This window comes from Microbacterium sp. Se63.02b (assembly GCF_014171575.1).
Lineage (GTDB): Bacteria > Actinomycetota > Actinomycetes > Actinomycetales > Microbacteriaceae > Microbacterium.
Genome location: NZ_CP050453.1, coordinates 3,787,197 through 3,901,068 on the forward strand (window position 1 = coordinate 3,787,197; position 113,872 = coordinate 3,901,068).

Here is a 113,872-nt window from a genome sequence, read left to right on the forward strand (position 1 = left end):
CGCGCCGACGGCTCCGGGTTCGAAGTCGAGCGCCAGACCCTCCGCCGGTGCGATCGGCTCGCTGGGCAGCAGGTGGAGGGCGACGTCCAGCGGCACGGAGGTCGAGTGGATCGCGGGGCGGATCCGTTCTTCGAGGACCCGCTTGACGCGGCCGACGGTGAGGGAGGTGTCGTCATGCATGGGTGTGTTCTCCGGGCTCGACGGTGAGTGCTGGTTCGCGGCGCCGCGCCGTGCGGGCGTCCGGTTGATGCTATCGGATTTACTAAAGCGATCTAGTGATGAGTCTAGATCACCTGTCCCGCGTCTTCCAGAGCGCTAAACCGATCAAGTAGGGTGAGGGACTATGAGTCCGGCGAAACGTGTCACGATCGCCGATATCGCGCGCATGGCCGGCGTCTCCCCCGGCGCCGTCTCGTTCGCCCTCAACGGTCGTCCCGGCGTGAGCGATGAGACCAGGCAGCGCATCCTGTCGATCGTCGACGAGAACGGCTGGCAGCCGAGCTCGGCCGCGCGCGCCCTTGTCGGCGCCCGCGCGAACACGGTGGGCTTCGCGCTCGCCCGTCCGGCACGGTCGCTCGGCTCCGAGGCGTTCTTCACCGATCTGATCGCCGGCATCGAGTCGCGGCTGTCCGAGAGCAAGGTCAGCCTGCAGCTGCGCCTCGTGACCGACATCGCCGAGGAGATGGAGGTGCATCGGCAGTGGCGCTCCTCCAACCAGGTCGACGGCATCATCCTGATCGACCCCCGCGACGACGACCCCCGCAGCGACCGCATCGCCGCCCTCGATGCGCGCGCCGTGCTGATCGGCTCCAAGCCCTCGCCCGAGGGTGCGGTGCCGAGCGTGTGGATCGGCGACGACGCCGTGGCCGAGACCCTCTTCTCGTACCTCGCGGCACTGGGCCACTCCCGCATCGCCTACGTCGCCGGACCGGCCGAGCTGGAGCACACACGCCTCCGCGCCGAGGTGCTGGAGAGCATGGCATCCGACGGCATCCACGGCGAGGTCATCGCGACCGACTTCTCGCCCGCCCGCGCCTCCGCGGTGACCCGCACCCTGCTGTCGGGACGACAGCGTCCGACCGCGATCGTGTACGACAACGACGTGATGGCCGTGGCCGGACTCCGCGTCGCGCAGGAGATGGGGCGGCACGTCCCTCGCGACGTCTCACTCGCCTCCTTCGACGACTCGGTCATCGCGGGACTGATCAATCCGTCGATCACCGCGATGACGAGAGACACCTTCGAGCTCGGCGAGACGGCGGCCACCCTCCTGCTGCGTCAGATCGAGGCGGGCACGACGCTGCCCAGCGTCGAAGGCCCCACCCCCGTGCTCACAGCGCGCGAGAGCACGGCACCCCCGCCGACCTCGCCTGACGAGCCCCAGCCCTCCGGACGAGCACCGCCCCGCGGGGCGCCGACGGTGCGACACTCAGCCCTGGACCACGGTGTTGACCGAGCCGTAGGGGTCGACGGCACTCGCCGACAGGTCGGGACGGATGAGGCGACGGATGCCCCTGGCATCGAGCGCGGCGGGGTCGAGGGCATCGCGGGAGGTGACCAGCGCGGGGTCGAGTCCTGCGGCGCATGCATCCGCCCACGCCTGGAACACCGCGCCGCCGGGGCTCAGCGCCGCGCGACTGAGCGGCACCTCGCGCTCGTCGACGTCGACGACGATCGCGGTGTCGCGCAGCGGCGGGGCGGTGCGCCGACGCAGCTCGGGGATGAGCTCGGCGAGACGCCGACCGAGGGGCTTGGCCGCGCCGTCCTGGCCGATCAGACCGAGAGAGTACTCGAGCTCGGGGAAGTCGCCGAGGTCGCGGCTCACATCGTGCGAGCACCACCAGGTGATGCCCCACAGGTTCTCGGTGCGCGCGGCCGAGCGGACGGTCGCCTCCAGGAAGCCGGGCATCTCGCCCTCGTCGAGGCAGTTCGACGGCGCACCCACCTCCTGCAGCCACACCACCCGCTCCGGATCGGTCGCGAACGCCCTGGACAGCTCGATCAGATACTCGGCGTGCCGGTCGGAGGCGACCGAGCGACCGCCGTAGCGCTGGGCGGTGCCGTTGAAGATCCAGGAATGGATCGTGGTCATCGCGCCGAGCCGGGAGGCATGGGCCGGAGTGAAGCCGTGCCCGTCCATGTACCAGACCGCGTCGTATTCGCTGTGCACGTGAGGCAGTCCCGGAGCTGAGGACTCCGCCGCCGAGAGCAGCGACGAGATCCACGCGCCGGCCTGGTCCTGCGTGACCGGCCACGGCGAGGGGTGGGTGTGCGCGGAGAACTGGTTCGTCTCGTTGCCGAGCGTCAGGCCCAAGAAGTTCGGCGCATCGCGCAGTGCCTGTCCGAGCCGCTCGACGAGGGCGATCTGCCCCTGCAGCGCCTTCTCATCCGTGAACATGTTCTTGTCGTGCCAGGTGTACAGCCATGACGGCACGAAGTCGAAGCTGGAGAGGTGCCCCTGGATCACGTCGATGCTCGCGTCGAGTCCGAACTCCGCGGCCACATCGACCACGGCGCGGACGTCGTCGACCGCCTTCGCCCGGATCAGGGTCCGGTTCGGCTGCAGCACCGTCCACAGCGGGAACACACGGACGTGGTCGAGTCCGAGCGCGGCGAGGGCGGCGAAGTCACGGCGCACATCGTCGAGATCGAGGTCGAGCCACGAGTGCATCCAGTCCTTCGACGGCGTGTAGTTCGCCCCGAATCTCAGGGGAGCATCGAGAGCGCCGCGCTGCGTCATGTGTTCGGACCTTTCGGACGGTGACCTCGGGCGAGGCCATGGTCGCACCACTATAACGCTTGAGCAACGAGCAACACACCGCTCCGACCAGCGATGTCAGGAGCGAAGCGCTCTGCGTCTTGACAGCGGAGGAATCGGATGGTTTCATCTGCTAAAGCGTTGTAGTCCCTTCGTGGACGGCACGCGGATTCGCCCGCCTCGAGGAAGAAGCACGATGAAAGTTCCCACACGCATTGTCGCTCTGGCAGCATTCAGCATCGGCGTTCTGGCGCTGACGAGTTGCACGGGGGGCGGCGGAGCCACCAGCGACTCCGGCCCCATCGACACCTCCGGCGAACTGAGCGGATCGATCCAGTTCCAGACCTGGTCGCTCAAGAACGAGAAGTTCACCCCCTACTTCGAGGACCTCATCGACGCGTTCGAGAAGGAGCACCCCGACGTGAAGGTCGAGTGGCTCGACCAGCCGGGCGACGGCTACCAGGACAAGATCCTGAGCCAGGCGAACGCCGACACCCTTCCCGACGTGTTGAACCTGCCGCCGGACATCGCCTACCCCCTGGTCGCCGCGGGCAAGCTGGTCGACATCGAGACCGCCGACCCCGAGCTGAAGTCGGTCTACAACGCCGGCGCCTGGGACTCGTACAGCCAATACCCCGGGGTCGACGGCACGTACGGGCTCCCCTGGTACCTCTCCAGCGACGCCTCGTGGTGGAACCTCGCGCAGCTCGCCCCCTACGGCGTGACGGAGGACAACCTTCCGACGACCGTTGACGAACTCCTCGACCTCGCGAAGGACGTCGCGACCGAGTCCGGGGGCAAGGTGCAGCTGCTCTCGTCGATCCCCGCGCTCGACACGTTCACGGCTGCGGGCATGGAGGTCATCGACGACGAGGGCGAGTTCGACTTCAACACCGACGAGGCCGCCGAGATCATCCAGGCGTACGCCGACGCCTACGCCGCCGGGGCGATGCCCGCCGAGGCCTTGACGGGCGACTACGGCGGGAACGCCGAGGCCTACATCCAGGAGAAGGTCGCCTTCACGACCGGAGGCACGGGCTTCACGACCGACCTCCAGAAGGACGCTCCGGCCCTGCTGGAGAACACCGTGGCCACCCCGCGCCTCGGCATCGCGCCGCTGTACGTGCAGGGCCTCAACGTGTCGGCCGACTCGGACAACAAGGAAGCAGCGCTGGCCTTCGCCGAGTTCGTCACGAACGAGGAGAACCAGGTCGCGTTCTCGTCCCTCGCCGTCGGAACCGCTCCCGGCACGGCCGCCGGCGGCGACGCGGTCGTCGACAACATCGCCTCCACGGTGACCGACGAGAAGCAGCTCGCCGCGATCGACACCGTGTTCGGCGCGATGAAGGATGCGAAGGCGCTGCCGTTCCAGTGGACCTCCGACATGGCCACGTACATGACCCAGCAGATCGCCCTGGCCATCAACGGCGAAGCGGACCCGAAGGCTCAGCTCGACAAGATCGTCGAGTACGCCAACGCGAACCGCGTGGATCAGTAAGCCATGAGCGCGAACACCGGCATCCGGGGCAGAGGGACGACCATGAGATCGCACAAGTGGTTCACCCCCTGGCTCCTCATCGCCCCCGCCGTCATCTGGGTGCTGGTGTTCGCGCTCTGGCCGTTCCTCAACACGGTCTTCCTGAGCTTCACCGACGCGCGTCCGCTGCGCACGCCCGGATTCGTCGGCGGAGCCAACTACGAGCGCATGTTCGGCGACGAGATGTTCTGGAACGCGCTGACGACCTGCCTCATCTACGTCGTCGTCTGCGTCCCGCTGCTGACGGTCCTCCCACTGCTGCTGGCGCTGCTGGTGCAGAAGAAGCTGCCGGGCATCTCGTTCTTCCGCACCACGTTCTACTTCCCCGTGATCGCGTCGGTCGTCGTGGTCGCCCTCATCTGGACCTGGCTGTTCGACAGCCGCGGCATCATCAACCAGACCCTCGAGTTCCTCGGCCTGATCGACCAGCCGATGGCGTTCCTCGTCGACCGCTGGCTGCTGCTCGGCTGCGCCATCCTGCTCACGGTCTGGAAGGGCCTCGGCTACTACATGGTCGTGTACCTGGCGGCCCTCGGAAACGTCGGCAAGGAGCTGCATGAGGCGGCGATGCTCGACGGGGCCGGTGCCTTCCGCCGCTTCCTTTCCGTCACGATCCCCTCGGTGCGCGGCGCGATGCTCCTCATCTCCGTCCTGATCGCCGTGTCGGCCATGCGGGTGTTCGCCGAACTCGACGTGCTCTCCAAGAGCACGGGCGGCCCCGGCGGCTACGACATGTCGCTCGTGATGCTGATCCGCCAGGTCGGCTCCGGCCTCAACGGCAACATCGGCTACGCGTCCGCGATCAGCGTCGCGCTGTTCCTCCTCACCCTCATCCCGCTCGCCGCGATCGCCTTCATGAATCGCGAGAAGAAGGCGAAGGCTCCCGCATGAGCACCCTCACCCCGCCCCGCGCCGACGACTCCCCGCCGTCGAGGATCGCCCCTCGTCTCCCGCGCGCGAGCGCATCTTCCGGCGCCGCGGCTCCGGCGACTTCAGCAAGCCGCCCCTCGGCGGGCTGATCGGTCGCTACGCCCTCCTCGTCCTGGTCCTGTTCCTCGTCATCGGGCCGTTCATCTGGCAGCTGTCGACCTCGTTCAAGGGCCCGCAGGAGAACATCTACTCCTTCCCGCCGGAGCTCATCCCGCGCGATCCGACCCTCCAGAACTACTCGCGCGTCGCCGACATCGTGCCGGTGTACCTCTACGCGTGGCACTCGCTGCTCGTCTCGATCGGCACGGTCGTGAGCAACGTGGTCCTGGCCACGTTCGCGGGCTACGCCCTGGGGTGCATGCGCTTCCGCGGCAAGTGGATCGTCATGGGGATCCTGCTGTCGACCCTGCTGTTCCCCGGTGAGGTCACGGTCACGAGCAACTTCCTCACGATCCGCGCGCTGGGTCTGGCCGACACCCTGTGGGGCGTGTTCCTCCCCGGCGCGATCAGCGCGATGAACGTGCTGCTGATCGCCACCGCCTGCCGGATGATCCCCAAGGACGTCTTGGACGCCGCGACCGTCGACGGTGCGACGACGTGGCAGCGCATCCGCCACATCGTCTGGCCGAACATCCGCGGGATGGTCTCGGTCGTCGCGATCTTCGCGTTCATCGGCGCGTGGGACGACTACCTCTGGCCGCTGATCGTGCTGTCCGACCCCTCGAAGTACACGCTCACGGTCGGCATGGCCTACCTCAACAGCAGCTTCTCGGTCGACCCGCGCCTGATCGCCGCCGGCACCATGATCGCGCTGGTGCCGATCGTCATCATGTTCTCCTTCACGCAGCGCTTCTTCTTCAAGGGCGTGCAGGAGGGGGCGATCAAGGGGTGAGCACCGCGCACCTCGCCCCGGCGGCGGGGCCCGCGGATCCGCCGTCGTCTCGTCCGCGCGTCGGCGTGCTCCCCGGACCCGTCTTCGCATTCACGTTCGACCCGGCCGTCGGCGAGCACCGGGTGGACGTCCCGGAGCTGACGGACATCGTCCTCACGAGCGAGACCGTGCTGCACTGGGCTTTCTACGCCGACGGCCGCGACGCGACGCATGCCCCGCACGCCGCCCTCGCCGTGACCGTCGACGTGCGCCTTCCCGACGGCAGGCGCCTGAGCGATCACGCCGCCGTCCGCGACCGCTACGACTTCCCCTCGATGCCGAAGCGCAGTTCGGCGCCAAGTGGTCGTTCCCCGAGCAGTGGAACGCCGACACCGTCTCGCTCGCGCCGCTGAGCTCCGATCGCCGCGGGGCCGTGGAGCTCGTGCTCGGCACCGCGTCCCTCGCCGCGGCATCCGGACTCCCGCGCGTGCGACCGGGTTCGTGCAGGTCCTCGTCGAGGAACGCCCCTCTCCCGGGGACATCCCCCAGTGGAGCGGGTGGACACGCGTCGGGGCAGCCACTCGGGGCCCCGCTTCTCGCGCGGCAACACGATCCCGGCGGTCGCCGTACCCCACGGCTTCACCTTCGTCACGCCCGCCACCGATGCGTCGGACTCCCGCTGGCCCTATCGCCCGTCCGTGCACGACGATCCCGCTGGGCGTCGACTGGAGGCTCTCCAGTTCTCGCATCAGCCGAGTCCGTGGATCGGCGATCGCGCCGTGCTGCAGGTGATGCCGTTCCTCGGTCGCCCCACCTCGCAGCGTGCCGGTCGGAGGCGATGGATCGTCCCCGGCTCGGAGCGGGCGCGTCCGCACGAATATGCCGTCGAGCTGGGCGACGGACTGCACGCCGAGATGACGGCGACCTCGCACGCGGCCGCCTTCCGGGTCCGGGCCGACGACGCGGATGCGCGTGTCGGTCTCGTCCTCGATCAGCTCACGGATGAGGGCCGACTCGTCTGGACGGACGACGACCACTTCGAGGGCTGGGTCCCGGAGGGCCCCGATGACTGGGGCAACGCACCGCGCTGCTATTTCGCGGGAGCCGTGATCTCGGACGACCCCGGGAGTCCGGGCGAGCGCTCGATGCTCGACGACGACGGGCGCGGACGGGTCGCGGGCTGGATCGCCGCGCGTCGCCGGTTGGAGGTCCGCATCGCGGTGTCGTTCCTCTCCGTGGAGCAGGCCTGGCGCAACCTCGCCCTGGAGGCGCCGGCATCCGTGCCGTACGAGCAGCTGAGGGAGGATGCCGCCGCAGCCTGGAACCGGGTGCTCGAGCGCGTCACGATCCCCCGATGCCAGCGGACGCGGCGCGGTACCGCTCGCTGGCCGATGAGGAGCACCGAGCCCGGATCGCCGCGGCCCTTCATCGCATGCACCTGTATCCGAACAGCGCCGCCGAGAACACCGGCACGGCGGGGCAACCCGTGTGGCGGTTCGCCGACGTCTTCGTCCCCCGCGAGCCCTACGGTGAGCGCGCGACGAGTGCGCCGGTCGCGGAGGGCGAGCTGGTCGTCAACAACGGCTACTGGGACACCTATCGCACCGAATGGCCCGCACTCGCCCTTCTCGACCCCGCCCTCACGGGACGACTGCTCGACGGCCAGCTCGCCCAGTACCGCCACGGCGGATGGATGGCCCGGTGGAGCGCCCCCGGATACGTCGACAGCATGGTCGGCACCTCGAGCGATCAGATCTTCGCCGACGCGAGCAGGTGGGGCGTGGCGTTCGATCGCCCTGCCGCGTTCGAGAGCGGCTGGCGGAACGCCTGCGAGCCCGGACCCGACGCCCGGAGGGGGCGCAAGGGCATCGCGCAGGGCCGCTTCACCGGGTACATCTCCTCCGCCGTGCCCGAGGGCATGAGCTGGAGCATCGAGAACGCGGTGAGCGATGCCGCGCTCGGCCGGTTCGCCGCGCAGCTCGCCGAGGACGCCGGATCCGAGGAGGACGCCGCCCGCCACCGCGCCTTCGCCCGGTACTTCGCCAACAGAGCGCTCGTACCGGTCCCTGTACGACGCCGGCACCGGGTTCTTCCGCGGCAGGGATGCGGATGGCGAGTTCGCGCCCGGCTTCGATCCGCGGGCGTGGGGCGGCGACAACGTCGAGACGAACGCGTGGGGCATGTCGGTCGGCGCCGTCCACGACGGTCACGGGCTCGCGGCTCTGCACGGCGGACCCGGTGGGCTCGGTCGTCACCTCGACGCGCTCTTCGCCGAACCGGAGACCGCCGAGGAGCGCTTCGGCGGCGCGTACGGGGCCGTGATCCATGAGCAGCGGGAGGCCAGAGCGCTGCGCTCCGGCATGTGCGCGATCTCCAACCAGCCCGCCCATCACATCCCCTTCATGTATGCGTTCTCCGACCGTCCGTGGCGCGCGGGGCGATCGTGCACGACCTGGCCGGACGCCTGTTCGCCGGGGCGCACATCGGCCAGGGGTTCCCCGGCGACGAGGACAACGGCGAGATGAGCGCCTGGTGGCTGTGGGCGGCCCTCGGGCTGTATCCGTTGGAGCTCGCGTCCGGCGTCCTGCGGATCGGCTCACCGCTCTTCGACGACATCCGCGTCGACCGAGGCGACGGGTCGTCCCTGCGCATCCGCTCCCGTCGCAGCGAGCCGGGTGCCCGGGTGCTGCGCCGTGCCGGGATCGACGGGGTCGCACTCGACGGAGCCGAGCTGCCCCTCGCTGCACTCGCCGGCGACGTGGAACTCGAACTGGACTTCGGCACCGATTCGGCGGAGGCGCTCGAGAAGGGCGGCTCCACCGCCACGGATGGCACCGCGTGGTGCCAGGACCTCACGGGCGGCACCGGCGAGGTCATCGCATCGGCCGCGGTGGTCGGCGCCGCCTTCCTTTTCGACGACGGAGATCCTGCGGGTTCGGGCGGTGTGACCCTGGCCGAGGGTGAGGGGGCAGGGTGGCGGTTCCCGGAACCCCGGGCCGTCAGCGACGTGACCGTCACGATGGTCGACGCCGCATCGTCGTCGTCGCTCCGGTGGGAGGTCATCGGGGTGGACGGCACCTGGATACCCGCGCCCCCGACGCACGTCGGCGACCTCCCCGCCGACCGCACCACCCCGTTCACGCTGAGGTCTCGGGTCGTGACCCCGGCGATCCGCGTGCGGGCGGATGCCGAGGTCACTATCCGTCAGGTCGAGGTCTTCGACCTCGGGTGATCACTTCGACAGGATGAACGACACCTCGGTGGTGTTGCCGGCGACGTCGACGACCTGCAGGGTGTTGGAACCGCGGACCGCCCCGAACGCGCCGGGCTTCACGAAGTTCAGATCGCTCCATCTGTCGTCTGTGAGGTCTTTCAGGACTCCGTTGACGTACAGCCGGTCGATCTTCCCCTCGTCGTGGAGCGCGAAGCTCACGCGCTGATAGACGCCGTCCGCCCTACTCTTCGTGAACCGCGCGCCTTCCTTGACGGTGACGGTGGGCGGCGTCGTGTCACGCGGCGCCGCCCGGTACGCGGTCGCCTCGCCCTTGAGCTCCTCCGTGATCCCCGACAGGAAAGCCGACTGGTCCGTCGCGGTGAGGTTGTAGGCGACGTAGACGCCGTACCCGTCAGCCGCCGTCCGCGCGGCGAAGTCGGCCGCGGTCGCGGCCGAGGTGTTCGACAGGTCGATCGCCGCGGCGCCGATCCGACTCCGCTCGTCGAGACCCGGAACCGTGGGCGCGTCATAGGTCGGGTAGTAGGGATTCCACGCGTAGTCGAGCACACTCGCGGTGTCGAAGAGGCTGAAATCGGTGGTCGTGTACGTCGGCCCGATCGCATACAGGCTGATGATCTTGTCCGGCCCGAGCCGATCGCGCAGCGCGCTGGCCAGCCAGCCGAACGACTGCGGATTCGGCTGCGGCGTGCCGTTCGCCCCGTATTCGGTCCACTCATCGTCGAAGTCGATGCCGTCGAGGCCGTACGTCGTCACCGCGTCGGCGAGCTGAGCGGCGAAGGCATCAGCCTCGGCGTAGGTCGTGAAGTTCGCGAAACCGGCGCCCTGGTGGTTGCCGAGCACCGACAGCAGCACCTTGGTGCCTCCCGCCTGAACCGGTCGGATCTGGCCCTCGGCGTCTTCCAGCGTCTCGGTGACGCGCTCGTTGAAGTGGAGGTACGCCTTCTCCCCGTCGTAGTTGATGTTGGCGGCGAAGATCATCGCCATGTCGATGGCCGCGCGCCCCGAGTCCGCCAGCGTGTAGTCGGCCACATTGACTAAATCGTTCGAGTTCACTTCGACATAGACCGCGAGCTTCGGATCGGCATCCTCCGTGTCAGCGGTGGCGGCACCCCCTCCCGCGAACGCGACCCCTCCGGCGACCGCGAGCGCGGCGAGGGCCGTGATTCCCCTGCCCAAGCGATGGTTCCCGGCGTTCGATTGGTTCATGACAGATCGTCTCCTTTGGCGTCGGTGTCGCTCTTCCGTCGCGGCTGCGCGACGTGGGGCCGACTATATCGCTTAAGTAATCGCGTCGGAAGAGTGACCGCACGGGAAGGATCTTGCCGACGACGTGGGCGGCGGGCACCGACCAGACCGATGGGCACCATGCCCGCCCTGGCGAACGCGGTCCTTTCCGGGGATGCTGGAGCCATGCGCGCTCTTCGGCTCCTCTGGCGGTATCCGGTGATCACCCTGACGGTCGTCGTGTTCATCGCCGTCGGGATCCTGCACGCCGCCGACGCGGAGGACATCGGTCGCTGGGTCGCCACGATCTACGTCGCGGCCGTCGTGGCCTGGACGCTGGTGGGCATGGTGCGCGACGTGCTCCGGGGCCACGTCGGACTCGACATCCTCGCGGTGGTCGCGATGGTCGCCACACTCGCCGTCGGGGAGTACATCGCCGCGCTGATCATCGTGCTCATGCTGTCGGGTGGGGAAGCGCTCGAGGACTTCGCCGGCCGCCGCGCCAAGCGGGATCTGTCGGCACTGCTCGACCGTTCTCCGCGGACGGCCCACGCTCTCGACACCGGAGGCAGCCGAGTCGGACGAATCACGCGACGTGCCCGTCGACGACGTCGTCGTGGGCGACGTCCTGCTCGTGCGCCCCGCCGAGATCGTTCCGGTCGACGGGATCCTCCTCACCGAGAACGGCACGTTCGACGAATCCTCGCTGACCGGCGAGAGCATGCCGGTCACCCGCACCCAGGGCGAGGAGGTGCTGTCCGGCGCCATCAACGGCAGCCGCGCGATCCGGATCCGCGCGCTGCGCACCGGGGCCGACAGCCAGTATCAGCAGATCGTCGCGCTCGTGCATTCCGCCGAGTCCTCGCACGCGCCGATCGTGCGATTGGCCGATCGCTTCGCCATCCCGTTCACCGCCGTCGCGCTCGTCCTGGCCGGCACGGCATGGGCGATATCCGGCGACTCCACCCGTTTCGCCGAGGTGCTCGTGCTCGCGACGCCGTGCCCGCTGCTGATCGCGGCCCCCGTCGCCTTCCTCGGCGGTCTGTCGAGAGCGGCCAAGTCGGGCGTGATCATGAAGAGCGGGGCCGTCGTCGAGCAGATCGCCCGCGTGCGCTCGGCCGCCTTCGACAAGACGGGCACGCTCACGCAGGGCCGCCCGGAACTCGTCGACGTGCGACCGGCCGCGGGATTCGACGCAGAAGAGATCCTGCAGCTCGCGGCCTCGGCGGAGCAGTACTCATCGCACGTCCTCGCCGACGGCATCCGCCGTGCCGCCGCCGCACGGGGCCTCGTGCTGCACGCCGCCGAAGAGGCGAGCGAGACGGCCACGAACGGGGTGTCGGCCACGATCGGCGGACGGACGGTCGTGGTGGGCAAGCCGGCGTACGTCGCCTCGCTCGCACCGGACACCGTCAGAGCGACGCTCGGCGTGGGTGAGGCCGCCGCCTACATGGCGGTGGACGGAGGCTTCGCCGGCATCCTCGTGCTCGCGGACGCCGCACGCCCCGAGGCGGCGGCGGTGGTGTCATGGCTGCGCGTGCATGAGGTCGAGCGGGTCGTCATGCTCACGGGTGACGTGCATTCGACGGCCGAGTCCGTCGGCACGCAGATCGGGATCGACGAGGTGCACGCCGAGCTGCTCCCACCGGAGAAGGTCCGACTCGCTTCCGAGCTCCAGCCCCGACCGGTGCTGATGGTGGGCGACGGCGTGAACGACGCCCCGGTGCTGGCGGCCGCGGACATCGGGATCGCCATGGGGGCGAAGGGAGCGACGGCCGCGGGCGACGCCGCCGACGTCGTGATCCTGGTCGACTCGCTCGCGAAGGTCGTCGACGCGATCGCGATCGGGCGCCACACCCTTCGCGTCGCCCTGACCGCGATCTGGATCGGCATCGGGCTGAGCGTCGGCCTCATGATCGTCGCGATGACCGGCGTCATCCCGGCCGTCGTCGGTGCGCTCGTGCAGGAGCTCGTGGATCTCGCGACGATCCTGTACGCCCTGCGGGCGTTGAGCGGTCCGCCGAGTGGACTCCGTCCCGATGCGGTCTCCCACACTGCACCGAATCCCTCATCGACGGGTTCTGCACAACCACCGGGTTCCGCGTCTGCCGCCACCGGAATACCGTGACACGCTGGCCCTCCACACACAGACTGGAGGCATGCCCTTGAACGACCCGCAGGTATGGACCCTGATCGGACTCTTCGCCGCCGTGATGCTCGGTGGGATGACGCTCATGACGACACAGCTCAGCCGCATCATCCGCACCGAGGTCGACCGGATCGACGGCACCCTCTCGGCACGCATCGACGGCATGGACGCCCGGCTCGGCCGCATCGAATCCAAGGTCGACGACCTCGACAAGGAACTGACGAACCTCGCCACGCGATTCTGGCGCTCGCAGTAGTCTCCGCGGCGCGGACTCGACTCAGATCGCGACGTCGCCCACGAGGTTGACGGCGATCCCCATACCCGCGAACATCGCCGCCTTCGCGATGAGTGCACGGTCGGCCGTCTCGGCATCGGGCGCATAGACCAGCTGGGCATGGTTGGCCTTGTGGCGAGCCATGAACTGGTCACGAGAGATGCCGTGCAGCACCACGTGCGCGATCGGCCACTCCGGGTTCGTCGCGTCTTTGCGCCGCTGCGTCTCCTCCTCGGGCAGCTCCACGACGCTCGCACGGAAGATGTCGGCCTGCAGGATGCCGTCGGCGATGAACACCCGCGACAGCACGATCTCGCCCGGCTTCGAGACGCCGTTGACGGTCGCGCCCCCCGCCGGGAAGAACACATGCCCCTGGCGCCAGCCCTCGGCGTTCTGCCAGCCGCCCAGATGCGATCCCGGCACGGAGCCGGAGATCTCGTACACCCACACGAACTGCCCGTCGAAGTCTTCGCCCCACCGCACGTCGTGCAGCGTGTTGTCGGGCACGAGTCCCATCGCGCGCCAGACGCGGTCGGTCACGAGCGCGTCGACCGCGACCCCCACGTCGGCCTCGTTGAAGTGCGGGAACGCGCGCCCCTCATGCAGCACACGCGAACCGTCACGCGACAGCACCGGAGGGCGCTCGGTGGAGTTCAGGATCCCCTCGGCCAGGTCCGAGGCCGGCACCAGGTCCTTCAGACCCTGCTGGTACTGGATGCCGACCGCATCGAGGCCGAAGTCGTCGGCGATGCGCAGCGCGGCGATGTACATCTTCAGCTGCCACTGCACCTGCTCGCGCGTGAGCTCGGTAGCGGCATCCGTCCCGTATCGGAAGGTCATGCCGGCGTCGATCAGCCAGTCGTACGCGGCATCGGCCTCGTCATCGGCGACCTCCAGCATCTCGGCGTAGAGCGCCGACTGCGACAGCCGCTCCTTGTAGATGCCGGTGCGGTTGAGCAGTTCATCGTCGAAGATCGCGTTGTACATGCCCATGCACCCCTCGTCGAAGACGCCGATGATGGCCTTGTCGGCGAGGAGTTCCGCGGCGAGCGCTTCTCCCAGCTGCTTCTCTGGACTGTCCGGGAGGGCGGGCAGGGCGCGCACGTGCGAGGCGTCGTGCGTGATGGAGCCGGTCTCGGTCCACTCCCTGATGCCGTCCGTGAACCACTCATCGGTGAAGTCGACCGACCAGGTCGTGGCGTAGGGCTTGCCCATCTTGGTGAGTCCCGCGTTCAGCCCGAGGAGGCCGACGAGGCCGGGCCAGTCCCCGGCGAAGTTCGCGACCGTGAGGATCGGACCCTCATGCGTGCGAAGGCCTGCGAGCACGTGATGCGAGTACTGCCAATTCGCAATCGCCACGACCAGGGGCGCATCCACCGGGATGCTCCGGAACACCTCGAGGCCCATCCGCTGGCTCGAGATGAAGCCATGACCGGTGACGGGATCGACGCCGAAGGGGCGGACGACCTCCCACCCGAGCCCGTTCAGCACCCCGGTGACGCCTGCTTCGAGTTCGGCCTGGGTCGGCCATCCCGCGACGTTCGCCGATTCGCGCAGGTCACCCGAGGTGATGAGGTACGCCGTCTGCGGGGCGGCTGCGGGACGAGCGGCCGGGGCCGGCAGGGTGTAGGTGGTCATGATGCCTCCGGGTTGGGGGTGGGTTCGGTTCTCCGCTGCGCGGCGGCGAGGTCGTGGATGACGGACCGGGAGCCCTCGTACAAGCGCAGATATCGGTCGAAGAGGGTGTCGTAGAGGGGCTGCAGCTGTGTCTGCGGCCGGATGCGCTCGGCGATCGGATTCCAGTCGGTGATGGCGGGTGCCGCCCCGGGAGCCGCCGTCGCGGTCGCCGCGAGGAAGGCCGCGCCGTAGCTCGCGCCGATCGTCGTCTCGGGCAACTCCTGCACGAGGCCGGTGACGTCCGACACGATCTGCAGCCAGAGCCGACCCTGGGTCCCGCCGCCGACGGCCACGATCCGACGGATGTCGGCGCCCGCTGCGCGCATCGTCTCGACGTTGTGCCGCACCCCCAGCGCAGTGGCCTCCAGCGCGGCGCGGTACAGGTCGCCGCGCGTGTGCTCGAGGGTGAGGCCGGCGATCACGCCGCGGGCGTCAGGGTCTTGGATCGGCGTGCGCTCCCCCGCGAAGTACGGCAGCATGAGCACCCCTCGGGCGCCCGGCCCAGAGGCCTCGGCTTCGGCGAGGAGCACGGGATAGTCGGCTCCGGTGAGCTCGGTCATCCATGCGGTGAGCGCCGGAGGTCGAGAGCCCGCCTGCGAGGTTGCGCGTGCCGGCGAACGCTCCGGACGTCGTCCACATGGAGGGGGTGCGCAGACTCTCGGTGCCGTTCGTGAACACCATGAACATCGTCGTGCCGTACATGAGCATGAGGTCGCCCACCTCGTGCGCGCCGACGCTCACCGCCTCGGTCCATGCGTCGATCGTCCCCGTGATCACCGGGGTGCCTGCGGGGATGCCCGTGGCCGCGGCGGCTTCCGTCGTCACCTCGCCGGCGACGTCCCCGGCCCACAGCAGCCGAGGCTGCGCGATCGGGCCGGCGTATCTCGCCCACCACGCGTCATGCCAGCGCGCCGCGTCGATGTCGTAGAGCGGCGACACCTGACTGGCGGACTGGTGGTCGAGCACGTAAGCGCCGGTCAGTCGGCCGGCGAGCCAGGACGCCGGCATGTACAGGCGTCGGGCCCGCGCCCAGGCGTCGGGCTCCTCATCGGCGACCCAGGCGATCTTCGGTCCGCCGGCCTGCGAGGTCAGCGTCGAGCCGCCGACCCGGGTGATCTCCTCGACGCCGAGTTCCCGGGTGATCCTGTCGATCTGGGCCGTGGAGCGGGTGTCGACCCCGTAGAGGATGGCGGGGCGCACGGGCTCGTCGCTCTCGTCGGCGAGCAGGATGCACGGCCCCATCCCGCTGACTCCGACCCCGGCGATCTCCACGTCCGCGACCGCTTCGATCAGTTCTCGGGTGAGCGACACGAACTCGTCCCACCAGATCCGCGCGTCCATCTCCACCCAGCCGGTGTGCGGGCGGTCGACGTCGTGCGCCCTCGTCGCAGTCGCGACGATGGAACCGGTGGCATCCACGAGCACGCCCTTGCTGCTCGATGTGCCGATGTCCACCCCGAGGGTGCAGCGCATTTGTGTCCTCCCTGATGCCGGACGTCGACGTCTGCCGATCTGGTGGCCACTGTACGCGAAATCGATTTCATGACGCAAGGGAGCCACTCTTCCTGCACAGGAGTTCCGCCCCGTCGACCTCCCCACAGGTGCCGTTCCCGAGGTCAGGGCCCACCGGAATACCGTGACAACCTGGGCTCTCCCGCACACCATGGAGACATGCAGATGAACGAGCCTCAGGTCTGGACACTGATCGGCGTCTTCGCCGTCTTCATGCTGGGTGCGCTCACGCTGCTCATGCGTCAGAACGACAGGATGATCACGTCGCTCCGCGGCGAGCTGACCGCGAAGTTCGACGGCATGGACGCGAAGTTCGAGGCACGCTTCGATGCGATGGACGCGAAGTTCGACGGCATGGACGCGAAGTTCGAGGCACGCTTCGGCTCGATCGATCACCGACTCGAAGAACTCGACAAAGAGGTCGCGAACCTCGCGACCCGGTTCTGGCGTTCTCGCTGACCCCGCTCAGTTCCGTGGGTTCGCGGGCTGCACCTCGTTACGCAGCACGACCGTCCGAGCCGGCTGCTGATCGCCCTTGATACGTTCGAGCAGCATCCGGGCCGCGGTCACACCCATGTGCCGGGCGGGCAGCCGCACGACGGTGACGGCCGTGGGCGACAGAGTCGTGAACGGCAGTGAGCCGATGACCGCGACACCGACCTCCGGCGGGGTGAGCCCGTGCTCGGTCAGCACCTGGATGGCTCCGACGCCGATGAGGTTGTTGCCGGCCACCACGGCATCCGGCGGCTCGGGAAGCGCGAGAAGCTCCTCCATCGCGGCCCGACCTCCGTCGACGCGGAACGTCGCGAATCGCGCGAGCTCATCCAGATCGAGGTCGGGGTGCGCCGCGGCGAGCGCGGCACGCCATCCGGCCGCGCGCTCCGCCGCCGTGTCGATGTGCTCGGGGCCGCCGATGTAGGCGATGCGTCGGTAGCCGGCGTTGATCAGGTCCTGGGTGGCGGAGGTGCCGGCGGCGCGGTTGGCCATGACGACCCCGTCGATGTCGTACGTGGTGCTGCGGTCGACGGCGACCACCGGGCGTCCGGTGGCGAGGATCGTCTCGAGATCGGAGTGCTCGTCGGCGGTCGCGATGATCACGCCCGACATGTGCTCGGCGATCGCGATCCGGAGGTACGTGGCCTCCTTCTCGAGTTGCGCGTCGGAGTTGCAGAGCACGACCGAGTACCCGGCCTCGGAGGCGACGTCCTCCACCCCGCGGGCCATCTCGGTGAAGTAGGGGTTCTCGATGTCGGGGATCACGAGCGCGATCACCTCGGAGCTCTGACGGCGCAGCGTGCGGGCGGTGCGATTCGGGGTGAACTTGAGCTTGGCCGCGGCGTCGCGCACCGCGGCGACCTTCTCGTCTGACACGCTCGTCCCGTTGAACACGCGCGAGACTGTCGCGGGAGAGACCCCCGCGAGCTCTGCGACGTCGTAGATCGTGGTCATGCACCCTCACTGCCTGTCCGGTCGCGCCGGACGTGAAGCAACAGTATCGCGCACGTTCACGTTCTCTGGTGTTCCGTTCTGAAATCGATTACATTGGCGGCCATGACTTCTGCACCCTCTGATCTGGCATCTCTCGCGGCGCTGCGGCCGATCCAGACCCGATCCATCTCACCCGAGAACTTCGACGGTTCCGCGGGGGGCGGAGGCCGGGCGACGGAGGGCACGGGCGCCGCGAACGCTCGCGACCTCGGTCCCGGCTGGAAGATCTCGCCGAGCGTCGACATCAAGGCCGGTGAGACGTTCGAGCTCGCGAGCATCCGCGGCGCGGGCAAGATCACCCATATCTGGATCACGACCCACACCGACAACTGGCGCACACTGCTGCTGCGGGCGTATTGGGACGGGGCGGAGGAGCCGGCGGTCGAGGTGCCGTACGGCGACTTCTTCTGCAACGGATGGGGAGTCTTCGCGCAGGTGAACTCGCAGACCATCGCCGCCAACCCCCACGGCGGCTTCAACTCGTACTGGCCGATGCCGTTCCGCGACGGTGCGCGCCTCACGATCGAGAACACCTCGGTCGTCGACGTGCGCGTGTACTACCAGGTGACCTACGAGGTCGGCCGCGACCACGCGGACGACGCCTACTTCCACGCGCAGTGGCGGCGCTCGAACCCCCTGGAGGAGCTCACCCCGCACGTGATCCTCGAGGGCATCGAGGGGCAGGGGCAGTACGTCGGCACGTACATCGCCTGGGGCGTCAACTCCAACGGGTGGTGGGGAGAGGGCGAGATCAAGTTCTACCTCGACGACGACACCGACCACCCGACGATCTGCGGCACCGGTACCGAGGACTACTTCGGCGGAGCCTGGAACTTCGACATCCCCGGCCGGGGGTACACCGAGTTCTCGACGCCGTACCTCGGGATGCCCCAGGTGATCCGCCCCGACGGCCTCTACGTCTCGCAGCAGCGGTTCGGCATGTATCGGTGGCACGTGCTCGACCCCATCCACTTCGCGACCGGCATCCCGAAGGTCGACATCCAGGCGCTCGGCTGGCGCAGCGGCTGGCGCTATCTCCCGCTGCGCGACGACATCGCGTCCACGGCGATGTTCTATCTCGACCGGCCGACCGCCCGTCGCCCGAAGACGCCGACGGCCGACGACCTGGAGGTGCACTTGGGATCCGCTCCCGTACCGGACATCGGAGCCTCTCCCTCGCGACCGCCACAGGACTGAGCCCTGCCGGACTGAGCCGCCACAGGGCTGAGTTCCTGCAGGGCTCAGTTCCCCCCCGCTCAGCTCGCGCGCACCACCGTGAAGGGGCAGTCGCCTTCGACGACGTCGATCTCCACCTGTTCGCCGACGGTCACCGTGCCGTACCCCGCAGAGCCGACCCAGGGCCAGCGGCCGGGGGCGCCGACGTACAGCTCGCCGTTCGCCTCATCGACGCGCACGCCCGACCGGGCCTGCACCAGGGTCCACCCCGCCATGGCCCTGGCGTAGTGGTCGCCGCACTCGATCTCGTTGTACGGGTTTCGGCGGCGGCCGTCATGACGGTTCCAGAGCCCGTCCAGCACCTGCCGTGCCTCGTCTTCCAGCCCCTCGAAGACGCAGTGCGCCGCCACCTGCCACTCGATGCCGGTCCACACCTCGTCCGCATAGCGGGTCGGCACGTCGGGACGGCCGCCCTCCGGCCAGGTGCACATCAGGAGCCCGACATCCTCCGCGGTGTCGGCATAGACGCGGTAGGGATGCTCGAAGTCGGCGAATCCGTGCCGGAGGTTCGAGGCGACCACGTGACGCAGGGCGCTGCGCACGTGCTCCGGCGGCAGGATGTGGCCGAGTCCGAGCTGATGGGCCCACCACTGCCCGATGACCTGATCCGAGAGCACTCCGGTGCGCCACTGGTAGTCCTCCGGGTCGCCCTCGTCGAGCACCTGGATGTAGTGGGTGCCGTCGAAGAGCGCGTCGTCGTACAGGCGCGAGCCCGACTGGAACCGCTCCTGCGCCTCGGTCGCCGCGTCGGCATCTCCGGCGAGCAGGGCCAGCTCCTCGTAGGCCCGCAGCGCCGCGAGCCACAGCGTGCCCATGAACGGATTCGCCCCCGCGAGGTCGATGTCGTGGGTGCTGGGCTGGATGCCGCGGAGCACGCCGTCGCCATCGTCGTCCCATCGGCTGACGATGTGCGTGTAGAGCCTGACGAGCTGCGGCCACCGCCGCTCCAGCCACTCGCGCCCCGCACCGCGCTGCACGTCCCTGAGGGATTTGAGGATGGTCGCGAGCATGCCGTCGAGCGCGGGCTCCTCCGGTCCGCCGATGAACTCGTCGGTCATCTGCGGCAGATAGGTCGGCACACGCAGTCGGTGCGGGATCGCGCCGTCGGCGGCCTGCATCACGTCGAACTCCGTGTCGCGCATGTCACGCTCGAGGCTCGGCCAGAGACCCGCAAGCGCGGCTTCGTACTGCCAGACGTGAGTGCAGTTGAGCGGGCAGGATCCTCCGAAGACGCCCGACCACATCCAGGTCGAGTCGCCGAGCGAACCCTCGTAACCGTAGAACCTCCCGTCGGCGCCGATGAAGCACGTCGGGCTGCGGACGTACGCGGCCTGCGCGGCCAGGTGCTCGACCTCGCGGGGGTCGAGGCTGGAGTCGACGAGCGTCGAGGTCCATTTCGCGGTGCGCTCGGTGAGCTCACCCCACCGCCGCTCCACCGTGGACTGCACGTCCATCGCGTCGAGGAAGCGCAGGCCGTACGCGTTGCCGAGGTAGAAGCGCGACGAGCCCCACTCGGGGTGCGGTCGCCCGAACTGCTCGATGTCGACGAACCGGTTCGGCAGATGCCAGGAGATCGAGAAGCGGATGGTGTGCGACGCCCCTGGCTCGAGGGCGAACGGGACACCGACCACGCCGAGCCACGACCGTCCCTGCGCACTGGCTCCGGTTCCACCGCGGGGCGCGTTGAGCTGCGGATCGCCCACCGTGGGCGCGAGAGCGAGCCGGGACCGGCCGTCGTTGGCCGCACGCGACCGCAGGAAGGCGTCGAGGTGTTCGAGCCCGCTGCATCGGGTGAGGACTGCGGCGCTCTCGTCGTCGGCCGCGAGCACGAGCTGACCGGCGAGCTGGTCGCTCTCATCCAGGGACGGGTTGTCCATGACGATGCGCGACCACCCCTTGCCGCGGCGCAGCCGGTTGACGTTGCCGCCGAGCCCCGGAGTGTTGTCGGCGATGGGCGTGATGCCATCCCATCCGATCGCGTTGAGCAGTGAGCCGGCGAGGGTGCCGTGCACCGCGATCGGTCCGGTGTTGGTGAGTGTGAACTCGAACATCCCGGTGGGGATCGAGCTGAACTCGACATCGCGCGGTGCGAGCGGGTTGAGCACGCGCATCCGCACCGCCACGGGATGACGGGTGTCGGTGAGGTCGACCTCGGCGATCGGATAGGTGCCCCGGAACGAGGCGGACTCGAACGTGCCGAAGGCCTCGGCCGCTGCCGTCATCCACTCCGGCACATGCCCGTCGGTGGTGAGCGACGCCTCGGGGTCAGGCACGGGGGCGCCCTGCACCATCGAGATCACGTTGAGAGGCGGCTCGACCTGGGTCACCCGAATCCAGAACCCGGTGCCTGGCAGGGCGCCGAGATGGTTCGGCATCCCCTGCAGCTGCCATTGACGCAGCGAGCCGTCGGTGTTCACCGCGAATCCGCCGGTGCCGATCCCCCGACCGGCATCGCGAGGGCCGGAGCCTCGGTGTGGGGGCGTGACTGCGGCAGGATGTCCGTCATGATTCTCCTCTGGCGGGTCGGCGGGCGGGCGGGAGCGGGGGAAGAGCGACACCGGATGCCGTCGCCGCCGGCCAGGCCGCGGCCACGGCGAGCACGATGAGCACCGGGGCGACGAGCAGAAGCAGACCGCCGAACCATGTCAGTCCGAGCCAGGCGAGCGCGGTCGAGGCGGCCAGCGCGGCGAGGGGTGCTGCGGGACGACGCAGCGCCGCCACGGCGGACACGGTCACGAGCGTGCGCAGACTCACGTCGTCGCGCATCGCCCCCACCGGTACGGCGACAACCGCGACGAGGGCACAGAGCACGGCGACGAGCGTCGCGGCCACCGCGAGCACCGGGAACAGGGGCACGGCCGCAGCCTCGGCCACGGCGGCCGTGAGCATCGACCACGCCACCGCCAGGGCGGGCGCCCCCGCGCCGAGGAGCATCAGGGTCAGCCGCCGCCCGTAGCGCACGGGAGGGCGGTCGAAGAGCCGGTCGTGCATCGAGCCGAGCGCCCAGGCGGCAGGGAAGGCCGAAGCGCCGACGACGAGCAGCGGGACGAGCGGTGACCCGGGGCCGAGCAGCGCCGTCGCGAAGGCCCACGCCGCCAATCCCGCGGCACCCGTGACGCCGAGTGGCGCGAGCGCATGCCAGGCCGCACCGGGGAGCCGCAGGAGCACAGGGTCGACGGAACCGCGCTCTGACGAGGCCACCCCGGTCATCCCTTCAGGCACGGTCATCCCTTCAGTCCCGTCGACGCGACACTCTCCACGATCTGACGCTGGAAGGCCAGGAAGACCACGAGCAGCGGCACCACGACCATCGTGATCGCGGCGAACACGATCACCGCCGGCGCGGCGCCGAACCCGTTCTGCAGCGTGACCAGACCGAGCGGCAGGGTCATGTTCTCCGGGCTCGACAGGAAGATCAACGGCCCGAAGTAGCCGTTCCACGACGCCTCGAACCCGAGGATCGCGAGGGCGGCGACCGCTGGTGCCGACAGCGGGATGAGCATGCGGAACAGGATCCACAGATGTCCTGCGCCGTCGAGCCGCGCCGCCTCGTCGAGCTCACGGGGGATCGTCTTGAAGTACTGCGAGAGGAAGAAGATCTGGAACACGTTGATCAGGGCCGGAAGCCACAGCGAGGCCAGGGTGTCGACGAGGCCGAGCTGGCGCATCATGATGAAGATCGGGATGATCACCAGCTGCCCCGGCACCATGAGGGCCGAGAGCATCACGACCAGCAGCACCCGGCTGCCGCGGAAGTCGATCCTGGCGAACGCATACGCGGCGAGCACGGAGAAGAACAGGGCTCCGACGGTCGAGATCAGTGCGAGCGCGAGCGAGTTGCCGAACTGCTGGAAGAACGGCATGTACTCGAACACGTCGGCGAAGTTCTCGACCGTGAACGGGATCGGCAGCCACCGGGGCGGCGAGGCGAACGCGAACTCGGGCTCCGTGAGGCTCTGGACGATGAGCCAGATCAGCGGCGAGAGCATCAGGATGCCGAAGATCACGAGCACGATGTCGACGATCACCCCTCCGACACTCGGCCGGTGACGGCGGCGAAGGCGAGCGCGCTCGACACGCGTGAGGACGTCGGTCTGCGCCGGATCGACGGCGGGAGGCAGCAGCGTCATGATTCGTGCACCCACTTCCGGCGGCCGAGGAACTGCAGCACGGTGACTCCCATGATGATGAGGAAAACGAGCAGGGCGACGGCGGCGGCGTAGCCCATGTCGAAGGCTTGGAAGCCCTTCTCGTACAGATACATGATGATCGTGGTCGTGGAGTTCTGCGGCCCGCCCTTGGTGATGATCTGGATGGGGTCGAAGATCTGGAACGCGCCGATGAAGGTGATGATCGTCGCGAAGAACAGGGTCGGCGACATCAGAGGCAGCGTGACGTTCCAGAACACCTGCCACGAGGTCGCTCCGTCGGTGCGTGCCGCCTCGACGAGCTCACCCGGCACGGTCTGGAGACCAGCCAGCATGATGATGAACGTGAACCCGACGGTGTGCCAGAGGTCGATGAAGATGATCGCCGGCATCGCCCACGCGGGATCGGCGAAGAAGTTGGGCAGTTCGATGCCGAAGCCGGCGGCGTACTGCGCCACGTAGCCGAACGTGGGGTCGAGCACGTACTTCCACAGCAGGGCGACCGCGGCCCACGAGATGAGGAACGGGAAGAAGATCGCCACGCGCGCGAAGTAGCTCAGCACGCGACTCGCCACCCGGTTCACGGCCAGTGCGAGCAGAAGCCCGAACACCAGGTGGGTGACGATCGATGCGAAGGCGAACACGAAGGTGTTCAGCAGTACCTGCGGCAGGATCGGGTCTGAGAACAGCGTCGCGAAGTTGTCGAGGCCGACGAACTCGGGCTGCGTGAGCATGTCCCACTTCAGGAACGCGAGCACGATCGCGAACACGAACGGTCCGGCGACGAACACGAGGAACAGCAGCAGCGCGGGGCTGACGAACATCCAGCCCGTGATCGCGGTGCGACGCCGCTGGAGCTCGGCTCCAGGGCGCCGCACCGGACGGGCAGCGGTCAGACTACTCACCGACCAGCTTCTCCAACTCGGCCTGCGCCGCGTCGAGGGTCTTCTGCGCCTCCCCCTGGCCGGCGATGATCGTGCCCCAGGCCTCCTCGATCACCTTCTGCGCCTCGGCGCCCTGGTCGATCGACGGGATCGGCGTCGCGAACGACATCGCCTCGCTCAAGCGGATGGTGCCCTCTGGCGCGTTGTCCGTGAAGGCGGGCGAGTTCGCGACGGACTCCCGTGCCGGGACGATGGTTCCGCCGATCTCGGCGAAGTAGCTGCCGGCCTCCTCCGACATCAGGAACTTGATGAACGTCCAGGCGGCCTGCTTGTTGTCGCTGTTCTTCGCGATGTTCCAGGCGTCCCATCCGACGGGCGAGCCGTTGCCGGTCTGCGTCGGCCAGTTCACGACCACGGTCTTGTCGACCATGTCGAGCTCGCGCACGCCCAGCACGGGCCAACGTCCTCCGCTCAGGATGGCGAGCTTGCCCTGCTTGAACGCGGTGTTGCCGTCGAACTGACCGCCGGGCTTCGGGGCGAGGCCCATCTCCACCAGGCTGCGGGCGAACTCCGCGGATGCGACGGCCTCCGGCGAATTGTAGGTGGGGGTGCTCCAGTCCTCGTTGAACGTGCTGGCGCCGTTGGTGGTGAGCCAGGGCATCACGTCGACGAAGTAGCCCGATCCGGCGCCGACCAGGTACGCACCGGTCTTCTCCTTGATCTGCTTTCCGGCGGCGACGAACTCGTCCCAGGTCCAGTTGCCGTCCTCCGGGATCGCGACACCGGCCTTCTCGAAGACGTCCTTGTTGAGGTACATGGCCATGGTGTTGAAGCCGCCGGGGATGAACACGGTCTCCCCCTCGGGCCCGGCCGCGAACTCCTCGTTGAACTTCTGCAGGTTGGGGCTGATGTCGTCCCAGTAGTCGTCGACGACGTCCTTGTCCTGCTCGATGTAGGGGGCGAGGTCGGCGAGGATCCCCTTGGAGGCGAAGAGGCGCTGGCCCTCGGTGGCGACCTGGATGATGTCGATCTTCTGACCGCCGGCCAACCGCGTGGCGACGGTGGTCGAGAACGTGGCCCAGTTGCCGCTCGGGATGCCGACGGCCTTGAGCTTGATGTCGGGGTATTCCTTGTTGAACTCGGCGAACAGCGCGTTGAAGGCCTTCTGCTGATCGGCGTCGCCCATGTAGACGAAGTTCAGTTCGCCGCTGTCCGGCTCTCCTTCCGCGCCCGCTCCGCCGCCACCGCCACCGCCGGAGCACCCGCTCAGGGCGATGCCGGCCACGGCGACGGACGCTGCGACCTTCCACATGCGACTGCGTGTCTTCCGCATTGGTCCTCCTCAGGACGTCACTCATCTTCGAGTCGTGCTGTGTCTCGGCTCCTGCCGATGGGTACCGACCAGCGCACGTCGATCCGCGGTGATCGGGTATGCGTCAGAGTAGGCGAAATCGATTTCATGCGCAAGAGTCGCCGGGGGCTCAGCCGTCTGCGGCGCGGTCGAGGTCCACCGCGAACCAGAACACGTTGTACGGGTCCCAGAGCGAGAGGGTGAAGTAGATCCGTCGCCCGTCGTCCGACACCTGGCGGGGATTCAGATACGGCGCATACAGCCCCGGATAGTCGCCGCCGTCGATCACCTCGATCGGCTCGCCCCACGGACCCCATGGCGTGATCCCCTCGCGGATGTATGCGTTCCCGGCATCCGAGTAGGTCATGACCCACCGTTCGAGGTACGTCGACCACATCACCGAGAGCTCGCCGATGGTCCCCTCGACGATGGTCTCCGCCTCGGCCATGTCATCACTCCAGCGCGGCCGCTCACCGTCGAGGCCGGCGTAGTAGGAGTAGGCGGACTGCTCCTCGACCGACTCCTCCGTCGCGGGGACGCGCATCAGCTTCACCTCACCGAACCGACCGGACGGGATCGCCCACAGGTAGATCCAGTCTTCCCCCGCCTCGGTCACGGGAGCGGCGGCGAACTGGACGAAGTTCGACTCTCCCGGCCATTCGACACCCTCCACCGGCTGCCAGCTCTGGCCGTCGTCTCGCGAGACGATGAGCGCGGAACGGCGGGAATCCCAGGCCCCGGGGTCGCCCCAGAAGCTCACCGACATGTAGGAGACGTAGATCGTGTCGCCGATCGCGAAGCCGGCGGTGGGGATCTTCGTCACCTCGCCGCTCCCGTCGTTCGCATCGTGATCGCCCTCGATCATCGGGGCGGCGAGACCGATGCCGTCGCTCACCCAGCCGTCGAAGAAGATGCCGTCCGAGGGGTCGTCGTCCGTGCTCCATGCGGCGACGTTCGAGCGCCACTGCCCGCCCTGGCCACCCGTGGCCCCCGGTGCACGCTCGCCGAAGGTGTCGCCGAAGAAGAAGAAGGTCTTGTCGCCGACGGTGGCCATCGACCCCAGGTCGGTGCCGGCGACGCCCACGGACTCGGTGTCGTTGATGGCCGCGGGACCGGTGAGCTGCGCGACCTCGGTGAGACCCGACACGCCCTCGAGGACGAACGGCTTGTCCTGATCGGTGTCGATGTCCACGGTGTCGTTGTTCGCGGTGCCACCGGAGCAGGCGGTGAGGCCGAGTGCGACGACAGCGGATGCCGCGACGGCGATCGGGCGCGGACGGCGGAGACGGCGGGCGGGGGTGTCGGACATGGTGCTCCTCGTCGAGCGGCGGATGAGATGCCGAATCTAGCGAAATCGATTTCAGATTGCTAGGGGCTCCGACCGCGAGGAACATCGACGCCCGCCGCCCGCCACCCTGCAGAAACGACGGATGCCGTGGGGTCTCCCCACGGCATCCGCACTCGGCTCGAGCAGGCGTCAGCCTCGGCCTCCCGTGACGTTGGTCCACCCGGAGGGCGCGGACCGCTCGCCCTCGCCGAACCGGTTCACCGCGGTGACCGTGACGCGGTAGCGCCCGGGGTGCACGTCCGCGAGTGTCGTGCTCGCCTCTTCGGCCGCGACCTCGACGCGGATCGTGCGCCCAGACGTCGCCACCGCTTCGACCACGTAGCCCGTGATCGCGGAGTCGCCCGCGTCGGCCGGCGCGGCCCATGTCACCTGCAGCGATCGGCCGGAGCCCACCGCCGTCGGCGAGGCCACCGCTCCCGGGACATCCCGCTGAGCGAGATCCTCGACCGGAACGCGCGTCAGCTCGACATCCTCCTTGTTCGTGCCGTACGAGACGTAGAGGTGGTCGCCCCAGAGGACGCTCTTCTGGTAGCTGTAGCCGAGGTTCTTGGACTTGCCTTCGTATCGGCGCGGCTGAAGATCGTTCGCGTCGCGCAGGACGTATCCGTCGTCGAACGTCTCTCCATCAGCGCTCAAGACGATGACCAGCGGGAAGCGGGTCTTCGTCCCGGTCAGGCTGCCGACGAGGTAGGCGGTGCCGTCGGGCAGGTTTCCCGCACTCTGCTTCGTGCGCGAATCCGGCACGTTCGTGACGACGGAGTCCGACCAGGTCGCACCGTCGTCCTCGCTGACGGAGGCGAGCTTGAGCATCGAGCTGCCACCCTGATCGCGGAACGTCATGACGATCGAGCCGTCCTCCCTGACGTGCCAGCTCGGCTCGAGCTCGCGCGACATCTCGTCGGGCAGATACGGCTGATTGTCGAACTCCCCCTGGGTCCATCCGGTCACTCCGAGGGGGTCGTCCGTGTAGTACGGCTTCACCTGCAACCCGGGCTGCACGTGGAACGCCGTGAGCACCCGGCCGCTGGGCAGCGCCTTGACGTCCTGCTCGATGATGCCGTCGACGGGCACGCCGTTCTGGTCTGTCACGCGCTGCGGCGCCGACCAGTTCACGCCGTCGGTGCTCGTGACGTACTCGGTGTATCCGCCGCGGGGCTTGAGAGCGGCCGGCCACACGTTGAGGTAGGCGACGAGGGTCTCCCCGTCGGTCCACCATCCTCCGTTGGAGGTGTAGCCGTCGGTGCGCGGCGCCGTGAGCGGAACAGGCTCGGACCAGACCTCGCCGTCGTCGCTGACGCTGTACTTCACGACGGTCTCCGGGGCGTCCTCGTCCAGCGCCGAGCTCTGCCACTGGGCGTACAGCTTTCCGCGGAACGGCAGCAGCACGGTCCCGTGGTTGAACTTGTCGTCCTGATCTCCTGGTTCGAAGATCGTGACGGTCTCGGCGTTCTCGGCCTGGGGCAACCCGAGCGAGATCAGGTCCGTGGTGTCGATGAGGCCGTCGACCACCCGGATCGGCGCGGACTCGTCGTCGGCGACGGCGGATCCGGCGAGACCGGCGACCAGCATCGCGGCGGTCAGCAGCGCACCCGCAGCGAGCGTTCGCCTGCGGGGTATGACGTGTGAGGGCAGCATTGCAACTCCTTTGTCGTGCGACGCCCGTCGTCGGACGCCGCGGTTTCAGTGAAAACGAGGGACGGCGCGTTCGAGACGCGCGAGCACCTCGGCGTCCGGCTCGGGGATGGGCATGCGCTTGCCCCCGACCGGGCGCCCGGCGAGGCGGTGGACGGCGCGCATGCGCGCGGGGATCCGTCCACGGCCTCGACGACCTCGTCGATGTCTGTCTGCAGTGTCGCGATGCGACCGGTGTCGTCCGCGAGAAGAGCGTCCCGCATTGCGACGAACGGCACCGCGAACGCCGATGCGACACCGGAGATCACCCCGTCCGCCCCCGCTCGTCCGGCGCGCGCGAAGTCGCCGTCCGCTCCGGTGTAGATCCGGAACCCCTCGGGCAGCCGTTCCCGGAACGACGAGATCAGGTCGAGCGATTCACCGCTCACCTTCACTCCGACGACTCCGGGCAGCTCTGCGAGACGGACGAGGAGATCGGCATCGACGGGGATGCCGGTGCGGGCCTCGAACATGTAGACGTAGACATCGAGTCCAGCGGCCTCCGACGCGACTTCGCGGAAGAAGTCGTAGACCTCGTCGGGTGTGGCTGGAAGGTAATAGGGGGTGAGGACGGCGATCTCCGTCGCGCCGGCGTCGCGTGCACCGCGGATGAGCTGCGACACCTCGAACCGGCTCGCCGCTCCCACGTGCACGATCACGCGCACGCCCGCCAGGATCTCCACCGACAGGCGCGCGACGGCGTTGCGCTCCTCGATCGACAGCGCGGGAACTCACCCGTCGTCCCCAGCACGAGCGCGCCCTGCACGCCGGACGCGGCGACGTATTCGAGGATCCGACGTGAACCGTCGAGGTCCAGCCCTCCGCTCTGATCGAACGAGAGGGGTACTGCGGTGATGATGTCGTGCGAGCGCATGGCGTTGGAGCTTCTTTCGAGCGAGGCGTGGAGGAGGACGGACGTCGGATGCAGGCGTTTCACCGCCTGCATCCGACGGAGGGGTCAGCCGGCGAACGCCTCGTCCATGGCGCGCAGCACGTCGTCGACGCTCGCCTGGTCCGAGAACAGCTGCTGGGTGCCGATGAACAGCGCCGACTGGGCCTTGGCGTTCGGCCAGCCCTGATCGGGCATCGGCGCCGTGTCGCCGGCGGCGATGATGTCGGCGGCGGACTGCATGACGGGGTCGAGCTCGACCTCGGCGTCGCTCAGCGCGGGGATGCCGGGGGCGGTCGCGAACCAGATCGCCGTCGCCTCGGGGGTCGCGAGCCAGTCGACGAAGTCCAGCGCGTTGACCTTGTTCTTCGCCGACTCGTTCACGGCGAAGCTCACGCCGATGCCGCGGGGGATCGACGTCGTGCCGGAGTCGTCTCCCGGCAGCGCGAAGAAGCCGAACTCGGTTCCCTCCGGCGCCGTCGAGGCGATCTGCGGGTACGAGGCCAGCACCTGCACGACGCCCACCGCGGCGCCCGAGTTCACGAGCGCATACGACGCCGTCACGTCGGTCCCGAGCGGGTCGTCGTTGAAGCACCCGGCGTCACTCATCTCCAGGTACTTGTCGAAGGCGTCACCCCAGCCCGACCCCGCGAAGGTCGCGGATCCGTCGGTGAGCTCGGCATCGAAGTCCGGGGCGTCGCCGTAGACGGTCGAGGCCACGAGCGCGTACGGGATGAGCTGGGTGACCCAGTCGGTCTGGATCCCGAGGGCGAACGCGACCTTGCCCGCGTCCTTCACATCGGCGCAGTAGTCGAGCAGTTCGCTGTAGGTCGTCGGCACCTCGAGGCCGAGTTCGGCCAGGGTGCCGGTGTTGTAGATGGTGCCGACCGCGTCGAGCTTCGACGGCAGCCCGTAGGTCTTCCCGTCGATCTGCAGCGTCTCGGCAGTACCTTCGTCGACCGCGTCGACCCAGGGCCGGTCCGACAGGTCGGCGAGGTATCCGGCGCCCTGCAGGACGTCGATCGCGCCGGGGTTGCCGCCGCCGGCCCATACGGTGAACACGTCGGGCGCGGTGCCGCTGGAGAGCTGCGTGCGCACGGTGGTCTGGAACTGGGAGGTGTCGGCGACGGTCAGGTTCACGTCGAGTCCGGTCTTCTCCTCATACGCCTCGACGACGGCCTCCATCGGCGCCTGGTTGTTCGAGGTGGTCGCGATGGTGAGCGCGTCGGTGGGCTCGTCCGGCGACGCCGCCGGTTCCGACGACGAGCAGGCCGCGAGGCCGACGGCCGCGACGGCGACACCGGCGACGATGGCGATGTTACGCAGATTCATGGTGGATAAACTCCAATGCAGGAAGGGGGCGGGAGCCCCCGGAACAGGTGTGAGCGGGGTATCGGGGGTCATCCGGCCGGGAAACGGAAGGTGAAGGTTCCGGATTCCAGCCGCAAGCGGATGCTCCCCTGGCCGTGGTCCATCAGGGTGACGCCTTGCGAGTGCGTCGTGTTCTCGCCTCCTTCCGTGATCTCGGATGCCGTGCGGCAGGGAAGCTCGGCGACGGCAGGCGTCCCGGGGGGAACCGTGACCGTCCAGGTGATGTCCGCGCCGTCACGGCGCCAGGAGCTCGACCCGTCCGCGTGGCGTCTCGAGCGCCCCCTGCGCGTGGGTGAGGAAAGGGTCGAACCGCGGCGAGAGCGTGAGGTCGCGGTAGCCTGCGGAATCGCTCTGCTGCGTGATGCCGAGGATCCCCGACAGGAACCACTGCCCGACGGAGCCGAGCGAGTAGTGGTTGAAGCTGTTCATGCGAGCCGACTGGAACCCGCGCTCGGGCGTCCATCCGTCCCAGCGCTCCCAGATCGTCGTGGCGCCGTTGCGCACCGAGAACAGCCACGACGGGTAGCGGTCGTTGTGGAGCAGGCGGAACGCGAGATCCTCCCGCCCGATCTCGGCGAGCACGGGGCAGAGCAGACCGACGGTCACGAACCCCGTCGTCAAGGACACGTCGCGGCGGAGCACGGATTCCACCAGCTTCTCCGCGATGCGGTCGCGCTCGGCGTCGTCGCGGTGGAGCCCGAACGACAGTGCGAGCAGATACCCGCCCTGCGTGTCGCCGGCGACCGTGCCGTCCGCGGCGATGAAGGACGACCCGAACGCGGCGACGATCCGCTCCCGCAGCTCGTCGATGCCGTCGGCCTCGTCGTCCCTGCCGACGAGTCGGAGGGTGCGTGCGGTGAGGTCGGCGCTGTGCGCGAAGTACGCCGTGGACAGCACGTCCTTGCGCGTCTCCTCGCCGATCTGCAGCCAGTCGCCGTAGTCGTTGCCGACCTGTGCGCGCCAGATGAGGGAGGGGTTGTGCCGTTCGACGTGTCGCACCCACGCGATCATGGAGTCGGCCGCCTCCTCCAGCACCGTCAGGTCGCCTGTCGCGCGATGGATGTGCCACGGGATCGTGACGCCGCCGTCTCCCCACGCCGGAGCGCCCTCGCGGAGATGGATGAGGTGCGGCGCGATGTCGGGGAACGCCCCGTCGTCGTTCTGCGCGCTGCGCACGTCGCGCATCCATCGCCGCAGGAGCGGTCCGACGTCGGCGATGGCGAGGGCCGTCGGCGCGAACACCTGGGCGTCGGCGAGCCAGCCCAGGCGCTCGTCCCGCTGGGGGCAGTCGGTCGGTATGGACACGAAGTTGCCCCGGAGCCCCCAGCAGATGTTCTGGAAGAGACGATCGAGCGGGGCGTCCGACGACGAGAAGTCGCCGAGGAACTCGACGTCGTTGTGCAGCACGACGGCCTCGACGTCGCCCGCGTCCAGCGGCCCTTCCAGCCCGGTGATCTCGGCGAACCGGAACCCGTGCAGGGTGAACCGCGGTTCGAAGACCTGCTCCGTCTCCCCGTTGGTCCAGAACACGTCGACGGGCTCGGCGGTTCGCAGGTTCGCGGTGTACAGCTCGCCGTGGTCGAGCACTTCGGCGTGATCGAGCTGGATCCGCGTGCCCGCGGCCTGCCCCCGCACGGTCAGCCGCACGCGGCCGACGAGGTTCTGCCCGAAGTCGACGATGTGGCGCCGCTCCCCGACCTCCTCGACCGAGACCGCCGGCAACGTCACGGTCGCCCTGACCCCCGGGTCCACCTCGGGGTGAGCCGATCGACATCGGTCCCCACGACCACCGCCGACGACCAGTCGGAGATGTCGGTGTCGGGAAGGTGCCAGTCGGGCTGGGCGCGACGGGAGTCCTCGTACTGTCCCATCAACAGGTCGGCGTAGAGGATCTCACTCGCGGTCTCGCGCCAGGACTCATCCGTGGCGACGAGCGACCGACCGCCGTCCGGGGCGTCCATCGTCAGCTGCGCGAGGAGAGCCGGTTCCGTGCCGTAGTGCTGGGCCTGGTGCCGACGGTCGGTGCCGATGAATCCCACGTACCAGCCGTCTCCGAGCAGGGCGGCGATGCTGTTGCGGCCAGGACGCAGGTGTTCCGTCACATCCCACGACTGGTAGGTGATCCGATCCCGATACTCGGTCCAGCCCGGGGCCAGCTCGTCGGTGCCCACGCGGTGGCCGTTGACATACAGGCGGTAGATGCCCTGTGCCGAGGCGTGCACCTTCGCCACCGCCGGTACGACGTCGAGGTCGAAATGACGGACGAACCGTCGTACCGGCTGGAGCTTGTTCACGGTGAAGCTGATGTCCGTGTCCTGCGGCGGCAGAGCGACGTGCCGGTACACCGGGTTGCGCCCGATCCATGCCGCAGCCCATTCGTCGGGATGGACGATCCCGGTCGCGAACGCGGCGACGCGCTCGACCACCGCACCGGTCTCGTCTTCGACGGTGAGCGTCCAGTCGTAGTCCAGGGACGACGCGAGCGGGGCTCCTCCGTAGCGGACGCCGATGGTCTCCGCCGACTCGACACGGCCGGAGTCCCAGGCCCGTGCGCTGCCTCCTCCCGGCAGGCGCGCGGCGACGACGACGCGATACGCGGTCTGCCGCGCACCCCTCCGGTCGGAGCGCAGGCGCCACGAGAACACCGGTGCCGCGACGATGCCCTGCGGCGCGTCCTGACCGTCGGCGCGCAACGCATAGGGTTCGAACCCGCTCATCCCTTCAGCCCGCCGGCGAAGCCCTGGATGATCTGCTTCTGCATGAGGAAGTAGACGAGCAGTACGGGGACCACGCTGATCACGAGACCGGCGAACACGACCGGCCAGTTCGACACGAACTGCCCGACGAACGCATACAGCGCGACGGTGACGGTCTGCTGCGGAGTGCCGCTCAGGTAGAGCAGCGGCACGAGGAAGTCGTTCCACACCGCGATCGCGTTCAGGATCACCACGGTCCCGGTGATGGGGCGCAGGAGGGGGAAGACGATGCTGAGGAACGTGCGGAACGTGCCGGCGCCGTCGATCGCCGCCGCTTCCTCGTAGTCGCGGTCGAGTGTGCGCAGGAACCCGGTGTACAGGAAGACCGAGAACGGCACCTGGCTGCCCGTGTAGAACAGGATCAGCGAGGCGAGCGAGCCCAGCAGGCCGAGGTCGCGCATCGTCTGGTAGAGCGGGATGAGCGCGACCTGGAAGGGGATCATCATGCCCGCGAGCACGATCCAGAACAGTGTCGTCGACAGACCGGACATGACCCGAGCCAGCGGATACGCAGCCATCGACGAGATCGCCACGATGAGAACGACGCTGGTCACGGTGACGATCGCGCTGTTGAGGAGCGCGGTCCCGAGACCCGCTTGATTCCAGGCCTGCACGAAGTTGTCGAACGTGGGCTGTGCGGCGGGGACGAGCGGCGACGAGGAGTCGTTCGCCGAGCGCAGCGACATGTTCACCAGGATGTACACCGGGAAGACGAAGATCAGCGCGACGCCGATCATCAGGACCTCGCGGGCGAAGACGCCCTTCGTGTAGCGGAACATCAGTCATTCCCCTTCCGGGACAGACGCTGCTGGCCGACGGAGAAGATCGCGACCACCACGGCGAGCACGAGTGCGAGCGCGATGCCGTAGCCGAACTCGTTGAACTGGAACGCCGACTTGTAGAGCAGCGTCGAGAGGGTCTCGGTCGAGCCGCCAGGCCCGCCGGCGGTGAGGACGAACACCTCGGTGAACATCTTCAGGCCGCCGATGATCGTGAGCATCACGTTGATCGCCGTGGCGGGGGCGAGCAGGGGCCAGGTGACCGACCAGAACCGGCGCCACGCGCCCGCACCGTCGACGGCCGCGGCCTCGTTCACCTCCTGCGGGATGGACTGGAGCCCTGCCAGGTAGATCACCATCGAGTAGCCGGCGTGCTGCCAGACCACCATCATCACGATGGAGAACGCCGCCCAGAACGGATCGCCGAGCCAACTGGGCGCGAGGTCGCCGAGACCGACGCCGTCGAGGACGCTGTTGACCGCGCCGTCCGGTGTCAACATGAACTTCCACAGGTACGCCACCACGACCGGTGTGATGACGACGGGCGCGAAGAACAGCACACGCAGGAAGTTGCGGGACTTCAGCCCCGAGTTGACGCCGAGCGCGAGCAGCAGGCCGATCCCGTTCTGCAGCACCGTCACCGCGAAAGCGAAGATCAGCGTCATCTTGAGCGCCTCGAGCGAGCTGTCGCTCGTGAAGATGCGCACGAAGTTCGCGAAGCCGACGAAGTCGTAGTTCTGAGACAGTCCGTCCCAGTCGGTGAACGCGAGCACGGCGCCGCGGATCGACGGCACGATGACCGCGAAGCCGTAGAACAGCAGGGCAGGGATCGCGAGGAGGAGCAGGGTCTTCGACTGCGCGACGCCGACGAAGCGCCGACGTGGACGAGGGGTTTCTTCGACGGGCTCCGCGTGCACGGGTCCGGCCTCTCTCGCCTCGAGGATGCTCATGAGGCGAGGCCTCTCGCCGAGGCGGTGTCCGGTCCGATGAGGGCCTGGACGGCGTGGCTCATCCGTCCCCGCGCGCCGTCGAGGTGCTCGCGGAGCTCGGCGCGCACCTTCTCACCGTCGCCCTCCTCGATGAGGTCGAGCAGGCGTCCGTGATCGTGGGCCGACGGGTGCAGGTCGACGTCTTCCTCGACCGTGAGCTGCATGAGACTGGCGAAGACCGGTTCGTAGGCCTCCCACACGTCGATCAGGCGACGGTTCCCGCCCACGCGGTAGAGGAGGGCGTGGAAGCGCATGTCGGCGTCGGCGAAGTCCGCAGCCGCCGAGCGGTCGGCGCACGCCACCATCTCCTCGACGATCTCGCGTCCGATCCGGAGCTGATCCGGCGTCGCCTGAGCGATCGCACGGGTCACGGCGACGAGTTCGATGGACTCGCGCAGCTCGTAGAGGTCGTCGATGTCGCTCTCGCTGAGTCCGACCACGAAGAAGCCCCGCCGTCGCGACTCGACGAGTCCTTGTGACTCGAGCAGACGCAGCGCATCGCGCACGGGTCCTCGGCTGACGTCGTACTCCGCGGCCACGGAGTCTTCGACCAGGTGCGTGCCCGGTTGCAGTTGTCGCCGCACGATCTGATCGCGCAGCACCGCTGCCAGCTGGTCTCCGAGCGCCGGCGCTCGGGTAGGCCTCATCGTGACCACTGCGTCACCCCTTCGTGTACCGTTAACGATCGACAGTTAACTGGAATCGATTTCAGAAGTCAACTCGGCGCACGAAAAGCCCCGCCTCACGAGAGCGAGGCGGGGCGGCGCGGCCCGATGACAGGCGCGGGTTCCGCTCAGCCAGTCCGGCGACGGGGGTTCAGCTCAGCCAGACAGGCGCGGTCCAACTCAGCCGGGCCGGCGGGGTTTCAGCTCAGCCAGGCCGGCGCTCGACCGCGGAGGAAGGCACCGTCGACCGAGAACCGCCCTGCGCCGGTGAACGCGAGCGCGAGCGCTGCAGCGCCGAGCACGGCGACGAACTCGTACCCACCTTCGCCCACCCAGAGACCGGCGGGCAGGTGTACCGCGACGAGGGCGACGATCATGTCGATCGCGAGCAGGATGCCCACCGGACGGGTGAAGAGTCCGAGCATGAGCAGGAGGCCGCCGATGAGCTCGACGAAGGCGACGATCGGCGCCGCGATCTCGGGCAGCGGGATCCCCATGCCCGCGAAGCTGCCGATCGTTCCGGGCAGCGTGAACTCGAAGATCTTCTGCGCACCGTGTGCGGCGAAGATCGCGCCCGCCACGACGCGCAGGATCAGCAGTCCCAGCGAGGGTGCGGACGAGGAGGCTTTGGTGTTCGTCATGAGGAGTTCTTCCTTCGTGGCAGGACACCCGCGCGCCAGGCGCGGAGCAGGGTCGTTCCCTGCGTCCACGCTAGGAAGCGCACTTTTCCATCTGCTGTGGGCCTGCGCCCCTCGCCTCGCCTCGCGTCGCCCACGGGAGGGCCCCATCGCGGAGCGGGGAAGTGCCGCAACCCGAGGAAGCGGATTCCCGACCTACGCGGTGCCGCGCGGATCCCAGAGCACGACGTCGGTGGAGCGGCGGATGCGGCGGCCGCTCGGCACGGGCACGACGCCCGCTGATCCCGCGGCGAACACGCGCACGCCCGGACGATTCTCGCGCTCGGTGCGCAGGGCGCTCTCGAGCACCGCGATGCGCCCCCGCAGCATCCTGTTCTCGTCTTCGAGGTCGAGCAGACGGGCGATCGCCGGAAGACTCATGCCTTCGGAGGAGAGCTGGGCCACCTCGCGCAACTGCTCGATGTTCCGAGGTGAGTAGCGGCGGGAACCACCGGTGGTGCGTCCTGGTACCACGAGTCCGATGCGGTCGTACTGCCGGAGGGTCTGCGGGTGGAGGCCCGAGAGCTCTGCCGCGGCCGCGATCGCGAACACGGGCGTGTCAGCGTTCATCACAGGCTCTTCTCTCCACTCCTGCTTCCTGCTCCACGTGCTGCTTCCGCACGCGCTGCTCCGCCGCCCGCGCACGCAGGCAGAAACGCCGGATCAGGCACATTCCTCTCGGAACGGCCTGATCCGGCGCGAACGCCTGCGTCGACGCGGGGGCAGCAGAGGTCGATCATCGCCGCGCTTTCGCCATGAGCTCGGCCCGCGGGTTCTCCGTGGGTTCGAGCTCCTGGAACTCTCCAGCGCCTCACGTGCGGCGTCGTCGAGGTGCGTCGGCACCGCGACCTGGAGTTCGGCGAGCAGATCGCCGGTGCCCTTCGCCGTCGCGACGCCTCGCCCCTTGACGCGCAGCACACGCCCGGAGGGAGTGCCGGGTGCCACGCGGAGCTTGACCACGTCGCCCCCGAGCGTCGGGACCTCGATCGTCGCGCCGAGGGTCGCCTCGGTGAACGTCACGGGCACCACGACGCGAAGGTTGAGCCCGTCGCGCGTGAAGACCGGATGCGGGCGCACCGTGATCTGCACCACGATGTCGCCGTTCTCCCCGCCGTCCGGCGACGGGCGGCCGCGGCCGCGCAGACGGATCTTCTGCCCATCCGCCACACCCGCGGGGATCTTCACCTTGAACGGCTTGCCGTCTTCGCCCTGCAGGGAGATGGTCTCGCCCTGCACGGCCGTCGCGAAGTCGAGCGTGGTGCGAGCCGTGACATCGGCGCCGCGCTGTGGACCGCCGAAGCCGCGATAACCGCCGCTCGGCTGCCCGAAGCGTCCGCCGCCGAAGCTCGCGCCCTGACCCTGGTTGAACATCGCGAAGATGTCTTCGAAGTCGGCGGTCTGCCCCCGACCCTGCTGGCCGAAACGGCTGAACACGTCTTCGAACCCGCCCGCGCCCTGGCCACTCGCCGTGAAGCGAGCGCCGGAGCCCATGGCACGGATCTCGTCGTACTCCTTGCGCTGTTCCGCGTCGGAGAGCACCGAGTAGGCCTCGCTGATCTCCTTGAACTTCGCTTCCGCCTTGGCATCACCCTGATTGGAGTCCGGGTGGTACTTCCGTGCGAGCTTGCGATACGTCTTCTTCAGATCCGCATCGCTGACGTCCTTGGAGACCCCGAGGGTCTTGTAGAAGTCCTTGTCGAACCAATCCTGGCTGGCCATCGATCACCTACTCCGCAGGAACGGCGACGACGACCTTCGCGGGACGCAGCTCGACGTCACCGAGGCGGTAGCCCACCTCGACGACCTCGAGCACCGTGGTCTTCTCGGCGCCGGGGGTCGGCTGCTGGAAGATGGCCTCATGGCGCTGGGGGTCGAATTCCTCGCCCTTCTCGCCGTAGGCCACCACTCCGAGACGCTCGACCACCGCACGCACCTTGTCGGCGATCACGGCGAAGGGCGTGCCCTCCACCAGATCACCGTGCTGGGCTGCACGATCGAGGTCGTCGAGCACGGGGACCAGGCCCTTGGCGGCCTCGCCCTTCGCCCGCTCGATCTCGACCTGCCGCTGTTCTTCGGTGCGACGACGGTAGTTGGCGTACTCGGCCTGCAGTCGCTTGAGGTCGTTCAGCAGAGTGGACTCGAGGTCGGCGAGCACGGCGTCTTCGGCCGCGGCCTCGCCGGTCTGGGTCGCGCCGAGGATGTCGTCGACCGTCAGGTCGTCGGGAGCGCCGTCTGCCGGGGTCTCGTCCGAGCCCTCGGCGGCCTGCGCATCACGGGAATCCTGGTGCGGCACGGGGCCGGATGCCTGAGCATCCGACCCCTCGCTGCGACCTTCGGCGGACTCAGGATTCTGGTTCTCGTCGAAGTTCTTGTCGGTCATGGTTACTTCTTCTCGTCCTCGTCGTCGACGACCTCGGCGTCGATGACGTCTTCCTCGGAGGAGGGGGCGTCACCGGTCGGGGCCTCGCCGTCAGTCGGAGCACCGGCAGCGGCATCCGCCTGCGAGGAGGCGTAGATGGCCTCGCCGAGCTTGGACTGCGACTGGTTGAGCTTGTCGAACGCGGTCTTCACGGCCTCGTCGTCGTCGCCGGCCAGCGCCGTCTTGAGCGCGTCGACGTCGGCCTTGACCTCGGTCTTCACGTCTTCGGGCAGCTTGTCGTCATTCTCGGTGATCAGCTTGTCGATCGAGTACGCGAGCGTCTCGGCCTGGTTGCGGACTTCGGCGGCCTCGCGGCGTGCCTTGTCTTCAGCGGCGTGCTCCTCGGCCTCGCGCACCATGCGCTCGATGTCTTCCTTCGACAGCGACGAGCCGCCGGAGATGACGATCGACTTCTCGGTGCCGGTGCCCTTGTCCTTGGCGGACACGTGCACGATGCCGTTGGCGTCGATGTCGAAGGTGACCTCGATCTGCGGGATGCCACGGGGAGCCGGGGCGATGCCGGTCAGCTCGAACGTGCCGAGCGGCTTGTTGTCGCGCGTGAAGTCACGCTCACCCTGGAAGACCTGGATCGCGACGGACGGCTGGTTGTCGTCTGCCGTGGTGAAGGTCTCGCTGCGCTTGGTCGGGATGGCCGTGTTGCGCTCGATGAGCTTGGTCATCATGCCGCCCTTGGTCTCGATGCCGAGGCTCAGCGGGGTGACGTCGATGAGGAGGACATCCTTGCGCTCGCCCTTGAGGACACCGGCCTGGAGGGCGGCGCCGACGGCGACGACCTCATCCGGGTTGACACCCTTGTTGGCGTCCTTGCCGGTCTCGCGCTTGACGAGCTCGGCGACCGCGGGCATACGGGTCGATCCACCGACGAGCACGATGTGGTCGATCTCGGACACCTTGATGCCGGCTTCGCGGATGACATCCTCGAACGGCTTCTTGGTGCGGTCGAGGAGGTCCTTCGTGAGGTCCTCGAACTTCGCACGGGTGATGGTCTCGGACAGCGACACCGGGCCGGACTCCGTCAGCGACAGGTACGGCAGGTTGATGCTGGTCGAGGTCGAGGAGGAGAGTTCCTTCTTCGCCTGCTCCGCAGCCTCCTTGAGACGCTGCAGGGCGATCTTGTCACCCGAGACGTCGACGCCCGTGGTCTCCTTGAACTGCTTGATCAGGTAGTCGACGAGACGCTGGTCCCAGTCGTCTCCACCGAGGCGGTTGTCACCCGCGGTCGAGCGCACCTGGATCGTGGAGAAGTCGTCGTCCTTGCCCACCTCGAGCAGCGAGACGTCGAATGTTCCGCCACCCAGGTCGAAGACCAGGATGAGTTCGTCTTCCTTGCCCTTGTCGAGGCCGTAGGCCAGAGCGGCCGCGGTCGGCTCGTTGATGATGCGCAGGACGTTGAGTCCCGCGATCTCGCCGGCTTCCTTGGTGGCCTGACGCTCGGCGTCGTTGAAGTACGCGGGAACGGTGATGACAGCGTCGGTCACCGTGTCGCCGAGGTAGGCCTCGGCGTCGCGCTTGAGCTTCATGAGGATGCGCGCGGAGATCTCCTGCGGCGTCCACTTCTTGCCGTCGACGTCGAAGGTCCAGTCGGTGCCCATGTGGCGCTTGACGGAAGCGATCGTCCGGTCGACGTTGGTGACGGCCTGGCGCTTCGCGGTCTCACCGACGAGCACCTCCCCGTCTTTGGTGAAGGCCACGACCGAGGGGGTCGTGCGGAAGCCCTCGGCGTTGGCGATGACCTTGGGCTCGCCGCCCTCGAGGACGCTGACGACGGAGTTGGTGGTTCCGAGGTCGATACCGACAGCACGTGCCATGTGTTCTCTCCTTTGTTGGAAGTTCTTTTACAGAAGTTCGTGTGGCGCAGAAGTCCGCGTTGCACGGAATTCCGCGGCGACCAGGGAAACCTGAGTCGCGATGACTCAACTGTACGCTCGCCCATCGCACGTGTCAAATCGACTTGATACGAGTCGACTCAAGTTTGCCGACACGGACCCAGAGACCCTCTGCGCCCGGTCGGAAATGCGCTGAGGCTGCGAATCAGAAGGGCGCCGGGGCGTGCTCCTCCACGAAGGTGACCGTGTTCTGGGGCTGCTCCCGATCGACATAGACCCTGCCCGTCGGACTCGTCCAGGCATAGGCACCGTCGCCGAGCACCTCGACGACCCACGGGGAATGGTGCTTGAGCACGTGATGGCGGCGGCAGAGGTGACCCAGATTTCGCGCGGCGGTCGGCCCGCCGCGGGCGGCATCGTGATGGTGGTCGATGTCGCAGTCGCGGGCGGCGTGCCCGCAGGCGGGGAACCGGCAACGTTGATCTCGGGCTCGCAGATGCCGTTTCAATTCGGAACCAGGACGGTAGCGATCGACCGCGAGGAGCGCGCCAGTGATCGGGTGCGTGAGGATCCGATCCCATCCGGACACCGCACCTGCAAGAGCCTTCGCCGAGGCGGCGTCGATCGGCGTACGCCCGTCGAGTTCGGCCGGCATTGCACCCTCTCCCATCAGCGTCGTGACCGGAACGGTGACCGACACCGAACCGCGGATCGCGGCGAGGAGACCGTCGCTCGTGTCATGGCCCGCCGGAGCACCGGTGAGCAGCAAGTCGAGAGCGAGGTCGGCGCGGATCTGCGCGACGGTACGCTGATCCGCCTCCTCCTGTTCCTGCACTGGATCCTGATCCTGATCCTGCTCCTGCTCCTGGTCCGAGGCCTGCTCCAGGGGTTCCGGCTTCTGCACGGTCTGCGCCATCTGCGTCAATCGCTCGAACGCACCGTGGACGAGCGCGGACGGCCCGAGCAGACCGAGTTGCGACATGCCATCGCCGACTTCTTTCACCCAGACGGACCGCTTCTCTCGCGCATCCCTGTGCCGCTCGTCGACCGACCGGGACTGGAAACGCTCCGCGACCCGCCGCCCATGCCGCGACACCCGGTTCGGGGATTCCGATTCGGCGAAGGGGACCATCTCGGCGGAGTATGCGTCGCGATCGGCTGCGTCTTCCAGATGCTCTGCCGCATCGCAGATAGCCCGCCCATGTGCGGCGCTGATCCGGCCGGCTCCCTGGGCGGCCCATACCAGCGGAAAGCGCTCGACCCGCCACACCGCCTCCGTCATCCGCGCCTGCAGTGTGCGGTCGCTCACGCGCAGCGCCGCCGCCATCTCGGCCGCGACCGTGCGAGCCGCGAGGTCGCCGAAATCGGGATGGTCCGCTTCGTCGGCCACCTGCAGCGCGAGCCGGGAACCGACTGCGAGAACGCCGTCGCGCGCGGCCTGCAGACTGCTGATCGTGCGCTCCAACCCGACGAGCATGTCGGCGAGCTCGGCAAGCGTCTTCACCTGCTCGACCGTCGCGTCCGCCAGTGCTGCCATACCTCGAGTCAATCAGGGACCACCGACATTCAAAGTGCCAGATCAGGGGTCGAAAACGTAATATCGATATACGGTCGCGGAGGTTCCACAACTCGCCGCGATATCGATCCGCACATCCCGAAAGCGATACTTGACCCTGACACTGTGGCAGACGGGAGAACAGAGACATGTTGTCCATCGGAGCGTTCGCACAGATCGGCCAGGTGACCCACCGGATGCTCCGGCATTGGGACACAGCCGGGCTGCTCGTGCCCGCCCACGTGGACGAGTTCAGCGGATACCGGTCCTACGACCCCTCTCAACTGGAACGACTGCATCGGATCGTCGCCCTGCGCCAGCTGGGTTTCGGACTCGATGACATCTCGTCGATCCTCGAGCGGGGCGTCGATGCCGATCGCATCGCCGCCCTGCTGCGCATCCGTCGCGCCGAGGTCGAGCAGGAGCACCGGATCGCCGCCGAGAGACTCGTCGACGTGGAACGGCGTCTCCACCTCATCGAAAGAGAGAACCACATGTCCCCGATCGAGATCATCGAGAAGCCCCTTCCCGCGGTGCGTCTGGCGGCGATCCGCACGACCGTCGCGGACCAGCCATCGGTCGCCGGCGTCGTCGGCCCCGCGTTCGACACGGTCGCGGAGATCATCGGCGACGACCATTCCCTGTCCACCCCGATCGCCCAGTACGAGACACTCGACGACCGGCTCCAGGTGACCGTCGGCTACACCTACTCCGGCCCGGCCCACGACGGGTTCGAGATCATCGAGCTGCCCGCCGCGGATCAGGCCGTCTGCGGCATCCACCTCGGGTCTATGGACCACATCGACGAGAGCTGGCAGGCCATCCACTCCGAGATACTCGCCCGCGGTCTGGTGCACGACGGCCCGTGCAGGGAACTGTACGTCCGTGCGATCGGCGACGACCAGTCGGACTGGGTGACCGAACTGCAGCAGCCGGTGCGGCGCGGCTGAGCCCGTGACCCGCGGCTGAGCCGGACGGCCTGCCGACGCCACGACGATCCGCCGAGGGTATGACGATTCGCCGACCGATCACCGTGGATCCGTCGGGGAATCGTCGTCACCTCAGGGAATCGTCCCCTCGGGGAATCGTCGTCACCTCAGGGAATCGTCCCCTCGGGGAATCGTCGTCACCTCAGGGAATCGTCGTCACCTCAGGGAATCGTCGTCACCTCAGGGAATCGTCACCGCCGCGAGCGCGACCCCGTTAGGCTGACCGGCATGACGCGCTCCGCCCGCATCCCCGGTTCCTGGCCGCGACAGCGATCGCGGCGGTCGCCCTCGTGTCCTTGAGCGGGTGCCTGTACTCGCAGATCCCGGAGACCGCTCCTTCTTCCGCGCCTTCCTCGGAGAGCGGGGACCCGTCGGAGGCGCCGACCGAGAGCGCACAGGGATCGACGTTGACCTTCGAAGAGGGGCTCGACCTCGCGAGCGACACCTACATCGAGTGGGGCGACGGCTTCCTGGCCGACGAGCGATGGGAGACCGTCTCCCCGGACGACGGCAACGGCGGCTGGACGTACGGGACGGCCGACGGCACCTGCACCGTGCGGTTCTGGCAGGGCCACCTGACCGATGTGCCCGTCGTCGACGGCGATGACAGCGCGTCGTCGGACGCGATCCTCGGCGTCTTGCTGGAGACCCCGACTGCGGACATCACTCCCGTCGCGACCACCGGCGAGTTCAGCTACATGGCCGGCGGCAGCGGCGGGGTCGAGATGCGCCAGGTCAGCGCGGTGGAGGGCTCCCGCTCCTGGCTCATGGCCGCGCGCGTTCACGCAGACCGGGGTCGGCCTCTACACGATCGTGGACTGCACGGCCAACGACGCCGAGAAGATCATGGACGACGTCAACGAGGCGAACGCGATCGTCGTCACGCCGTGACCGGAGGCGGCCTCACTTGCCGCCGGGAGGTCCGATCAGCAGCAGGATGACATAGAGCGCGACGATGCCGACGGCGAGCAGCACCGCGAGCACCCAGGGACGCTGCAGGAACCAGCGCATCACACGGTCGTACCAGCGGCGATCACGCGGATCATCGGTCTGCTCGAGACGCCAGGCCCCCTCGAGGCGGCCGGAGCGATGCAGCCAGATCTCGGTCGGGATGGTGGCGTACGGGATCACGGCGCTCGCGACGGCGAGGACGCCGACACCGAGGTGCCAGCGCTGATTGAGCGCGACGAGGATCGCGGTCGCCGCGTAGGCGAGGAACACGAAACCGTGGATGCCGCCGCCGACGGTCACCACCACCCCCGGAGCGCCGACGGCGCGGGCGATGATCGCGCCGATCAGGATCGTCCAGGTGATCGCCTCGGCGATCGCGAGAACACGGAAAAGACGGTCGGGGGTACGGAACACGGGACTCCTCGGGTGGGGTCCTTCCACCGTATCCGGAGGCCCCTACCCGTTCGAATCAACCGAATGGTTGAACCTGTCGGAATATCAAGCATCGCGACGGCGTTGCCGAAGGCATGGTGACAGTGGATGCGGACGCGCTCTCGCAGGTGCTCGGATCCGTCGACCTGCGCGTCGGCATCGGCCGGCGCGCCTCACTGCCGGCGGGAGGGCTGCTGCCGATCCCCACCGACACCATCACCCTGGTCTACATCGTGCACGGCGGCGTGGTCGGGCATCCTCCGCTCGGCGAGGGCTGCCATCTCGACGTCGACCCGGGGTCTCGGCGTCTCACGCTCGACCCCCTGGCCCGGCACGACGCGCTCGTCGCCGGCGACGCCTTCCTCACGCTCGGCGGATCGCCGTTCGTGCTCGAAGCCCGCGACGACACGAGCCTCATGATCGCCGACATCCAACTCGCCGATGCCACGTCGCCGCTGCCCGCCCTGCTGCCGCCTTTCCTCACCGTCACCGGCTTCGACGCGATCGAGCCTGCGGCTGCCGCCCTCGCCCTGAACATGGGCGTCATCGATCACTCCCCAGAAGCCCGCCCGCCAGGGCGACCCCATCATCTGCCGCATGATGGCGACGACCGTGCTGCTGTCCGTCATCCGGGCATGGGCGGCGAACGGATGCGCGCCGACGGGCTGGCCCTCACTGTCGACCGACCCGTTCCTCGACCGTGTGGTCGATGCCATCCGCGAGGAACCGGGCCGCGACTGGACGGTCGAGCGTCTCGCCGCGATCAGCGCCATGTCGAGGTCGACCTTCGCCGAGCGGTTCCGCAGCACGGTCGGCCGCTCCCCCGCCGACTATGTCACCGAGGTGCGCATCGACGCCGCGAAGCGGATGCTCGAGGCCGGACGCTCCGTGTCGGAGGTCTCCCGCGAACTGGGCTACGCCTCCGACGAGGGTTTCAGCCGCGCGTTCCGACGCCGCACCGGGCTGACCCCTCGTCGTGGCGCCTGGCGAATCGGACGCCGATCCCCGCCTGACGCCGCCGTCCGGCACGGCCGTCACCCCCTGCTGCTCACTCGGTTCGACGCTCCGAACAGCACCGCACCGGCGAGAAGCGCGACGGCGCCGATCACGTACACCAGCTCGACGTTCAGCGTGTCGACGAGCAGGCCGCCGATACCGGCCGCGAGCGTGATGGCGCCCTGGAACCCGACGACCACGAGACTGCCGCCCGCCTCGAGCCGGTCGGGCATGCGGTGCCCCACCCAGGTGTTCACGACGATCAGCCAGGACGAGAAGAAGAAGCCCCACACGACGACGACGATGCCGACACCGACGATCGATCCGGAGAACAGGATCATCGACAGGACCGACACGGCGATGACGAGGGGAGCGAACACCGCGAAGAACACGAACGTGCGGTCGATCACGAGCCCGATCGCGATGTTGCCCAGGAGCCCACCGACGCCGAACAGCGCGAGCAGCACGACGATGGTCGAGGCGTCGACCTCGGGGATCCGCTCGAGAGCCAGGCGCACGTAGGTGTAGGCGAGGAAGTGCCCGAGCACCACGAGCACGTGCCCGACCATGCCGAGCCCGATGCCCGGTCGACGCAGTGTGTCGACGAGCAGGCGCAGACTCGACGCGCGCTCCGCCGGCACCGACGGCAGCGCCAGTCGCAGCACCACCGAGAGCAGCACCATGAGCACGCCCGCGATCGCGAACACCATCCGCCAGTCGACGAGCTCCGCGAGCATGACGCCCAGCGGCACGCCGGCCACGGTCGCGAGCGAGACACCGGCCGAGGTGAACATCACGCCGCGCCCGAGGTTCTCAGAACCGGCCAGCCGCGCGGCGACCGTGATCGACATCGCCCAGAAGGCGCTGATCGCCGCCCCCAGCAGGAAGCGCGCCAGCAGCACGATGATCAGATTCGGAGCGATCGCGACGATCAGGTTCGACACCGCTGCGGCGAGCGCCATCCACACGAGCAGCGACCGACGGTCGAGACGCGGGAAGATGAGGCCGATCGTCGGAGCCACCAGGAGTCCGACCAGTGCCGTGACCGTCACCGTCTGCCCGGCCTGACCGGGAGTGACCCCGAGTCCGTCGGCCATCTCGGTGAGCACGCCGTTCGGGAGGAACTCGGCCGTGACCAGCAGAAAGCCCATCATCATCAGGACGATCAGTCCGCCGTAGCGGATGCGGGCGGCAGCAGTGGGCGGCACTGTGGGAACGGGCGCTGTCGTGGTCATGGTTCCACGCTCGCAGCATCCGGATGCCGTCGCCCGACCAGGCGTCTGCCGCATCCGACCATTCGTCCGGAGCTGACTCGACCTGGACAAGCTCGCGACGGACCCCCTAGGCTCGACGACGCACCGGGACGAGCCCGGGAAGCCCGAGCGGAAGGAGCCGATGACATGAACACGGTCATTGTCGCGCTCACCGCCGACCACCTTCCCTTCGAGGCCACCCGCTCCTGATCCTGGCGTGGCCTCCCGCTCACGGAGCCACACCTTGTCTGATCACTTCGCTTCCTCGGAAGCAGCGTCCTTCGACGCGACCTCGTCCTCTCTCCACTCTCGCTCGTTCGATGCGACCCGCTTCGACGCCCTCGAGACCGAGCTCTCCTTCGCCGACGTCGACCCCGGCGAGGGGCAGCGGTGGTCCACCTGGCCCGCGATCACCCCGTCGGAGCGCGGTCCGGAGCCGTGGCCGGCGTGGGTCGTGACCTCGGCCGGCGCCCTCGACACCGAACGCGGCATCCTCAAGACCGGGAAGGAGGCCGACGTGTTCCTGCTCGAACGCGCCGTGCCCGGTGACCCCGCTCAGAGCACGCTGCTCGCGGCGAAGCGCTATCGCAGCGCGGAGCATCGCAGCTTCCACCGGTCGTCCGTCTATACGGAGGGCCGCAGCACCAGGAACACCCGCGACACCCGGGCTCTCGCCAAGAAGTCGGACCACGGTCGCGAGGTGGGCGGCGGCGCAGTGGTCGTTCGCCGAGTTCACGGCGCTGTGCCGGATGTGGGAGCGGGGTGCACCCGTCCCCTACCCCGTGCAGGTGAACGGCACCGAGGTGCTGATGGAGTTCCTGGGCGACGCCGACGGCACGGCAGCGCCGAGGCTCGCCCAGGTACGCAGCGACCGGACAGAGCTGCAGGAGTACTACGCGCAGGTCGTCGACCTGATGCGGATCTTCGCCGCGTCCGGGTTCGGCCACGGCGACCTGTCGGCCTACAACCTCCTCGTGCACGAGGGCAGGGTGCGGGTGATCGATCTGCCGCAGATCGTCGACATCATCGCCAACCCGCAGGGGCTCGATCTGCTGCACCGCGACTGCGTGAACATCTGCGACTGGTTCGCCCGGCGCCGGGTCGACTGCGACGCCGAGAACCTGTTCGCCGAGCTCGTCGCGGCGCTGTACTGACCCGAGTCCCTCCGGCCGGCTGTCGGCGCACTCTCTGTCGGCGAGCCGGCCCCAGAACGACAGAGAATGCGACGGGAGCGGGGTGGCGGAAAGACAGGGATCAGGCGGCGAGGCGGGCGGCCAGCAGCGTCACGAGCTCGTAGACGACGTGGCTCGCGGCGATGCCCGTCATCTGGGCGTGGTCGTATGCGGGCGACACCTCGACCACGTCAGCGCCGACGATGTTCTGCGATGTCAGCGCGCGCAGGATCCGCAGCAGCTCGCGGCTCGTGAGCCCACCCGCCTCCGGGGTGCCTGTGCCGGGCGCGTGCGCCGGGTCGAGCACGTCGATGTCGATCGATACGTACAGCGGCTTGTCGCCGATGCGCTGCAGGATGCGGGCGATGCCGGCCTCGACCCCGTGCTCCTCGATGTACTCGCTCGACACGATCGAGAAGCCGAGGCGCTCGTCGTCCTCGAGGTCCTGCTTCGAGTACAGAGGTCCCCGGGTGCCGACGTGACAGCTCGCGGTGAGGTCGATCAACCCCTCCTCGCTCGCGCGGCGGAAGGGCGTGCCGTGCGTGATGGGCGCGCCGAAGTAGGTGTCCCACGTGTCGAGGTGCGCATCGAAATGCAGCACCGCCACCGGACCGTGCTTCGCGGCGACCGCCCGCAGCAGCGGCAGGGCGATCGTGTGGTCGCCGCCGATCGTGACGATGCGCTGCACCTGCTCGCCGAGCGCCAGCGCCGCACGCTCGACCTCGGTCACGGCCTCGGTGAGGTCGAAGGGGTTGACCGGGATATCACCGGCATCCACCACCTGGGCGACCTGGAACGGCGACACGTCCTGAGCAGGGTTGTACGGTCGCAGCAGACGCGACGACTCGCGCACGTGCGACGGACCGAAGCGCGTGCCGGGGCGGTAGCTCACACCGGAGTCGAACGGGATGCCGACGACCGCGATGTCGGCGCGGGGAACGTCTTCGATCCGCGGCAACCGCGCGAAGGTCGCGATGCCGGAGTAGCGGGGGTTCACAGACGCGTCGATGGGGCCCACGTTCTCGGTCATTGCTCGTTCCTGTTCGTCGGGGTCAAGAGGGTTCGGGATGTCGGGGTTCAGACGGCGTGCTGCGGGATGTGCACCAACTGCACTCCCCGTCGGCGATCGCGGCCCGGATGCTCGATGCGATGCCGTCGCGCCGCTCCACCCGCCGCCCCGTCGCGCCGAACGCGGTCGCCAGCGCGGCCCAGTCGGGCTGCACCAGGTCGACGCCGATCGGGGTCATGCCGCGGTCGACCTCGTTCTGGCGGATCTCGGCATAGCCGCCGTTGTCGACGCACACGACCGTGACGTCGAGACCCTGCTCGACCGCGGTCACGAGCTCGTTCACGCAGAACATCAGGGCGCCGTCGCCGATGACCGTGACGACCGGACGTTCGGTCTGCGCAACCCTGGCGCCGATCGCGGCGGGCAGGCCGTAGCCGAGGGTGGCGTAGGTGGGCGTGTACAGCAGAGAATGCGGCTGCCGCGACTGCAGCACGCTCCCGAGTGCCAGATACACGATCTGCGAGGAGTCGCCGGCGACGATCGCATCGTCGGGCAGGGCATCGGCGATGATCTCGGCCAGAGCCACCGTCTCGGGCGAGGTATCCCGCATCTCGGCGTCGATCGCCGCGCGCTCGATGGTCAGCTCGCGTGCCGGACGAGCGTCGACGGCGAGCAGCTCCAGAAGGGCGCCGGTGACCGCAGCCGCATCGCCCGTGATCCCGACGGTCGCTGCGAGGTTCTTGTCGCGCTGCGACGCCGAGATGTCGACACGGATCACGCTTCCGCGCGCGTCGAGGCGCGGCGCCCACAGCTCCGCCTCGCCGAGCTTCGAGCCGACGACGAGCAGCACGTCGGCGTCTTCCGCGACCGCGCGGGCCGCGGCGAGACGCAGGTTCGACCCGAGCGAGAGCGGGTGCCGCTCATCGACCACACCCTTGCCGTTGAGGGTCGTCAGCACCGGGGCGCCGAGGCGCTCGGCGAGCGCGGTGACTTCGTGGGAGGCATCCGTCGCGCCCCGCCCGCGAGGATCACCGGGGTCGTCGCGGCGGCGAGCAGGCGAGCGGCCTCGGCGAGCGTGGCGGGTTCTCCCGAGACACGGACGGGCACAGGGCGCGGCTGTCGCGCTTCGACGGGGACATCGGCCGGAGCCTCGAGCACGTCGAGCGGGATCTCGATGTGCACAGGACGAGGGCGACCGGTGCGGAACAGGGCGAACGCGTCATGCACGGCTTCGACGGCCTCGGCGGCGCTGGTCACCCGGCGTGACCACTCGGCGATGGCCGCGACCATGGCCGACGCATCCTTCGTCTCGTGCAGTGTGCCCACGTCGGCGAACTCGGCGCCGAGGGGCACTCCCGGCGAGAGGACGATGAGCGGACGCGACTCGCAGAACGCCGTCCCGATCGCACTCATCGCGTTCTGGAGGCCAGGACCGGAGGTGGTGATCACCACGCCCGGGAGCCCGGTCTGCTGCGCCCAGCCGTCGGCGCCGTAGCCCGACCCCTGCTCGTGACGGTTCGTCACCGCACGGATGCCGAGGTCGGCGAGCGGCCGGTAGAACTCGAGGTTGTGGGTGCCGGGGATGCCGAAGATCGCGGTCACGCCATAGGCGCGGATCGTCTCCAGCACGGCGCGTCCGGCGGTGTCGGCGTACTGATCTGCCGCCGTGGTGTCGTTGCTCATCGTGACATCCTCACAGGCGGTGACGACGGACGCCGTCGACCCAGGTCTCGCGCACCTCGATCGCCGAGATCTCCTCGGCGGGCACGGCCAGCGGATCACCGGAGAGCACCGCGAAGTCGGCGTACTTCCCGATTTCGAGCGAACCCAGGTCGTCTTCCCGCCCGATCGACACGGCGCCCTCGATCGTGTGGGCACGGAGAGCTGCGAGCGCCGAGACCCGCAGGTCGTCGGGGCCGAGTCTGTGCCCGCGGCGGGTGACGCGGGTCACCGCGGTCTGGATGGCTTCGAGCGGAATGGGCTCGGCGACCGGAGCATCCGACGAGATCGTGAACGGCACACCCGCGCGCTCGAACTCGCCCAGCGGGTTGAAGCGCTCACCCGGAGTGCCGATGGCCTCCTCGACGCCCTCGCCCCAGTTGAAGTAGTGCTGGGTCTGGTTGACCGGACGGATGCCGGAGGCGGCCATGCGCTCGATCTGCTCGGGTGTCGGCAGGCCGCAGTGCTCGATGCGGTGGCGGGCGTCGGGGTCGGGGTGCTCGGCGAGCGCGGCCTCGATCGCCGAGACGACCATCTCGATCGCGGTGGGCGACTGGGCGTGCGTCGCGGTCTGCAAGCCGGCGGCGTGCGCCTTGCTGATCAGGCCCGCGTACTCGGCGGGCTCGTGGTACAGCTGGCCGGTGCGGCACGGGTCGCCGACATAGCCGTCGGGAAAGTACGCCGTCCACCCGCCGAGCGTGCCGTCGGCGTAGAACTTGATGCCGGCGAAGCTCAGGTGCGCGTTGCCGAACTGGCCGACCAGGCCCATCTCCAGCGCTTCATCGAGCAGGTGCGACAGGAGGTACATCGACACGCGCAGCTCGAGGCGCCCTGCCTCGGCGAGACGCAGATACATGTCGAACTCGCGACGCGTGACCTGGGCGTCGCCGATCGAGGTGACCCCTCCGGCGAGGAAGCGCTGGGTTGCGGCATCCAGCTGGCGCAGATGCTCCTCCGGCTCGTCGGCGAGGTGGAAGTTCGGACCGTGATGGCCGATCTTCACCCCGTGCACACCGGTGAGGATGTTGCACGCCGCATCCGACAGCTCCCCCGTGAGCTCCCCGTCCGCGTCGCGGAAGAACTCTCCGCCGTCGGGGTTCGGGGTGTCGCGGTCGACGCCGTTGATCTCCAGCGTGTGCGAGTTCACCACACCGCCGTGACCGGAGGCGTTCATGAGGTACACCTCGCGATCGGCCGCCACCTCGTCGAGCTCGACACGCGTGGGGTGACGCTTCTCGGCCAGGTTGCGCTGCTCGTAGCCGTAGCCGCGCACCGGGCGCCCGGCGGGGAGGTCGGCGGCCGCGGCCTTCAGCAGCGCCACGATCTCGGGGATGCTGCTCGCCTTCTCCGGCCCGCAGTCGACCCAGCTCATCATCTGCCCGAACATCAGCGGGTGCGCGTGGGCGTCGACGAAGCCGGGGACGACGACCCCGTCGCCGAGGTCGATGCGTTCGGGCGAGAGGCCCACCCCTCCGCCGCCGCCTCGCACTCGGCGGGGGTGCCGATCGCGAGGATCCGCCCGCGATCGGTCAGCACCGCCGTCGCGGTGGCGGCGGCGGCATCCACCGTATGGATCGCCCGCGCGGTCAGGAGGGTGGGAGCCGTCTGGGCCGAGCGGTCGAAGGGGGTGAGCTTTCTCATGGGGAACCTGTTCGCGGTCGTGGCGTGCGGGAGGCGGAGGCGGCGCCGGTCAGGGCAGCCGGTTCGCCGTCGTGTCCGTGCGGGCGGTGAAGGATGCCGTCACGGGGGCCTCATCCGAATGCTGCGGCGCGAGACGCGTGCAGATGCCGGCGATGAGGGCCATGCCGATGAACATCGCGATGACCGACCAGATGCTGCCCGTCCACGCGATGAGCTGCGTCGCGAACCAGGGCGAGAACCCGGCCCACACCGCGGCGCCGACACCGTAGGACAGCGCGATCGAGGTGTAGCGGGCCTGCGGACGGAACATCTGCGAGAGCAGGGCGGCGATCGGCGCGTAGGTCGCACTCATCGCGATGCGCACCAGCGAGGCGAACAGGAAGATGAGCGGTTCGACGCGGCCCGGCATGATCAACAGGAACGGCACGAACGTGAGCACCGAGGTGACCAGGCCGATGTACATGACGTTCTTGCGCCCCCACTTGTCGCCCAGCCAGGCGACGGGGAGGGTCACCACGAACTCCACGAAGGAGGCGATCGTCATGGCGTCGAGGATGACCTGCTCGCTCACGGAGATCGGCTCGCCGGTCGCGTACGCGGTGACGAAGGTGGTGGCCAGGTAGTAGCCGCCGGTCGAGATGGGCAGGATGCCGATGCCGAGCAGGATCGGACGCCAGTTGGTGCGCAGAGCGAAGGCCAACGGCATCGACTGCTTGCGACCCTCGACCTTCGCCTCGAAGACCGGCGTCTCCTCGACGCGGTAGCGCACCCAGAAGCCGACCCCGACCAGCACGATCGACAGCAGGAACGGGATGCGCCAGCCGCCGTTGATGATGAAGTCGTCGCCCATGCGGGTCATGATCGCGAAGATGCCCGAAGCCAGCAGCGCACCGGCCGGGTTGCCGAGCTGCGTGAAGCCGCCGTAGAAGGTCTTGGACTTCTCGGGCGCATGCTCGACGCTCATGAGCACCGCACCGCCCCACTCGCCGCCGACCGCGAGACCCTGCACGGCGCGGAGCAGGATCAGGAGGATCGGGGCGAGGATGCCGATGTTCTCGTACGTCGGCAGGCAGCCGACCAGCACCGTCGCAGCGCCCATCATCAGCAGCGTGATCACGAGCGAGGTGCGGCGGCCGAGCTTGTCGCCGATGTGGCCGAAGATGATGCCGCCGAGGGGGCGGACGAGGAAGGCGACGGCGAAGGTCGCGAAGGCCGCTGCGGTCTCGGCCAGGCGGTCGCCGCTCGGGAAGAACAGCGGACCGAAGACGAGTGCGGCTGCTGTCGCATAGACGTAGAAGTCGTACCACTCGATGGTGGTGCCGACGAAGGCGGCGATGCCGGCGCGTCGCGCCCGGCTGTGGGTGCCGCTGGTGGGGGTGGTGGTCATGAGGGTGCCCGCTCCTTTGCGGAAGATGTCGGATAGCGAAGGATGCTACGGACGTCTGCGCCTGGCGGCAAGATCAGAACTCCAGTGATAGCGAGTATTCACTGGAGAAGTGATCGTTGTTCGCGGCAAGTCGTGCCTTCCCCTCGGTCGAGGAGCTTCTTACACTGAGGATATGCACGGAGAGGCGTGCGATCGCGGGAAACTGACGAGATGGGTGGATCCATGGACTTCGACGCCGAACTCATCCGCGCGCTGCAGGAGGACGGCCGGGCCAGCATCCGCTCCCTCGCCGCGCGCGTCGGGCAGTCGAGGGCCGTGGTGGCCGCGCGGCTGCGCACCCTGCTCGCCGATCGCACGGTACGGGTGGTCGCGGCCGTCGACCCGGTGTTCCTCGGCCAGCACGTGCTCGCCCACGTCTCGATCCGCACCGACGGGGCCGTGGAGGTCGTGGCGGAGCATCTGCGCGACATGAGCGAGACCGTGCTCGTGTCGGCGGTCGGCGGGGCCCATGACATCGTCACCGAGGTGCGCGTCGGGTCGATGTCGGAACTGCACGACCTGCTCGCCCGTATCCGCGCGAGCGCCGGGGTGCTCGACATCAACACGATCATCTACTCGACCGTCGTCAAGGGCTTCTTCGTGTCGGAGTACCACGGCGGGGTGACGCTCGACACCACCGACGAAGCCCTGATCGAGCACCTGCAGGCCGACGGGCGCATGAGCTTCCGGGCCCTCGGGGAGCAGGTGCGCCTCTCGCCCAGCGCCGTCGCGACGAGGGTGCAGCGCCTGATCGACGCCGGAGTCATCAAGATCAGCGCGGTGGAGGCACGGGGCCTCGCGCACCGGCAGCTCTCGATGGGCGTCGGCATGACCCTCGGCGACGACGACGAAGCCGTGATCGAGGAGCTGCGCCGCGGCCGCGGGGTGGACTTCGCCGCACGCACCCTCGGACGGTTCGACGCCGTCGCCACGCTCGTCGAACCGTCCGCGGGGGCGCTGTATGCAAGCCTCGAACGCCTGCGCGCCCTGCCCGGCGTCACGCGCATCGAGGCCTGGCTGCACCTCGCGGTCCTCAAGGAGGACTATGCCCGCACGCTCCGCCCGCTGCGCGCGGACTGAGAGAGGGGCCCCCTCAGCGGGTGCCGGCTATCGACCAGAGGTCGTAGGAGTAGAGGGAGTCGCACGTGGCCTGGCTCCAATCCTGGTCGTCCACGGTCGGCAGGCTCGAGCACGAGCTGGTGAACACCACCTCCGGTGCATCCGGCTCCGGCAGTTCGCCGGTCCAGGTGCGAACCAGTCCCGCGTTGTGGACCCGGTCGAAACCGGTGAGCTCTTCGTCGATGTCGCCGGACGGCGCCCAGGTGCCGGTACCCCGCAGGAAGTGCTTCAGCGGCATCCGGTCGACCTGCACCGATGGTCCGATCCACCAGGGATTGTCGACAGGGTAGGGATGCTGCTCTCGAACGACCATGACCTCCCGCCGTGACGGGTCGATCGCCATGTCGAAGCCATTGAGGTAGTCGGGCGCTCCGTCGGCGCCGGTGAGTCCCGCGTTCGTCACCTGACGCTCGGGGGAGACACGCAGCCGGTCCACCCTCGACAGGTCGACCGTCACCACGTACGCCCTCGTCGACGAATCGCCGCGCGTGTACCCCAGGATCACGCGGCCCGACGCGGCGGACAGAGAGACCGCCGTCGGCTGACCCGCACCCCAGCTCGTGGTGTCCGGGGTCGTGACGATCGGATCCGGATACTTGAGCCACGGGCCCTCCGGGTCCTCGGCGAACGCGACACCGATCTGGTTGTGGGCGCTGGCGTCGACATCGTTGCCGAGATAGAACATGGCGTAGCGGTAGCGGGTGCCATCCCAGTCGAACCGGCCCTTGACGACGCTGGGGTCGCACGTGTGGAAGCTGTCCCACGCCGCCCCGGTCGAGGCCTGGAGCACCGACTCCGAGCTGACGACGACGCCGTCGACGCGCTTCGTCAGGTAGATGTGGTCTTCGATCACACGGAACTCGTCGTTGTGACAGGTCCAGATCCACTCCGTGTCGCCGTCGCGCACCACCGACGGCGCATAGGCGTAGTACCCCTCTGCGGGCGCGTACACCGACTCGACAGTGGCGGGATCCCACTCGACGCCGTCCGGCATGTCAGCCGACGCCGGGGTCTGCGCGCCCAGCACCATCGCCATGAGCGCCGCTGCCACGGCGGTTCCTCTCGCGGTCCTTCTTCTCTTCGGTCCGAGCATCATCGCTCCTCTCCTCCGGGCACGGTGCCCGATCAGTCGTTTCGCGGTCCCGCATAGGCACGGGGTCGCGGGTCGCGCACGTCCCCAGTTGTGGACCCCTGCCATATGGGCGGTGTGAATCCGCAGTAGAGCGCAGGCAACGCCTCCTGCAAGGCGCGCTCATACTCCGCGGGGTCATCGCGCCGGAAGACCCGCACGCGGTCATCGGAGTCCGCGTCGACGTCGAACGTGTACAACCCCGACTCGTGGGTGCGCACCCGAGCGGTGACGAGCTCGTTCGCGATCACGGCATCGTCATCCGAGATCTCTGCCTCGTCGATGATCCGATGCGTACCGTCGACCCGTCGCACCACTGCCGAACCGGAGACGATCAACCAGGCCGCCGTCTCCCACACGGCGTGACGCCGCCCGTAGACCCGCCCTGCCGCCTCACGGGAGGGGTCTTCGTCGAGCGCCCGGAGGAAATCGATCCGCGTCTCCCCACCGAGCCCGTACAGGAGATAGCGACGCAGTGCCGGATGCATACGCTCGATCCAGGCGAGATCCTCCAACCACCAGACCGTGTTGTGCACGTCGGGCGTATAGCAGTCGACCGCCGAGGCGCACGGATAGAGTGCGAGCGGGAGCCCGGAGTCGACGACCCGACGCGCGGCGATCGGATCGAGGTAGATGTTCCATTCGAGGTAGTCGAGGGTCGTCGAACCAGCGGAGAGGTGCACGGCCGCTACTTTCTCGCGCATCAACTCCGGGTCGCGGTTGAAAGCGACGGCGATCGGCCTGGCCGACCCGAAGGACATGATGTGCACGGGTTCGTCCGATGTCCGAAGCGTCTCCAGGATCAACTCCGGCCCCTGCTGCTGGAAGACCGGGACATCGCGCATCTCGTCATCGAGGTCGCGCATACGGGCGAAGGGCGAGACGGCGGACGGCACCCTCGTGCCGAACAGTGCGTTGAGCTGTGCCACCGGGATGATCCCCGGGTCACGGGGCCCGGGATACCCGAGCACTCCCTCCCGGACGGACTCGCGCTTCTCGATCGACACATCGAGGATGACCGCACGCAGATCGATGCGCTCGGAGGCGAACGGGAAGACCAGATCGAAGTTGTCGCCCGGATCTTCCGGGGGCAGGTAGAGGTCGGTCACGACGATCACAGGGGTGGACATGGCGTTAATCTACTCGAATAGACTCGCAGAACGAAGACATACTTGACTCGGGCCATCCCCCGGAGAGGAAGTACCCGTGCCGAAGCAGGATGCACAAGAGCAACCGGCCAGGGCCGCGACGCGCACCGACGTCGCCCGCCTCGCCGGCGTGAGCACCGCGGTCGTGAGCTATGTCGTCAACAACGGTCCGCGACCGGTCGCGGCATCGACCAGGACGCGGGTCCTCGCCGCGATGGACGAGCTCGACTACCGGCCGAACGCGGTGGCGCGCGCGCTCCGGATGCGCAGCGCACAAGCCGTGGGGCTCGTCGTGCCCGACGTGAGCAACACCTACTTCGGCGCGCTCGCGAGGGAGCTGTCCGTGCAGGCCTTCACGGCCGGATACGCTCTCCTCCTCGGCGACGCCGACAACGACATCGACCGCGAGCGGGCCCAGGTCGAGTCGCTCGTGAGCCACCAGATCGACGGCCTCGTCATCGTCAGCCTCGACCCCGCATCGGTGGCCGAGACGGGCACGACTCCGACCGTGTTCCTCGATCAGCGGTCGCGCCCCGGCCAGCTCGGTCATCGTGGACGACCGCGGCGGCGCCGCCACGGCCGTCTCGCATCTGATCGGTCACGGACGTACACGGATCGCTCTGCTGAGCGGCCCGCTCGGCGCCCCCGGGGTCTCGGAGCGCGAACAGGGATGGCGGCAGGAACTCGAAGCCGCCGGCCTGCCGACCGGCGACGACCTGATCGTGCGGAGCGAATTCTCCCGCGCAGGCGGATTCGAGGCGGGGCTGGATCTGCTCTCCCGCGGCGGACGACCGGATGCCGTGTTCGTGACCTCCGATGTGCAGGCGCTGGGCCTGCTCGCCGCAGCGCGCCGACTCCACCTCGACGTCCCGAGCGATCTCGCGGTGGTCTCGTTCGACGGCACCGAGGATGCCGTGTTCAGCGACCCCCGCTCACCGCGATCGAGCAGCCGATCCATCGCATCGCCGAGACCGCCCTGGCCGCGGTGCTCGAGAAAGGTCTGGAGCACTCTCCTCTCACGATCCCGGTCGATCTCGTCGTGCGGGATTCGTGCGGATGCGGAGCCGAGCGCCGCTAGCCCGCGGACGCGACCTCCCGCCCAGACTCGGCATCCCACGCATCCAGGTCGCTCGCGGTCGGATACGACGACTGGGCGCCACGGCGCGTAGCGGCATAGGCGCCGACCAGGACCGCACGCCGTACGGCACCGACGAGCGGCTCACCTGCCGCGATCCGCTCGACCAGTGCTCCGAGGAATGCGTCGCCGCACCCACTCGTGTCCACCGCATCGACGCGGACGGCAGCCACTGACGTGACCGCCCCTTCGTCGAGCACCAGAGCACCCCGTGATCCGCGGGTCACGACCACCGCTCCACCGCGCAGGGCGGGGAGGCATCTCGAGCGCCGGCGCATGCAGCACTCCCCGAAGCGCGCGAACTCATGCTCGTTCACGACCAGCACCTGCGGATGCGGCATCCCGTCCGGCAGCGCTCGGAAGGGCGAAGGGTTGTGCACCACGACAGCACCGAGAGCGGAAGCGCGAACCGCGGCGGCGACCACGACCGGATCGGACAGCTCGTTGCCCGTCACGACGACGTCGCCCGCGACGAGGTCTTCCCGCACCTGCCGCGGGTCGACGAGTGCGTTGACGCCACTGTCGACGACGATCACGTTCTCTCCGCCGCGATCAACGATGATCGTCGCCTCCCCGGTCGCCCCGGCGACCTGACGCACGGCGGAGACGTCGACGCCGGCCTCCCGCACCGCCGTCGCCAGCGTGCGCCCCGCATCGTCATCACCCACGGCTCCGATCAACGCGACTCTGCCGCCGAGGAGCGCAGCCGCGACTGCTTGGTTCGCCCCCTTGCCCCCCGGGGCCCGCAGAACCGGAGCGGAGTGCAGGGTCTCCCCGGGTTCGGGAAGCCGGTCCACTCGCAGCGTGCTGTCGAGGTTCAGCGATCCGACCACGACGATGCGTCCGGTCATCCTTTCAACCCCGTCGTCGACAGGGACTCGGTGTACTGCTTCTGGAAGAACAGCAGGAGAATCATCGGGATGACGCTGAGCACGAACGATCCCGCCAGGATCTGCCCCAGATCCACCGTGAACGCCGTGCTGAGATTCGCAAGGACGATCGGGGCGAGCTGACGCTCGGGCGATGTGCCGATCAGAAGCGGCCACAGGTATGCCTGCCACTGAGACAGGAACAGCATCATGCCCGCGCCGATCAACGCCGGCTTCGACAGGGGGAGCACGATCCGCCACAGCGTCCCGAATCGACCGAGCCCGTCGACTTCGGCCGCGTCGATCAGTTCACCCGGCACGCCCATGAAGAACTGGCGGAGGACGAAGATGGCGAAGCCGTTCGCCAGCGCAGGAAGGACGAGCCCGGCATAGGAATCGCTGAGACCCCACCCTTGGAACAGCGACGACAGGGGGATCGCGATCGCATCGAAGGGAATCATGGCGACCATGATGATGAAGCTGAAGATGATTCCGCGTCCACGGAACTCCATCGTCGCCAGCGCATAGGCAGCCGGGATCGCAATCGCGAGTCCGACGAGGATGGTCAGCCCCGCGACGAGGAAGCTGTTGAACAGGCCGAGGAGAAACGCCCCGGATCCCAGCGCGGAGTAGTTCGAGAAGTCGCCGCCGACGGGGACGAAGGCCAACCACGACAACGGCGTCATGTTCTCGACGTAGGTGTTGCCCGGCCGCATCGACGAGGCGAAGACCCACCACAGCGGGAGAAACACCGAGACGGCGACCAGCGCCGCGGCCGTGGTGAGCAGGATGGTCGCTCCGCGCTTTCGCCTCATGAACGATCCTCCTTCAGGAGCCGGAACTGGATCAGCACGATCACCGAGAGCATGAGCATCAGCACGACCACTTCGGCCTGCCCGACTCCCATATCACCGAGGAGATACGCACGGTTGTAGATGTCGTACATGATGAGGTTCGTCGAACCGTTCGGCCCGCCTTTCGTGAGGATCTGGACCGGCGCGAACAGCAGGAACGACCCCACCGTGCAGGCGATCAGGACGAAGGCCATGGGGCGTTTCAGCAACGGCAGAGTGATGGCGAAGAGCCGACGCCACCAGCCGGCGCCGTCGAGGGCGGCCGCCTCGTACAGAGACCCCGGAATGTCCTTGAGGCCGGCGATGATGAAGATCATCCAGTAGCCCAGAGCACCCCACGTCACCATGATCCCGATCGAGAACGCCGCCTGATTGGCCGAGGTGAGGAAGGGCTGGGCGGGCAGCCCGACCGCCTCCAGCATCCCGTTGACCAGACCGTCCGGTTGGAGCGCAGTGCTCCAGATCAGCGCGACGACGGCGCCAGGCACCGCCGCCGGTACGAAGATCATCGACCGCCACAGCCCCACCAGCGGAATGTTCTGCACGAGCAGCAACGCCAGCGCCGTGGAGAGGATCACGACGACCGGGTTGAGCACCAGGTTGAACACGAGCGTCACGACCAGGACCGAGTGGAAGTTCGGATCGCCGAACAGGTAGATGTAGTTCGCGAGGCCGTCGAACGTGGTCTCTCCCGTCGCCAGCGAGACGTGCTGGAAGCTGAGGCCGACGGCGCTGACGAGCGGGACGACGCGCATCATCACGAGCGTGATGAGCGCAGGCGCCAGCATGGCCATCGCGATGTATGTGATGCGCCGGGCCTTTCGGCGACGGAGCGGACGGAGGTCGCCGCCCGCAGCGATCGGGGTCGATGCCCCGATCGCTGCGGGCCGGTGTGTGCGGGTTCTGCTCATGTCATCTCACGTGGTGTCGCGGGGGTCGTGCCACGCCGGCGGGTCATTGGAGCCGAGCGATCTGAGCCTCGATGTCTTTGTCGGCCTGCGCGGCACGCTCAGCCGGGTCCGAACCGTTGCGGATGTCGGAGAACATCTGGTTCGCGCCCGGCTCGAACACGCTGTAGCCGAGGACGCCGGGGCGATGCACGGCGTTGTTCTCGAGCTGGTACTGCATGATGGCGCCGAAGTTCGCCGTCGCATCGCCTCCGACCGCACTCATGTCGTCGGCATAGGTCGCGTACGCCTCTTTGTTCGTCGGCGCGATGCCGGCAACCTCGGCCGACTCCGCATTTCCCTTCGGATCGATCGTCAAGTACTCCAGGAACTCCCGCGCTGCGTCCTCCTTCGCGGTCTTCGCCGAGATCGCGACCGACCACGAGTCGGTGGAGGTCGCCTGCTCGCCACCCTCGAAGAAGGGTGCCGGCGCGACACCGTAGGAGATGTCGCCGGCCTCGGCGACGTTCACGCCCCATGGCCCCGAGATGATGAAACCTGCCTTGCCCGTCTGGAAGAGGGCGCCGTTCTTGTCGTTCGTGATCCCCCGGGGCGACAGCCCGTCCTCGAACAGGTCGTGGTACCACGTCAGGGCCTTCTGCCATCCGTCGTTCGAGAAGTCGACGTCCCCGTCGGCATCGATGCCGTCACCTCCACCGGCAGAGACTCCGACCATCTGCAGCTGGTAGTACGAGTCCCACTGGTCGAACAGGAACGGATACTCGGCGGCGCCCGCATCCTTGATCTTCTGCGCCGCGGCGGTGAGTTCTTCGTACGTCCATGGTTCCGCGGGATCGTCACTCGGCGGTTCGACCCCAGCCGCGGCGAGGATGTCGGGGTTGTAGTACAGGAACTGCGACGTCGTCCATGTCTCGAGCGCATAGAGTTTGCCGTCCGCCTCGCGAGCGGTGACCATGTCCTCACTGACGGCGGCGGCGACCGCATCGTCCTTGAGATCGGAGATGTCGGCGAGGAAGCCCCGGTTCGCCCAGTCGAGCACGGCCCCGCCGGCATCGACCACCATGAGGTCGATGTCTCCTCCGCCCCCGGTCATGCGCTGGTTGATCGTGCTCGTGTACTGGGCGTAGGGGATGTTGAGCTGCTTGACGGTGATGTCGGGGTGCGACTTCTCGAACGCGTCGATCACCAGCGCCCAGGTCTCCGCCGGGTCTGCGTTCGCGAAGGTCAGAGTGACCTTCTCGCCGGAAGCGGATCCGGTGTCCGATCCGGAATCGGCTGGTGCGCAGGCGGCGAGGCCGATAGCGCCGACGGTCAGTGCGGTGGCGAAGGCACCGAGACGCAATGCTGTGGTCTTCATGGTTCTCTCCTCATTGAGTGGTGGTTCGGGTGCGGGTGAAACGAAGGTCAGGAGCGGAGGCGGGCGCCGCGCAGAATGCGTTCGAGGATCTCGGTGGCGACGGCATCCACGTCCATGTCGACGACGATCGAGTGGGGTCCGGATTCCGAGCGGACGAAACCCGTCAGACCGGCGTCGGCGCCATCGAGCTGCACCGAGATCTCCCCGCGCGCGAGCTCGAAGAGGTCCGGTCGGGCGAGCATGAGCACCGCGATGGGGTCGTGCGGAACATTGTGGTCCTGCGCGGCGAAAGACCAGAAGCGACGCATCTCGGCGCCGATCATCGCACCCAGCGGCCCGGCCTCGGCGATGCGGTCGAGCTCGGCGTGAGCGAGTCTGATCCGTTCCGTCTGCTCGAGTCCCACCGCCGCGACGGGCACACCCGAGCGGAAGACCGCATCGGCCGCGGCGATGTCGCACCGGATGTTGTGCTCCACGATGCCTGCGTCGAATTCGCCGCCCATCATGACGATGCGGCGGATGCGGTGCCCGCTCGCCTCGACCGCGGCTGCGACATCCGTGAGGGGGCCGATCGCGGCCACGGTGTCCGCTCGAGCGAGTTCGGCGATACCGTCGCGGTCGGCGCTGTAGGTGTGGGCGGCGAGACCGTCGATGGTCTCGCCCTCGTGCCCAGGCCACCACACCTCCCGACCGGAGCGGGTCTCGCGCTCTCCCAGAGCGATGGGCGGGGCGGGGCGGCCTATCGTCGCGAAGACGGCCGCGACGATCTGGGCACGGAGGTGCACATCGCCGTAGACGGTGCAGACGGCCTCGAGCTCCAGTTCCGGGCTGCCGAGGATCATCGCGATCGCAAGCAGATCGTCGACATCCGTCCCGATGTCGGTGTCGAGCGTGAAGGGGGCGGGGGTCATCTGCATGCTTCGGACTCTACACGAGTAGATTTGCAGCATCAAGCCTCATCTCTGTCGCGGTGCTTCTGCGATGCCCGGAGCGCAGAAGCGTGCGTCTCTCCCACACGCATCCGTCGCGGACCCGCACTCTGACACGGCGCGCCGTCACCGGGCGTTCACCCGGCGCGGCCAGACTTCGAACATGAGCGAACCCGAATCTCGCCAGGGCGTCCCCGAGCCCGTGGCGACCGCCAACAGCGGCGCCGTCGCCGTCGTCGGCCTCGACCTGCGCGGCGAGACACCTGCACCGAAGAAGCAGGTGTACTCCTGGGCGCTGTGGGACTGGGCGACGCAGCCCTTCAACACCGTGATCCTCACGTTCGTCTTCACGGCGCTGTACCTCGTCGGCGAGGGCTTCCTCCCGGCGGATGTCGCGGCGCTCGATGAGAGCGACCCGGTCCGACTCGCTGCGGAGGCCGACCTCGCCTCGGGACTCGGGCTCGGGTCGACCATCGCGGCCTTCGGCATCCTGCTGCTCGCTCCGGTGCTCGGACAGCGGGCGGATGCGGCGGGACGCCAGAAGCTCTGGCTCGGGATCGGCACCGGCGCCCTCGTGCTCTGCATGCTCGGCCTGTGGTTCGTCGAACCGACCCCGAGCCTGTTCTGGCTGGGCGTCGCGCTGATCTCAGCGGCGACGGTGTTCCAGGAGATCGCCGCGGTGAACTCCAACGCGATGCTCATCGGGATCGCGAACCCCAAGAACGTGGGCCGGATCTCCGGGCTCGGCTGGGGGTTCGGCTACCTCGGCGGGATCATCGCCCTCGTGATCGTCGTCGTGCTCGACACGTTCGACTGGTTCGGCATGTCCACCGACAACGGTCTCGCGTACCGGCTGATCGCGGTCGGCTGCGCGGTGTGGGCGATCATCTTCAGCATCCCGATCTTCCTCAACGTGCCGGAGCCCTCGCTCGGGCGGCCGGATCGCAAGGTCGGCTTCTTCGCCTCGTACCCGCTGCTGGTGAAGGACGTCGTCGGCCTCTACCGCAACGAGGAGACCCGGCCCACCTTCTGGTACCTGCTCGCGAGCGCGGTGTTCCGCGACGGCCTCGGTGGCGTGTTCGCCTTCGGAGCGATCATCGGCACCGCGGTTTTCAAGTTCGGCACGCAGGACATCATCATCTTCGGCATCGCGGCGAACCTGATCGCAGGGGTCTCGACGATCGCCGCCGGACGACTCGACGACAGCCTCGGACCGAAGCGCATCATCCTCACCTCGATCGGCTCGATGATCGTCGCCGGTCTCGCGGTGTTCTTCCTCCGGGATGGCGGGGCGACGGTGTTCTGGGTCGGCGGCCTCATCCTGTGCGCGTTCGTGGGGCCCGCCCAGGCAGCGGCGCGGTCGTTCCTCGCCCGGGTCACACCGGCCGGCCGGGAGGGTGAGATCTTCGGGCTCTACGCCACGACGGGTCGGGCGGCGAGCTGGATGGCATCGGGCGCCTGGACGGTGCTGATCGTGCTGACCAGCCAGACCGCCTACGGCATCCTGGGCATCGTGGTCGTCCTGATCGCCGGCTTCCTGCTGCTGCTCCCGGTGAAGGCTCCGCGCTGAGTCATCGACTCCCGCGGCGGGAGTAGCCTGACCGCGTGACCGTGATCCTCGCCTTCCTCGCCAACATCCTCGTCGCCGTGGCGAAGACGATCGCCGCGATCATCACCTCGTCGGCGTCGATGGTGGCCGAGGCGGCGCACTCGTGGGCGGATGCCGGCAACGAGGTCTTCCTCCTGATCGCCGACCGCCGCGGCGCGAAGACCAAAGATGCGCGGCATCCGCTCGGCTATGGGCGCAACGCCTTCGTGTGGTCGCTCATCGCGGCCTTCGGAATCTTCACAGCCGGATCGATCGTGTCGATCATGCACGGCATCCAGGAGTTGTCGGACACCGGCCCCGTCGAGAGCCCGATGGTGGCCTACGTCGTGCTGGGGGTCTCGTTCGTGCTCGAGGGCGCGTCGTTCACGCAGGCGATGGTGAAGTCCCGGCGCCTGGCCAAGGAGCGCGGTTCGTCGACCTGGGGCTTCGTGCTGGAGACGAGCGACACCACGCTGCGCGCCGTGTTCTTCGAGGACTCCGCCGCGCTCGTCGGCCTCGCGATCGCTGCCGGCGCCATCGCGATGCATCAGATCACCGGTATCGCCGCCTGGGACGCGATCGGCTCGATCCTCGTCGGCGTACTGCTGGGCGTGGTCGCGATCATCCTGATCCGACGCAACATCGCCTTCCTGGTCGGGGCCACGGCTGCGCCGAAGCTGCACGCTCGCGTCGGCGCCGCTCTGCTGGGGTTGGACGACATCGAGCGGGTCACCTATCTGCACATCGAGTACGTCGGCCCGAACCGGCTGTTCATCGTGGCCGAGATCGACCTGGCCGGCGATGCCCGCGAGCACGATGTGGCACGTCGGCTGCGCGATGTCGAACGGCGGATCGAGGCGCATGAAGCCGTCGAGACCGTCGTGCTGTCGCTCTCCGTCGACGACGAAGCGTCGCTCGAGTTCCCGGGTGTCTCGCGCTGAGGGGCTCAGCGCCGCCAGTTGTCGGCGAGCTTGTTCAGCAGCCGGGCAAGCTCGACGCGCTCGTCATCGGTGAAGGATGCGAGAGCGGTCGTGAGCATCTCACGGCGCTCACCGCGCATGCCGCGGGCGAGCTTGCGCCCCTCGTCTGTGAGGGCGATGCGGGTGCGTCGAGCGTCGTCGGGGTCGGCTTCGCGCCGCACGAAGCCGTGATCGACACCTTGCTGCACAAGTCGTGAGGCCCGCGGCTGATCGACGCCGATCGCGATACCGAGGTCACTGACGCTGAGCGGAGCGGACGCCGCGGCCAGCGCTTCGAGCATGCGCATGCGAGCGGGTCCCCCAGTCGACCGGACGGGTCGGCCATCCAGGGGGCATGCCGGGGTGACCGCGGTGGTGATCGAAGTGGTCGCGGGCATCGTCGCCGTGCGGCCCTTGATGCGGACCCCCGTGCCAGCCGTGCGGACCTCCGTGACCGCGACCGCGATCGGCGGAGCCTCGCCCACCCGGGCCGCGCTCGCCCGGACGACGGCCGCGCAGGCGGGCCAGCGCCTGCGCGATGGCTTCGGCGGGGTCCTGCTCGGCGGAGTCGCGCGATTCAGAGTCGTGCGGTTCGGTGTCGTTCGGGTCGGTGGTCACGATCCGATTTTACATGCGACTTGACATGTACTCGGACTCCATGTCACACTACATGTACATGCACTGTGACATTCACATGCACATTGACAACAAAAGGACTTTCCCATGAACACCTCAGAATCACAGAACCCCCAGAACACCTCCCGCCCCTTCGGTTACTGGCTCAAAGCCGCCGACCGCCTCATGGCGTCGGAGTTCGCCGCCGCCTTCGGCAGTGAGCATGCGAGCCGCCGCGACTGGCGGATCCTCAACATCGTCGACGGCACGGTCGCGTCCGACCGCCCGCTGAACGCGCACAAGCTGCACAGCCTGGTCGAGCGCGGCTGGGTCGCCTCCGAAGGCGACGGCTGGACGCTCACCGACGAGGGCCGTGCGGCGAAGGAGCGCCTCGGCGCGATCGTCGACGGCATCCGTGCCAAGGTATCGGCCGCTGTCTCCGACGAGGAGATGGCCACCACGCTCGCCTCGCTCGAGAAGATCGCGCGGGCATTCGGCTGGGAGGAGGGCACTCCTCTCCCCGCGGTCGAGGACGCCGTCACGGCTTCGGCGGACCCCGCCACGGCCGCGGATTCGGGCGCGGATTCGGCCGGCCCTTCGGGCGCGGATTCGGCCACGGGCCCGCGCAGGGCTTCGGTCGCGGCGAGCGCATCGACTTCGGCCACGGACCCGAGCAGGGCTTCGGACCTGATGCCGATGCCGAACACGGCTGCCGCCACGGCGACGCGGGTGCCGGACACCGCGGTCACGGCCGCGCGCACGGACACCCCGGTCACGACGACCGAGGCCACGGTCACGGCGCGCACGGACACGGCGGACACGGTCCGCACCGTGCCGAGCGCATCGCCCAGCACGCGTTCGAGCGCGGTTTCGACGCAGGCTTCACCCGCGGTCGCGACGCCTGACGCCTTCTCCACCCCGAGCGGCACAGGGCCGAACAACCCTGTTCCGTGCGAGCCACCCCCTTGAGTGCGAGCTCACGGGGGTGGCTCGCGTATCAGGGGTGGCCCCGCGAGGGCGGCAGGGCGAGGGACGCGGTCAGAGGTCGAGCAGCGACAGGGCCGGTTCATCGGCCCCGGCAGCCCGCAGACGACCTCGCATCGCGGCGGCGGCGATCACATAGGGCCGCTCGTCGTCCAACAGCAGCGAGCGCGAGTTGGCCTCCTCGTTCATCGCGACCAGCTCGAACGCCAGCACCTCGGGATCGCCCTCGATCTCGCGCGCCTCGACGGCATACCGCAGCTGCGCTTCGACGTAGCCGTACCAGTCGACGAGCGCCGCGCGCACGGCATCGCTCACCGGGCCGGACTTGGAGTCGACGTCGGCCGCGGTCGCAGCGAAGAAGCAACCGCCCGTGAAGACCCTGTCCTTCGAGTACAGGAGGGAGTTGCGCAGCAACGCTGCCAGGCGGCGCACCCCACGCGGTTCCGCCCTGGCCGGCGTCACGATCCGGGCGGTGAAGATCTCGCGAGCCGCGGCGACGGTCGCCAGCTGCAGGCCTTCCTTGCTCTGGAACAGGGTGGCGATGCTGCTCTTGCGGGAGCCGGATGCCTCGGCGAGCCGCCCGATGGTCAGACCGTCCAGGCCCTCCACCGAGGCGAGGTCGGTCGCGCTCTGCAGCACGATGCGACGGGAGGCCTCGCCGCGCGCCCTGCGCCCATCCAGAACCACACCTTCGGACATGCTCCTAGTATACGAACGATCGTTCGCCTAGTATACGTATGATCGTTCGTATTGTTCTGGCGAAGGAGCCCCATGCCGTCCGTTCCCGCACTGCTCGCCCGCACCATCCAGACCGCGGCTGCCGTCTCGCCCCGGCTCGCGGGCGACCTCGCCTCTCGCCTCTTCTTCACGACCACTCCGCGGATGCCGGTGCGCGATGTCGACGCCCCGACCCACGGCGATGCCCGCCGCGGGCGGTTGACGGTGCGGGGCATCGATGTCACCACCTACGAGTGGGGTGCCGGACCGCGCACGGCGCTTCTGCTGCACGGATGGCGCGGTCGAGCGTCGCAGTTCGCCCCGCTCGTGCGCGAGCTGGTCGCCGAACGATTCCGCGTCGTCTCCTTCGATGCGCCGGCGCACGGATCATCGCGCGGCCGGCATACCGACATCCGCGACTGGGTCGACGCCACCGAACAGCTGCAGGCAGCATACGGGCCGTTCGCACTGATCGTCGGCCACTCGTTCGGCGCCCTGGCCGCGACGACCGTCGCACGGTCGACCGTCGGCACCCCCGCAGTCGTCGCGATCGCCGGCGCGGCCGGGCCGGATGCGTTCCTCGCGGAGTTCGCCCACGAGCTCCGTCTCGACGCCGCGACGCGCACGCGCCTGGCCGAGCGCTTCCGGCAGAGGCTCGGCGCGGATCAGGCGACCGTGACCGCACGGTACGACGCCGCACGGCACCCGCTCCCCGACGTGACGTCGCTGCTGGTGGTGCACGACCGCGACGATCGGCGGATGCCCGACGCCGACTCCCTGCGTCTGCACGAGGCTCACGGTGACCGCTCCCGCCTGCTCCGCACCGACGACCTCGGTCACACTCGCGCGCTGTCGGCAGACATCACCCTCGACGCGGTGGTCGCACTCGCGGTGGGCGGACTCGTGGCGGTCGACGCTCTCGGTACGGCATCGACCGCCTCGACCGGCCGTCACCGCGAAGCGCGCCGCACCAGCGGGACCAGGGCGGCAGCTGCCACGACCACGGCCGCGACGAGCACCGCCGCGACGAACCCACCCGTCACCAGCACCGCGGCGATGGTGCCGAACACGGCGATGCCGAGCCCGCCGCCGAGCGCGAACCCCACCTCCTGGATCGCCCCCACCTGGCCGGCCTGATCCTCGGTCGTCGCCTCGAACAGTGCCGTCGCGGCCAGTGTGGCGCCGACACCGAAACCGAGCCCGACGAGCACGAGCGGGATCGCCACGATCGCGGGGTCGAGTGCGAGCCAGACGAGCCCGACCGCCTGCAGCATCAGCGCCAGGACGGTGAGGGCGTTCGCCGAGAGCCAGCGCAGGGCGAGGGGTGCCACGACACCGCCGATGGCGATCGCCACCGCCTGCGGCAGCAGGGCGATGCCCGCCTCGGCCGCAGTCTGCCCGCGCGAGTCCTGCAGGTGCAGGCTCACCAGCAGCACGGAGGCCGATGAAACCCCGCTGCTCACGATGATCCGGATGATCGCGGGGCTGAACCCGGGCATGCCGAACAGCCCGGTGTCGATGAGAGGAGCGCGGAGGCGCTGCTGCCTGCGCACGAAGAACACCAGGCTCAGGATGGCGACCACGGCAGCGAACACCGCCGACATCGGCGCAGCGAGCGCCTCGTGCAGCGCGAAGACCAGGGCACCGAGCGCGACGATCGACGAGAGGATGCTGAGCACATCCCACGACGGCGACTGCGAGCTGCGCGAGTCGGGCACGAGCCACACGGCCAGCACGCCGGCGACCACCGCGAGCGGAACACTCCCCAGGAGCAGCCAGCGCCATCCCGGCCCCTCGGCGAGCACTCCGCCGAGCACCGGACCGAGCGCGCTTCCGGTGCCGAAGGTCGCTGTCCACAGCCCGTACGCGAGCACGCGTTCGCGCGCCTGGAACTTGGCGCCGATCGTCGCGACCACGCCCGCGATGACGAAGGCTTCGGCGACACCGAGCAGCGCACGCACGACGATGAGCACCAGGCCGCTGGAGGCGAGCCCGCCGACCGCGTTGAGGACGGCGAACCCGGCCAGGCCGATGAGGATGACGGTCTTGCGCCCGTATGCATCGCCGATCCGCGCGGCGACGATCAGCGTCGCGGCCAGCGACAGCGCATACACATCGACCAGCCAGAGCCCCTCGGTGTCGGTCAGGCCCAGCTCGCCACGGATCGCGGGAAGGGCGGTCGAGACGCTGCTGATCGCGAGGGCACCGATGAGCACTCCGAGCAGGAGGGGGACCATCGCGAACCAGAGGCGAAGGGAGGAGCGTGTGCCGTCGAGAGTGGGGGTGTCCGTCACGATCTCAGTCTGTAAAGTACAGACAGAAGCCACAAGTACGGTCATTTCTGATACGTACTGACAGTTCGGATACCGAAGGGGGCCGTGGCGTGCGGGAGAAGACCGAGCGGATCATCCGCGACTGGACCGAGACCTGCGACGCCGAGGTGTCGATCGCGGTGCTCGGCGGGGCCTGGAAGCCCAGCATCCTGACCCTTCTCGGTGAGCACGAGGTGCTGCGCTTCGGCGAGCTCGGGCGCCTCCTGGAGAACCCGACCGCTCGCGTGCTCACCCGGCAGCTGCGCGAGCTCGAGGAAGACGGCCTCATCACCCGCACCGTCTACCGGGAGGTGCCACCCAAGGTCGAGTACCGGCTCAGCGAACTCGGCGCGAGTTCGGGGGCAGCTGCTGACGGAGCTGACCCGCTGGGGCACGCTCTACGCCGCCCGCCAGCGTGTCGACGCGCAAGCGGGGAGCGTCGCGGAGCCCGCGAGCGCGCCGCCGAGCCAGGCGACCGCGTGATCACCTGTGTCGTGACCTGAGGACGCGCCCTCAGATCCGGCGCGGGCCGGGACCATCGGTGCCGAGCGCATCCTCGGGGTTCAGCAGCCGGCACGCCTTCATCGACAGGCAGCCGCAGCCGATGCATCCGGTGAGCTCGCGCCGCAGATGCTCGAGCTGCGTACGGCGGAGATCGAGCTGCTCTCGCCACAGCTTCGCCACCCGCTGCCAGTCGTGCTGCGACGGCGGCTCGTCCGTGGGCAGGCTCTGGAACACCTCGTGCACGTCGGTGAGAGGGATGCCGAGGCGCTTCGCGACCACGATCAGTGAGATCCGCCGCAGCATGTGCCGCCGATAGCGGCGCTGGTTGCCTGCAGTGCGAGTGGACACGATGAGTCCGAGCTGCTCATAGAAGTGCAACGCCGTCGCCGGCACGCCGCTGCGGCGGACGACTTCGCCGATCGCCAGCAGATCATCGGGTTCCAACGACATCTGCACCCCCTCTTGACCTCGAGTTTACTCGAGGTATTAGCGTGACGATCGGTCGCCGGGGAACGGCGCCGCCGGGCGGAGGACCGCCTGCTCCGATGTCACGAAGGGCACCCCATGACGCACACCCCCGAGCGCACCGCCACCGCGGGGAGCTGGCGCGAACTCCTCGGCAGTCGCTACGCCCCGATCGCCTCGGTCCTCGCGGGCGGCGTGCTGCTCGAGGCGAGCAACGTGTATCTGACCACCAGCCTGCTCCCCACGATCGTCGGCGACATCGGCGGCGCGGAGTTCTACGCGTGGACGATGATGACCTTCCTCCTGGCATCGGTCGTCAGTTCGATGATGGTGAGCCGGATCCTCACGCAGCAGGGCGCCGTGCGCGCCTACCTGCTCGCCCTCGGCTTGTTCGCCCTCGGCTCGCTGCTGTGCGCCGCGAGCCCGTGGATGTGGGCGCTGCTCTCCGGCCGCGCGGTGCAGGGCCTCGGCGGCGGGCTGCTCGCGGGACTCGGCTACGCGCTCATCCAGCGCGCCCTCCCCGAGCGGCTGTGGGCGCGAGGAGCGGCACTCGTCTCGGCGATGTGGGGTGTGGGCAACATCGTCGGCCCCGTCGTGGGCGGCGTGTTCGCGCAGCTGGACGCCTGGCGGGTGACGTTCGTCGGCCTCGCCGTCGTCTCCGCGCTCATCGGCATCGTCGTGGTGCGTGCGCTGCCGAGGACCACCCGCGCCCGCTCGAGCGAATCCGTGCCGTGGGGGTCTCTCGTGCTCCTCTCCGGCGGCGTCGCCGCGGTGGGCATCGCGAGCGTCGTCCCCAGCGGTCTCGGCACCGGGGTCGCCATCATGGTCGGCGTGGTCCTGGGCGCTTGGTTCCTGCGTCACGAGCGCCGCGGTCGCACCGGCATCCTTCCCCGGGTCACTTTCGCCCCCGGTTCCTCGCTGGGCTGGGTCTACGTCACGGTCGCGGTGTTGGCGTTCGCGATCGGCACCGAGGCGTTCATCCCGCTCTTCGGGCAGGAGATCGGTGGACTGATGCCGTTCGTCGCCGGGCTGCTCGGCGCCGCCCTGTCCCTCGGCTGGTCTATCACCCAGGTGTTCACGGCCAACGCCACCGGCATCCGCTCGCGCCGCGTGCTCATCACCCTCGGTCCCGTCGTCGTCGCCATCGGTCTCGCCGCGTACGGGCTGCTCCAGCATGAGGGCCCCTCCACGCTCGTCATCGCGCTGTGGTTCGCCACCCTGTTCCTCGCCGGCGCCGGCATCGGCCTCGGATTCCCGCACCTGACCGTCGCCGCACTCGGCAGCACAGCCGGCGAAGAGGAAGGCGCCAAGGCGGCTGCGGCTGTGAACACCGTCTTCATCATCGCGAGCGCGTTCAGCTCGGCGATGGCCGGGGTCCTGGTCAACCTCGCGATGCCCGACGTCGTGGATGCCGCCCGCCTGCTGATGCTCGTGTTCGCGGGCATCACCGTTCTCGGCACGTTCGTCGCGCGAGGCGCGAGCTGGGGCATCGGACTCGCCCGCGAGGACGCACGGCCCGCCACTCCGGCATCCGACTGAGGGAAAAGACACCACATCGACGAAGTCCACACCGACGAAATCCACACCAACGAAATGGAGAATCATGATCCCGTTCGGTCCACAACTCATCGGCCAGACGGAGAAGGCGTTGAACGCCCTGCTCCAGACCGTCCTCGCCGGCCGCGACCTCACCGAACGTGAGTGGGTCGCACTGAGACTCGCCTCGCAGTTCGACGGCACCCCCGACCTCGACGGCTTCGTCGCCGAACGGCTCCATGCCCCGGATGCCGGCCGCCTGACCGCCGCACTCCGCGACCGCGGGTTTCTCACCGACGCTGCGCTCACCCCGAGGGCAGCGCCCTGGTCGCCGAGATCGGCCAGGACATCGCCGCCCTCACCGCACCCTTGTGGCGCGAGATCGAGGGCGAGGATGCGGAGGTCGCGACCCGGGTGCTGAACCTCGTCCTCGAACGGAGCTTGACGCTTCTGCGCACGGCGGGCAGGTGACCCCTCGGCTTCGGCCCGGCCGCGGTCGGACGTAGGCTGGATCGGTGGCGGATTCCCAGGGACGAGTGTGGACGGGTGTCCTGCGCGTCGGACCGCACCGGGGCGACCACCGCGTGGCGCTCCGAGCCGCGATCAGCGTCGCCGTCCCTCTCCTCGTGCTGTGGATGCTGGGGCGTCTCGACCTGAGCATCTACGCCAGCTTCGGCGCCTTCGCCGCACTGTACGGGCGCCACGACGTGTTCCGCGACCGCATCCGGATGCAGGCGAGCGCCGGCGGAGTCCTGCTCGCCGCGATGCTCATCGGTACCGTGCTCTCGGTCGCATCCGCACCCGCCGCCGTCAGCATCCTCGTGCTCGCCGTCATCGCGTCGGCCGTCACCCTGCTCGCGTACACGATGAGATGGCACCCGCCCGGGCCGCTGTTCCCGGTGTTCGCGGTCGGCGCGTGCGCCACCATCCCCGCTACCGCAGCCTCCTTCGGCGACGTACTCCTGGTCGGCGGCGCGAGCGTGATCTTCGGGCTGGCCGTCACCGCGATCATCGGCCTGTTCACACGCGGCACTCGGGAGGCACCGCCCCGGTCGCGGCAGCCAGTGGGACCGATCGCGTGGGAGATGGCCGCAACCGTCGCCGTCGCGATCGTCGGGGCGGGCTTCGCGGGATTCCTGCTCCTGGATTCGCACTGGTACTGGGCGGCGGTCGGCGCGGTCGCCGCGGTCAGCGGACCCCAGCTCAACGCCCGCGTGATCCGCGGCATCCAGCGCCTCGTCGGCACCCTGCTCGGCATCCTGGTCGCGGCGGGAATGCTCGCGGTCGATCTGCCGCCGCTCGCCGTCATCGCACTCGTCGTCCTGCTGCAGGCCGCGGCCGAGCTGTTCGTCGGCCGCAACTACGGCATCGCGATGGTGTTCATCACCCCGCTCGCCCTGCTCATGGTGCATCTCGCCGCGCCCGCACCGGTCGACGTGCTCCTGCAGGACCGCGCGATCGAGACCGTGATCGGCGTCGCCGTCGGAACCGCGGTCGCCGTGGCGTCGGCGGCACTCCGGCGACGGCAGACGAAGAGCTGAGGCGGATTCAGGCCTGAAGCGGCGTCAGATCAGGAGCGCGAAAGTCGACGGGAGCACGACGGCTCCGCCCGCGAAGGGCAGCCCGACCGTGTTCAGCAGCACCACGATGAGGACGATCGCCGCGACCAGGAGCAGCAGCAGGAACGCGAAGATCACGGCGACGAACCCGCCGTAACCCCCGGACGTCGGGACCTCGGAGCGACCGACGGCTGCGCCCAGTCCTCGGCGACCGCGGCCGGGGCCTCGCCGTCGAGGATGCGGGGCGTCGGGCGGACCCGGTCGGAGCGGCGGAGCGTGTCGGCCGGAGGCGGCGGGATCACGACATCCGCATCAGGGATGTCGGCCGACGGCGGCGTCAGCAGGCCCTCGGGAATCGGGATCTCGGGCGGAGGCGGCGGGATGACGGCATCGTCCGGCGGGATCAGCGCCTCTTCGGGGACCGTCGACTCCTCGGGAGTGGCGGGTTGTTCCGGGGTGCTGCCGCTGCCGTCGCTCATGTCAGCCTCCGACTGCTCCGACATCGGTCACGCCGACATCCGTCCGATGGAAGTTCTGGAAAGATCGCGAAGCCGTCGGCCCGCGCTGCCCCTGGTAGCGGTTGCCGTACGGGCCGGAGCCGTAGGGGTTCTCGGCGGGCGACGTCAGGCGGAAGAAGCAGAGCTGCCCGATCTTCATGCCCGGCCACAGCTTGATGGGCAGCGTCGCGACGTTCGCGAGCTCGAGCGTGACGTGCCCGGTGAACCCGGGGTCGATGAAACCCGCCGTGGAGTGCGTGATCAGGCCGAGCCGGCCGAGCGACGACTTGCCCTCGAGTCGGGCGGCGACATCGTCCGGAAGCGTCACCTGCTCGAAGGTCGCCCCCAGGGCGAACTCGCCCGGATGCAGGATGAACGGCTCATCGGGGTCGACCTCGATCAGACGCGTGAGCTCCGGCTGATCCACCGACGGGTCGATGAACGGGTACTTGTGGTTGTCGAACAGCCGGAAATAGCGGTCGAGGCGCACATCGATGCTCGACGGCTGGATCATCTCCTGCTCGTGCGGTTCGAGGCCGATGCGGCCGGATGCGAGTTCTGCCCTGATGTCGCGATCGCTGAGAAGCACGGCACCAGCCTAGTCACCATGCACGCGCGCGATGCCCGGAAGGTGCATCTCCTCGCGCATGCGCAGCACCGTGCGGCGCAGCGGCTCGACCATCGAGTGCGGCCAGCGATCGTCGGTGCGGCTGGTCGGCATCGTCACGCTCAGCGCGGCAGCGACCCCGGTCTCGTCCGGCCATGTCAACGGCATCGCGACGCACCGGCATCCGTCGATGAACTCCTCGTCGTCGACGAAGAAGCCCACATCGCGCCCCTTCGCGATCACGGCGAGGATGTCGTCGGGATCGGTGATCGTCCGACTCGTCAGCCGCGGGATCGCGACCTGACGGAGCCGACGAGAGGCGTCGTCGTCGTCGAGCGTGCTCAGCAGCGCCTTCCCGATCCCCGTGGCGTGCGCATGCAGCCGCATCCCCACGTTCGAGGCCAACCGCATCGGGTTCGGGGAGGGGCTGATCGCGATGTAGACGTTCTCCACGCCGTCGAGCCGCGCCATCTGCACGGTCTCCCCGGTCTGGTCGGTGAGGGCGCGCATGAGGGCGGGGCCGGACTCGAGCAGAAGGCGGTGCCCGTCGTAGCGCTGTCCGATCTGCCACGCCTTGAGGCCGAGGGAATAACGCTTGCTCACCGGATCGAGCTCGACCCAGCCCGCGGCGACCAGGGTTCGGAGCAGGCCGTGTGCACTCGACCGCGGAAGCCCCAGCGCACTGAGCAGCTCGGGGAACGTCTGCGCCTCCGTTTCGGCGAGGTGCTCGATGATCTCGAGCGCCCGACCGGCGGATTTCACGGCACTCGGCGCCTGATCGATGTCTGTCATGTCTCCCCCGTTGGCTGAATTGTGCCGGACGCGATCGTGTGTCACACTATCGCGCGTTCAGGTCTGAGACAGTCGATTCACATACGTGAACGCATTGGATACCCCTCGTCAATGGAGATGCCCCGATGTCCACTCAGTCCTCCACGCGGCCCGAACTCGCCGCGATCGTCCGCAAGGTCACGCTCCGGCTGATCCCGATCCTGCTCCTCATGTACATCCTCGCGTTCCTGGACCGCGCCAACCTCGGCTTCGCGAAGGTCGCCTGGCAGGCCGACACCGGCATCTCGGATGCCGCCTATGCGCTCGGAGCCGGGATCTTCTTCCTCGGCTACGCGCTCTTCGAGGTGCCGTCGAACCTCATCATGCGCAAGGTCGGTGCGAAGATCTGGCTCGCCCGCATCATGGTCTCGTGGGGCATCGTCTCCGCGCTCATGGTCTTCGCGACCAACGAGTGGATCTTCTACGTCCTGCGCGTGCTGCTGGGCATCACCGAAGCCGGCTTCTTCCCCGGCGTGATCCTGTTCCTCACCTACTGGATCCCCCTGAAGTTCCGCGCCCGCGTCAACGGCCTCTTCTACTTCGGCGCTCCGCTCGCCTTCATCTTCGGCGGCCCGCTCTCCGGCATGCTGCTCGACCTCGACGGCAAGGTCGGCATCCACGGCTGGCAGCTCATGTTCCTCGTGACCGGCATCCTCACGGTCCTCGTCGGCATCGTCGCGTTCTTCTACCTCGACAACGGGCCGAAGGATGCGAAGTGGCTGAGCGACGGTGAGCGCTCGACGCTGCTCGGCGCACTGGAGGCCGAGGACAGCGCCAAGGAGAACCACTCGCCGCGCGGAGCCCTGCGTGCGCTCGGCAATCCGATCGTGCTGTACTTCGCCGCGATCTACCTCACGATCCAGATGAGCGTCTACGGCGTGACCTTCTATCTGCCCACCCAGATCGCCACGATCGTCGGCAAGCCCGTCGGACTCGAGGTGGGTCTGCTCACCGCCGTGCCGTGGACGTTCGCCCTCATCGTCACGTTCGTGCTCTCCCGCCTCGCCGACAGCACCGGTCAGCGGCGCCTGATCGCGACCTGCGCCCTCGCGGCGGCCGGCGTGGGCATCGTCCTGTCGGCCGTCATCCAGGATCCGATCATCGCGCTCGCCGCCCTCAGCATCGGCGCCGCCGGCTTCATCTCCGTGCAGCCCGTGTTCTGGACCCTGCCGACGTCGTTCCTGCTCGGAGCGGCGGCAGCGAGCGGCATCGCCCTCATCAACTCGCTCGGCAGCCTGGGCGGGTTCCTCGCGCCGATCCTGAAGAACTGGGCCGACACCACGTTCGGCGACAGCGCCGGTCTCGTCGTCCTCGCCGCGATCGCCCTGCTCGGCGCCGTGCTCATCGCCCTCAGCCGGGTCGTCAGCCCCGCGGTCCGCGAGACCGACGGCGTCGGACTCGACACGACCATCCCCGCCCGCCAGCGCTGACCCGGTCAGCAGAACCAAGGAGACCGCCCATGCGCGAGCTCGTCCTCACCGAGATCGGACGCCTTGACGTCCGCGACGCACCGACACCGTCCCCGGGCCCGACGAGGTGCTCATCCGGGTGGCCGCCACCGGGATCTGCGGATCCGACGTGCACGGCTACACGGGAGAGAACGGTCGACGCTTCCCCGGCCAGGTGATGGGGCACGAGTCGAGCGGCACGATCGCTGCCATCGGCTCGGGTGGGGGCGGGCTCGCGGTCGGGACTCCCGTGACGTTCAACCCGGTCGTCGTGCCGGCCGAGGACGCCGCGGCCTATGCGGGACGCGAACAGCACCACCCCCGCAAGCACGTGATCGGGGTGGCGGCCGACATCCCCGCCGCCTTCGCCGACTACGTCGTGGTGCCGGCACGCAACATCGTGCCGCTCCCCGACGGGTTGCCGATCGAGCTCGGCGCCCTGATCGAGCCGCTCGCCGTGGCCGTGCACGCCGTGCGGCGGCTGCCGCAGGAGAGCCTGGGCCGCGTGCTGGTGATCGGCGGCGGACCCATCGGCCAGTCGATCGTGATCGCTCTCCGCGACGCGGGGGCCGGAACCGTGATCGTCAGCGAGATGGATGCCGCGCGGCGCGAGCTCGTGCAGCGCCTCGGCGCCGAGACCATCGATCCCGCAGCAGGTCCCGTGGCCGAGCAGCTCCGTGAACGCGGCGGCCTCGCCGACGCGGCGCTCGACGCGGTCGGGATCACCCCGACGCTCCGCGACGCCCTCACCAGCACCGTGCTCGGCGCACCGATCTGCCTCGTCGGCATGGGGGCGCCGCAGGTGGCGCTGGATGCGTTCCTGGTGAGCACCGAGGAGCGGTCGCTCATCGGCAGCTTCACCTATGGTTCCGAGGACTTCACCGACGCGACCGAGATCATCGGCGCCGAACCCGACGTGTACCGCGCGCTGATCAGCCGCGAGATCGATGTGATCGATGCAGACTCCGCCTTCTCCGCCCTCGCGGCGGGCGACGGCACACCGGGCAAGGTCCTTGTCCGGTTCGACCGAGAGGAACAGACCCGATGACCGGCACCCCGACCATCCGCGAAGTCCGCGCCTACACCGTGCGCGGTGGCGGCGCCGACTACCACGACCAGGGCGCGGAGCACTGGATCGACGACCACATCGCGACGCCGATGAGCGTCTACCCCGAATACCGGCAGTCGCGGCAGAGCTTCGGCGTCAACGTGCTCGGCACCCTCGTGGTCGAGATCGAGGCCAGCGACGGCACCGTCGGCTTCTCGGTCACGACCGCCGGCGAGATCGGCGCATTCATCGTCGAGAGGCACCTCGCCCGATTCCTCGAGGGTCGCGCCGTCACCGACATCGAGCGCATCTGGGATCAGATGTACAAGTCGACCCTCTACTACGGTCGGCGCGGCGTGGTGCTCAACGCCATCAGCGGTGTCGACCTGGCCCTGTACGACCTTCTCGGCCGTATCCGTCAGGTCCCGGTGTTCGAGCTGCTGGGCGGCCCCGTCCGTGACGAGCTGCAGTTCTACGCGACCGGCGCACGCCCCGACCGCGCGAAGGAACTGGGTTTCATCGGCGGCAAGATGCCGCTGCATCACGGTCCGGCCGAAGGCGAGGAGGGGCTCCGCAAGAACATCGAGCTGCTCGCCGACATGCGCGAGAAGGTCGGAGACGACTTCTGGCTCATGTACGACTGCTGGATGTCGCTCGACGTCGACTACGCCACGAGGCTCGCGCACGCCGCCGCCGACTACGGGCTCAAGTGGCTCGAAGAGGCGCTCATCCCCGACGACTACTGGGGATACGCCGAACTGCGCAAGCGCGCCCCCTCGTCGATGCTCATCACGACGGGCGAGCACGAGGCGACGCGGTGGGGCTTCCGCCAGCTGCTCGAGACCGGGGTCGACCTGATCCAGCCCGACGTGGGCTGGTGCGGTGGCATCACGGAGCTGATCAAGATCTCAACCCTGGCCGATGCGCACGGCACCATGGTCGTCCCCCACGGCTCGTCGGTGTACTCGTATCACTTCGTGGTGACGCGGACCAACAGCCCGTTCGCGGAGTTCCTGATGATGCACCCCACCGCGGAAGAAGTCGTGCCGATGTTCTCGCCGATGCTCGTCGGCGAGCCGGTGCCCGTGAACGGACGTCTCACCGTCCCGGAGACGCCGGGCTTCGGCGTCGAGCTCTCCGACGAGATCGAGAAGCACCGCCCGTACACGCACTGATCGACGCGCGACGCCGATCGCGCTTTGGCTCACGCCCGTGCGGCAGGTAGGCTTGCCTTCACCTGCTCTCGGGCGGGTTCGGGGCTGTAGTTCAATGGTAGAACTTCTGCTTCCCAAGCAGACAGCGCGGGTTCGATTCCCGTCAGCCCCTCCACATCGTCACCCCGACGGCGCAGCCCCGTGTTTCGGCGTCAGCCGTGCGCACCAGCCGCGTACAGCTCGCCCACCGGCACCGGCACGTCCAGCACGTTGCCGGGCTGCGCGAGCGGACAGGCCCACGCGGGATCGTAGGCGCAGGACGGGTTATAGGCGAAGTTGAAGTCGAGCACGATCGTGCCGCGCACCGCATCCGATCCCAGATCGGCGCCCTTGATCGTGTCGACCAGGTAGCGGCCGCCGCCGTAGGTGCCGCCGGGGCGCCCTGCGAGCCCGTCGCGCACCGGGATGAACAGCCCGCCGCCGTACGACATCAGGCGCCACACGTCGAGCGACCCGGCATCCGGGACGTCGACGCGGCCGACCCGTTCGAACGGCACGACGCCATCGGTGCCGGTCGCGAACTCGAAGCCACCGGGCTCGGCCGGGAGAATCGGCAGCTCGAACCGCCACGCCGGGTCGTATGGCGCGATCGGCAGCCCCTCGAACAGCGCCCGATCCGCCGACAGCAACGGCGTCGCCGGATGCCGCAGCATCAGGTCGTCGCGCTCGATCCGCCACAGCTCGTGCGCCTCCTCCGGAGACTCGGCCAGACGCACCGCGTCGTACAGGGCGAAGACGCGACGGCGCCAGTCGACGACCTCGACGGCCGTGCGTGCGTTCGTGGTCGGCATGACGCCAGGCTACCCGTGGCCGTCAGGGCGGGGCCGCACGTCGATCATCTCCGCGTATCCCGCCTCATAGGTCGGATACTCGAGCGTGCCGAGCAGCGAGTGAAGCAGCGCCCCGTCGTAGACGAACCCGGTCGGACCGTCGGAGTCGAGCGCGGGCGGCACGTCCACCCCATCCGCGCGGCGATGAACCGCACCACCTCACCCAGCGGCGCTGGGTCCTCGTCGACCGCGTGCACGAGGCGCGGAGGAGCATCCATCCGCAGCAGCACGTCGAGCACACGCACCAGGTCGGTCTCGTGGATCCGGTTCGTACGTCGCGCATGATCCACGGCCGCACCCTCGCGCACCCGCCGGACGAGGAAGTCGCGGCCAGGGCCGTAGATGCCCGCGGGTCGCACCACGACCGCGTCGAACAGCTCGATCGCGGCACGCTCGCCGTCACGGAGGCCGCGGGAGCGATCGGTGGTCGGCGCAGGCTCGTCGCGCTCGGTGAGCGGATGCTTCGACCCCGCTCCGTCGAACACCCCGGTGGACGAGACGAACACCGTGCGTGCGGGGACTCTCGCCAGGGCCGCCGCGAGATGCGTCAGAGCCGTGCGGTAGCCGGTGACCTCACCGCTCGGCGGCAGGGTGATCACCATCGCGTCGACGGTCGGCAGGGGCGGGATCGGCGGGAGCGACAGATCCGCCCGGATGCCGGACACGCCCTCGGGCAGCGGTCCCTCGCTCCGACGCAGCGCGAACACCTCGCCGCCCGAGTCGATCAGGCGCGGGGCGAGACGAGCGGCGAGCTTGCCGGAACCGACGAGGAGCGTACGGCGCGGTACGGGAGCGGAGGAGGCGTTCATCCGTCCCAATGTCGCACACGAGCAGCGGCACTCGTCCTCGCGCGGGTCGCCGCGATAGGGTCGCGATGAGAAGACGCCCGGCCGGTCATGAGCTGGAAAGGTCAGTAAACAGCTCATCGGTACGTCATGAATTCGCCGCGACGGCACTCGATGACCCCCGGCCGGGCGTCTCTGCAATCCTAGGAATCCGTCGCTCCGGAGCCGAGCTCCTGCGCACTTCTTGCACACACGTGCACGCCGCCGTACAACGATTTCGGGCGTCTCTGTGGCTGAATGGGAGGATACGCCGAAGGAGAGTTGCGATGAACCCCATCCGATCCGAGTCGATTCTGATCGACGGCGTCTGGCGCGCAGCCTCCGACGGCGGGACGCTCGACGTCGAGAACCCCGCTGACCTCTCCATCGTGGCGACTGTCCCGGTCGCGACGGCGAAGGACCTCGACGATGCGCTCGCAGCGGCCGAGCGGGCGCGCGAGCCGTGGGCGCGCACTCCGGCGTGGGAACGCTCCGACCTGCTGAGGGCCGCAGCCGCACTCATCACCGAGCGGACCGAGCACATCGCCGCCCTTCTCACGGCGGAACAGGGAAAGCCATTGCGCGAGTCGCGCGCCGAGGTCCGCTCCGCCGCGGAGCAGTTCGAGTGGTACGCCGACGAAGCCCGACGCATCTACGGACGCATCGTCGAGGGCACGACCGCCGGCACCCGCATCGAGGTGCGCAAGGAGCCGATCGGCCCCGTCGCCGCCTTCACCCCCTGGAACTTCCCGGTCATGCTCGCCGCCCGCAAGCTCGCTCCTGCCCTCGCCGCAGGGTGCCCGATCATCCTCAAGCCGGCCGAGGAAGCCCCGTCCGCGTGCCTGGCGATGGTCCGCGCCATCCAGGACGCGGGGTGCCGGCGGGAGTCGTCGCCGCTGTCACGGGCGACCCCGCGGCGATCAGCGAGCACCTCATCTCCTCTCCGACGATCCGCAAGGTGTCGCTCACCGGCTCGGTACGTGTCGGGCAGCACCTCATGGGACTCGCCGCGAGGAACATGGCCGCCATCTCCCTCGAGCTCGGCGGACACGGTCCGGTCATCATCTGCGACGACGTCGACGTCGCCGCAGTCGCCCGGCTGTGCGCCCTGACGAAGTTCCGCAATGCGGGTCAGGTGTGCATCTCCCCGACGCGGTTCCTCGTGCCGAGCAGCATCCACGACGAGTTCCTGTCGGTGTTCACCGAAGTCGCCCGCGAGCTCACCCTGGGCGATGGCACCGCGGACGCCGTCGACGTCGGGCCCCTGTGCAGCCGTCGCCGACACGATGATTTCGCTGCACTCGTCGACGACGCCGTCGCGCAGGGAGCCGTCGCCACTGCCGGCGCACGCTCTGTCGCGCACGCACTCGGCGGCCACTTCTACGAACCCACCGTGCTGCACGACATCCCTGCGGGCGCACGGATCCTCACTGAAGAGCCGTTCGGTCCGGTCGCCCTCGTCATCGAGTACGACGATCTTGACGACGCCGTCGCCCGCGCGAACTCCACCGACTACGGCCTCGCGGGATACATCTTCACGACATCCCTCGATCGTGCACGCCTGCTCAGCGATCGGGTGCGCGCCGGCATGCTCGGGATCAACAGTTTCCTGGTCAGCACAGCCGTGGCGCCGTTCTCCGGTGTCGGCCTGAGCGGGCTCGGCGCCGAGAACGGCACCGAGGGCATCGAGCATTACCTGCATCCCAAGAGTGTCGTCACCGGGTTCCCGGCGGAGCTGTCGTGACGGGCCTCCGGAACGGGGCTGGGATGGAGAACGCCCCGCCGCGAACGACCGTGCCGAAGGCGAGCAGCATCCTGGCGAACGAGCTGCGCACGTCGATCGTGCGCGGGAAGCTCGAGGCCGGAACCCCCTTCCCCTCGGAAGCCGAGATCATCGAGAGCTCGGGTCTCAGCAAGGCCACGGTGCGCGAAGCGCTGCGACTGCTCGAGACCGAGGGGCTCATCGTCTCCCGCCGCGGCCCCGGGGGCGGACTTCGGGTCGGGCAGCTCGACCTGCAGTCGACCGTGCGCACGATCGCCGTGCACCTCGCCATGAGCGAGGCGACCCTCGGCGACACCTTCGCTTTCCGCCGCCTGATCGAGCGGGAATGCGCACGTCTCGCCGCAGCGAACGCCACGGACGAACAGCGGGAACGTCTGCGGAAGGCTATCGCCGATGAACCTCATCCCCTGTCGGAGGTCATCGACTTCCACGACCTGATCGCCGAATGCACCGGCAACGAGTTCTTCCGCGTCGCGCAGAAGATCGTCGTGTCGATCGCGGGCTGGCACACGCCAGACGAAGGTCTCGACGATCATGATCTCGTCTTCGCGAAGGCCGCGCACGCCAAGATCGTCCAGCGGATCCTCGACCGCGACGGCGAGGGTGCGGCACGGGCGATGGATCGGCACCTCGAAGCGTTCGAACGCATCGTCGCGGATCGCGGGAACCTCGGCCGACCGGTGATCAGGGCATCGGCCTGGAGCTGAGACGCACCGGACGCGTGGGGCTCAGGGCGCTCACCAGCGGCGCTGGACCTCTTCCGCCCACCCGAACACGTTCTCGACTCGGTATGCCTTTCCGGAGGAGGACCGGATCTCGCCGTCCCAGCGTCCGAAGCTCTGGTCCTCCCGGCTCATGAAGAGCAGCTTCCTGGTCAGCGAGTGGCGATGGTGCGCGGGCGTGAAGGTGAGGTCGACCTGCGGTCCGCGGAACGTCCACGGCTTCATGAAGTCCTCGGTGTCGTACGACCATTCGACGTCGTGGCTGAGCTTCTCGATCACGCCGTCGACGCGCAGCGCGTTCTCGGTCGACGGAGACCCGTCGGTCCACTTCGCCCCGAGTTGGATGCCGATCTCGTGGCCGTCGGTGACGCCGGCACCGCTCCCCCAGTTCCAGACGACCTTCGCCGGCCACTTGCCGCGTCCATGGTCGAGCGCCGCCCACGACTCGGTCGCGGCGATCGGTCGTCGCACGCCGTCGACCTCCACCCAGCCTTCGGCGTGCAGGCAGTTGTCCTTGCGGGTGTACTGGAATCGGCGCGGGGTCCACGGAACGACCACACCCATCGACTCATGACCGTCCTCCTCGATGACCTGGATGCGAGCGCTGACCCGCACACCCTGCACCTCGAGGAGCGTGCCCTCCGCGTTCGGGGTGATCGACACGGAGGAGCGGGCGCTGCGTCGACTCATCGCCGCATCGCCGCTGGTCTCCGGCAGGTCCACCGTCCGGGGGAACCACACGGCCTCGCCATCGTTCACCTCGACCCCCGTGACGAGGTCGAGCACGTAGATCGCGAGTCCTCCCCGGTAGTCGGCGTGCGAGAAGCTGAAGGCGAACACCAGTTCAGGGGTCGATATCGCCCAGTACTCGAAGCGCTTGCGCCGTCCCCACCACCGCAGGTTGGCACGCAGATGCGGCAGCCGCGACCAGCTCACGGCGGCCGGGTCGAGCCGACCGTTCGGCAGGCACAGATCCACCCGGGGCCCGGTGTGCTCGCGCTCGGACTTCGGAACATGTCGATCGAACACCGTCACGATGTCAGCCCTTCGTCGCGCCGTCGGCCAGGCCCTTGATCAGATACTTCTGCAGCAGCAGGGTGAAGATCACCACAGGGATCACGGTCACGGTGCCTGCCGCGGTGAGCAGCCCCCACATCCCCCCGCTCTCCGTGTCGACGGCCATGCCCTGAATGGCCACCGGGATCGTCGAGGCGTTGCGGTTGGTGAGCACGAGCGCGAAGAGCAGTTCCTCGTAGGCCATCATCACGCTGAAGATCAGCGAGGACACCAGGGCAGGGGTGAGGATCGGAAGGATGATGCGGAAGTAGGCCCCCAGCCGCGACGTGCCGTCGATCATGGCCGACTCCTCGAGCTCCTTCGGGATGGCGAGGAAGAACGACCGCATCAGCCACATGACGTACGGGATGAGGAAGGTCGAGTAGGCCAGGATGAGGGTGAGGTGCTGGTCCGTCATCCCCAGATTGCGCGCCACGAGGAACAGCGGAACCGCGAGCGCGATCGGCGGCACGCCTCGGGTGGCGAGGATCAGTGCGCCGATCATCCCCCCGCCGGCGATCTTCATCCGCGCGATGCCGTATCCCGCCATGGATCCGACGAAGACGGCGAGCAGGCCAGCGCCGAGCGACACGATCACCGTGTTCAGCATCCGCCGAGGGATGTCGTAGTTCGAGAGGTTTATGTAGTTGTCGAGCGTGGGTTCTGTGAACAGCGTCGGCGGCGTGGTGAAGATGTCGCGCGGGAGTTTGAACGATGTCAGGATCATCCAGATCACCGGCAGCAGGAACAGCACGCAGATCACGATGCCCGCGGTGATGCGGACCCGATGGCCGAGCCGGCGCCGCGACCGACGGGCCCGCTCGGGTCGGATCGCACCGATGGCGGTCGCGGTGTCTGCTGTGTCCGCGGGGGCGATGGTCGACGAGTTCAAAACTTCTCCTCCAGCTTGCGGGTTCCACGCAGGAACACGAACATCAGGATCATGGTGATGACGAGGACGATCACGGCCATCGCGGCGGACTCACCGAAGTGCAGCGAGCGGAAGGCCTGCTCGTAGATGTACAGGTTCACCACGTTGGTCGCCTGACCCGGTCCGCCGCGGGTCGCCACGAGGGCGATGTCGAACATCTTCATCGCCCCGAGCCACCGGACGACGAATGTCGCGGCGATGATCGGCGCCAGCAGCGGCAGCGAGACGTGCCACAGCTTGTGCCACCAGTTCGCACCGTCGACGGAAGCCGCCTCGAGCACGTCGCCGGGGAGCGTGAGCAACGCGGCCGACGCCACCAGGATGATGAACGGGGTCCAGCGCCACGTGTCGATGATGATCACCGTCGCCATCGCCATGGTCGGGTCGCCCAGCCAGTCGACCGCGGGAAGGCCGAACAGCCCGCCCACCCAGTTGAAGACACCCCAGAGCGGATCGAGGAGCATCTTCCACACGCCACCCGCCACCACCGGGGCGACGGCGAGGGGCACGAGGAAGAGGGCGCGGATGAGGCCGCGCCCTCTCCACTCGGCGTTGACGAGGAAGGCGATGCCGAATCCCAACACCATCTGGATGGGGAGGGCGAACACGAGGTAGATGCCCGTCACCACCAGTGAGTTGTGGAACTTCTCGTCGGTGAACGCCTCGACGTAGTGCTCCCACCCCACCCACTCCTTCGGAGTGAAGGTGGCGAGATCCAGCTCCGTGAAGCTGATCTGCAAGGTGTACAGGATGGGGTAACCGAGCAGAGCCGCCATCAGGACCACGGCGGGGAGGATGAAGGTCCACCTGTTCGCCAGATCGATGAGACCGTACTTGGTCATGCGTCGTCGGGGAGTTCTCATCACCAGTCGTCTTCCGTCTTACTCGAGGAGGTCGTCGATGCCGTCATTCATCCGCTTCACGGCATCTTCCGCCGTGATGTTGCCGGGGATGAACTCACCTGTCTCCGTGGCCAGCACCTGCTGCACGGCGTCGGACTCGACGATGTGCGGCCGCCACATCTGCCCGGCCTCGATAGCGGGCCATGCGACCTCGAGCGCCTCGTACACCGGCGACAACCATTCCTGCTCCGGCGTCGTCTCGAGCGTGCTGGCGCGTGCCGGGAAGACACCGAGCGTGTTGGTCTGCCACTGCTCGCCCTTCTTCGAGGTCAGCCACTGCACGAACGTCCAGGCCGCCTCGGGAACGTCGGTCTTCGAATTCACGCCCATCGACCACACGCCACGGTGCGCACCGGGGCCCTCGCTCCCTGCCGGCAGAGTCTGGATTCCGACCTGGTCGGGAGTCAGCGTGGTCGTGGCCGGGTCGACCGCCGAACCGCGGTAGACCGAACCCCAGGTGAAGAGCGTCGCGAGGCGCCCCTGCCGGAACGCTTCGAGCGGTTCGTTGAACTGCCAGCTGACGGCCCCTGGGGGCGCGACGTCGAGCAGCTTCTGGTGGATCTCGAGCGCCTCGACGGCGTCGTCTCCGAGGTCGCCCGCGGTGTTGTCGTCGTTGAGGATCTGGCCCCCGTCGGAGTTCATGATCGTCTGCCAGATGGTGGGGGTCAGCCCGTCACGGACGAAGTAGGTGCCGACCGCCCAGGCGTCGTCCTTGCCGTCGCCGTCGAGGTCCTGCACGAGGTCGGGCGCCTGCTCCAGGTACTCGTCCCAGGTCAGGTCCGGTGTCGGAAGGGGCACACCGGCCGACTCGTAGAGAGACTTGTTGACCAGCATCATGAGGATGTTCGACCGGGCGGGCACGGCGTACTGCGTGCCGTCGAACTCTCCGGCGGCGAGGGCGGCCGGGTAGAAGTCGTCCCAGTCGTAGTCATCGGCCGTCCACTGCTCGAGCACGTCGCCCCGCAGGTCCATGAGCCCGCCGGTCGAGGCGAGCTGCGGAGTCCAGTTGTCGTCGGCCATGACGATGTCGTACGTCGCGTCCGTGTTCGTGAGTTCGAGCATCGTCTTCGCGAGCTGGTCGTTGTACGGGACCCCGTCGATCGTGATGTCGATGTTCGGGTAGTCCTTCGCGAACTCCGGGATCAGCTGCTCCTGCCATTGGCTGGCGTAGGCGTCGTTGACGAGGATCTTGAGATCGATCTTCTCGTCAGCGGTGCCGAGCCCGCCGCCGTCCGTGCTCGGAGTCTCCGCACCGCCACCGCCGGCGCAGCCGGCGAGGAGGACGGTGGTGAGGGCGATCGCCCCGCCGGCGAGGGTGATCGACCGGCGCGAACGCATCCTGCGTCGTTGCATCATTGCATTCTCTTTCTCTCGGGTGCCGCCTTCGGGAGGCGGTACCTGTGGGTGTGGTCACAGGGCTTGGTCATGCTCGCGGCGAGCGATTCGAAAGGTCAAGCGCCCTGCACATACGTGCTGGCGATCCCTCTGGCGGTGTGTTCGTCGATGATGAGGTCGGTCACGAGTCCGGCGGCGAGAGCTCCCCGCAGGGCAGGGATCCGGCCGGGATCGCTCACGATGCAGACACGACGCGGCGCGCGTCTGAGGGTGTCGAGGTCGGGGCCGCTGGAGCGCTCGTTGAGCCGGATGCCCGCGTGCGTGCCGTCGCCGCGCAGGAAGACGGTGGCCACGTCGCCCACGACGTCGGCGGCCGCGAGTTCTTCGTGATCGGAGGGGCTGAGGTATCCGTTGCGGTACACGTGACCCGGGATCTCCGAATGCGGGTCGCCCACCCCGAAGACGGCGACGTCGATGCGCTGCTGCAGCGCCAGGATCCGGGCGATGCTGCGCTCGCGCCAGAGCACCGTCTTCGTCTGCGGATCGTCGAAGAACGCGGGCACCGGGAGCGGCTCGACGTGCGCGTTGTACGCCTCGGCGAAACGCTCCAGGATGTCGCCCACGTATCCGAGCCCGAAGTTCTCGCCGTAGGCGGCGCCGTTCAGCTGCACCACGGTGACGTCGGTCAGCGGCCGGCCGACGAGGTGTCGGCTCACTCCGGCCATGGTGTTGCCCCACGCGACGCCGATCACGGTCGAGGACTCGATCATCGCCGAGAGGATGCGCCCCGCATGGCGCGCGACCTGCGTGCCGCGCTCTCGCGCGCTCATCCCCGTGGATGCGGGGATGATGTACGCCGTCACCCCGTCGCGCATGCGGATCTCGTGCTGCAACCGGGAGATGCCGTCGATGGGCTGCTTGATGCGGATGTCGACGAGCCCGGTGTCGCGGGCGTATGACAGTAGACGCGAGACCGACGACCGGCTCATGTTCAGGGAGTCGGCGATCGCCTTCATCTTCAGGTCACGCAGGTAGTAGAGCTGGGCGGCACGCAGGGCGAGCTTGGTTCGATCCGCGATGTCTGTCATGTCGACTCCTAGAAGGCGGCGACGCCGGTGAGCGCCCGCCCGATCGAAAGAGCATGGATGTCGTCCGTGCCCTCGTAGGTCCGCACGGCTTCGAGGTTCGCCATGTGCCGCATCACCGGGTACTCGGCCGTGACGCCGTCTCCCCCGAGCAGTTCGCGTGCCGACCGGGCGACCGCGATCGCCGCCCGGACGTTGCCGAGCTTCGCGATGCTCACCTGCGCAGGCTGCATGCGTCCGGCCGCCTTCCGCTCGGCGAGGTGGATCGCGGTGAGCATTCCGCCCTGGTAGGCGAGCATCATCTCGGCCAAGCGCGCCTGCACGAGCTGCTTCCCGGCGAGCTCCGTGCCGAAGGACTGTCGGCGACCGGCGTACTCCACGCTCAGAGCGAGGCATTCCCTGGCGACACCCATGACTCCCCAGGCGATGCCGAAACGCGCTTCGTTCAAGCAGGTGAGCGGAGACCGGAGCCCCTGTGAGCGCTCCAGGACCGCGTCGGAGGGGACCCGCACGGCGTCGAGACTGACATCGCACTGGATCGAGGCGCGCATCGCGTGCTTGAGGAGGATCGGCGTGGCCGTGAAGCCCACGGCGTCCGTCGGGACGACGAAGCCGCGGATGCCCTCGGCGGTCTTCGCCCAGACGATCGCGATGTCCGCCACCGAGGCCAGACCGATCCAGCGCTTCACGCCGGAGATCACCCAGTCGGCGCCGTCACGCACGGCCACGGTCGTCATGGCGCCGGGATCGCTGCCGCCCTGCGGCTCGGTCAGCGCGAAGCAGCCGAGCAGGCGGCCGGCGGCCATCTCCGGCAGCAGGGTCTCGCGCTGCCTCTCGGAGCCGAACCGATCGATCGCCGTCATCGCCAGCGACCCCTGCACTGAGACGAGCGTGCGCCATCCGCTGTCGGCCGCTTCGATCGCGGCGCAGGCGAGACCATAGGCGGTCGGACTCGCGCCCGCGCACCCCGGCGCATCGAGGTGCATGCCCAGCAGGCCGGCGTCCGCGAAGGCCGGGATGATCTCCGACCGGAATCGCGCCTCCTCGAAGTCGGCGTCGATCGTCGGGCGGACGACCTCGGCCGCGACGGCCGCCGCGCGCTCGCCCCACGCCCTGTCCTCGGAACTGATCCTCCCCTCGAGATCCAGCAGCGCGTCGACGGTGTCGTATGCGGACGTGTTCATGGGTTCCTCTTCTTCGCGGGTGCGGACATCCGGTCGAGCAGTTCCTGCCCGCCCTCTCCTAGCGCGGGCGGGGCGATGGGGTAATCGACGGGAGTCTGCGAGAACGTGAGCGGGTTGCGCACGATCGGCAGGGTCCTGCCCGCGAGAGCGATCGGCTCGAGCCCGATCCGTTCGGCGAAGCGGATGCCGTCTTCGATGGTCTGGATGGGCGCGCTGGGGACTCCGACCGACGTCAGCAGGTCGAACCACTCGGCGGCGCCCCGGTCGGCGAGCGCGGCGACGATCTCGGGGCGCAGAGCATCGCGGTGTTCGTTGCGCAGAGCGGGTGCCGCGAACCTCGGGTCGAGGACGAGGTCGCTCCGGCCCACAGCGACGCACAGCCGCGCGAACTGCGCGTCGTTGCCGACGGCGATCACGAGAGGCAGGTCGGCGGTCGGGAACGGCTCGTAGGGATAGAGACTCGGATGCTGGTTGCCCATGCGTCGCGGGACGACGCCGGCTGCCGCGAAGGCCTGTGTCTGATTCACCATCGACGACAGTGCGGCAGAAAGCAGATTGGTCTCGACGAGCTGTCCGGTCCCGCTGCGCTCTCGGTGTCGGAGTGCGGCGAGGATCCCCAGGGCGGTGTGGAGTCCGGTGAGGACGTCGAACAGGGCGAATCCGCCGCGGAAGGGCTCACCGTGCTGCGCACCGGTCGTGTCCATGAAGCCGCTCAGCGCCTGGACCATCAGGTCGTATCCGGCGAGGTGCGCGCCGTCACCGGTGCCGAATCCGGTGATCGAGGCGTAGACGAGTTCGGGCCGGTCGGGGGCGAGCGATTCGTAGTCGAGTCCGAAGCGGCGCAGTCCGCCCGCCTTGAAGTTCTCCACGACCACATCGGCGCGTGCGATGACGGCCTTGGCGGTGGCCAGGTCATCGGCCTGGGCGAAGTCGAGCACGAGGGAGCGCTTGTTGCGATTGGCCGACTGGAAGTAGGTCGCCACATCCTCGTGCACCGGCGGGGCGAAGCGACGGGTGTCGTCTCCGTCCGGGCTCTCGATCTTGATGACGGTGGCGCCCATGTCGGCCAGGAGCATGGTGCAGTAGGGCCCCGCCAGAATGCGCGACAGGTCGGCGACGACGACGCCCTGGAGGGGGACCTGGTCGCTCATCGGCGAGCGGGTTGGCGTTCATGCGGCATCGAGGACGAACTGGGTGATCGACTGCGCGACGCAGGCCGGGCGCTGCCCCCGTCGATCTCGACCGTGTGCGTCGCTCGCAGGCGCACCGCTCCGGGCAGATGGTCGACGGCATCGAGGACGATGCGGTCGCGCACGCGGCTCCCCCGCGCGGACGGGGGCGGGGAAACGGACGCGCTCGTAGCCGTAGTTGACGCGACCGGCTGCTCCGGTCACGGTGTACACCTCGGCGGCCATGGCGGGCAGGAGAGACAGCGTGAGCAGGCCGTGGGCGACCGCCGAGCCGAACGGACCCTGCGCGGCGCGCACCGGGTCGGTGTGTATCCACTGGTCGTCGTCGGTGGCGAGCGCGAAACGGGCGATGCGCTCCTGATCGACCGTGCGCCAGGGACTCACGCCGAGCGGGGAGCCCACCGCATGGTCCAGGTCGTCGACAGCGAAGGTCGTGGGCATGCGAATCCTCATCGAAATCTGCAGGTCCGTGCACGTTTGTGCCGAATGCGGGGGTTACGGGTATTTAGTGTAAGGATTACACCGAAAGCATCGGAATGCAAGCTCTGAAGGACGACGACATGTCTCTACTCACCGCAGCCCGGTCGACGACCGACCCCCTACGCCTGTACGACCGCCTCGACGATCGTGAGCGCGAGGTCGTCGAGCGTGTCCGGCGCTTCGTGGACGACCGGGTCCTCCCCCTGATCAACCAGTACTGGGAACGTGCGGAGTTCCCCTTCGAGCTCGTTCCAGATCTCGCGGGACTCGGGGTCATCGGCACGGCCATCCGCGGTCACGGCTGCCCAGGCCTCAGCCCGCTCGCCGCCGGTCTCGTCGCTTTGGAGATGTCCCGCGGAGACGGCAGCATCAACACGTTCCTCGGCGTGCAGTCCGGACTCGCGATGGGCACGATCGACCTGCTCGGGTCGACGGAGCAGAAGGAGCGCTGGCTTCCTCCTATGGCCCGCCTCGAGAAGATCGGCGCGTTCGCCCTGACCGAACCCGACCACGGCTCGGACTCCGTCGCTCTGGAGACCAGCGCGACCAGGGTCGGCGACGAGTACGTTCTCGCCGGAGCCAAGCGATGGATCGGAAACGGTCACATCGCCGACGTCGTGGTGCTCTGGGCGCGGGACACCGCCGACGACAAGGTCAAGGCGTTCATCATCGAGAAGGGGGCCGACGGACGCCATCCCGCGGGCTATCGAACCGAGGTGATCACCGGCAAGATCGGCAAGCGCGCCATCCTGCAGCCCGACATCGTGTTGGACGACGTGCGTGTCCCCGCGGCGAACCTGCTCGCCCGTTCGACCTCGTTCCGCGACGCCAGTGCCGTGCTGGCGCGCACCAGGTCGGGCGCCTCGTGGGAGGCCACAGGGCACGCGATGGCGTCGTACGAGATCGCGGTGGAATACGCCCGCACTCGGGTCCAGTTCGGAAAGCCGCTCGGAGCGCACCAGATCGTGCAGCAACGACTCGCGAAGATGCTCGCCGAGATCACGGCGATGCAGCTCATGTGCTTCCGCCTCGCCGAGCTCCAGGAGCAGGGTTCCCTCACCGGTCCGATGGCCTCGATCGCCAAGATGTTCACGGCCGAGCGCGGTCGCTGGGTCTGCTCGGAGGCGCGCGACATCCTGGGCGGTAACGGCCTCCTGCTCGAGAACCACGTCGCGCGCCACCTCACGGACATGGAGGTCGTCTACACGTACGAGGGCACCGATACCGTGCAATCCCTGATCATCGGTCGCGAGATCACCGGGATGTCGGCGTTCCGCTGAAGTCAGCCCCCTCCCTGCCAGAGCACGACCCGCACAGAAAGCAGAATCTCGATGCGCTTCATCGGAAGAACCGCGATGATCACGGGCGCCGCCCGAGGGATCGGTCGCGCGAGCGCCCTCCGTCTCGCCTCGGAGGGGGCTCGCGTGGCGATCGTCGACCTCGACCGTCACGCGGCCGTCGATGCGGCAGCCGCGATCACCCGCACGGCACCGGTCAGGGCGGCCGGGGGATTCGCGATCGGGCTCGGTGCGGACATGACCGACCCCGCGCAGGTCGAACGAGCCGTCGATGCCTTCGTCGACCAGGAAGGCCGCCTTGACGTGTTCGTCAACAACGCCGGAGCGACACGCGACGATCTGCTGTTCCGCATGGATCCGGCCGACTGGGACTTCGTGCTGAGCACGAACCTCACCTCCGCCTTCCACGGCATCCAGGCGGCCCAGCGCAGGATGACACCCGGCAAGACGGGAGCCATCGTGAACCTCTCCAGCCGCTCCGCTCTGGGCAACCGCGGCCAGGCGAACTACGCCGCGGCGAAGGCGGGGATCCAGGGCTTGACCGCGACCGCCGCGATCGAACTCGGTCCGTTCGGCATCAGGGTGAACGCGGTGGCGCCCGGATACATCGCCACGTCGATGACCGCGCAGACCGCAGAGCGGGTCGGGACCGGATGCCGCCGCACATCAGGAGCGCGCCGCCGCGCAGACGCCCCTGAGGCGCGTCGGGAGTCCGGAGGATGTCGCGGCCGTGATCGCTTTCCTCGCGAGCGACGACGCCGCGTACGTCTCCGGCCAGACCCTGTACGTGAACGGAGGCGCACGATGACCGCTGTCTATATCGTCGCGGGCGTACGAACACCCGTCGGCCGCTTCGGAGGCAGCCTCTCGGCCGTGCGACCGGACGATCTCGCGGCCCTCGCGGTCCGGGCCGTGGTCGAGCGTTCCGGTATCGACCCTGACGCCATCGACGAGGTCGTCCTCGGCGCAGCGAACCAGGCCGGAGAGGACAACCGCAACGTGGCGCGGATGGCGGTGCTGCTCGCCGCGCTGCCGGTGTCGCTTCCCGCTTTCACGGTCAATCGACTCTGCGCCTCGGGAATGACGGCGATCACCACGGCGCACGCTCTGATCTCGTCGGGCGCAGCGGAGGTGATGATCGCGGGAGGCGTCGAGTCGATGTCGCGCGCCCCGTGGGTGCAGGCGAGACCGCAGCGCGCGTTCGCCGGGCCGGGAACCCAATTCGACACGTCCATCGGCTGGCGATTCGTGAACCCTCGCTTCGCCTCGCAGGACGGGGTCACGCTCAGCATGCCGGAGACCGCCGAACTCGTCGCCGAACGATTCGGCATCGACAGGAACGTGCCGATGCCTTCGCGCTCGAGAGCCATCGCCGCGCGCTCTCCGCGACGGCGAGCGGCCTCTTCTCGGGCGAGATCGTCCCGGTCCCGACCCCGACGGACTCGTCAAGAGCGATGAGGGCCCCCGCGCCGACACGAGTGCGGCGGCGCTCGCCCGGCTGCGTCCCGTGGTCACCGGCGGCCACGTCGTCACCGCCGGCAACGCCAGCTCCTCAACGACGGCGCGTCCGCCCTCCTGCTCGCGAGCGAGGCCGCCGTCCGCGCCCACGGACTGACGCCGCTGGCTCGGATCGTCACGCATGCCGCATCCGGGGTCCACCCCGAGATCATGGGCATGGGTCCGGTCGAGGCGACGAGGAAGGCGCTCGACAGAGCCGGATGGAGCACCGACTCCCTCGCAGCCGTGGAGGTGAACGAGGCGTTCGCATCTCAGGCTCTCGCCTGCATCGATCAGCTCGGGCTCGATCCGTCTCTCGTGAACGAGTGGGGCGGTGCGATCGCCCTCGGGCATCCGCTCGGTTCGTCGGGTGCCCGGATCGTGGTCACGCTGCTCTCGCGCATGATGGAGGCGGATCACTTCCGCGGCGCAGCGACCCTGTGTGTCGGCGTGGGCCAGGGCACGGCGCTGCTGATCGAACGATGACCTACCGCCTCCGGTCATGATCGGCGGACCGGTTCTCGAGTCGCCGCGGCGAAAGTCGCACGGAACTCCGCGTTGAGAGCGCGCACCGTGTCGCCGTCCGGCTTCAGCGCGGTGCGATCAGCCGTCAGCAGCCCGTTCGACTCGTCCTCGACGTCCGCGAGCTGCGTGTAGACGGTCGCCGAGAGGCCTTGCTCGATCGCCGGGAGCACCTCGCGTCTGTGCAGTTCCTCGTACGCGCGCGTGAACTCCTCGCGGGAGCGGGTGCGCCGGTAACCGAATTCCCGCTGCGGGTAGCGATGCCCCGGGAGCCTCAGACTGTATCCGCCGAACTCCGACACGACGAGTGCGCGGCCGTCACGTCCCCACCACCGGGCGGGACGGATCGGCTGGAAGTACACATGCAGGCTCCGCAGATCTCCCGCGCGCTGGTCATGCCATCCGCTGGCATGATCGATCACGCGGTCAGGGTCGCCGCGACGCAGACGCTCCACCACGCGCGCCGCATCGAACTGCCCCCAGCCCTCGTTGAACGGCACCCACGTCACGACCGAGGGAGAGTTGCGGAGCAGGGCAACCATCTCGTCGAGCTCGTGCAGGAACTGCCGACGACCTGCACCATCGGCGCGGCCGAAGATCCGATGCCACCGGTCCGTGAGGCGGATGCGGGGCGAGACGACCGGGGTCGTGATGACCCAGGGCCGATAGGCCGCCCCTCCGTTCACCGCGTCCTGCCACACCAGCATCCCGAGCCGATCGCAGTGGTGGTACCAGCGCAAGGACTCGACCTTGATGTGCTTGCGGAGCATCGTGAAGCCCAGCTCCTTCATCGACACGATGTCACGCACGAGGGCGTCGTCGTCCGGTGCCGTGTACAGCGAATCCTCCCAGTACCCCTGATCGAGCACCCCGATGTGGGGGTAGGGGTCGCCGTTCAGCCGGAGTCTCGGCATGCCCTTCGGGTCGGGAGCGACATCGACGCTGCGCACTCCGACATAGCTCGCGACCCGGTCGGAGCCCAGGACCACATCGATGTCGTAGAGGAAGGGGTCCTCGGGCGTCCACAGCCGCGGCTGATCGATCGGGATTCTCACCGTCGAACCCGATGTCGCGTCGACAGCGGCGATGATCCGACTCCCCGCGCGCACGGTGACCGACGACGGTGCGGCTGAGCCGTCGGAGGATTCGACGGAGACCTCGACGATGGCCGTCGACATCCCGGTCCGCACATCGGGCGTCCGCAACCGGAGGCCGACCACGTGCACCTGCGGCACCTGCTCCATCCAGACCGTCTGCCAGATGCCCGACTGGGCGGTGTACCAGATGCCGCCACGACGCAGCCGCTGCTTCCCGGTCGCGTGATGCGAGGTCTCGCTCAGGTCGCGCACCTCGACGACGATCTCGTGCGCGGTTCCCTCACGCAACACTTGGGTGACATCGATCGCGAACGGCAGGTAGCCCCCGACATGAGCGGCGACCTCGACACCGTCGACGAGCACGCGGCACGACTGGTCGACAGCACCGAAATGGAGTATCGTACGATGCCCGTCGTGTGCCGTGTGCGTGAAGCGGCGACGGTACCAGAGGGCCTCGTGGGGTTGCAGCTGGCGTCCGACCCCGGACCGGACGGTCTCCGGGGAGAACGGCACGAGGATGCGCTGATCCCACTCGTCGGGTGCCACCCCGGCCGGGGTGAAGGCGCAGTCCCACCATCCGTTGAGCACGGTATGACCGTCGCGCCGCAGCTGGGGACGCGGATACTCGCTCAACGGAACGGCTTCCGTCATCGGGATCGCCTCTCGAGTCGGGCGCGCCAGGTCGCCAGCAGCGGGAGCACGAGGAGCACGGCGGCGGCCGCGACGAACATCGTGGGACCGGGTACCGGGCGCGCGACGCCGAGGTCGACGTAGGTGCTCCCCGCGCTGACGATCGCCCAGGCTCCGATGAACGGCCCGACGACCATCGGGATCATGGTGCCCATCACCATCCGGAGCCCCTGGACCATTCCCGCCTGTCCGTCCGGGGTCTCGTCACGCGCCGTCGCCGAGACGGACGCGGTCGCCAGCATCATGCCACCCAGTGCCAGAGCAGCAGCGATGATCACGGACACCGTGTCCTTCGCGAAGAACATCAGGACGAGCCCGCCCGCGAAGAGCATCGTCGCCGGCAGCAGCAGCCGGCTCTTCCCGATCCGGTCCATCAGGATGCCGCCGAGCACGCTGATCGCCGCTGCCGCGACGAGCGAGACACCGAGGATGAGTGCGTACGACTCGACCTGCAGCCCGTACTGGAGGTAGATGATCACGTAGGGCAGGAACACCTGGGCCGCTGTTCCGATGACCGCCAGCATCCCGAGCGACAGGTACAGCGGGGCGTTCGCCCGGACGGTCGAAGGACGGAATCCGAGGAGGAGCCGGGTGCTCAGCGAGGCAGTGCCTGCTGCGCCGCCCAGCTGCCCCGCATCGCGCATCAGCGCCCAGGCGATCATCCCGGAGATCGCCGTCACGACGCCCACGATCCCGAAGAACGCCCGCCACTCCCCGCACGGCTGAACCCGTCGAGCGCGCCGAAGACGAGGAGCATCGCGATCAGGGGAAGTGCCGCGAGCACCGCGTCGGCACGGCCACGCGTCTGCGGGGAGTGGTCACGTCGGTCACCCACGCGCCGAAAGCGGCGTTGTTCGCCCCGGATCCGATCATGCTCATGAGGCAGTCGAGCGCCACGATCCCGATGACGGCGGCGAACACGTACGGAGCCGCGACGACGCCCTCCTCCGGGGAGAGCAACCCGAAAGCCGCCGTGCAGGCGCCCCACACCACGTATCCGACGGCGACGAAGGCCCGCCGCTTGCCCATCCTGTCCGACCACGCACCGACGATGAGGGTGGCGACGGTGGCGGCGATCGCACTCAGAGAGACCATGAGGGCGATGATCGTCGGATCCTGAGTGATCCGCTCGTACACGAACACGTTGAGGTACATGTTCTCGACGGTCCACGCGATCTGACCTACCAGCCCGATGACCAGGAGGGCAGCCCACACACGCCCTCCGAGGCGTCGATCCACACCACCCGTCGGCGGGGGGCCCGAGGGGGCCGGAGATGACTTCATCGTCGTTCCTCTTCGCAGGATCAGCGGGTATTGCCACGTGGCAATACCCGCCAACGATAGCCGGTTCGGCATGAGCCACGCGAGTTGCTACTGTCGGCGTCAGAGGAGATGCCGTGGTCACCCAGATGGACGTCGCCCGCCGTGCGGGCGTGGCGAGACGAACCGTGTCGAACGTCGTCACCGGATTCCCGTACGTGAGCGACGACGTGCGCGCACGGGTCCAGCGAGCGATCGAGGAACTCGGCTACGTCCCCAACCACGCGGCCCGTCAGTTGCGCACTGGCCGCAGCGACGTGGTCGCGCTCATCATCCCGGAAGTGGGCGTCGGGTACTTCGGCGAGCTGTGCAACCTGATCGTCGAAGAAGCCGCGGCCCACGGGATGGGTACCGTCGTCGCCCAGACCCACGGCTCGCGATCGCGCGAGTTGGCCGAGATCGAGCGCGTCATCGCCCTCCAGCCGGACGGGATGATCGCCAGCCCCCTCGAGCTCACGCCCGCCGACATCGAGACCATCAGCGCACGTATCAGCCTGGCATTGATCGGAGAGCACTTCGCCGGCACCGAGACCGCCTCGATCGCGATCGACAACGTCGCCGCGACCACCGCGGTGGTGGAGCACCTGATCCGTTCAGGACGCGAGAGGATCGCGTACGTCGGGGTCGCGGGCCCCGCGCCTCGGTTCAACGAGCTGCGCCGGACGGGCTACCTCTCCGCCTTGAGCGCGGCCGAGCTGCCCGCTGTGGCCGAGGCCGACGCAGAGGATTTCACGACCCGAGACGGCTACGACGCCGGCATGGGGCTCGTCCGTCGGATCGCGGCAGGGAAGACATCGACGCCGTGTTCTGCGTCACCGACGAAGTCGCCATCGGTGTGCTCAGGGCGCTGCACGACGGCGGCCTCAGAGTTCCCGCCGACATCGCCGTCGCCGGGTTCGACGACATCACAGAAGGACGCTACTCCACGCCCCGGCTGACGACCGTGTCGCCCGACAAGCATGAGATCGCCCGACGAGCCGTCGCGTCGGTGCGCGGTGAGGTGCCGCGGGTGGACGCCGTCGCTTTCACGATCGAGGAGCGCGAGAGCTCACAGGTCGACTGAGCGATGACCACCGGGGAACATAGAAGCGCCGCACCCTCCGGGGAGGATGCGGCGCTTCGTGCGTGCAGCGGGAGTTACTCCGCCGCAGCGATCTTCTTGGCGTCGTCGGTGTTCAGCACGCGGAACAGGATCGCGGCGATCACCGCACCCACGACGGGAGCGACGATGTAGAGCCACAGCGAGCTCCAGGCGAAGTGGCCGCTGACCGAGAGGCCCAGCGCCACGGCCGGGTTGAACCCGCCGCCCGAGATCGAGCCGACCGTCGCCGCGCCGACGAACACGGTCGCACCGATCGCGAGACCGTAGAAGGAGTTGCCGGCGGTGTCCTTCGACGTCGCGGTGTTGAGCACGACCCACACGAGGATCAGCGTGAACAGCGCCTCGACGAGGAAGGCCGGACCGACCTCGATGACCATGGCCTCCTCGCCGACCGGCCAGACCGTCATGCTGACGAGTGCAGCCACCGCGCCACCGACGAACTGTGCGATGAGGTACGCGATGAAGTCGGCGACGCTGAGACCGCCGCGCAGGAACACGCCGACCGATACGGCCGGGTTGAGGTGAGCACCCGAGATGTGCCCCGTGGAGAACACGAGCACCATCAGGGTGAAGCCGATCGCGAGCGGCGTCAGCGGGCTGTCGCTGTTCACCGCCGCGATGATGGCGAGGACGAAGAGGAAGGTGGCGATCGCCTCTGCGAGCGCTTTGCGTGCCGTACCAGTCATGAGAGCCCTTTTCTCTGGGATTCCGTAGTGAGGAGGTCACCCGTTCGCCCCGCGAACCCCGGTCGACACACCCCCCGTTGCGGCACTGAGGATATCGCTGGGCTCGCATCCGCGAGAGGATGCCGCGCGGGAACGCTGTGAATCCGCTGAACCCGGGCGATCGCCGGCAGGAGCAGGGCCGCGCCGGTGGATGTCAACCCCGTGGCGGGGCGTCTGGCGCACTCGTAGCGTGCAAGGATGACGACCGAGATCGCGCCCAGAGCCGAGACACCGACCCGGTTGCGCAGGGCCATCACCGGCCCCCTCCTCTTCGCCTTCATCCTCGGCGACGTGCTCGGCGCCGGGATCTACGCGCTCATGGGCGTGCTCTCGGCGAAGGTCGGCGGGATGCTGTGGGCCCCGCTGCTGCTGGCGCTGCTGCTCGCACTGCTCACGGCGGGTTCCTACGCAGAGCTCGTGACGAAGTATCCGCGCGCCGGGGTGCCGCCGTCTTCGCGGAGCGGGCCTTCCGCAGCCCTCTCGTGTCGTTCCTGGTGGGATTCAGCATGCTCGCCGCCGGCGTCACGAGCGCCGCGGGTCTCGCGATCGCGTTCTCGGGCGACTACCTGAGCACCTTCGTCGATCTGCCCACCATCCCGGTCGCGATCGTGTTCCTCGCGGTCGTCGCGCTTCTGAACGCCCGCGGCATCCGCGAATCGATGGGCGCGAACCTGGTGATGACGGCGATCGAGCTCAGCGGGCTCGTGATCGTCGTCGCCGTGGTCGCGATCTTCGTCGGCGGGGGCGGTGGCGACGTGTCGCGTGTGACGCAGGCGCCGGAAGGGACGAGCGTCGCCGTCGCGGTCCTCTCTGGCGCGGTCATCGCGTACTACTCCTTCGTCGGCTTCGAGACGTCGGCGAACATGATCGAAGAGGTCAAGGACCCGCGGCGCACCTATCCCCGCGCCCTCTTCGGAGCCCTCTTCACGGCGGGGAGCCGTCTACGTGCTGGTCGGCCTGGCGAGTTCGATCGCCCTGCCACCCGCAGAGCTCCAGGAGTCGAGCGGACCCCTGCTCGCCGTGGTCGAGGCCACGGGCGTCAGCATCCCGTCCTGGCTCTTCAGCCTGATCGCCCTCATCGCCGTCGCGAACGGCGCCCTGCTCACGATGATCATGGTCAGCAGGCTCACCTACGGCATGGCCGAGCAGGGCCTGCTGCCGTCCGCGCTCGGGCGGGTGCTGCCGAAGCGCAAGACGCCGTGGGTGGCGATCCTCACCACGACCCTCGTCGCGATGGGACTCACCCTCGTCGGTGATCTGGCGACACTCGCCGAGACGGTCGTGCTGCTGCTCTTGGTCGTCTTCCTCAGCGTGAACGTATCGGTCCTGGTCCTGCGACGCGACCGTGTCGAACAGGATCACTTCCGGGTGTGGACGTTCGTCCCCGTGCTCGGCGTCGCATCCTGCATCCTGCTGCTCACGCAGCAGCGTCCGATCGTCTGGCTCTTCGGCGCGATCCTGCTCGCAGTGGGTGGTGTGCTCTACGTGGTCGCCCGCTGGAGCAGGAAGCACGCCGAGAAGCGCAACAACCGGCCCGGCGGCGTCGCCGTCGACAACCAGGAGGGAACCTCATGAACACCACGCCTGCACACACACCCGACGACGAGGTCACGAGTGCGGAGAACCGCCACGACCAGCTGACCACGGCCCCGGACGCCACCGAAGCCGACGCGGCCCCCGCATCGAGGTCAGCGAGCACGACGGCAACACGCGCATCGACATCGCCCCGGAGGCGGCGGTGCGGCCGGGTCCCGGGCCGGGAATGCCCGAGGCCGACCCCGAGGACGCCGATTCCGAGGACTGAGCCACCCGCGTCGCGCCGCAGCCCTCACACGGCTGCGGCGCCGACCCGTGTGCGCGTGCGGACGATCGTGGCGAATCCGCGGGCGGAGAGGATGCTCTCGGTGCGACGCATGATGTCGCCGCCCGAGACGGCCTCGAGAGCGCCGTCCGCCGGGATGGCCGAGGTCGTGGTGGCATCCGTGACGAACTCCACCTCGTAGCCGAGATCGGCCGCGACGCGTGCGGTCGTCTCACAGCACTGCTCCGTGCGGATGCCGCAGATCACGACGCGGCGGACACCCGCGCGCTGAAGCCGCTCGTGCAGATCGGTCGAGGCGAAGGCGTTGATCGTGGTCTTGGTGATCGCCGCTTCGGACTCATGGGGACCGAGCTCGGAGATCACCCGCACGAACCCCTGCGCGGGGTCGAAGACTCCACCGCTGCCCGGCTCGGAGTGCGTGATCCACACGACCGGGTCGCCCACCCCACGGGCGTGCGCCACGAGGAGTGCGATGTTGTCGAGCACCGCGGGGTTCGCCGTCTCCGCCCAGTCGTCGGCTCGTCGGCGGAAGGACTCCTGTGCATCGATCACGAGCAGAGCGGTGTCGGTCGATGAGGTCATACGCTCATCGTCGCGTCTGTGTGCCCGCGCGGGCAAGACGCTCCTCTGCCAGGAAGCAGCGGCTTCCCGCCGTCGTACGCGCTAGAGCCACCCCTTGCCCTTGAAGGCGGCGTACAGGCCGAAACCCAGCGCGACCATCAGGCCGATCGCCATGGGGTAGCCGAGCACCCAGTGCAGCTCGGGCATGTGATCGAAGTTCATCCCGTAGATCGTGCCGACCAGCGTCGGGGCGAACAGGATCGCCGCCCATCCCGAGATCTTCTTGACCTCGTCGTTCTGGCGGATGCTGAGCTCCGTCATCCGCCGCATCTCCTCGTTCTGCCGCCGCGCGACGATCGTCGACTCGACCGTGAGGGCGTTGTCGAGCACGGTGCGGAACGTGGTGGCGCGGTCGCTCACGCGCAGGGTGTGGTCCAGCACATCACGCAGGTACCGCTGCAGTTCCTCGCCGACGCGGTACTTGTCCGAGCCGCGCAGCAGTGCCTCCAGCATCGCCGCCAGCGGTTGGGTGGCCCGTTGGAAGTCGATGACCTCCCTGCCCAGGTCGTAGATGCGCTGCGTCGCATCGGTGTCCTCTTCGAACAGCTGGCTCTCGATCTCGTCGATGTCGTTCTCGAGACCGGCGAGCACGGGGGCGTACTCGTCGACGACCTCGTCGAGGATGGCGTAGAGCACGGCTTCGGGTCCGTGCGAGAGCAGCGCCGGATCGTTCTCGAGGCGTCGGCGCACCCGTGCGAGGTCGGGAGACTCCGCATGGCGGATGGTCACCACGAAATCGGGTCCGACGAGCACATGCACCTCACCGAACTCCACCTCCTCGAGGTCGTCGAGGTAGCGGGCCGGACGCAGCACCATGAACAGCACATCGCCGTAGCGCTCGAGTTTGGCGCGCTGATGTCCGGCCAGCGCATCCTCGACGACCAGGGCGTGGATCCCGAACTCGTCCGCGACCTCGCGGATCTCGTCTTCGCTCGGCCGGTAGAGGCCGATCCAGCTCATCCCGCCACGTTCCCGCATGCGCTCGAACGTCTCACTGAGGCTCTGCGGATTCTCCGTGCGCACGCCGTCGACGTAGATCGCGTTGTCGATGATGGCCATCGTCGCCCTCCCGCTTCGACCGCCGATCAGGGCGTCGTCATCCCGCGGCCGGCTCGACGCAGACGACCGCGGCATCCGTGATCGCCTTGTGGTACTGCTCAGCCGTGAACGGCAGCCCGAACTCCGGCACCGTCTGCCCGGAAGCAGCCGGGGCCTTGGACGCGATCGCCGCGAGCTCCCAGGAGAGCTGCTGCGCGAACTGTGCGCCCAGGGTCGAGTCGTTCAACACCACGGCCACCGTGAATCCGGTCGCAGGGTCGGAGTACGCGGCGGTCGCGTACCCGGGAACCCACCCGTGCTGGCCGATCATCGACCCCACGAGGTAGGCGCCCCCGGTGGCCTGGTACCACGACGGCGCGCCGTCGGCGGCCGGCAGGGGTGCGCCGAAGCGGTCCGGCTTGTCCTCCGTACGCAGCGCCTGCTTCGCCTCCGCCTGGGCGTAGCGGCCCAGGTCGGCGATGGTCGAGACGACACCGGAATCCGTGAATCCGGTGCTGGAGGACAGGGTGGTGATGTCGGTCGGCGTCGCGCAGGCGTACCCGCCGTCGACGCCCGGCATGTAGTACCCGTTCATCGGGTCGTCGCCGGGCGCGGCAGCGGCAGGGCCGGGCAGCGAGGTGCCGGTGAGCTCGAGGGGATCCGTGACGTACTCCGCGATGAGCTCCGATGCGCTCAGACCCGATGCGCGCTCGAGAGCGAGCCCGAGCAGGAGGTATCCGGAATCCGAGTCGCGGAAGGTGGTGTGCGGAGCCACACGCTCGCGGGCGAGACCGAAGCCCGCCAGTTCCAGCGGCGCCCACACCCGGTCAGGGGTGTTGAGCCACGCGGGACGCACGCTCGACTCGGAGGAGCCGGCGCCACTGGTCCCGTTGCACAGGTCGAGGAGGGTGATGCCCTCTTCTCGCATGCCGCCGACGCCCGAGACGTAGTCCGCGACGTTCGCGTCGAGCTCGACGGTCCCCTCGTCGGCGAGGGCGTAGAGGACGTCGCACGTCATCAGACGGGTCACATCCGCGATCCGGAACGACATGTCGGTGGTCACCTCGCCGCCGTCGCGGCCCTGCGTGCCGAAGGCCGTGACCCAGCTGCCGCTCCATGGCACCCAGACGCCGACGATCGCACCGGAGGCCCCGGACGCGACGAGCGCATTGTCGACGGCCCCTGCATCGCGGCGACCGTGTCGTCGGGCAGGGCACCGTCGACCTGCGCGGGTGGCGTGTAGCTGAAGGAGTCGTCGGGGTGCATCCGGTGAGGATGAGAGCGAACAGCGCCGCACCGGCCGCACTGGCCGCTACGGCGCGCCGACGGCGCGACGAGAGAAGCTGCATGAAGGAACCCCCGAGGATGTGTCTCCCGAGTCTAGAACGCCGATCCTGAAAGACGGCATCGTGTCGGCCGGCTCTCGTGTCCGCGTAGGGTGTGAAACGTGCCCCACCTCTTCGACGCCGACGTGATCACCGCTGTCCTCCGCCACATGAACGGCGACCACACCGACGACAATCTCCTCATCGCGCGGGCCTTCGGCCCGTCCGCCGCCGAGATCACGGACTCCACGATGACCGGCTTCGACGGCGAGGGCGGGGTGTGGGAGATCACGGCCGATGGCGCGGTCTCCGAGCTGCGCGTCCCGTGGCCTGGAGGCCCGATCGCCGACCGCCCCGCCGTCCGCCGCGAGGTCGTCGCGCTCTACGACGAGGCCTGCGCACGCCTCGGTGTGGAACCTCGACCGCACGCCTGACGACATCCGGGCTTCCACCTGAGGTAAGGCAAGCCTTACACTGAGTGCATGTCCGAGATCCTCTCCTTCTCCGCCGCCCTGCGCGAGCGCTCGTCCGGATCGCACTCCCGCAGCGAGACCGCCGGCTTCATGTCCGACCTCCTGAAGGGCGAGGGCTCACGCGAGGACTACATCTCGCTCGTGGCCCAGCACTACTTCATCTACGAAGCGCTCGAGAGCGCCGGCGACCGTATGCGCCACGACCCGGTCGCCGCGGTGTTCATCAGCGACAAGCTCACCCGCCTGCCGGCCCTCGAGGCCGACCTGGAGTTCCTCCTCGGGCAGGACTGGCGGGCGCAGATCGTGCCCCTGCCGAGCACGCAGCGGTACGTCGAGCGCATCCAGCAGGTCGGCGCCACCTGGGTCGGCGGCTTCGTCGCCCACCACTACACCCGCTACCTCGGCGACCTCTCCGGAGGCATCTTCATCGGCCGGGTCATGGCCCGGCGCTTCGGGTTCGAGACCAACGGCATCGGCTTCTACCTGTTCGACGACATCGCCGACCCCGCCGCTTTCAAAGACGTCTACCGCGAGCAGCTCGACGCCGCACCGTGGGACGACGCCGAACGCGAGCGGGTGATCGACGAGGTGCTCCTCGCCTACCGCTTCAACACCGAGCTCTTCGAAGACCTCGACCGCGCACGTGTGGCCGCCTGAGCAGGCTCAGGCCCCTGGGAGTTCCGGAGTCGACGCCGCCAGCCAGGCATCGCGCATGAACCGGCGCACGTCCTCATCCACGCGGATGTCGCGGGGCCGCAACGCCCGCGAGAGATAGAGCCCCTCCAACGAGGTCAGCCTGCTCAGCGCCACGTACGTCTGCCCAGGCGCGAACGCGCCGGAGCCGAGGTCGATGATCGCCCGCTCGTACGTCTTGCCCTGCGACTTGTGGATCGTGACCGCCCACGCGAGTCGCAGCGGGAACTGGGTGAACTCGGCGACGACGTCGCGGGTGAGCTTCTTGGTGTTCTGGTCGTAGGCATACCGGAACCGTTCCCAGACGGCCGGCTCGACGTCGACCTCCTCGCCGTCGATGTCCACGCGCACCGCTCCCCCGAGGATGCGCGTCACCGTGCCGATGGTGCCGTTCACCCAGCGGGGCGGCTCGCCGGACATGGCCGTGTCGTTGCGGAGGAACATCACCTGCGCGCCGACCTTGAGCTTCAGCTCCGACTCGGCGGGCAACGCGGCCTCCCCGCGCCCGAAGTCTCCGCTGACCTCGGCCCGCGCCGTCTGCTCCTTGCCCGGGAGGGCCGCGAGGTGGCGGCTGTTGATGCTGTTCACGATGTCGTTGCGCGTGGCGAGGGTGATCATCGGCACCTCGCCCGGCTCCGGCTCCGGCGGCGTTCGCGCGCCCTGGGTGTTCAGGACCCCGGCGATCTCGGCGGTCACCCGCCCGTAGCGGACGGCGTTGAGCATCGACTTGAACCCGTCGTCGGACTGACGGTGGATCTGCACCAGCTCCCTGACGTGCAGCTCTGCGCGGGTGTCGACCTGGAACAGGCCCTCCTGATCGGAGAGCCCGGAGCCGCCGGCCCACACCTTCGCATCGAAGAACCAGAACGACCGGTAGTGGTCCTGCACGTACCGCGCCTCGTCGCCCCGCGGCGGCACCGGTGCGAGCTGGTAGGGGTCGCCGAACATGACGACCTGCACGCCGCCGAACGGCTCGCCGCGGCGCCCCTGGCCTGTCGCAGCGAGCGGTCGATCGCGTCCATCAGGTCGGCGTTGACCATCGAGATCTCGTCGATCACGAGCGTCTCGATGGCGTTCAGGATCCGGCGGGTCGCATCGTTCTGGTCGATGTCGGCGTCGCCGATCAGGCCGATCGGCAGGCGGAACAGCGAGTGGATCGTCTGACCTTCGACGTTCAGGGCGGCGACACCGGTCGGCGCGCAGATCGCGATCTGCTTCTTCGTGTTCCAGGCGAAGTACTGCAGCAGCGTCGACTTGCCCGTCCCGGCGCGCCCGGTGATGAAGACGTGCTCGCCGGTGTCCTCGATGAGCCGGAACAGCTCTTGCTGCTCCTCGGACAGGGCGGGAAGGGACACGGCACTCACAGGGGAAGCAGGCGGAAACGGGGCGCCCCCCATGCTACGTCCAGGGCTCCGGTGCGGACCGCCGACGCTCGGCGTCCCCTCAGGACCCGCCTTCTAGACTGACGCCATGGAGCGGGCCAGGACGAGCGCGCCCCCCGCACGCCTCGGCGTGCACGCCTGGGGGTCGATCTGGCGTTGCTCGTCGTCGTCGGCCTGATGCTCGTCGCGGCACTCGGCGCGGGCGGCGCGACGCTGTACCAGCAGTTCTACGGCCCGTCCGCGTTCGTGGTCCGGTACCTCGACCTGCTCTCGTCGGGGATGGCTGCCGACGCCCTGCGCGTGCCCGGCGTGGCGATCGACCGCGAGACGCTCGAGAAGGCCGGCATCGCCCCTTCGGCCTCCGAGGCGCTGCTGCGCCGTTCCGCGCTCGCGCCGCTCACCGACGTGAAGGTGGAATCCGAGAAGCCCGCCGAGGGCGGTACCGCCGTGACCGTCAGCTATGAGGCCAGCGGCCACGCCGGGACCAGCACCTTCCTGATCGAGCAGGACGGATGGGCGGGTGTCACACCGAACTGGCGCTTCACCACCAGTCCGCTCGCCGTCGTGGAGCTGACGGTGCGCGGTGCGGATCAGTTCGCCGTCAATGGGTTCGAGGTCGATCGCCGACAGGTGTCCGCCGCCGGAGCCGACGCCGAGCCCCTCGACCCGCTGCCCCTGCTCGTGTTCACGCCCGGGCTGTACTCCGTGACGGTGGAGACGCCGATCGCGACCGCATCCGGCCACGGCGTGCTCGCCGATACGCCCCTCGCCGTCACTCCGCTCGACGTGCAGACGACGCCGACCGAGGAGTTCGTCGAGGTCGTGCAGCAGCGCGTCCAGGAGTTCCTCATGAAGTGCACCACGCAGGAGGTGCTCCAGCCGACCGCGTGTCCGTTCGGGCTGCGGGTGACGAACCGCATCACTGCACCCCCGAAGTGGTCCATCGCGAGTCAGCCGCAGGTCACGGTCGTCCCCGACGGCGGTCACTGGCAGATCCCGACGACGGATGCCGTGGCGCATGTCGACGTGGAGATCAAGTCGCTGTTCGACGGGTCCATCTCACCGCTGTCGGAGGATGTCCCGTTCCAGCTCAACGGCAGCATCGTGATCCTCCCCGACGGCTCGGCATCCATCAGGGTCGGCTCGCCGAGCGAACCCCCGGTCGACTGACCGGTCGAGGTCGGCGCCTCAGCGGCCTCCGCGCTCCTCGCGACGCTGATCGTCCGCCGCGAGCCTGGCGAGCTCGGCGTTGTACTCCTCGAGCTCGGCATCCCCGGTGCGATCCGCGTGCCGGTCGCGGCGCTTCTGCAGCTTGGTGTCGCTGCGGCTCCACTGGATCGCCACCGTGATCGCGAGGATGAGGGTCGGGATCTCGCCGATCGACCAGGCGATGCCACCCCCCACGTACTGGTCTTCGAGGGGGCTCGCACCCCAGTCGCGGCCCATGGCTCCGAACCAGTCGGCGACCATGAGACCCTCTTGCATCATGATGGCGATGCCGAAGAACGCATGCATGGCCATCACGGCGATCAGGGTGATCAGACGCCCGGGGTAGGGCAGCCGGTACGGGACGGGGTCGACGCCGATCAGGCTCATCACGAACAGGTATCCCGAGAGCAGGAAGTGGATGACCATCCACTCGTGCCCGAGGTGCTCGAACATCGACCACCGCACGAGATCGGTGAAGTAGAAGGCCCACAGCGACAGGATGAAGATCGCCGCCGCGACGAACGGATGCGTCACGACGCGCGCGAACGGCGAGTGCACGGCCCACATGATCCATTCGCGCCCGCCCCTGGTGCCGTCGTCGCGCTTGTGGATGGCACGAAGGGCCAGAGTGATCGGGGCTCCGGAGACCAGCAGCAGCGGGATGGCCATCGACAGCATCATGTGCCCGAGCATGTGGATGCTGAACAGGTACTCCTGGTACGCGTTGATCGGGCCGCCCGTGACCCAGACGAGCATCAGCATCCCGAGCACCCAGAACACCGTGCGATGGATCGGCCAGCGGTCGCCGCGCAGGCGGAGACGCCGGACACCCGCGAGGTAGAAGAACAGTCCGAAGCCGGCAGCCACGAGCCAGAGCACGTCGATGTCCCATGCGGTGAACCAGCGCTCGAGCGTGAGCTCCGGCGGCAGCACCGAGCCGGTGAGGATCTGCGCGGGGGTCTGCGAGAACGCCGCGGTCTCCCCGGTGGGCGGAGGGGTGCGGGCGAGCGCGGCGGCGGCACCCGAGGCGAGTCCCATCAGCGCGACCTCGCACAACACGAGGAGCCAGAACCACCCGGCGGCCCGCGCACCGTGGAGCTTCGGGATGAGGCGGGCACGGTACCACGCGCCGAGCAGCCCCATCCCGCTCAGCAGTGCGACCTTCGCGAGCACGATCCAGCCGTACGGGGTGGTCCACAGCGCATCCCAGCTGCCCACGGCCACGATCGAACGAGTGACGCCCGAGACGGCGACCACGGCGAACGCCGCGATCGCGAGCGACGAGTAGCGCGCGACGAGGCGGGGACGTCGACGTCGCCACGCCCGCGCAGCAGCACGAGGAGCAGCAGACCGCCGAGCCAGACCGCGGCTCCGACCGTGTGCAGCAGGATCGAGTTGACCGCCATGTTGTGGCCGTCGAGGTCGCCGGCGTGCCCCTGTGTGGCGAGCGGGAGGAACGAGACCGCCGCGAGCAGCGCCGTGATGAGCGTGGGGGTCCACGAGCGCCACGCGAACGCGAGCACGGTGATGATCGCGCCGAAGATGGTGGTGATGAGCCAGGACTGACCCAGTGGCAGCTCGAGCAGGAACCGGCCGAGCTGCGTGCCGAACTCGCGCTCGATGCTGAGCTTCGGGTTGAAGGCCGCCATGAAGGCGAGGAACCCGGCGAGGCCGGCGGAGACCGTGAAGACCGCGGCGCCGACCGAGGCGATGTTCAGCGCCGCGTCGAACGACCGGTCGCCCGCGCGCAAGCCGAACAGGGCGAGGACGAGCGAGCCGAGCATCACGGCACCCGAGATGTTCATCACGAGCTTGGCCACCGGCGTGCCCCAGAGCACGAAGGCTCCGGGGTCCTGCAGGAGCGGCGGCTCGGCACCACCGCCGACGAGGAGGGCCAGCACGAGGGCCACCAGGGCCGCGGCGAGGAGGATGACGATCCCGGCGATTCGATACGCCGAACTCCGACTCGTCGACTCGCTGCGGGAACTCACCCCTCCAGCCTAGGCGCGCCCCGGAGTGAGAACGCACGAAGGCCGCCCCCGCAGAACGGGGGCGGCCTTCGGAAGGTGCGGCCTGATTACTTGACGGCAGCCTTGAGCTTGGAGCCAGCGGTCACCTTGACGCGCTTGCCGGCCGGGATCTTGATCTCGGCGCCGGTCTGCGGGTTGCGACCAGTGCGAGCTGCCGTGTCGACCTGCTCGAAGGAGATCCAGCCCGGGATGGAGACCTTGCTGCCCTTGGCAACAGCGTCGGAGACCGTGGCGAACAGCGAGTCGAGGACACCGGAGACGGTGGCCTGGCTCTGGCCGGTGGCGGAAGCGATGCTCGCGACGAGCTCGGTCTTGGTGATGGACTTGTCAGCCATGTCATCCTCCAGCGACGAAGGACCGTCGCATCGTTGTGGGTATCGGAGCGGATGCTCCTGGTCTGTCGACCGCCTTGAATGTATCAACGACCACCCTGTTTTCCGCGTCATTTCGCGGGTTTTGGGCAATTACCTGGCGTGTCGCGTCACTTTCGTCACTCCAGTCACAGTTTTCGAGGGGGTTTCCTGACCCGGAGCCGCCTTCCGGAGGGTATCTGCACAACGGAGGGACCTGTCCCGGAATCCCTCCTCCGATACGCGGATCTCCTCCCCGGTGCGGTCAACGCGGCCGGTGCGCCTCGATCACCGACTGCGCCGTGCGTGCGAAGGCCGGACGCACCCGGTCGTCGCCGTCCAGATATCCGCCGACCAGTGCGGCGTCTCTGAGAAGGACCAGGGAGGCCGCGACATCCACGGGGTCCGTCAGCCCGGCGCCCTCGGCCACGGACTGCAGCGTGCCGCGGAACCACTCCCGGTGCTCGTCGATGAGTCGGCGCACAGGGCCGTCCGCGTCGGGGTACTCGGCGGCCGCGTTGATGAAGGGACACCCGCGCGTGTGTCGTTCATGGATGTCGGTGGCGATGCCCTGGACCACGGCGTCGAGCAGGGCGTCGGGGTCGGTGACGCTCTCGCCCGCCGCGGTGAACATCGCGCGCAGCATCTCGTCCTCGCCGCCGAGGTACGCGAGCACGAGGTTCTCCTTGCCGCCGAACTGCTTGTACAGGGTGGCCCTGGTGACGCCCGCCTCCTCGATCACGCGGTCGACCCCGACCGTATGGATGCCCTCCTCGTAGAAGAGGCGGGTGGCGGCGTCGACCAGCCGGGCGCGGGCGGGGCTGGGGCGCTTCGTCGAGGCGTGCTTCGTCGTGGTGTTCATGATGGTCCTCCCTCATCGTGGCATCCGAACCGCGACATCCGATCGACGACTTCAGGGATTCGGGGAATACCTTGCAGTAGATAGAACGTTCGGTCTACTATCAGCGTAACGCACTCCCGGAGCGGGAGGCCGAACAGAGAGAAGAAGATCATGAACACGGCAACCAAGACCCCCATCGTCCTCATCCACGGGCTCTGGATGACCCCCGCGAGCTGGAACACCTGGGCCGAGCGGTACCGCGCCGAGGGGCACGAGGTCATCGTCCCCGGGTGGCCCGGCATCGACGACCGCTCAGTGGAGGACATCCGCCGCGACCCGTCCGCCCTGAAGGGCATCGGCCTGACGCAGATCGTCGACCACTACGAGCACATCATCCGCGCCCTCCCGGTGAAGCCGATCATCATGGGCCACTCGTTCGGCGGGGTGATCACCCAGATGCTCGCCGACCGCGGCGTCGGGGCCGCCTACGTGGGCGTCGCCCCTGGCCAGACGGCAGGAATCACGACCCTCCCCTGTCGACGCTGTGGACGGGCACCCCGATCCTCTCGAACCCCTTCGGCCGCAACGGCGCCAAGCCGCTGTCGAAGCGCCACTTCCACTTCACGTTCGGCAACGACCTCAGCCGCGCCGCGTCCGACCGCCTCTGGGAGGAGTTCGCGGTGAACTCCTACAACCGGGTCTTCTTCGAGGGCGTGACATCGGCGTTCGACGAGAAGGGCGGCGTGACGCACGTCGACTACGCCCGCGCCGACCGCGCCCCGCTCTACATCATCACGGGCGAGATCGACCATGTCGTGCCGCCGGCCATCGGCCGCGCGATCGTGCGCAAGTACCGCTCGACGGGGAGTCCCGCGACCGTCGACCACAAGGAGTACCCCGGCCGCACGCACCGGCTGGTCAGCCAGGAAGGGTGGGAGGAGATCGCCGATGACGCCCTCGCCTGGGCGGTCGCACACACCACGACATCCGTCGCGTGACGTCGGGAACCGGAGAGGGCGCGCCGGGCCGGGAGACGCGAAAGGGCGAGGATCCGAAGATCCTCGCCCTTTCAGTTGCGACTTACCAGCTCGACTTGGTCACGCCGGGCAGCTCGCCACGGTGCGCCATGTCACGGAAGCGGACACGCGAGATGCCGAACTTCGTGAGGACACCGCGGGGCGGCCGTCGATGACGTCGCGCGAACGCACGCGAGCCGGCGACGCGTTGCGCGGCAGCTTCTGCAGGCCGACGCGGGCGGCCTCGCGGGCCTCGTCGGTGGCGTTCGGGTCGATCAGGGTCTTCTTCAGCTCGGCACGACGCTCGGCGTAGCGCTCGACGATGACCTTGCGCTGCTC

Annotated in this window: 102 protein-coding genes, 1 tRNA gene and 16 pseudogenes (2 of these 119 only partly in view); 45 read left to right on the forward strand and 74 right to left on the reverse strand. The window is 68.7% G+C overall.

Annotated features, from left to right (window positions below):
* Positions 1-180, reverse strand: a pseudogene (locus G4G29_RS18935) (glycoside hydrolase family 38 C-terminal domain-containing protein) (it extends 2,813 nt beyond the left edge of the window).
* A 205-nt stretch (positions 181-385) separates the two neighbouring features.
* Between G4G29_RS18935 and G4G29_RS18940 the strand changes: the two are divergent.
* Positions 386-1,291: pseudogene (locus G4G29_RS18940) on the forward strand (LacI family DNA-binding transcriptional regulator); the annotation flags it as partial.
* Between the two features lie 138 nt (positions 1,292-1,429).
* Here the strand turns inward: G4G29_RS18940 and G4G29_RS18945 are convergent.
* Positions 1,430-2,740, reverse strand: coding sequence for a glycosyl hydrolase (locus tag G4G29_RS18945; RefSeq protein ID WP_183151195.1), 1,311 nt, complete (start codon positions 2,738-2,740; stop codon positions 1,430-1,432).
* Positions 2,741-2,954: 214 nt separating this feature from the next.
* Here G4G29_RS18945 and G4G29_RS18950 point away from each other — a divergent pair, with 214 nt between their 5' ends.
* The 8 genes and pseudogenes from G4G29_RS18950 (at position 2,955) to G4G29_RS23700 (ending at position 9,328) form a co-directional block, all read left to right on the forward strand.
* Positions 2,955-4,256, forward strand: coding sequence for an extracellular solute-binding protein (locus G4G29_RS18950; RefSeq protein ID WP_183151196.1), 1,302 nt, complete (start codon positions 2,955-2,957; stop codon positions 4,254-4,256).
* A gap of 3 nt (positions 4,257-4,259) precedes the next feature.
* Positions 4,260-5,186, forward strand: coding sequence for a sugar ABC transporter permease (locus G4G29_RS18955; protein ID WP_244632205.1), 927 nt, complete (start codon positions 4,260-4,262; stop codon positions 5,184-5,186).
* A 295-nt stretch (positions 5,187-5,481) separates the two neighbouring features.
* A complete protein-coding gene (locus G4G29_RS18960; RefSeq protein WP_244632206.1) occupies positions 5,482-6,117 on the forward strand; it encodes a carbohydrate ABC transporter permease in 636 nt (211 codons plus the stop codon).
* Positions 6,114-6,509: a hypothetical protein gene (locus tag G4G29_RS23025; protein WP_244632207.1), complete on the forward strand. Its 396-nt coding sequence runs from the start codon at positions 6,114-6,116 to the stop codon at positions 6,507-6,509. The genes G4G29_RS18960 and G4G29_RS23025 overlap by 4 nt, the downstream gene beginning before the upstream one ends.
* A gap of 144 nt (positions 6,510-6,653) precedes the next feature.
* A pseudogene (locus G4G29_RS23030) lies at positions 6,654-7,142 on the forward strand (alpha-1,2-mannosidase); the annotation flags it as partial.
* A gap of 386 nt (positions 7,143-7,528) precedes the next feature.
* Positions 7,529-8,056 (forward strand): annotated as a pseudogene (locus tag G4G29_RS23690) (glycoside hydrolase domain-containing protein); the annotation flags it as partial.
* Positions 8,046-8,621 carry a glycoside hydrolase domain-containing protein gene (locus tag G4G29_RS23695; RefSeq protein ID WP_274601201.1) on the forward strand — a complete coding sequence of 192 codons (576 nt, stop codon included), beginning with the start codon at positions 8,046-8,048 and terminating at the stop codon, positions 8,619-8,621. The pseudogene G4G29_RS23690 and the gene G4G29_RS23695, both read left to right, overlap by 11 nt.
* Positions 8,522-9,328 (forward strand): glycoside hydrolase domain-containing protein, encoded by an 807-nt coding sequence (locus G4G29_RS23700; protein WP_274601202.1) that lies wholly within the window; start codon positions 8,522-8,524, stop codon positions 9,326-9,328. The genes G4G29_RS23695 and G4G29_RS23700 overlap by 100 nt, the downstream gene beginning before the upstream one ends.
* Here G4G29_RS23700 and G4G29_RS18970 read toward each other — a convergent pair whose 3' ends face one another.
* Entirely contained in the window at positions 9,329-10,537 is a 1,209-nt protein-coding gene (locus tag G4G29_RS18970; protein ID WP_244632208.1) for an endo-beta-N-acetylglucosaminidase H, read from the reverse strand.
* Between the two features lie 613 nt (positions 10,538-11,150).
* Here G4G29_RS18970 and G4G29_RS18975 point away from each other — a divergent pair.
* The gene (locus G4G29_RS18975) at positions 11,151-12,683 is read left to right on the forward strand and encodes a heavy metal translocating P-type ATPase (protein ID WP_244632209.1); all 1,533 of its coding nucleotides are present in this window, start codon (positions 11,151-11,153) and stop codon (positions 12,681-12,683) included.
* 31 nt (positions 12,684-12,714) lie between these two features.
* Positions 12,715-12,960: a hypothetical protein gene (locus G4G29_RS18980; RefSeq protein WP_183151198.1), complete on the forward strand. Its 246-nt coding sequence runs from the start codon at positions 12,715-12,717 to the stop codon at positions 12,958-12,960.
* A 21-nt stretch (positions 12,961-12,981) separates the two neighbouring features.
* On the opposite strand, the gene G4G29_RS18985 is transcribed toward G4G29_RS18980, so the two are convergent.
* From G4G29_RS18985 to G4G29_RS18990, 3 genes are read right to left on the reverse strand one after another with little or no spacing between them, the layout of a single operon-like run.
* A complete protein-coding gene (locus tag G4G29_RS18985) occupies positions 12,982-14,616 on the reverse strand; it encodes a fucose isomerase (protein WP_183151199.1) in 1,635 nt (544 codons plus the stop codon).
* Positions 14,613-15,134 (reverse strand): FGGY-family carbohydrate kinase, encoded by a 522-nt coding sequence (locus G4G29_RS23040; protein WP_244632210.1) that lies wholly within the window; start codon positions 15,132-15,134, stop codon positions 14,613-14,615. Before G4G29_RS23040 ends, G4G29_RS18985 begins: the two co-directional genes overlap by 4 nt.
* On the reverse strand, positions 15,088-16,128 hold the full coding sequence (locus tag G4G29_RS18990; protein ID WP_244632211.1) for an FGGY family carbohydrate kinase: 1,041 nt from the start codon (positions 16,126-16,128) through the stop codon (positions 15,088-15,090). The genes G4G29_RS23040 and G4G29_RS18990 overlap by 47 nt, the downstream gene beginning before the upstream one ends.
* 204 nt (positions 16,129-16,332) lie before the next feature.
* Between G4G29_RS18990 and G4G29_RS18995 the strand changes: the two genes are divergently transcribed.
* Positions 16,333-16,626 carry a hypothetical protein gene (locus tag G4G29_RS18995; RefSeq protein WP_244632212.1) on the forward strand — a complete coding sequence of 98 codons (294 nt, stop codon included), beginning with the start codon at positions 16,333-16,335 and terminating at the stop codon, positions 16,624-16,626.
* Between the two features lie 6 nt (positions 16,627-16,632).
* Here the strand turns inward: G4G29_RS18995 and G4G29_RS19000 are convergent, their stop codons facing one another.
* Entirely contained in the window at positions 16,633-17,616 is a 984-nt protein-coding gene (locus tag G4G29_RS19000; protein ID WP_183151201.1) for a LacI family DNA-binding transcriptional regulator, read from the reverse strand.
* Positions 17,617-17,718: 102 nt separating this feature from the next.
* Here G4G29_RS19000 and G4G29_RS19005 point away from each other — a divergent pair, with 102 nt between their 5' ends.
* Positions 17,719-18,852, forward strand: coding sequence for a glycoside hydrolase family 172 protein (locus G4G29_RS19005; protein WP_183151202.1), 1,134 nt, complete (start codon positions 17,719-17,721; stop codon positions 18,850-18,852).
* 59 nt (positions 18,853-18,911) lie between these two features.
* On the opposite strand, the gene G4G29_RS19010 is transcribed toward G4G29_RS19005, so the two are convergent.
* The 20 genes and pseudogenes from G4G29_RS19010 to G4G29_RS19110 form a co-directional block, all read right to left on the reverse strand.
* Positions 18,912-21,308, reverse strand: coding sequence for a GH116 family glycosyl hydrolase (locus tag G4G29_RS19010; RefSeq protein ID WP_183151203.1), 2,397 nt, complete (start codon positions 21,306-21,308; stop codon positions 18,912-18,914).
* A gap of 85 nt (positions 21,309-21,393) precedes the next feature.
* Positions 21,394-22,119, reverse strand: a complete 726-nt coding sequence (locus tag G4G29_RS19015) for a hypothetical protein (protein ID WP_183151204.1) — start codon at positions 22,117-22,119, stop codon at positions 21,394-21,396.
* The gene (locus G4G29_RS19020) at positions 22,116-23,021 is read right to left on the reverse strand and encodes a carbohydrate ABC transporter permease (protein ID WP_183151205.1); all 906 of its coding nucleotides are present in this window, start codon (positions 23,019-23,021) and stop codon (positions 22,116-22,118) included. The genes G4G29_RS19015 and G4G29_RS19020 overlap by 4 nt, the downstream gene beginning before the upstream one ends.
* Positions 23,018-23,944, reverse strand: a complete 927-nt coding sequence (locus tag G4G29_RS19025) for a sugar ABC transporter permease (RefSeq protein ID WP_202045377.1) — start codon at positions 23,942-23,944, stop codon at positions 23,018-23,020. Before G4G29_RS19025 ends, G4G29_RS19020 begins: the two co-directional genes overlap by 4 nt.
* A complete protein-coding gene (locus G4G29_RS19030) occupies positions 23,937-25,256 on the reverse strand; it encodes a sugar ABC transporter substrate-binding protein (protein ID WP_202045380.1) in 1,320 nt (439 codons plus the stop codon). Before G4G29_RS19030 ends, G4G29_RS19025 begins: the two co-directional genes overlap by 8 nt.
* A 148-nt stretch (positions 25,257-25,404) precedes the next feature.
* Entirely contained in the window at positions 25,405-26,583 is a 1,179-nt protein-coding gene (locus G4G29_RS19035; RefSeq protein WP_183151206.1) for a DUF4185 domain-containing protein, read from the reverse strand.
* Between the two features lie 168 nt (positions 26,584-26,751).
* Complete coding sequence (locus tag G4G29_RS19040; protein ID WP_183151207.1) at positions 26,752-28,257, reverse strand: exo-alpha-sialidase; 1,506 nt, start codon at positions 28,255-28,257, stop codon at positions 26,752-26,754.
* Positions 28,200-29,239 (reverse strand): annotated as a pseudogene (locus G4G29_RS19045) (dihydrodipicolinate synthase family protein). Before G4G29_RS19045 ends, G4G29_RS19040 begins: the two are co-directional and overlap by 58 nt.
* A gap of 12 nt (positions 29,240-29,251) precedes the next feature.
* The gene (locus tag G4G29_RS19055) at positions 29,252-30,514 is read right to left on the reverse strand and encodes an extracellular solute-binding protein (RefSeq protein WP_183151209.1); all 1,263 of its coding nucleotides are present in this window, start codon (positions 30,512-30,514) and stop codon (positions 29,252-29,254) included.
* A 273-nt stretch (positions 30,515-30,787) separates the two neighbouring features.
* Positions 30,788-32,281: a family 78 glycoside hydrolase catalytic domain gene (locus tag G4G29_RS19060; RefSeq protein WP_183151210.1), complete on the reverse strand. Its 1,494-nt coding sequence runs from the start codon at positions 32,279-32,281 to the stop codon at positions 30,788-30,790.
* On the reverse strand, positions 32,278-33,270 hold the full coding sequence (locus G4G29_RS19065; RefSeq protein ID WP_183151211.1) for an alpha-L-rhamnosidase N-terminal domain-containing protein: 993 nt from the start codon (positions 33,268-33,270) through the stop codon (positions 32,278-32,280). The genes G4G29_RS19060 and G4G29_RS19065 overlap by 4 nt, the downstream gene beginning before the upstream one ends.
* Positions 33,267-34,088 (reverse strand): carbohydrate ABC transporter permease, encoded by an 822-nt coding sequence (locus G4G29_RS19070; RefSeq protein WP_183151212.1) that lies wholly within the window; start codon positions 34,086-34,088, stop codon positions 33,267-33,269. The genes G4G29_RS19065 and G4G29_RS19070 overlap by 4 nt, the downstream gene beginning before the upstream one ends.
* Positions 34,088-35,038, reverse strand: coding sequence for a sugar ABC transporter permease (locus G4G29_RS19075; protein WP_183151213.1), 951 nt, complete (start codon positions 35,036-35,038; stop codon positions 34,088-34,090). Before G4G29_RS19075 ends, G4G29_RS19070 begins: the two co-directional genes overlap by 1 nt.
* Positions 35,035-35,724 carry a GntR family transcriptional regulator gene (locus G4G29_RS19080; RefSeq protein WP_183151214.1) on the reverse strand — a complete coding sequence of 230 codons (690 nt, stop codon included), beginning with the start codon at positions 35,722-35,724 and terminating at the stop codon, positions 35,035-35,037. The genes G4G29_RS19075 and G4G29_RS19080 overlap by 4 nt, the downstream gene beginning before the upstream one ends.
* Positions 35,725-35,942: 218 nt before the next feature.
* The gene (locus tag G4G29_RS19085; RefSeq protein ID WP_183151215.1) at positions 35,943-36,383 is read right to left on the reverse strand and encodes a DoxX family protein; all 441 of its coding nucleotides are present in this window, start codon (positions 36,381-36,383) and stop codon (positions 35,943-35,945) included.
* 192 nt (positions 36,384-36,575) lie between these two features.
* Entirely contained in the window at positions 36,576-36,989 is a 414-nt protein-coding gene (locus tag G4G29_RS19090; protein ID WP_183151216.1) for a MerR family transcriptional regulator, read from the reverse strand.
* Between the two features lie 166 nt (positions 36,990-37,155).
* Positions 37,156-38,138 (reverse strand): annotated as a pseudogene (locus tag G4G29_RS19095) (DnaJ C-terminal domain-containing protein).
* A gap of 7 nt (positions 38,139-38,145) precedes the next feature.
* The gene (locus tag G4G29_RS19100; RefSeq protein ID WP_183151217.1) at positions 38,146-38,799 is read right to left on the reverse strand and encodes a nucleotide exchange factor GrpE; all 654 of its coding nucleotides are present in this window, start codon (positions 38,797-38,799) and stop codon (positions 38,146-38,148) included.
* Between the two features lie 2 nt (positions 38,800-38,801).
* Positions 38,802-40,667 (reverse strand): molecular chaperone DnaK, encoded by a 1,866-nt coding sequence (gene dnaK, locus G4G29_RS19105; RefSeq protein ID WP_183151218.1) that lies wholly within the window; start codon positions 40,665-40,667, stop codon positions 38,802-38,804.
* A 223-nt stretch (positions 40,668-40,890) separates the two neighbouring features.
* Positions 40,891-42,222, reverse strand: a complete 1,332-nt coding sequence (locus G4G29_RS19110; RefSeq protein ID WP_183151219.1) for an HNH endonuclease signature motif containing protein — start codon at positions 42,220-42,222, stop codon at positions 40,891-40,893.
* 167 nt (positions 42,223-42,389) lie between these two features.
* Between G4G29_RS19110 and G4G29_RS19115 the strand changes: the two genes are divergently transcribed.
* The gene (locus G4G29_RS19115) at positions 42,390-43,190 is read left to right on the forward strand and encodes a MerR family transcriptional regulator (RefSeq protein WP_183151220.1); all 801 of its coding nucleotides are present in this window, start codon (positions 42,390-42,392) and stop codon (positions 43,188-43,190) included.
* 446 nt (positions 43,191-43,636) lie between these two features.
* Positions 43,637-44,170, forward strand: coding sequence for a hypothetical protein (locus tag G4G29_RS19120; protein WP_210274207.1), 534 nt, complete (start codon positions 43,637-43,639; stop codon positions 44,168-44,170).
* Here the strand turns inward: G4G29_RS19120 and G4G29_RS19125 are convergent.
* Positions 44,133-44,594 carry a DUF3817 domain-containing protein gene (locus G4G29_RS19125; protein WP_183151222.1) on the reverse strand — a complete coding sequence of 154 codons (462 nt, stop codon included), beginning with the start codon at positions 44,592-44,594 and terminating at the stop codon, positions 44,133-44,135. The two genes, G4G29_RS19120 and G4G29_RS19125, sit on opposite strands and share 38 nt — an antisense overlap.
* Positions 44,595-44,785: 191 nt before the next feature.
* The gene (locus tag G4G29_RS23045) at positions 44,786-45,421 is read right to left on the reverse strand and encodes a hypothetical protein (RefSeq protein WP_244632213.1); all 636 of its coding nucleotides are present in this window, start codon (positions 45,419-45,421) and stop codon (positions 44,786-44,788) included.
* On the opposite strand from G4G29_RS23045, the pseudogene G4G29_RS23050 reads away from it, so the two are divergent.
* Positions 45,384-45,527 (forward strand): annotated as a pseudogene (locus G4G29_RS23050) (helix-turn-helix domain-containing protein); the annotation flags it as partial. The gene G4G29_RS23045 and the pseudogene G4G29_RS23050 overlap by 38 nt on opposite strands.
* Positions 45,528-45,646: 119 nt before the next feature.
* Here G4G29_RS23050 and G4G29_RS19135 read toward each other — a convergent pair.
* Positions 45,647-46,843, reverse strand: coding sequence for an MFS transporter (locus G4G29_RS19135; RefSeq protein ID WP_183151223.1), 1,197 nt, complete (start codon positions 46,841-46,843; stop codon positions 45,647-45,649).
* 767 nt (positions 46,844-47,610) lie between these two features.
* On the opposite strand from G4G29_RS19135, the gene G4G29_RS23055 reads away from it, so the two are divergent.
* Positions 47,611-48,015, forward strand: coding sequence for an RIO1 family regulatory kinase/ATPase (locus tag G4G29_RS23055; RefSeq protein ID WP_244632214.1), 405 nt, complete (start codon positions 47,611-47,613; stop codon positions 48,013-48,015).
* A gap of 100 nt (positions 48,016-48,115) precedes the next feature.
* Here G4G29_RS23055 and speB read toward each other — a convergent pair whose 3' ends face one another.
* The 6 genes and pseudogenes from speB to G4G29_RS19160 all read right to left on the reverse strand — a co-directional run bounded on the left by speB (position 48,116) and on the right by G4G29_RS19160 (position 53,789).
* Positions 48,116-49,063, reverse strand: coding sequence for an agmatinase (gene speB / locus G4G29_RS19145; protein ID WP_183151224.1), 948 nt, complete (start codon positions 49,061-49,063; stop codon positions 48,116-48,118).
* Positions 49,064-49,085: 22 nt separating this feature from the next.
* Positions 49,086-49,652 carry a thiamine pyrophosphate-dependent enzyme gene (locus tag G4G29_RS23060; RefSeq protein ID WP_244632624.1) on the reverse strand — a complete coding sequence of 189 codons (567 nt, stop codon included), beginning with the start codon at positions 49,650-49,652 and terminating at the stop codon, positions 49,086-49,088.
* 135 nt (positions 49,653-49,787) lie between these two features.
* A pseudogene (locus G4G29_RS23065) lies at positions 49,788-50,003 on the reverse strand (thiamine pyrophosphate-binding protein); the annotation flags it as partial.
* A complete protein-coding gene (locus G4G29_RS23070; RefSeq protein WP_244632215.1) occupies positions 49,994-50,725 on the reverse strand; it encodes a thiamine pyrophosphate-binding protein in 732 nt (243 codons plus the stop codon). The gene G4G29_RS23070 and the pseudogene G4G29_RS23065, both read right to left, overlap by 10 nt.
* Positions 50,726-50,735: 10 nt before the next feature.
* Positions 50,736-52,402: pseudogene (locus G4G29_RS19155) on the reverse strand (amidohydrolase).
* 49 nt (positions 52,403-52,451) lie between these two features.
* Positions 52,452-53,789, reverse strand: a complete 1,338-nt coding sequence (locus tag G4G29_RS19160) for an MFS transporter (RefSeq protein ID WP_183151225.1) — start codon at positions 53,787-53,789, stop codon at positions 52,452-52,454.
* A gap of 222 nt (positions 53,790-54,011) precedes the next feature.
* Between G4G29_RS19160 and G4G29_RS19165 the strand changes: the two genes are divergently transcribed.
* Positions 54,012-54,908 carry an Lrp/AsnC family transcriptional regulator gene (locus tag G4G29_RS19165; protein WP_183152901.1) on the forward strand — a complete coding sequence of 299 codons (897 nt, stop codon included), beginning with the start codon at positions 54,012-54,014 and terminating at the stop codon, positions 54,906-54,908.
* Between the two features lie 13 nt (positions 54,909-54,921).
* Here the strand turns inward: G4G29_RS19165 and G4G29_RS19170 are convergent, their stop codons facing one another.
* Together G4G29_RS19170 and G4G29_RS19175 are read right to left on the reverse strand one after the other, a co-directional pair.
* Positions 54,922-55,998: a hypothetical protein gene (locus G4G29_RS19170; RefSeq protein ID WP_183151226.1), complete on the reverse strand. Its 1,077-nt coding sequence runs from the start codon at positions 55,996-55,998 to the stop codon at positions 54,922-54,924.
* A 74-nt stretch (positions 55,999-56,072) separates the two neighbouring features.
* Positions 56,073-57,206: a nucleoside hydrolase gene (locus G4G29_RS19175; protein WP_183151227.1), complete on the reverse strand. Its 1,134-nt coding sequence runs from the start codon at positions 57,204-57,206 to the stop codon at positions 56,073-56,075.
* A 76-nt stretch (positions 57,207-57,282) separates the two neighbouring features.
* Here G4G29_RS19175 and G4G29_RS19180 point away from each other — a divergent pair, with 76 nt between their 5' ends.
* Entirely contained in the window at positions 57,283-58,302 is a 1,020-nt protein-coding gene (locus tag G4G29_RS19180) for a LacI family DNA-binding transcriptional regulator (RefSeq protein WP_183151228.1), read from the forward strand.
* Here G4G29_RS19180 and G4G29_RS19185 read toward each other — a convergent pair.
* The 5 genes from G4G29_RS19185 to G4G29_RS19205 are packed head-to-tail and all read right to left on the reverse strand — an operon-like array spanning position 58,299 to position 63,297.
* Positions 58,299-59,210 carry a ribokinase gene (locus G4G29_RS19185; protein WP_183151229.1) on the reverse strand — a complete coding sequence of 304 codons (912 nt, stop codon included), beginning with the start codon at positions 59,208-59,210 and terminating at the stop codon, positions 58,299-58,301. The two genes, G4G29_RS19180 and G4G29_RS19185, sit on opposite strands and share 4 nt — an antisense overlap.
* Positions 59,207-60,043 carry a carbohydrate ABC transporter permease gene (locus G4G29_RS19190; protein ID WP_183151230.1) on the reverse strand — a complete coding sequence of 279 codons (837 nt, stop codon included), beginning with the start codon at positions 60,041-60,043 and terminating at the stop codon, positions 59,207-59,209. The genes G4G29_RS19185 and G4G29_RS19190 overlap by 4 nt, the downstream gene beginning before the upstream one ends.
* Complete coding sequence (locus tag G4G29_RS19195) at positions 60,040-60,993, reverse strand: sugar ABC transporter permease (protein WP_183151231.1); 954 nt, start codon at positions 60,991-60,993, stop codon at positions 60,040-60,042. The genes G4G29_RS19190 and G4G29_RS19195 overlap by 4 nt, the downstream gene beginning before the upstream one ends.
* Positions 60,994-61,036: 43 nt before the next feature.
* Positions 61,037-62,347, reverse strand: a complete 1,311-nt coding sequence (locus tag G4G29_RS19200) for a sugar ABC transporter substrate-binding protein (RefSeq protein ID WP_183151232.1) — start codon at positions 62,345-62,347, stop codon at positions 61,037-61,039.
* Positions 62,348-62,394: 47 nt separating this feature from the next.
* Complete coding sequence (locus tag G4G29_RS19205) at positions 62,395-63,297, reverse strand: nucleoside hydrolase (RefSeq protein WP_202045382.1); 903 nt, start codon at positions 63,295-63,297, stop codon at positions 62,395-62,397.
* A gap of 142 nt (positions 63,298-63,439) precedes the next feature.
* Between G4G29_RS19205 and G4G29_RS19210 the strand changes: the two genes are divergently transcribed.
* Positions 63,440-64,846, forward strand: a complete 1,407-nt coding sequence (locus tag G4G29_RS19210) for an MFS transporter (protein WP_183151233.1) — start codon at positions 63,440-63,442, stop codon at positions 64,844-64,846.
* Between the two features lie 35 nt (positions 64,847-64,881).
* Positions 64,882-65,805, forward strand: a complete 924-nt coding sequence (locus G4G29_RS19215; RefSeq protein ID WP_183151234.1) for a cation diffusion facilitator family transporter — start codon at positions 64,882-64,884, stop codon at positions 65,803-65,805.
* Between the two features lie 5 nt (positions 65,806-65,810).
* Here the strand turns inward: G4G29_RS19215 and G4G29_RS19220 are convergent, their stop codons facing one another.
* On the reverse strand, positions 65,811-66,125 hold the full coding sequence (locus G4G29_RS19220; protein ID WP_244632216.1) for a MarR family transcriptional regulator: 315 nt from the start codon (positions 66,123-66,125) through the stop codon (positions 65,811-65,813).
* A gap of 61 nt (positions 66,126-66,186) precedes the next feature.
* Between G4G29_RS19220 and G4G29_RS19225 the strand changes: the two genes are divergently transcribed.
* Together G4G29_RS19225 and G4G29_RS19230 are read left to right on the forward strand one after the other, a co-directional pair.
* The gene (locus G4G29_RS19225; protein WP_183151236.1) at positions 66,187-66,465 is read left to right on the forward strand and encodes a hypothetical protein; all 279 of its coding nucleotides are present in this window, start codon (positions 66,187-66,189) and stop codon (positions 66,463-66,465) included.
* Positions 66,466-66,546: 81 nt separating this feature from the next.
* The gene (locus G4G29_RS19230; RefSeq protein WP_244632217.1) at positions 66,547-67,407 is read left to right on the forward strand and encodes a hypothetical protein; all 861 of its coding nucleotides are present in this window, start codon (positions 66,547-66,549) and stop codon (positions 67,405-67,407) included.
* Between the two features lie 69 nt (positions 67,408-67,476).
* Here the strand turns inward: G4G29_RS19230 and G4G29_RS19235 are convergent, their stop codons facing one another.
* Positions 67,477-68,121, reverse strand: a complete 645-nt coding sequence (locus G4G29_RS19235; protein ID WP_183151237.1) for a TetR/AcrR family transcriptional regulator — start codon at positions 68,119-68,121, stop codon at positions 67,477-67,479.
* A 72-nt stretch (positions 68,122-68,193) separates the two neighbouring features.
* Between G4G29_RS19235 and G4G29_RS19240 the strand changes: the two genes are divergently transcribed.
* Positions 68,194-69,276 carry an alpha/beta hydrolase gene (locus G4G29_RS19240; RefSeq protein ID WP_183151238.1) on the forward strand — a complete coding sequence of 361 codons (1,083 nt, stop codon included), beginning with the start codon at positions 68,194-68,196 and terminating at the stop codon, positions 69,274-69,276.
* Here the strand turns inward: G4G29_RS19240 and G4G29_RS23075 are convergent.
* Positions 69,276-70,478, reverse strand: a pseudogene (locus G4G29_RS23075) (MFS transporter); the annotation flags it as partial. The gene G4G29_RS19240 and the pseudogene G4G29_RS23075 sit on opposite strands and share 1 nt — an antisense overlap.
* A gap of 44 nt (positions 70,479-70,522) precedes the next feature.
* Between G4G29_RS23075 and G4G29_RS19245 the strand changes: the two are divergent.
* A complete protein-coding gene (locus G4G29_RS19245) occupies positions 70,523-70,954 on the forward strand; it encodes a helix-turn-helix domain-containing protein (RefSeq protein WP_183151239.1) in 432 nt (143 codons plus the stop codon).
* Positions 70,955-70,964: 10 nt separating this feature from the next.
* Here G4G29_RS19245 and soxR read toward each other — a convergent pair whose 3' ends face one another.
* Positions 70,965-71,405 carry a redox-sensitive transcriptional activator SoxR gene (gene soxR / locus G4G29_RS19250; RefSeq protein WP_183151240.1) on the reverse strand — a complete coding sequence of 147 codons (441 nt, stop codon included), beginning with the start codon at positions 71,403-71,405 and terminating at the stop codon, positions 70,965-70,967.
* Positions 71,406-71,519: 114 nt separating this feature from the next.
* Here soxR and G4G29_RS19255 point away from each other — a divergent pair, with 114 nt between their 5' ends.
* The 3 genes from G4G29_RS19255 to G4G29_RS19265 all read left to right on the forward strand — a co-directional run bounded on the left by G4G29_RS19255 (position 71,520) and on the right by G4G29_RS19265 (position 74,497).
* Positions 71,520-72,959, forward strand: coding sequence for an MFS transporter (locus G4G29_RS19255; protein ID WP_183151241.1), 1,440 nt, complete (start codon positions 71,520-71,522; stop codon positions 72,957-72,959).
* A 64-nt stretch (positions 72,960-73,023) separates the two neighbouring features.
* Positions 73,024-73,377, forward strand: coding sequence for a hypothetical protein (locus G4G29_RS19260; protein ID WP_183151242.1), 354 nt, complete (start codon positions 73,024-73,026; stop codon positions 73,375-73,377).
* A 94-nt stretch (positions 73,378-73,471) separates the two neighbouring features.
* Positions 73,472-74,497, forward strand: coding sequence for an FUSC family protein (locus G4G29_RS19265; protein ID WP_183151243.1), 1,026 nt, complete (start codon positions 73,472-73,474; stop codon positions 74,495-74,497).
* 24 nt (positions 74,498-74,521) lie between these two features.
* Here G4G29_RS19265 and G4G29_RS23705 read toward each other — a convergent pair whose 3' ends face one another.
* From G4G29_RS23705 to G4G29_RS19280, 4 genes are read right to left on the reverse strand one after another with little or no spacing between them, the layout of a single operon-like run.
* Complete coding sequence (locus G4G29_RS23705) at positions 74,522-74,653, reverse strand: hypothetical protein (protein ID WP_258566951.1); 132 nt, start codon at positions 74,651-74,653, stop codon at positions 74,522-74,524.
* Positions 74,650-74,994, reverse strand: a complete 345-nt coding sequence (locus G4G29_RS19270) for a hypothetical protein (protein WP_183151244.1) — start codon at positions 74,992-74,994, stop codon at positions 74,650-74,652. The genes G4G29_RS23705 and G4G29_RS19270 overlap by 4 nt, the downstream gene beginning before the upstream one ends.
* 1 nt (position 74,995) lies before the next feature.
* Positions 74,996-75,601, reverse strand: a complete 606-nt coding sequence (gene dcd, locus G4G29_RS19275) for a dCTP deaminase (RefSeq protein ID WP_183151245.1) — start codon at positions 75,599-75,601, stop codon at positions 74,996-74,998.
* 9 nt (positions 75,602-75,610) lie between these two features.
* On the reverse strand, positions 75,611-76,411 hold the full coding sequence (locus G4G29_RS19280) for an IclR family transcriptional regulator (protein ID WP_183151246.1): 801 nt from the start codon (positions 76,409-76,411) through the stop codon (positions 75,611-75,613).
* A 125-nt stretch (positions 76,412-76,536) separates the two neighbouring features.
* Between G4G29_RS19280 and G4G29_RS19285 the strand changes: the two genes are divergently transcribed.
* The 4 genes from G4G29_RS19285 (at position 76,537) to G4G29_RS19300 (ending at position 80,275) form a co-directional block, all read left to right on the forward strand.
* On the forward strand, positions 76,537-77,880 hold the full coding sequence (locus tag G4G29_RS19285) for an MFS transporter (RefSeq protein ID WP_183151247.1): 1,344 nt from the start codon (positions 76,537-76,539) through the stop codon (positions 77,878-77,880).
* Positions 77,881-77,998: 118 nt separating this feature from the next.
* A complete protein-coding gene (locus G4G29_RS19290) occupies positions 77,999-78,946 on the forward strand; it encodes an alcohol dehydrogenase catalytic domain-containing protein (protein ID WP_210274208.1) in 948 nt (315 codons plus the stop codon).
* Complete coding sequence (gene rhmD / locus G4G29_RS19295) at positions 78,943-80,121, forward strand: L-rhamnonate dehydratase (protein WP_183151248.1); 1,179 nt, start codon at positions 78,943-78,945, stop codon at positions 80,119-80,121. Before G4G29_RS19290 ends, rhmD begins: the two co-directional genes overlap by 4 nt.
* Before the next feature lie 80 nt (positions 80,122-80,201).
* Positions 80,202-80,275, forward strand: a tRNA-Gly gene (locus G4G29_RS19300).
* Between the two features lie 37 nt (positions 80,276-80,312).
* Here G4G29_RS19300 and G4G29_RS19305 read toward each other — a convergent pair.
* Together G4G29_RS19305 and G4G29_RS19310 are read right to left on the reverse strand one after the other, a co-directional pair.
* Positions 80,313-80,951, reverse strand: coding sequence for a DUF1684 domain-containing protein (locus tag G4G29_RS19305; RefSeq protein ID WP_183151249.1), 639 nt, complete (start codon positions 80,949-80,951; stop codon positions 80,313-80,315).
* A gap of 44 nt (positions 80,952-80,995) precedes the next feature.
* The gene (locus G4G29_RS19310) at positions 80,996-81,799 is read right to left on the reverse strand and encodes a sugar nucleotide-binding protein (RefSeq protein ID WP_244632218.1); all 804 of its coding nucleotides are present in this window, start codon (positions 81,797-81,799) and stop codon (positions 80,996-80,998) included.
* Positions 81,800-82,101: 302 nt separating this feature from the next.
* On the opposite strand from G4G29_RS19310, the pseudogene G4G29_RS23080 reads away from it, so the two are divergent.
* Positions 82,102-83,558 (forward strand): annotated as a pseudogene (locus G4G29_RS23080) (NAD-dependent succinate-semialdehyde dehydrogenase).
* Between the two features lie 23 nt (positions 83,559-83,581).
* Positions 83,582-84,304, forward strand: a complete 723-nt coding sequence (locus G4G29_RS19320) for an FCD domain-containing protein (protein WP_183151250.1) — start codon at positions 83,582-83,584, stop codon at positions 84,302-84,304.
* Positions 84,305-84,334: 30 nt separating this feature from the next.
* Here G4G29_RS19320 and G4G29_RS19325 read toward each other — a convergent pair whose 3' ends face one another.
* The 8 genes from G4G29_RS19325 to G4G29_RS19360 all read right to left on the reverse strand — a co-directional run bounded on the left by G4G29_RS19325 (position 84,335) and on the right by G4G29_RS19360 (position 92,443).
* Entirely contained in the window at positions 84,335-85,354 is a 1,020-nt protein-coding gene (locus tag G4G29_RS19325; protein WP_183151251.1) for a DUF2804 domain-containing protein, read from the reverse strand.
* 4 nt (positions 85,355-85,358) lie between these two features.
* Positions 85,359-86,267: a carbohydrate ABC transporter permease gene (locus G4G29_RS19330; protein ID WP_202045396.1), complete on the reverse strand. Its 909-nt coding sequence runs from the start codon at positions 86,265-86,267 to the stop codon at positions 85,359-85,361.
* A complete protein-coding gene (locus G4G29_RS19335; RefSeq protein WP_183152904.1) occupies positions 86,264-87,169 on the reverse strand; it encodes a sugar ABC transporter permease in 906 nt (301 codons plus the stop codon). Before G4G29_RS19335 ends, G4G29_RS19330 begins: the two co-directional genes overlap by 4 nt.
* Positions 87,170-87,187: 18 nt before the next feature.
* Positions 87,188-88,546, reverse strand: coding sequence for a sugar ABC transporter substrate-binding protein (locus G4G29_RS19340; RefSeq protein WP_210274209.1), 1,359 nt, complete (start codon positions 88,544-88,546; stop codon positions 87,188-87,190).
* Between the two features lie 113 nt (positions 88,547-88,659).
* Positions 88,660-89,631: a sugar-binding domain-containing protein gene (locus tag G4G29_RS19345; protein WP_183151253.1), complete on the reverse strand. Its 972-nt coding sequence runs from the start codon at positions 89,629-89,631 to the stop codon at positions 88,660-88,662.
* A gap of 8 nt (positions 89,632-89,639) precedes the next feature.
* Positions 89,640-90,812 (reverse strand): acyl-CoA dehydrogenase family protein, encoded by a 1,173-nt coding sequence (locus G4G29_RS19350; protein ID WP_183151254.1) that lies wholly within the window; start codon positions 90,810-90,812, stop codon positions 89,640-89,642.
* Positions 90,809-91,963 carry a CoA transferase gene (locus G4G29_RS19355; protein WP_183151255.1) on the reverse strand — a complete coding sequence of 385 codons (1,155 nt, stop codon included), beginning with the start codon at positions 91,961-91,963 and terminating at the stop codon, positions 90,809-90,811. Before G4G29_RS19355 ends, G4G29_RS19350 begins: the two co-directional genes overlap by 4 nt.
* Before the next feature lie 18 nt (positions 91,964-91,981).
* Positions 91,982-92,443 carry a MaoC family dehydratase gene (locus G4G29_RS19360; protein WP_244632219.1) on the reverse strand — a complete coding sequence of 154 codons (462 nt, stop codon included), beginning with the start codon at positions 92,441-92,443 and terminating at the stop codon, positions 91,982-91,984.
* A gap of 119 nt (positions 92,444-92,562) precedes the next feature.
* Here G4G29_RS19360 and G4G29_RS19365 point away from each other — a divergent pair, with 119 nt between their 5' ends.
* The 4 genes and pseudogenes from G4G29_RS19365 to G4G29_RS19375 all read left to right on the forward strand — a co-directional run bounded on the left by G4G29_RS19365 (position 92,563) and on the right by G4G29_RS19375 (position 95,763).
* On the forward strand, positions 92,563-93,762 hold the full coding sequence (locus tag G4G29_RS19365; RefSeq protein ID WP_183151256.1) for an acyl-CoA dehydrogenase family protein: 1,200 nt from the start codon (positions 92,563-92,565) through the stop codon (positions 93,760-93,762).
* A 75-nt stretch (positions 93,763-93,837) separates the two neighbouring features.
* A pseudogene (locus tag G4G29_RS19370) lies at positions 93,838-94,359 on the forward strand (SDR family NAD(P)-dependent oxidoreductase); the annotation flags it as partial.
* A 115-nt stretch (positions 94,360-94,474) separates the two neighbouring features.
* Positions 94,475-94,588, forward strand: a complete 114-nt coding sequence (locus G4G29_RS24315; protein WP_258567239.1) for an SDR family oxidoreductase — start codon at positions 94,475-94,477, stop codon at positions 94,586-94,588.
* Positions 94,585-95,763 (forward strand): annotated as a pseudogene (locus G4G29_RS19375) (thiolase family protein). The gene G4G29_RS24315 and the pseudogene G4G29_RS19375 overlap by 4 nt, the downstream one beginning before the upstream one ends.
* A gap of 14 nt (positions 95,764-95,777) precedes the next feature.
* Here G4G29_RS19375 and G4G29_RS19380 read toward each other — a convergent pair.
* The 3 genes from G4G29_RS19380 to G4G29_RS20820 form a co-directional block, all read right to left on the reverse strand.
* Complete coding sequence (locus tag G4G29_RS19380) at positions 95,778-97,547, reverse strand: sugar-binding domain-containing protein (protein ID WP_183151257.1); 1,770 nt, start codon at positions 97,545-97,547, stop codon at positions 95,778-95,780.
* Entirely contained in the window at positions 97,544-98,266 is a 723-nt protein-coding gene (locus G4G29_RS20815; RefSeq protein WP_210274210.1) for an MFS transporter, read from the reverse strand. The genes G4G29_RS19380 and G4G29_RS20815 overlap by 4 nt, the downstream gene beginning before the upstream one ends.
* 82 nt (positions 98,267-98,348) lie before the next feature.
* Entirely contained in the window at positions 98,349-98,870 is a 522-nt protein-coding gene (locus G4G29_RS20820; RefSeq protein WP_202045402.1) for an MFS transporter, read from the reverse strand.
* 113 nt (positions 98,871-98,983) lie between these two features.
* Between G4G29_RS20820 and G4G29_RS19390 the strand changes: the two genes are divergently transcribed.
* A complete protein-coding gene (locus G4G29_RS19390; protein WP_183151258.1) occupies positions 98,984-99,844 on the forward strand; it encodes a LacI family DNA-binding transcriptional regulator in 861 nt (286 codons plus the stop codon).
* A 199-nt stretch (positions 99,845-100,043) separates the two neighbouring features.
* Here the strand turns inward: G4G29_RS19390 and G4G29_RS19395 are convergent, their stop codons facing one another.
* Positions 100,044-100,694 carry an aquaporin gene (locus G4G29_RS19395; protein ID WP_183151259.1) on the reverse strand — a complete coding sequence of 217 codons (651 nt, stop codon included), beginning with the start codon at positions 100,692-100,694 and terminating at the stop codon, positions 100,044-100,046.
* Between the two features lie 237 nt (positions 100,695-100,931).
* Here G4G29_RS19395 and G4G29_RS19400 point away from each other — a divergent pair.
* Positions 100,932-102,308 (forward strand): annotated as a pseudogene (locus G4G29_RS19400) (APC family permease).
* 253 nt (positions 102,309-102,561) lie between these two features.
* On the opposite strand, the gene G4G29_RS19405 reads toward G4G29_RS19400, so the two are convergent.
* The 3 genes from G4G29_RS19405 to G4G29_RS19415 all read right to left on the reverse strand — a co-directional run bounded on the left by G4G29_RS19405 (position 102,562) and on the right by G4G29_RS19415 (position 105,337).
* Positions 102,562-103,137, reverse strand: a complete 576-nt coding sequence (locus G4G29_RS19405; RefSeq protein WP_183151260.1) for an isochorismatase family protein — start codon at positions 103,135-103,137, stop codon at positions 102,562-102,564.
* A gap of 81 nt (positions 103,138-103,218) precedes the next feature.
* Positions 103,219-104,235: a magnesium/cobalt transporter CorA gene (gene corA / locus G4G29_RS19410; protein WP_183151261.1), complete on the reverse strand. Its 1,017-nt coding sequence runs from the start codon at positions 104,233-104,235 to the stop codon at positions 103,219-103,221.
* Positions 104,236-104,272: 37 nt separating this feature from the next.
* Positions 104,273-105,337 (reverse strand): serine hydrolase domain-containing protein, encoded by a 1,065-nt coding sequence (locus G4G29_RS19415; RefSeq protein ID WP_244632220.1) that lies wholly within the window; start codon positions 105,335-105,337, stop codon positions 104,273-104,275.
* Between the two features lie 324 nt (positions 105,338-105,661).
* On the opposite strand from G4G29_RS19415, the gene G4G29_RS19420 reads away from it, so the two are divergent.
* Both G4G29_RS19420 and G4G29_RS19425 read left to right on the forward strand, forming a co-directional pair.
* The gene (locus tag G4G29_RS19420; RefSeq protein ID WP_183151262.1) at positions 105,662-105,973 is read left to right on the forward strand and encodes a DUF2470 domain-containing protein; all 312 of its coding nucleotides are present in this window, start codon (positions 105,662-105,664) and stop codon (positions 105,971-105,973) included.
* A 48-nt stretch (positions 105,974-106,021) separates the two neighbouring features.
* Positions 106,022-106,669, forward strand: a complete 648-nt coding sequence (locus G4G29_RS19425) for a biliverdin-producing heme oxygenase (RefSeq protein WP_183151263.1) — start codon at positions 106,022-106,024, stop codon at positions 106,667-106,669.
* Positions 106,670-106,675: 6 nt separating this feature from the next.
* Here G4G29_RS19425 and G4G29_RS23710 read toward each other — a convergent pair.
* Positions 106,676-108,060, reverse strand: a pseudogene (locus tag G4G29_RS23710) (AAA family ATPase).
* 183 nt (positions 108,061-108,243) lie between these two features.
* Between G4G29_RS23710 and G4G29_RS19435 the strand changes: the two are divergent.
* Complete coding sequence (locus G4G29_RS19435; protein WP_244632222.1) at positions 108,244-109,257, forward strand: hypothetical protein; 1,014 nt, start codon at positions 108,244-108,246, stop codon at positions 109,255-109,257.
* A gap of 18 nt (positions 109,258-109,275) precedes the next feature.
* Here G4G29_RS19435 and G4G29_RS24320 read toward each other — a convergent pair whose 3' ends face one another.
* From G4G29_RS24320 to G4G29_RS19450, 4 genes are all read right to left on the reverse strand, one after another.
* Complete coding sequence (locus G4G29_RS24320) at positions 109,276-110,553, reverse strand: bifunctional copper resistance protein CopD/cytochrome c oxidase assembly protein (protein ID WP_345941120.1); 1,278 nt, start codon at positions 110,551-110,553, stop codon at positions 109,276-109,278.
* A complete protein-coding gene (locus tag G4G29_RS24325; RefSeq protein ID WP_345941122.1) occupies positions 110,445-111,287 on the reverse strand; it encodes a hypothetical protein in 843 nt (280 codons plus the stop codon). The genes G4G29_RS24320 and G4G29_RS24325 overlap by 109 nt, the downstream gene beginning before the upstream one ends.
* Positions 111,288-111,373: 86 nt before the next feature.
* Positions 111,374-111,661 (reverse strand): HU family DNA-binding protein, encoded by a 288-nt coding sequence (locus G4G29_RS19445; RefSeq protein ID WP_017203554.1) that lies wholly within the window; start codon positions 111,659-111,661, stop codon positions 111,374-111,376.
* A 280-nt stretch (positions 111,662-111,941) separates the two neighbouring features.
* Positions 111,942-112,538 carry a TetR/AcrR family transcriptional regulator gene (locus tag G4G29_RS19450; RefSeq protein ID WP_183151264.1) on the reverse strand — a complete coding sequence of 199 codons (597 nt, stop codon included), beginning with the start codon at positions 112,536-112,538 and terminating at the stop codon, positions 111,942-111,944.
* A 150-nt stretch (positions 112,539-112,688) separates the two neighbouring features.
* Between G4G29_RS19450 and G4G29_RS23095 the strand changes: the two genes are divergently transcribed.
* Complete coding sequence (locus tag G4G29_RS23095) at positions 112,689-113,201, forward strand: alpha/beta hydrolase (protein WP_244632223.1); 513 nt, start codon at positions 112,689-112,691, stop codon at positions 113,199-113,201.
* On the forward strand, positions 113,198-113,515 hold the full coding sequence (locus tag G4G29_RS23100) for a hypothetical protein (protein ID WP_244632224.1): 318 nt from the start codon (positions 113,198-113,200) through the stop codon (positions 113,513-113,515). The genes G4G29_RS23095 and G4G29_RS23100 overlap by 4 nt, the downstream gene beginning before the upstream one ends.
* An 82-nt stretch (positions 113,516-113,597) precedes the next feature.
* Here the strand turns inward: G4G29_RS23100 and rpsN are convergent.
* A pseudogene (gene rpsN, locus G4G29_RS19460) lies at positions 113,598-113,872 on the reverse strand (30S ribosomal protein S14); it runs 30 nt beyond the window's last position.

Coding starts and splice junctions, on each gene's coding strand:
- G4G29_RS18945 (WP_183151195.1), bottom strand. CDS start 2,740: ATGACGCAGCGCGGCGCTCTCGATGCTCCCCTGAGATTCGGGGCGAAC.
- G4G29_RS18950 (WP_183151196.1), top strand. CDS start 2,955: ATGAAAGTTCCCACACGCATTGTCGCTCTGGCAGCATTCAGCATCGGC.
- G4G29_RS18955 (WP_244632205.1), top strand. CDS start 4,260: ATGAGCGCGAACACCGGCATCCGGGGCAGAGGGACGACCATGAGATCG.
- G4G29_RS23695 (WP_274601201.1), top strand. CDS start 8,046: ATGCCGCGCTCGGCCGGTTCGCCGCGCAGCTCGCCGAGGACGCCGGAT.
- G4G29_RS18970 (WP_244632208.1), bottom strand. CDS start 10,537: ATGAACCAATCGAACGCCGGGAACCATCGCTTGGGCAGGGGAATCACG.
- G4G29_RS18980 (WP_183151198.1), top strand. CDS start 12,715: ATGCCCTTGAACGACCCGCAGGTATGGACCCTGATCGGACTCTTCGCC.
- G4G29_RS18985 (WP_183151199.1), bottom strand. CDS start 14,616: ATGACCACCTACACCCTGCCGGCCCCGGCCGCTCGTCCCGCAGCCGCC.
- G4G29_RS23040 (WP_244632210.1), bottom strand. CDS start 15,134: ATGCTGCCGTACTTCGCGGGGGAGCGCACGCCGATCCAAGACCCTGAC.
- G4G29_RS18990 (WP_244632211.1), bottom strand. CDS start 16,128: ATGCGCTGCACCCTCGGGGTGGACATCGGCACATCGAGCAGCAAGGGC.
- G4G29_RS18995 (WP_244632212.1), top strand. CDS start 16,333: ATGAACGAGCCTCAGGTCTGGACACTGATCGGCGTCTTCGCCGTCTTC.
- G4G29_RS19000 (WP_183151201.1), bottom strand. CDS start 17,616: ATGACCACGATCTACGACGTCGCAGAGCTCGCGGGGGTCTCTCCCGCG.
- G4G29_RS19005 (WP_183151202.1), top strand. CDS start 17,719: ATGACTTCTGCACCCTCTGATCTGGCATCTCTCGCGGCGCTGCGGCCG.
- G4G29_RS19015 (WP_183151204.1), bottom strand. CDS start 22,119: ATGACCGTGCCTGAAGGGATGACCGGGGTGGCCTCGTCAGAGCGCGGT.
- G4G29_RS19020 (WP_183151205.1), bottom strand. CDS start 23,021: ATGACGCTGCTGCCTCCCGCCGTCGATCCGGCGCAGACCGACGTCCTC.
- G4G29_RS19030 (WP_202045380.1), bottom strand. CDS start 25,256: ATGCGGAAGACACGCAGTCGCATGTGGAAGGTCGCAGCGTCCGTCGCC.
- G4G29_RS19035 (WP_183151206.1), bottom strand. CDS start 26,583: ATGTCCGACACCCCCGCCCGCCGTCTCCGCCGTCCGCGCCCGATCGCC.
- G4G29_RS19040 (WP_183151207.1), bottom strand. CDS start 28,257: ATGCTGCCCTCACACGTCATACCCCGCAGGCGAACGCTCGCTGCGGGT.
- G4G29_RS19055 (WP_183151209.1), bottom strand. CDS start 30,514: ATGAATCTGCGTAACATCGCCATCGTCGCCGGTGTCGCCGTCGCGGCC.
- G4G29_RS19065 (WP_183151211.1), bottom strand. CDS start 33,270: ATGAGCGGGTTCGAACCCTATGCGTTGCGCGCCGACGGTCAGGACGCG.
- G4G29_RS19070 (WP_183151212.1), bottom strand. CDS start 34,088: ATGTTCCGCTACACGAAGGGCGTCTTCGCCCGCGAGGTCCTGATGATC.
- G4G29_RS19075 (WP_183151213.1), bottom strand. CDS start 35,038: ATGAGCATCCTCGAGGCGAGAGAGGCCGGACCCGTGCACGCGGAGCCC.
- G4G29_RS19080 (WP_183151214.1), bottom strand. CDS start 35,724: ATGAGGCCTACCCGAGCGCCGGCGCTCGGAGACCAGCTGGCAGCGGTG.
- G4G29_RS19085 (WP_183151215.1), bottom strand. CDS start 36,383: ATGACGAACACCAAAGCCTCCTCGTCCGCACCCTCGCTGGGACTGCTG.
- G4G29_RS19090 (WP_183151216.1), bottom strand. CDS start 36,989: ATGAACGCTGACACGCCCGTGTTCGCGATCGCGGCCGCGGCAGAGCTC.
- G4G29_RS19100 (WP_183151217.1), bottom strand. CDS start 38,799: ATGACCGACAAGAACTTCGACGAGAACCAGAATCCTGAGTCCGCCGAA.
- dnaK (WP_183151218.1), bottom strand. CDS start 40,667: ATGGCACGTGCTGTCGGTATCGACCTCGGAACCACCAACTCCGTCGTC.
- G4G29_RS19110 (WP_183151219.1), bottom strand. CDS start 42,222: ATGGCAGCACTGGCGGACGCGACGGTCGAGCAGGTGAAGACGCTTGCC.
- G4G29_RS19115 (WP_183151220.1), top strand. CDS start 42,390: ATGTTGTCCATCGGAGCGTTCGCACAGATCGGCCAGGTGACCCACCGG.
- G4G29_RS19135 (WP_183151223.1), bottom strand. CDS start 46,843: ATGACCACGACAGCGCCCGTTCCCACAGTGCCGCCCACTGCTGCCGCC.
- G4G29_RS23055 (WP_244632214.1), top strand. CDS start 47,611: ATGTGGGAGCGGGGTGCACCCGTCCCCTACCCCGTGCAGGTGAACGGC.
- speB (WP_183151224.1), bottom strand. CDS start 49,063: ATGACCGAGAACGTGGGCCCCATCGACGCGTCTGTGAACCCCCGCTAC.
- G4G29_RS23060 (WP_244632624.1), bottom strand. CDS start 49,652: ATGCGGGATACCTCGCCCGAGACGGTGGCTCTGGCCGAGATCATCGCC.
- G4G29_RS23070 (WP_244632215.1), bottom strand. CDS start 50,725: ATGAGCAACGACACCACGGCGGCAGATCAGTACGCCGACACCGCCGGA.
- G4G29_RS19160 (WP_183151225.1), bottom strand. CDS start 53,789: ATGACCACCACCCCCACCAGCGGCACCCACAGCCGGGCGCGACGCGCC.
- G4G29_RS19165 (WP_183152901.1), top strand. CDS start 54,012: ATGGACTTCGACGCCGAACTCATCCGCGCGCTGCAGGAGGACGGCCGG.
- G4G29_RS19175 (WP_183151227.1), bottom strand. CDS start 57,206: ATGTCCACCCCTGTGATCGTCGTGACCGACCTCTACCTGCCCCCGGAA.
- G4G29_RS19185 (WP_183151229.1), bottom strand. CDS start 59,210: ATGACCGGACGCATCGTCGTGGTCGGATCGCTGAACCTCGACAGCACG.
- G4G29_RS19190 (WP_183151230.1), bottom strand. CDS start 60,043: ATGAGGCGAAAGCGCGGAGCGACCATCCTGCTCACCACGGCCGCGGCG.
- G4G29_RS19195 (WP_183151231.1), bottom strand. CDS start 60,993: ATGAGCAGAACCCGCACACACCGGCCCGCAGCGATCGGGGCATCGACC.
- G4G29_RS19200 (WP_183151232.1), bottom strand. CDS start 62,347: ATGAAGACCACAGCATTGCGTCTCGGTGCCTTCGCCACCGCACTGACC.
- G4G29_RS19205 (WP_202045382.1), bottom strand. CDS start 63,297: ATGCTGCAAATCTACTCGTGTAGAGTCCGAAGCATGCAGATGACCCCC.
- G4G29_RS19210 (WP_183151233.1), top strand. CDS start 63,440: ATGAGCGAACCCGAATCTCGCCAGGGCGTCCCCGAGCCCGTGGCGACC.
- G4G29_RS19220 (WP_244632216.1), bottom strand. CDS start 66,125: ATGCTCGAAGCGCTGGCCGCGGCGTCCGCTCCGCTCAGCGTCAGTGAC.
- G4G29_RS19230 (WP_244632217.1), top strand. CDS start 66,547: ATGAACACCTCAGAATCACAGAACCCCCAGAACACCTCCCGCCCCTTC.
- G4G29_RS19235 (WP_183151237.1), bottom strand. CDS start 68,121: ATGTCCGAAGGTGTGGTTCTGGATGGGCGCAGGGCGCGCGGCGAGGCC.
- G4G29_RS19240 (WP_183151238.1), top strand. CDS start 68,194: ATGCCGTCCGTTCCCGCACTGCTCGCCCGCACCATCCAGACCGCGGCT.
- soxR (WP_183151240.1), bottom strand. CDS start 71,405: ATGTCGTTGGAACCCGATGATCTGCTGGCGATCGGCGAAGTCGTCCGC.
- G4G29_RS19255 (WP_183151241.1), top strand. CDS start 71,520: ATGACGCACACCCCCGAGCGCACCGCCACCGCGGGGAGCTGGCGCGAA.
- G4G29_RS19260 (WP_183151242.1), top strand. CDS start 73,024: ATGATCCCGTTCGGTCCACAACTCATCGGCCAGACGGAGAAGGCGTTG.
- G4G29_RS19270 (WP_183151244.1), bottom strand. CDS start 74,994: ATGAGCGACGGCAGCGGCAGCACCCCGGAACAACCCGCCACTCCCGAG.
- G4G29_RS19280 (WP_183151246.1), bottom strand. CDS start 76,411: ATGACAGACATCGATCAGGCGCCGAGTGCCGTGAAATCCGCCGGTCGG.
- G4G29_RS19285 (WP_183151247.1), top strand. CDS start 76,537: ATGTCCACTCAGTCCTCCACGCGGCCCGAACTCGCCGCGATCGTCCGC.
- rhmD (WP_183151248.1), top strand. CDS start 78,943: ATGACCGGCACCCCGACCATCCGCGAAGTCCGCGCCTACACCGTGCGC.
- G4G29_RS19305 (WP_183151249.1), bottom strand. CDS start 80,951: ATGCCGACCACGAACGCACGCACGGCCGTCGAGGTCGTCGACTGGCGC.
- G4G29_RS19310 (WP_244632218.1), bottom strand. CDS start 81,799: ATGAACGCCTCCTCCGCTCCCGTACCGCGCCGTACGCTCCTCGTCGGT.
- G4G29_RS19320 (WP_183151250.1), top strand. CDS start 83,582: ATGGAGAACGCCCCGCCGCGAACGACCGTGCCGAAGGCGAGCAGCATC.
- G4G29_RS19335 (WP_183152904.1), bottom strand. CDS start 87,169: ATGAGAACTCCCCGACGACGCATGACCAAGTACGGTCTCATCGATCTG.
- G4G29_RS19340 (WP_210274209.1), bottom strand. CDS start 88,546: ATGCGTTCGCGCCGGTCGATCACCCTCGCCGGCGGGGCGATCGCCCTC.
- G4G29_RS19345 (WP_183151253.1), bottom strand. CDS start 89,631: ATGACAGACATCGCGGATCGAACCAAGCTCGCCCTGCGTGCCGCCCAG.
- G4G29_RS19350 (WP_183151254.1), bottom strand. CDS start 90,812: ATGAACACGTCCGCATACGACACCGTCGACGCGCTGCTGGATCTCGAG.
- G4G29_RS19355 (WP_183151255.1), bottom strand. CDS start 91,963: ATGAGCGACCAGGTCCCCCTCCAGGGCGTCGTCGTCGCCGACCTGTCG.
- G4G29_RS19360 (WP_244632219.1), bottom strand. CDS start 92,443: ATGCCCACGACCTTCGCTGTCGACGACCTGGACCATGCGGTGGGCTCC.
- G4G29_RS19365 (WP_183151256.1), top strand. CDS start 92,563: ATGTCTCTACTCACCGCAGCCCGGTCGACGACCGACCCCCTACGCCTG.
- G4G29_RS19380 (WP_183151257.1), bottom strand. CDS start 97,547: ATGACGGAAGCCGTTCCGTTGAGCGAGTATCCGCGTCCCCAGCTGCGG.
- G4G29_RS20820 (WP_202045402.1), bottom strand. CDS start 98,870: ATGAAGTCATCTCCGGCCCCCTCGGGCCCCCCGCCGACGGGTGGTGTG.
- G4G29_RS19395 (WP_183151259.1), bottom strand. CDS start 100,694: ATGACTGGTACGGCACGCAAAGCGCTCGCAGAGGCGATCGCCACCTTC.
- G4G29_RS19405 (WP_183151260.1), bottom strand. CDS start 103,137: ATGACCTCATCGACCGACACCGCTCTGCTCGTGATCGATGCACAGGAG.
- corA (WP_183151261.1), bottom strand. CDS start 104,235: ATGGCCATCATCGACAACGCGATCTACGTCGACGGCGTGCGCACGGAG.
- G4G29_RS19425 (WP_183151263.1), top strand. CDS start 106,022: ATGTCCGAGATCCTCTCCTTCTCCGCCGCCCTGCGCGAGCGCTCGTCC.
- G4G29_RS19445 (WP_017203554.1), bottom strand. CDS start 111,661: ATGGCTGACAAGTCCATCACCAAGACCGAGCTCGTCGCGAGCATCGCT.
- G4G29_RS19450 (WP_183151264.1), bottom strand. CDS start 112,538: ATGAACACCACGACGAAGCACGCCTCGACGAAGCGCCCCAGCCCCGCC.
- G4G29_RS23095 (WP_244632223.1), top strand. CDS start 112,689: ATGAACACGGCAACCAAGACCCCCATCGTCCTCATCCACGGGCTCTGG.